Consider the following 115343-nt stretch of genomic DNA (forward strand, 5'->3'; position numbering starts at 1 on the left):
ACTCGTTTTTTAAATACATTTGAATGGAAAACTCAAAAAATTGAGGTCTTGCAAGCTGGTATTCAAACTGCCATTCAAGACGTAACAGGTCGATTAGGTTATTGGGATGTCGGGGTGCCGCCATCAGGTGCAATCGATCCACTCAGTTTAACTGTAGCAAATCAGCTTTTAGCTAATGAACCAAATACGGCAGGGCTTGAATGTACCTTACAAGGGCCAACTTTAAAGTTTCACTGTGACAGCCAAATTGTGATTACGGGCGGTGATATGCTTTCAAAACTTGATGGTGAATTGGTGCAGATGTGGCAAACCATCAATGTGAAAAAAGGCCAAGTTTTAAAATGTGGACTTATCCGTTCAGGTTGTCGCAGCTATATAGGCGTGAAAGGTGGTTTCGATGTTCCTGAGTATTTAGGGTCACAGGCGACTTTTACTTTGGGGCAATTTGGTGGGCACGCAGGCCGTAATTTATTAATTGGTGATATGCTGCCAATTACTGAATATTCCACTCAATCGACCACCGCCTTAGCTCAAGCGAAAATTCCTAGCTTTACCCAAAACTGGGAAATTGCAGTGATGTATGGCCCACATGGCGCGCCAGATTTTTTCACCAAACAAGATATTGATACGTTCTTTGCCAATGAGTTCGAAATTCACTATAACTCAAGCCGCACAGGCATTCGTTTAATTGGGCCAAAACCTGAGTGGGCACGTGAAGACGGCGGTGAGGCAGGCTTACATCCTTCTAATATTCACGATAACGCTTATGCCATTGGTGCAATTGATTTTACGGGCGATATGCCAATTATTCTTGGTCCCGATGGTCCGAGCTTAGGCGGTTTTGTATGTCCTGCCGTGGTGATTCATTCCGAGCTTTGGAAAATCGGGCAACTTAAAGCAGGCGATAAAGTCAAATTTGTACCTGTAAGTTATGCGCAAGCGAAAGCACTTGACCAAAAATATCATCAAAGCTTAACCGAGACTGATACAACTAGTATTGATTTCAACCCAACCATTCAAGCAGAACCTGACACTTTAAAAGATGCCGTTCTGGCAACTTTAGAGGGTGAAACTGATTTACCAAGCGTGACCTATCGACCAGCAGGAAATAGCTATTTGTTGGTGGAATATGGTGAGTTAGTACTCGATCTAAATTTACGCTTCCGTATTCATGCACTTATGCAATGGGTTAAAGATCAAAACATTCAGGGCATTATTGACCTAACACCGGGTATCCGTTCACTACAAATTCATTTTGATTCAATCCAGCTCGATCAACTTGAGCTTTTACAGAAACTTCAACAAGCAGAAGCCGAGTTACCCGACATTCAAAATATGCAAGTTCCTTCACGGACTGTCTATTTGCCTTTGGCTTGGGAAGATTCGCAGACTCAACTTGCAACTGAGCGTTACACACAAATTGTTCGTCCAGATGCACCGTGGTGCCCAGATAACGTCGAGTTTATTCGCCGTATTAATGGTTTAGCTTCAAAGCAAGCGGTTAAAGATGTGGTTTACAGTGCGAATTATTTAGTGATGGGTTTAGGCGATGTGTACTTAGGTGCACCAGTTGCGACACCACTCGACCCACGTCAGCGTTTAGTCACCACAAAATATAACCCTGCGCGGACTTGGACACCTGAAAATGCCGTGGGTATCGGCGGTGCATATATGTGTGTGTACGGCATGGAAGGGCCGGGTGGCTACCAGTTTGTTGGCCGTACCACCCAAATGTGGAGCCGTTACCGTAAAAATGCCGACTTCGAAGATGGCAAACCGTGGCTACTGCGCTTTTTTGACCAAGTTAAGTTTTATGAAGTTTCCGAGAATGAACTTCTGCAAATGCGTGAAGACTTTAAGGCAGGCCGTCTACAACTTCGCATTGAACATGGCGTGCTCAATTTAAAAGAATACAACGAGTTTTTAAAAACACATCAAGACAGCATTCATGCCTTTAAGAGCATGCAACAAGCCAATTTCGAGGCTGAACGACGCCGTTGGCACGAAGCTGGTTTACAAGAATATATCTCTGAAAGTCTAGATGCTGTTGATGAAGGTGAAACCGTAGTTATTCCTGAAGGGGGCTGTGCAGTTGAGTCGCATATGCCGGGCTCAATCTGGAAAATCGAATGTGCATCGGGAGATATTGTTGAAGAAGGTGCAACCCTTGCAGTAATTGAGGCAATGAAAATTGAAATCCCGATTATTGCGCCTGAACGCATGAAAGTTGAAACTATTACCATTGAAAAAGGGCAAACCGTAAAAACAGGACAAGTATTATTTACTTTGGCACCTGTGGCCTAAATTAAAAAGAGAGCATCAATATCGATGCTCTCTTTAAACCTTATGCTTCGGTCAAATGCTTTAATACTTTATGACCATGTTCAACAGCTTCTAATTTAATTTTCGACTCTGGATTACCTGATAAAGGTGATACGTCATAAAGCAAGTAGGTGGCGCTTAATTGCATTTGCGTATATTGAATTGAATATTGAACCGCTTTTAAAAAGCTATCAATTAAGTTTTCTCGGTTGTTCACCATATCGGCTTCTTTTTGCCCGACTGTCATACTAATAATGACTTTTTTATCTTTTAATTTATCGCCCTGAGAGCCATAAGCAAACTGATACGTAAAGACTTCATCAAACCATAACTTCAAAATTGCCGGCATATTAAACCAGAACATTGGATATTGCAGAATGATCGTGTCGTGGCGTAATAACGCTTCTTGTTCAGCACTCACGTCAATTTTATAGTCTGGATAAAGCTGGAAAATATCTCGCACTTCAAGGTCCGGATAGGTTTTTATAAGTTCATTCACTATCGTTTTATTTGCAATTGATTGAGCGTAGTAGGGATGGGCCAAAATAAGTAAAGCCATAATAATGCCTTGTAGCTATAAAAATCATAGTCACTATAATTTTTATAGTATGAGTGTACAATAACTATCAAAGTTGATAGGTGGCGTTAAAAATGGCAAATACTGAAAATAAATGTGAAATCACCATGAATGGAAAAACTTATCCATGTCATATCAGTATGGCTATGGATTTGGTGGGGGGGAAATGGAAAGGCGTTATTTTGTATTATCTAAAAGATGGGCCAAAACGCTTTAATGAAATCAATCAATTAATGCCAACCATCACAGAAATGACTTTAAGCCTCCAACTTAAACAGCTAGAGCAAAGCGGCTTAATCTCTAGAACTGTTTATGGTGAAAAAGCACCGATTAAAGTTGTCTATGAAATGACCGAATTGGGCCAGACTTTCAAGCCTGTTTTAGAGTCTTTATCGGTATGGGCACATACGATGATTAGTCCGAAATAACATTAAAAAATTAGTTTTTAAAACTTAAATATTAGCCCCATCCCTGTGCATTGGGCTTTTTTTTGCCCAAAAATCACTCACAAATTTCTGCCAAGCCTATCAAAACCACGCTTAAAAACTGGCACATTTTCTGCATCTCTTATCAGTAATACAAAAACTGAATTTGGTAATACCAAGCTAGAGGTGCGATATGAACGATGTAAAACCCGTGGTTCAACCAAAGCAAAATTTAAAAGCCTTTTTAGTCGAATTGCTCAGCGTTCGTGCAGGCGTATATATCAAACAAAACAATTATCCGACTAAAACAAAAGGATAAGACTGTGGCAAAACAAAAGTTAGCTCGAATCAGTATTACCGTACCTGAAACGACCCTCAACGCACTCGACCAAAAAATTGTTGAGCAGAACTATGAAAGTCGCTCGCAAGCCATTGTCGACATGATTAATAAACATCTGATTGCAGAGCAAGCACAGGCCAATGAAGTCATGGTAGGAACCTTGACTTTGCTTTATGACGCTAGCCAAATGACCTTGCGTAATCAATTGGTCGATTTACAACAACAGTTTTTAACACAGGTGATTAGTTCACTTCATATTCAGCTCGACCAACAAAAGATATTGCAAGTCATGTTAATGCAGGGCGCAAGTTCTGAGCTTAGACAAATTAGCCAGCAATTTATTGTGCTGAAAGGGGTGATTAAAGGGCATTTAGAACTGATGGATGCCGTGATGCCGCCTATACAGCAAAATGACTAAATGAGGAGTAGCGTGTTGAAAAATTTATGGACAATTCAAGACTGGAAAACCGCATATCAAAACGGGCATATCCATCTTAAAGATTTGGTTGGCTATGTTGCAGAAATTAAAAATGATGATCATGCATGGATTGAAATTGCCTCCGTTGAGCAGATTCAATCACAAATTGATGCTTTAAAAGACCAGAATATTGCTGACCTACCTCTATACGGTGTGCCATTTGCAGTTAAAGACAACATTGATGTCGCTGGCTTTCATACGACTGCTGCTTGTAAAGAGGTTCAATATTTAGCTAAGCAAGATGCCACTGTAGTTGCCAAGTTGAAAAAAGCAGGGGCGATTGTGGTGGGTAAAACCAACCTCGATCAGTTTGCGACTGGACTGGTTGGGGTTCGTTCTCCCTATAGTGCAGTAAAAAATAGTTTTAATCCTGAATATATTAGCGGTGGTTCAAGCTCAGGCTCATCGGTGGTGGTTGCTAACGGTATTGTGCCTTTTAGTTTGGGGACTGATACGGCGGGGTCAGGCCGTGTACCAGCGGGCCATAACAATATTGTAGGCCTAAAACCGACAAAGGGCTGGTTCTCTACCACAGGTTTAATTCCTGCATGTCGGACCATTGATGTCATTTCTATTTTTGCACTGCATATTGATGACGCTTGGACAGTCGCCAACTTAATGCAGGGCTATGATGAAACAGATGAATATTCACGAGCACATCCAGCCAATGTACCAACTCAGTTTTCTAAACGAAAAATAGCTATTCCTGCTCAGCTTGAGTTTTATGGTGATTTTGAATCTGAAAAAGCCTTTTTAGTTGCAGTCGAGCGCGTAAAAAAGCTGGGTTATGAAGTTGAGAGTATAGATTTCAGCGCGTTTAATGAGCTTGCTGCTGCACTTTATAATGATGCATGGGTAGCGGAAAGAACAGTCGCCGTTGAACGTATGACAACACGTGAAAAGGCTCATCCAGTCATTGCTCAAATTATTGCGCAGGCAGATAAATTCAAAGCAACAGATGCACTTCAAGCTGAATATAACCGCGCTGTACTGGCGCGAAAAATTAATTTGGCGTTACAGCCTTTTGATGCATTGATGGTTCCGACAGCGCCAACCATTTATACCATTGCCGAAGTTGAAGCCGATCCGTTAACTAAAAATGCGCACATGGGGGCCTATACCAACTTTGTAAATTTTGCCGATCTTTCAGCTTTAGCCTTACCAAATGTACTGCGTGAGGATGGTTTACCAAGCGGGGTAACCTTTATTGCACCGGCTTGGCACGATCAGGCATTGGCAAATTTTGCCCAGTTTTGGCAAACCGAAACACCGCTGAGTTTGGGTAAATCAACTCAACATTATCAAAAAAGTATAGAGATCCAGTCGAGTCATTCAGTGCAGCTTGCTGTCGTCGGAGCGCACTTAACAGGCATGCCACTTAATTTTCAGCTCACTAGTCGCAATGCCACTTTGCTCAAGAAAACCCAGACAGCAGACACTTATAAGCTCTTTGCTTTAAAAAATACCACGCCACCAAAACCGGGGCTGCAATGTGATGCGACAGGTACTTCTATTGAAGTTGAAGTGTGGGATGTTCCTTTAGCAAATTTTGGAGCGATTGTGGCTGAAGTACCTGCACCACTTGGTATTGGGAACCTCAAATTAAAAGATGGAACATGGGTCAAAGGCTTTATTTGCGAAGCTTATGCCATTCATGATGCAACCGATATTAGCCATCTTGGAGGCTGGCGAGCCTATATACAGTCACTCAATCAAACCGCTCAAAGTGTTGTTAGTAAAAATGTTGGGGAAGTTTATATATGATGAAAAAAGCGTTTTTATCCGTATCTATTTTATCGGCAGTTATATTGGGTGGGTGTGACAATACAGCTAAAGTGCCCGAGGCTAAACAAGACTCTCAGGCAGCCACAAATACAAAACCAATAACCATTGGCTATAGCGATTGGCCGGGTTGGGTGGCTTGGCAAGTGGCTATTGAAAAAGGTTGGTTAAAAGAAGCGGGGCTAAATGTAGAATTTAAATGGTTTGATTATTCGGCTTCTCTTTCGGCCTTTTCAGCAAATCAGCTTGATGCCGTTTTGGTCACCAATGGCGATAACTTGGTGACCGCTTCGGGCGGTACTCAAGGCATGATGATCATGGCAACAGATTATTCTGCGGGTAATGATGTCATCATTGCAAAAGAGGGTATTAACACCATTCAAGATTTAAAAGGAAAATCGATTGGTGTTGAAAAAGGCTTGGTTGATCATCTTTTACTAGCAACTGCTTTGACCGACCATAACATTAAAGCGAGTGAGGTGAAGCTAGTAAACTCAGCGACGAACCAATTACCTCAAGTGTTCAATAGCCCCGATGTTTCCGCGATTGCTGTTTGGCAACCTGTTGCAGGGCAGGCATTAAAAGCCGTAGCGGGTTCTAAAATTATCTATACCTCTAAAGACAAGCCGGGTTTAATTTATGACACCTTAACTGTCAACATGAGCCATTTAACGGCCCATCAAGAAGAATGGAAAAAAATCATTCAGGTGTGGGACAAAACGGTTAAATATATTAATGATCCTGCAACCCATGCCGATGCGGTCAAAATCATGGCAAACCGCTCAGGAGTCGACCCGAAACAATATGAGTTGATGGTCAGCGGGACGCATCTATTAGATATCAATGCCAATAAAAAGGTATTTGCTAAATCAGAAAGCTTTGACTCGATTTATGGCTCTACTTATCACGTCAATAAATTTAACGTCGAAAATGGGATTTATAAAACCGAACAAAATGTAGATGGGCTGATTTATCCAACACTGATAGAACAACTCAAATAAGCCCAATAAATTAAAAAGCCCAAGTTGAACTTGGGCTTTTTAATGTCTTTATTATTTTTCTGTACTGACTTGAGTCATACGCGGTATTTTTGGTAAGTCTTGTAAAGCTGGGTCAAGCTCATCTTCTTCAGCATGAACTAGATAATCAACCCTTGAACGAAGTTGTTTAAACTCAAGGGTACTCATTAAATCGAGTGAACGTGGGCGCGGTAAATTAACTTCAATAATTTCCTTAATTTCACCCGGATTGGCTTTGAGTGCCACAATTCGGTCTGCCAGTAAAATGGCTTCATCCATGTCATGAGTCACAAAAATAATGGTGATATCAATGTTTTGCCATAAATCCATTAAGTGTTTTTGCATTTTTTGACGAGTGTGTGGATCGAGCGCACCAAAAGGTTCATCCATCAGTAAAATTTTAGGTTGATTAACCAAGGCTCTCGCAATTGCAACGCGCTGTTTCATGCCACCAGAAAGTTGATGTGGATACTGATTTTCATATTTTTCTAAACCAATAATATTAATCCATTCACGTGCTTGAGCTTCGGCTGTCATTTGACTAGCTCCGCGCATTTGCGGACCAAACATCACGTTTTCTTTTACAGTTTTCCAAGGGAAAAGGGTATAGCCCTGAAACACCATGCCGCGTTCAGGACATGGTCCCGTAATGCATTCACCGTCTACTAAAACTTCTCCACTATGGTATGGGTCTAAACCCGCAATGACACGGCTCAGCGTCGATTTGCCGCAGCCAGAAGGACCAATCACACAAACAAATTCTCTTTTGTGAATTTTTAAATTGAGCTTATTTAAAACAGTACGTTCGGTTTGTCCGTGCTTAAAGACTTGACTCAGTTGTTTAGCTTCTAAAATAACAGGACGTTCATAAATTTTTTGAAAGTATTCATGTGCGTTAAATGTTGAATCATTCATTATTTTGCTCCTACTTTCCAAGTGAACATCCGCTCACCTAACTTCATTAATACCCAATCACAGACCAGTCCAATCACTCCAATAATCAAAATAGCCGCATATACATTGTCAAAGTTTTGATAGCGTGCCTGTTGGGTAATAAACCATGTAATACCCGAAGTCGTACCAATCAACTCTGAAACAATTAAATAGGTCCAAGCCCAGCCCAATAGCACACGTAAGTCACGATAAATATCAGGTAAGGCAGCAGGAATCACCACATGGAATAAACTTTTGAGCTTATTGGTACCAAGCGTATAACCAGCTTCAATTAGGCTCCGATCTACCATTCGGGTGGTATTGGCAATAATTAGAATTTGCTGAAAAAGCGTACCAATCACAATAATTGCAATTTTAGGGGCATCATTAATCCCTAAAATTGCCACTGCAAGTGCACCAAAAGCTGGTGCAGGCAAGTAACGGAAAAACTCGACAAAAGGCTCTGTTAACAGTGATATTCGCTTAGAAAAACCACACAAAATACCCAGTGGAATTCCAATAAGCGAAGAGATAAAAAAGGCGGAAAACACCAGTTTAATACTGTGCCATAAACTTTGATGAAACCACGGCGAATCAGGTTGTTCGGGTGGCGTAGTAAATGCAGTCACCAAAGCTTGAGCTACTTCATGAGGAGCGGGTAAATAAATCGGATTGACCAAAATACCTTGTGGTGGTGCAGAATTTCGATTGACTGCATTTTGTGCTTCGAGATAGAACACATTTTTATCAACACGACTTCCTACTTGTAAGTAAGAAACACTTCCCGAACTCGTGATTTGTACTTGAGGATGCCAAACAAAAGGTAAGTAACTGATTGCGCACCAAAGACATATTGGAATAACGAAAGAACAAATACTGAGAATCAGCTTGTTCTTTCGCGTAAATTCCTTTGCAACATAACCCATATCGAGAGCTCCCCATTTTGATCAGTATTACGATTTTCATAAAACGTAATATTGTTAAGCAAAATAAGTGCCATCTTTAAGGTGAGTGATATGACTTAGTTTTTAGTTTTGGAGTGGAACTAAAGTTTCATGTAAATAAACCCAATAACATTTTTTGCCTTCTACTTTAATGCAGGCTGTGGAAGTACGTACTGTCTCGGTTTCATTCGTTTGTTGATGCTCTTGATATTGCACCCAACAATAATTTTCAAATTCGTATAAAGCTGTGCTCTTAAGAATGGTAATTTTTAAAGAAGGCTTTTTCCCAACATTTTGGCTAAATAAACTATTCACTTCGGCTAAACTAATGCTCTGACCTTGAACCGTGACCATCTTAAAATTTTGATCGAAACTATCTAAAAGCGGGTTAAGACTCTGTTCTGCATTTTGGCCTGTAAATACATTTTCGATCAAAACGTGTAGGTCAATCACGCTTTGAATGGCTTGATCCATTTGGTTAGACATGTGCTTTCTCCTTTAAAATGGGAATGAGTGAAAGTAAGCAGAGGACTGCTGCAACAAGAAATGTATGTTGATAACGAATGAGATCAGTTGAGCCAGATATCAAGTTATATATTGAAATGAGAACAACAGTACCGAAACTAAATGAAACTTGTCGATTGATGTTCCAGAGTACACTGCCTTGTAGTAAATCTTGACCCTTGAAATCAATTAACGAACTAATTTGGGCAATATTGGCGCTTAAGCCGCCTCCCATACCCATCACTAAATAGGCGAATACTAAAAAGCTTATGGGGCTAGTGTTTGAAATAAAAAATAAGAAAAAGATTCCAAGGCTATGAAGGGTAATGCCAATAATAAGTAAATATTTCTTTCCTATTTTTTGATAGAGCAAGCCACCGCTAATCATTGCCATCAGCGCACCTACTGCATAGAGCAACATGAATGAGCCAGTTTGTTTTGCATTAAAGCCAAGGTTAACCTGTAAATTAAAAATATTGAGTAAATTAACGCCTGTAAAAATACCGGGAACAGCGTAATAGACAATAAATGCATTGCGTAAATTTTTATTTTTTAATAACTGAAGATTAAGAATAGGATGATCGATTTTTTTCGAATGTTGAATGTAAAAAATCAGCATTCCCACCGAAATTAGAAAACTGCTTATAGCCAACGTGAGATTGTGATAATCCCCATAGAATGAAAATGAGAGTAACAAACATAACAGGCTTATATTAAAAATAACCAAGCCTTTTATGTCTGGTTTTTCACTCGACATATTCTCTGTTTTTTTTACCCATAGCCACGCTAGAAATGATGCAAGTAAAGAAAATGGAAGGTTAGATAAGAATACCCATCGCCAATTCAATGAATCAATAATCACACCACCAAGGGCGGGTGAAAAAGCTGGAGCAATTAAGGCAATTGCCATAATCATTGTAGAAATGCGTTGGCGTTCTTGATTGGGGAATAAGGCATATACGAGAGCTTGGCCTACGGGAATTAATAAACCTCCAGCGATACCTTGAATAAAACGCCAAAAAATTAAGCTATAAATCGATTCACTAAAGCCAATAAAGCAAATGCTTATCGAGAATAACAGCATCGAATAATACAATAACTTTTGGTTCCCAAGTTTGGTGGCTAACCATAAACTCATGGGCATGATTAAAATCAGGCCGAGAATATACGCATTTGTTACCCATGCGACTATGGATTGGCTAACTGAAAATGATGATGCAATATTAGGTAATGCAATTGCTGACATAAAAATGTTAATGCAATCAATAAAGAACCCAAGTAAAAACACCGTTGTTATTTTATATCGATAAGACATACCTACCTCCGTTGCAGGCAGGGTAAGATTCGGCTCTTTTATTGTCGATGCAAGCGAAGTAAAATCATTGTTTAATAATTTCAAACAATCGGCTGAATTGTGCAAAAAAATCTCAAGCAAATTACTAGTTTTTTACAAGTTGTCGATTCCGGATCTTTTACTAAGGCTGCCGAAATTTTGGGACTGAGCCGATCAATGGTCAGTATTGATATAAAACAATTAGAAAAGCAGTTAAATACAAGTCTCTTAATTCGAAATACCCGTAATATTGCATTAACTGAAATAGGTCAGCATTTTTATCAAGATTTTAAACAAATCCAGCTTCAGATTGATGAGGCTTTTGAGCGAAGCCAACATTTAGGCACAAGCATTACAGGCACTTTACGTTTTTCATCAACCAATGAATTTGGTCAACGTTTTATTCTGCCTTTACTTCCTGAGTTTTGTCGGCTTTATCCACATTTACGCATACAGTATTCATTTAATTCATCGCTTGATGATTTAGTCACTGAAAAATTAGATCTTGTTATAAGGCTAGGAAATTTAAAAAGCTCATCTCTAAAAACTCGAAAAATTGGGGAATATCCAATTTATCTTGTGGCTACACCGCAATTTATACAAAACCATCCTGTAGAAAATATATCCGATTTGGCAGATGTTCCTTGGATTGGTCATACCTTATTAAATTGGCAAGATTCACAATATATTTTGCAAAATAGTTTAGGCGAGCAATATTCATTACCTTTTATTCGAAGTCAGTATGAATCAAACTCGGTAACCGCAATTCATCAAATGGCGCTGTCATCCTTAGGTATTGCGATTTGCCCAGCATGGTTAGTTGATGAAGATATTCAACAAAACCGCTTAATTCGGTTATTTCCTGATTTCTCATTACCGTTACAAAATATTCAATTACTTTACCCTAGTACTTCTAATTTACCAGCCAAAACTCGGGCATTTATAGACTTTTTGGTAGCCCGTCTTTCTTTTAGATAAACTAAAAAATATGTAAGTTATGGACGATAAGCTATTTTATATAAATAGACAATTCTGTCTGTTTTTTATAAAATAGCGCTGATTATGACTCAGTTTTATAATAATGATGTCCAATAAAATATTTCAAATTTTAGATAGTTTAAGTTTGGTTGCACAGAATCGTGTACTTCATGTGCAATTTTCCAACCCATCATTAAACACTCAAGTCTTCTTGCAACGTATTGAAGGCGAACATACGCTCAATCAGGGCAGCGTTGCTGAGCTACTGTGTCTGTCGACGAACGCACACATCGCATTAAAACAATTTATTGGCTGTCAGGTTGCCGTAGATCAGGTCACTGACATGGGCCAGGTCTTTAGAACGACAGGCATTATTACTGAAGCGAGCCAAGGGCAAAGTGACGGTTCATTGACTATTTATAACCTCACCTTAAAAGACCCAACTGCACTCTGGCATAAACGCCGTAATAGCCGCGTGTTTATGAATAAAAGCGTACGTGATATTAGTGAAATTCTGTTTAAGGAATGGCAGGGGAAAAGCCCGCTATTTGCTTCAAGCTTAACACTCGAAACAGCAGGTTTAAGTAAAGACTACGATGTGCGTCCATTTGTGATGCAGTCAAACGAAAGCGATTATGACTTTTTAACCCGTTTGTGGCGTAGCGAAGGAATTAACTGGCTGGTTGATGAATCGCAGCTTTTGGTCGCTGACCCGAGTGCGTCGATTCAGCCACAAGTGTTACGTTTAATTGATGATAACCAAAATTATCAAGCCCTTGAACGCCGTAGCCTCCGCTACCAACGCAGCAGTGCCACAGAACAGTTCGATACCATTACCCAAGTTAAAGCTGAGCGCCGCTTACAACCGACTTCGGTTCATGTGCAACGCTGGCAAGCCGATGCGCTGCAACAAGAAGAAGGCAGTGGCAGCGTACAAGGCACACAAAAGCACAGCGAACACTATGACAATGCCAGTCTAAACCTTGAAGATGCATGGCATGTTAGCCCCGCTTGGATGCAGGACTTAAACGGTGAAGACCAAGCCACTGCTTCAGGCAATAGCCAGATTGAACAGCTGAACCAGCACATCAATGCTTACCATCACCTGAGTTCGAAACAGTTTATCGTTTCAGGGAACGTTCGTGATGCACAAGTGGGTTACTGGTTCGAACTCAAGGATCACCCAGAACTCGACCAACATGACAGCGCTGATAAAGAGTTCTTAATCTTAAGCAAGCACTACTATAACCAGAATAATTTACCGAAAGAATTACAACAGCAACTTGAGCGCCTGTTACCAAAAGACAAGCTCAAAGCTGCCCAACTCGACACGCAAAACCCTGAGCAGCGCCATTTTGCTGAGCTGAATGTCGTTCGACGTAACATTAAAGCTGTGCCTGAATATAGCCCACTAGAGCATCGCCCCGCGGCTTACCCACAGCGAGCTAGAGTGGTGGGGCTAGAAGGTGAAAGCATTCATGTCGACCAGTGGGGACGTATTAAAATCCGCTTCCTATTTACTCGAACTGACGACCATAGCCATGACGGTGGAGCGGGAAGTAACGACAATGACACCGACTCGGCTTGGGTCGATGTACTCACCCCATGGGCAGGCGCAGGTTATGGCGCACGCTTCTTGCCACGTGTGGGTGAGATTGTAGTCATCGATTTCTTTGACGGTAACATTGACCGCCCGTTTGTGGTGGGTCGAATTCACGAAGCTGAACGTCACCCAACCCAATTCGATCAGAAAGGCCAGCTACCTGACACTAAAAAACTCAGTGGTATCCGCTCAGAAGAAGTCGACGGCAAAGGCTTTAACCAGCTACGTTTTGATGACACCACAGGGCAAATCAGTGCTCAGCTACAAAGTAGTCATGCAGCTAGTCAGCTAAACTTGGGTAACTTAAGCCATCCAAAAGACAAGGCGGAAAGTGATGGTCGAGGTGAAGGTTTTGAACTCAGAACAGATCAGTGGGGGGCAGTTAGAGCTGGCAGTGGTTTACTGATTAGCACCCATAAACAAGACCAAGCCCAAGGCGTACACCTTGATGCAAATGAAGCTAAGCAACAAATCGAAGGCGGCCTCAACAATGCCAAGGCACTCAGCGAAGTTGCTAAAAATCAACAAACTGATCCATTGGAAGTGCTTGAGAACTTAAAAACCTTCATAGAGCAAATTGAAGAAAAGGATCAAGACAAAGCTGCTGCTTTTAAGCAAGCCTTGATGATATTAACTGCACCTAACAGTATTGCCATAGCCAGTAACGAAGACATTCACTTAAGCGCAGATGCTCAGTTAAGCCAAACTGCTGGAGACAGCATTAACCTAACCACCCAAAAGAACCTGATTGCACATGCCCAAAACAAGATCAGTCTTTTTGCGGCTCAAGAAGGGGCAAGACTATACGCAGGCAAAGGCAAGGTCGAGATACAAGCGCAGGGCGATGGAGCAGATTTAATTGCCCGTAAAACGGTTCAGATTATTTCTACAGAAGATAAAATTGAAATTAGTGCTTCTAAAGAAATTGTTATCACGGCGGGTGGATCTCAACTCAAGATTAATGGATCGGGAATTTTTCCTGTCACTGGTGGTAAGTTTGAGGTGAAGGCTGGGCAGCATTTGTTTATGGGGGGAGGAAGTGCGCAAAGTCAGAATATAGGTCTTCCCTTATTAGGCAAATTAAATAATTGGATGGAACTTAATTATCATTATGATGATTTATCGCCAGTTAAAGGTGCGCCATTTAAAGTTTTTTTTGAAGATGGTAGTTATAGAGAGGGAGTCTTAGATAGCAAAGGATACGCAAAATTAGAAAATATTCCTTCTGGTAAATCAGAAATCTATTATGGAGAAGATCCTTCTGAATTTATTAAAGATGAACCTGATGATTTAGATGCTGTAATTGAAGATGGCGATCAATTAGAAGATGATTTATGGTCATTTCTAGATGAAGATAGTTATAAAAAATTAACATCTGATTTACAAAAGGGGAGTAAATAATGGGTTCGGTCGCTAAATATAAACGTTCAGCTGATTCAGTCCCGAGTGGTTGGTTGCAAAGCTTAAAAAAAGACACGATGACTTTTCTTAAAGGTGATAGCACAGGGGGCTGGGCAATTATTGCTGAAACCGTTATTGGTTGTGTGCCAGTATTAGGACAGTTGGTAGATGCTAGAGATATTATTAAAGCTATAATTATTTTAACTGCAAATCCTTCTAGTCCAGCAGGCTGGTTTGACCTGATTACAGCTTTAATTGGGCTCGTTCCTGGCGGTGGTGATGCTGTTAAAATGTCTCTTAAAAGTGTTAAAAAGGGTGCTTTACCAATAGATAGTATTTTAGATGGTATTCGTAAATTTGGAAAAGGTGATCCAGAACAATTAATTAGAAAGTGTTTGGATTTAAATGCTTTACAGAAAAATTTAGATAAAATCTTAACAAATCAGAAAATTCTTAATCAGTTAAGCCCAGCTGCTCGTAAAAATGTAGATCAAATAAGAAATAATTTGGGAAAACAACTACAAGAATTTAAAAAAGAGGTTGATGGGTGGCTTGTAAAAAGTAGGAAAACATCGGCTGATGCAGGTAAAAAATCAACAACACAGACCACAAAACCTAAGTCACCTTCAAATGGGGGGCAAAACACTCATAACACAAATCAAGGAAAATCAAAAACTTCAAATAATTCGTCTATAGCCCAAACAGCGATAACAAATTTATCAAATAAATATAAAGGGATTTTAGGGGAACATATGGCAGATTATTATTGTCAAGAAGTTAAGGGATGGGGAAACTCATCTCATGATAAATTAGGAACGAAAAATCCTAATAAGTTAAATGATAAGGGTGAAATGGTTAATCTTTTCTCTACAAAGAGCCGTGGACGCGGAATTGATGGTGTATGGAAAAAAAACACGAGTGATGCAAAACCTTATGTGATAGTAGAGGCAAAATGTAGCCAGAATCCAGCATCTTCATTGAAAGAATTGTTAGGGGATGCAAACGATAAAAATGGTATAGATAAATCAATACCTCAACAGCAACAAAAGTCTGGAAGACGCTCAAGAACACGTACTGGAAGTAGTGCAAATAATAAAAATTTAACTTTAGGTGGTGAAAAGTATAGAGATTCGAAAGGTAAAGTTGTTCAAATGAGTCATCATTGGATAACTAACCGCCTTGTAAAAGCGGTAGGAATTCAATTAGCTCCAATTATACTAAAAAAGCGAAGATATGAACGATATGTTATTTTCTTTAGTGGGCTTCAAGTTGTTGAGCATGCAGTTGCTTTATTAAAATTTTTAGCAAAGCAACAAGTAAGTGATAAAGATCACTCTTCACATCATGCGACGAGAGTATGGACTGATAAAGAAATTAGTGTAGTGGTTAATAATAGGTAAGTGGAAGTAATAGCATGCTAGATTATAAATTTAGTCGAAGACAACAATTTTTGGATGAAAAGTATTATCTCTCTACCAGAGCTGCTTTAATAAATGCTATTCAAGACTTTTTAGGTGAATCTAATAGTGATGAAGATATTGAAGCGGGATGGATAGATTCTTATTCTATAGCTGCAAGATATCAATTTGATCTATTTATACTAGACTATACTGCTGGAAGATCTATTGATCACTTACGTGTAGATTTTGAGAGTGTCATAAATTTATTTAATATTTTGTCTGAAAAGCAAAGAACTTATTATAAAGATCCAAATTTTAGTGTCTTTGATTTAGAGTTACTTGATGATTACTGCTTATATATTTGGTTAATTAGCCTTTGTTATTTATTGAAAAGAAATGACTTATTAATGAGTGTTGCCAAATTAGTAGATGGAGAGAATCAAGAAAATGGAGGTAAAGACTGGATCGTTGAAGAATTTTTAGCTTTTTCTGATGATAATCGTTTTGACTGTTCTGATGTTCTTTTTCCCCAGCCTTACTTTGAGCTTTCAAATGCCTTTGTAAGCCAGGATAATAAGGTTTCTCTGAAGCATTTACATAAATTTTTAAAGAAATGGTATAAAGATTTAGCAGGTGCACCTTGGCATGATACCCATAAAACTGATGGTGGATATTATGGGTATTGGTCTTTTGAAGCTGCTTGTTCCGTTATTTTATTGGAAATAAATGATGACAAAGAATTATACGATTATCTTTATTATCCTAAAGATTTAATTGCTTTCTATCATTCATTCAATTCAACTGCAGGAGAGGAAAATTTATTAAATAAATATAATAGAATAGCGATTAAAGCAGGTGAGAAGGCTCCTCAATCTGGTTATTGGTTTACTGTAGCTAGTAATAACTCTCGACAATATTTTAATGCTGGAGAGATTCTTCCAGAAATTAAAAAACAAGACTGGGGAGAGGTTTACTGGCAGTTTGAAAAAGAAGAATAAAAAATTAAAATATATAAGTAATAAAAGCCCCATTATTTAATGGGGTCTTATATAAGTGATATATTCTACTTAATCAATTTATTAAAACAAATTAATTACTTTTAAAAGATAACTTTATTCTTGTATTCATATCGTTAAGTTTCTCTTTACAAAATAGACAGATGTTTCTGTATTTTATAAAATAATGCCAATCCTGACAAAATTTTCATAAAAAGATGTTATCTCATATACATAGAATTCTAGAAGATTTGGGTATCAGCTCGCAAAAACGCGTGCTTCATGTTCAGTTTTCTAATCCATCGTTGAATACTCAAGTCTTTTTACAAAGTATTGAAGGGCAGCATCAGCTAAATGAAGGACTGACTGCCGATTTATTTTGTCTTTCTACCAATGCCCATATTTCATTAAAACAATTTATTGGTTGTCAGGTTGCAGTCGATCAAGTAACTGATCAGGGGCAGCTATTTAGAACTACAGGAATTATTACAGAAGCCAGTCAGGGGCAGAGTGATGGTTCATTAACATTGTATAAACTGAGATTACAAGACCCGACCGTGCTATGGCATAAACGCCGAAATAGCCGTGTATTTATGAATAAAAGTGTACGGAACATTACTGAAATTCTATTTACTGAGTGGCAGAACAAAAGCCCATTGTTTGCGTCTAGCTTAACTTTAGATTTAAAAAGTTTAACTGAAAACTACGATGTTCGACCTTTTGTCATGCAAAGTAACGAAACAGATTATGAGTTTTTAACCCGACTTTGGCGTAGTGAAGGCATTAATTGGTTAATTGATGAAGCTCAGTTGTTTGCCACTGATAGCTCGGATGAGATTCAATCACAAAAGTTACGTTTAATTGATAGTAATGAATCATATTTAGTATTAGACCGAAGAAATATCCGTTATCACCGTAGTAGCGCTGTTGAACAACAAGACAGTATGACAAGCCTTGTGCCAACTCGAAGCTTGCAATCTACAGCCGTGCATGTGCAACGCTGGCAGGCTGATGCTTTAAGTCAAGAAGAAGGCATGGGCAGTGTTCAGTCAAAGCATAGTCATAGTGCTAATCAGGATAATGCGAGTTTAAGTCTAGAACATGCATGGCATGTCAGTCCTGCTTGGATGCAAGACTTAAATGGGGAAGACCAAGCCACTGCATCGGGTCACCAGCAGCTAGAAAAACTCAATCAAAATCTATCTGATTATTATTCATTTCAATCAAAATACTTTCATGCACAAACCACGGTACGTGATGCGCAAGTTGGCTATTGGTTTGAATTGGATGAACATCCTGAAATAGATACGCATAGCGGATCAGACAAAGAATTTCTGATTATTGGGAAAAGCTTCTATCTGCAAAATAATTTGCCTAAAGATTTGCAACAGCAAATCAATCAACTTTTTAGTCAAAGCCAATGGCAAAACAATCAATCAGGGCTAAATGACCAGACTGAACGTCAGGGTAATCAGCTCATCTTGTCGCGTAGAAATATTAAAACTGTTCCTGAGTATCATCCGTTAGAGCACCGTCCAGCCGCTTACCCGCAGCGCGCTAGAGTAGTGGGATTGGAAGGCGAAAGTATCCATGTTGACCAATGGGGGCGTATTAAAGTCCGCTTCCTGTTTACCCGAACTGACGACCATAATCATGACGGTGGAGCAGGAAGTAACGACAATGACACCGACTCTGCTTGGGTCGATGTATTGACCCCATGGGCGGGCGTTGGTTATGGAGCGCGGTTCTTGCCTCGCGTGGGTGAGATCGTGGTCATAGACTTCTTCGACGGTAACATTGACCGTCCGTTTGTGGTGGGTCGTATTCATGATGCCGAACGTCACCCAACTCAGTTCGATCAGAAAGGTCAGCTACCCGATACCAAAAAGCTCAGCGGCATTCGTTCAGAAGAAGTTGATGGTAAAGGCTTTAACCAACTACGCTTTGATGACACTACAGGCCAGATCAGTGCTCAGCTACAAAGTAGTCATGCGGCAAGCCAGCTAAACTTGGGTAACTTAAGCCATCCAAAAGACAAGACGGAAAGTGATGGCCGTGGTGAAGGTTTCGAACTCAGAACTGATCAGTGGGGTGCAGTCAGAGCGGGAAGTGGCTTACTCATTAGTACCCACAAACAGGATCAAGCTCAAGGTGTACACCTTGATGCAAATGAGGCCAAACAACAAATCGAAGGCGGCCTCAACAATGCCAAAGCACTCAGTGAAGTGGCTAAAAATCAGCAAACTGACCCGTTAGATATGCTTGAGAATATTCAGACTTTCTTAGAAATTCTTAAACAAGAAGACCCTAAAAAGGCTGCTGAGTTTCAATCAGCGGTAATGGTGTTGGCATCTCCAAAAAGTATTGCTGTAAGTAGTAATGAGTACATCTATGTTAGTGCAGATGGTCAGCTTACTCAAAGTGCAGGTGATAGCATTAATATCAGTACACAAAAGAATATAGTGGCTCATGCAAGTCAAAAAATTAGTCTATTTGCAGCTCAAGAAGGAGCTCGGCTTTTTGCTGGTCAAGGTAAAGTTGAAATTCAGGCACAAGGTGATGCCTTAGATGTGATTGCTCGAAAAGGTATGCAGATTACTTCAACCGACGACACGGTTTTTATTACTAGTCCAACTGAAATTAATCTGACCGCAAATGGATCTCAAGTTAAGCTGAATGGTTCAGGCATTTTCCCTGTTACAGGTGGTAAGCTTGAGGTGAAAGCAGGGCAACATTTGTTTATGGGAGGGGGCTCGATAAATCCACCTGCGCTTGATTTACCAGACTGTTCTGCGAAGCAGGCTCAAGCCGCTCAGAATGGTTCGGCTAAGGTAGATTTATCATGAGTTTGTCGGTTTTTAATACAACCCAATATGAAGATTTAAAAGATATTACTTCTAAAATTGAAGAACAGTGCATCCAAATTCTGAATGAATATGGTCAGATCATTTTTTTATTAGATACTACATTGAATGATTCTATTTTTAACGGTGTAATTGATAATTTATCAAACAAAAATATTGCATATATCCCTTTAGCGCATAAAAAAGAAATTGCAAAGTCAAACCTCTTTTTTATTTGTATTGATGATAAAAAAATATTTGAGCAGGTCAAAGAAGATTTATTGCAAAATCTATCGAGAAATAAAAATATTACGAATGATTGCTATTTTGTTCATGGGTTTGGCGTGGCGAAGACACGCTCACTTGAGGAATTACGAGATCAGATAAAAACTAAATTAGTAATTGCTGATCAAGGTAAAAAAATTCTTTTCCGTTGGTATGATCCTAGAGTCATGATCTACTTGGATGAGATTTTTAAAACAGAATATGTAGGTGGCTTATTGGATGGCTTTAAAGAATGGCATTTTTTACACCCAAAAGGTCTATTTAGCTTTAATTCTTACGATGAATCGCGATCAATGTTGAATCTAACAAAAGTGAACCTTGAGCAATCTATAGATTTAGATTTAATTGAAATTGCTAATAATGTATTTCAACAATTAAATGAATTTGACCAAGTTGATTTAATAAAGATTCATCCAGTTGAAATACATCAAGATCTTAAAGAAGCTTACTACGATTATGGTATTCAAAATCATTTAGATTTAGTCACATATGGTTTGTACAGTCAAATTATACATAAAAATTTTATACAGCATCCTGTGGTAACCAATGTGCTCTACGACCATTGTGTAATGAATGAAATGTCTTTTACAGATGCTATGGATTATGTAACGAAAGACTTATATGAACAGATAGCTAAAGAATTGAATGGATAAAAAGATGTCAGAAAATCAAAAAATGATATTGGGCAAGTCAAAATCAAATAATTCATTTAATGAGATTATTGCTCAGCAAAAACAGAAGCAGAGTCAAATTCCTGTTATGGGAAAAACAGCAGCAGTGGGCGATATGCGCAACCCAACAGTTGCTAAAAATATTAATAAGAAGATTGAAGAAAGTGAAATTGCAAAATCAGCAAAACAGTCAACTGCTGCAAACATGCAAAATAGTAGTGCGGGGCAGGCCCAGAAAGAATGTTCAAATTTTTGCCGTAAAAAAGGCTTTAATATTTTGCCATTAAGGTACACGGTTGTTAAAGATCATCCACCTGCTTTACCTGCAACATTAGGTAAAAATGTTAAAGATATTCAGTTAAGCCATCTCAAATATGTGGTTGAGATGATTGATACTGGGTATATCTATCGCTTAGTTAAAAGAACATCTGGGGCATTGGAATGGGCTGGGTACAAAGTTACCCCAAATGGACATTTGTCTTATTTCCCTGTGGGTAAAGAGGCGCCTAAAAGTGTTCCAGAGTTTGCATGTAAAGGGGCAGGCCATAGCTTTAATTCATCTGTGATAGCTGTAGAAAGTAACCCTAAAGATGAGGCGAAGATTGCATATATTATTCATACGCATGTGCCTATGAGTAAGACCAAAATATCTGAATATGAAAAAAATGCTGATAAGTTTGTAACAGAAGGAAAATGGCAGAAAATTTTAATTAATGGTGGAAGTGCGCAAGAACATTGTATTGCTGCAAGCCAATTTAAAACCACGGTTTATAATCTAAACAGTTTTGGTAAAAACCGTATCGATGCGACATTAAATAAATTCAAAGATGAGCCTAAATCGCTTGCCTGTATGGCATTGTATGATCCTGTAGGAATTACAAGAAAATTAAATACATTGCGTAATTCAGAATTTAAAAAAGTAATGGATTTTTTAGCTAAAAAAGAAGGAGATTTTACAAACGAGCACCGGTTACATAGTTCTCAATGTATTGATAGTATTAAAATTTGTTTAGAAAATAGATTGTTAAATGAACGCAGTCAACTTAGTACTCAGACAACTAAAAATATAGTATTAATGGGGCTAGGGAATGAGTTACCAAAAAACTTAACAGATGCTGACGATATTAATTATGAGTTAGAAAAAATATATAAAAGAAAGTCGAAAGAAGAACAAGATAGACTATTAAAGGAGGCCCAACAGAAACAAACGGCAAATAAAGGTATTTATACTGAAGATATGGGGGCGTGGAGTAAGGATAAAGGGGAACAGGTTTGGGTTCAAAAATATAAGCCAAATTTAGATATGGTGGCTAAATTAAATTTTGATAAAAAAATTAATGTATTAATTCAAGAATGTTTAGCTGGAGCAAGAGCTATAGGAGATGATCATATTAAATGGTTATTGTCTAAAGCTGTAATAAATGCCCTTCATGCTTATGATGAGCAAGTGCAAGTTCCATATGGAAATATTTTTTATATTCATGCGATGGATATGATTAATGGGATGAGTGGGGTGCAGAGTGGACAAGCATTACTTGAAACTTGGTTAGGTGTAGAAAAAATTGCCAAAGAAAATATTTACATGAGGGCAATTTGTTATAACCAAGAAAGTTTAAAAAATAAATATAATGCAGCAGCACCAAGTATTATTGATATTTCTTGGGATGATGGACAAAATGCAGCTAAAACTGCGATTGCAGCATTTGTTGCCGCAGATAAAGCTTGGCAAGAATGGGCGGCAGATAAAACCAATAATGGTTATATGTTGTATGGACAAAAATTCAGTTTATTAAAAACGTTTTACTGGATGTCTGAACTGACCCAAAGCGCAGTGAAGTGGAGTATGAAATATACGCCAGGTTCAGAATTTGCAAAAAAACTTGGGCGATTAACGTTTTATACTTTTGCCCATAGTGGGGCATTGGTTGAGCATGTTGCAAAGAACTCTCTGTATTATCTTATTCCCGTTCAAACTTTAACGGGTCGGATTAAGCTGACACCTGAAATGGTGCAGAACAACTGGAAAAAGTATTCTTCATCCGCAACCAACCCAAGTAAAGCAGCCAAACAAATTGATCGGATTATTGCAAATAGTTCACCAAGTGCAGGTTTGCGTGTATCTGGTGTGGTTGCAATATTTGAACTGATTAACTTAGGAACACAGATTTCTAAGTTTAATATTGATCCATCAGTAGATAATACTTTGTCATATATGTCAGGCATGATGGCAACAACAGCTGCTATTTTAGAAGTGGGTAGTAGCTCAATGGAAAAGTTTTCTTTTGCAGAGCGTGCCGCGTATATTGCTAAGTGTGGGGCATATTTCGCGATCGCGGGTGCTACATTTTCTTTAATAATTGATGGGAAAAGTGCCTATAAGTCGTGGAATGAAAGTAATCCATATGCAAGAGCACTTAATACTGCCAAAACAATTAACTCTTTTGCGACTTTAGTTGTAGGAATTAGTGCTTTCTTGAATCTTCCACTCATGAAAAACACATCACTGTATTATAATGTTGAAAAATATGTAATTGGCCGCGCATTATTAGGTATTAGGGCGATAGAAGCTGCTGCAACCCTAAGTGTATTGGGGATAGCACTTGTCGCCTTAGAGATTTATTTAAAGAATTATGTCTTAGATAATGCCATGCAAGATTGGTGTCAAAAATGTGCATTCAAGCTAAAAAAGGAAAATGGTGAAGATGCTTTTAAAGATGTTAAAGAAGAAGAAAAAGAGTTTAATAATGCTGTGGTGAGTGTCTAAATGGAAAATTTAAAATTAAATCTTAAGTTGGTTAAAGGTCCAATACATTCTTTAGAAAAAGCAAAGTCTAAAATTCCTGTAAATCAGAGTATTGGTGGAATTGCAGCTGGGACTGCTTTTGCAGGTGTGCTAGCTGAAAGTAGTTCGTTACTTACCAGTGCTCCTATACTAGTAATGGCAGGTAAAGCTAAAGATGGCATCACCTTTACGGGGGAAATAGAAGAACATTCTTTACTAGGACAATTTACGACGGTTCGTTTTGAAGAAAATAATGAACTTATTGCTGTAATTAGCGACAGCCCTGTAGAGGGACGCTATCAAGTTTATGCAATAGTTGATCCAAAATCAGGTCTATTGTATATGATTTATCAAATGGGGCGATCGGTAAAAAAAGGCTATAAAGCTATTATTATGCAAACCTATTATTTTACTATTATTTGTGGAGGTGGGGTGTCAATAATGTTCTTGCTTTTCTATATTTTTGATTTCAATTACTCTTGGGATTCTTTTTTCTCTTTATTATCTTGGATCTTTATAAGCTTACTCATGTGCATAGGAATGATGGCTTTTGTGAATTACTTTGGTTATCGTAAAAGTTATGAAAATTTTGGAATATTATCAGAGCAAATATTTGAAAAATTGGGTTTTGAAGATCCTAAAGAGCAGGATTTTTATAATGATTTTTTAACTGATGATGGTGTTCAGATTAGTGTAATGAAATATAGAAAAAATTTAAAAGGTAATGATCCTTACCCTCAAGATTATTTTAGTAAGAATACAACAAGCGAATAGTAGTGGAACTTAAATTAAACCTTAAGCTAGTTAAAGGCCCAATACATTCTTTAGAAAAAGCCAAGTCCAAAATTCATGTAAATCAAAATGTGAGTGGGATTGTGGCTGGGACTGCCTTTGCGGGTGTGCTCGCTGAGAGTAGTTCGTTGCTTACCAGTGCACCTATATTAGTAATGGCAGGTAAAGCTAAAGATGGCATCACCTTTACGGGGGAAATAGAAGAACATTCTTTACTAGGAAAATTTACGACGGTTCGTTTTAAAGAAAATGATGAACTGATAGCTGTAATTAATGATAGCCCTGTGGATGGGTGCTATCAAGTTTATGCAATAGTCGATCCTAAATCAGGTCTATTGTATATGATCTATGAAATGGGTCGTTCAGTAAAAATGGGTTATAAAGCTATTTTTATGCAGACCTATTATTTCACCTTTATTTGCTGGGGAGGAATATCTGTAATGCTTTTACTCTTTTATCTTTTTGATTATTCTTGGGAATCTTTTTTTGATTTAATAAAGTGGCTATTTATGGAGTTTTTTCAGGAGATTTACCATAATATAGAGGATCATACCAATCTAGCATCCACTCATAATTATCAGTAATCATGTCATATAGCCATAAAGGAGTGGCTGGAAATTTTTGCAATTCTGGTGTTTTCTCATCAGCTTTATATTTTGTTATTAGTTCTTGTCTTTGTTTTAAACTCCAAACATTTCTACCAATATCAATTTTACCGTTGTCTGTAGGGTAAAGAATATATTGTCCTCGATTTCGTGCAGCATATTCCCATTGTGCTTCAGGCGGTAAATCCATTTTTAAATTTAATTGTTTTCCTAGCCACTGACAGTAGTTTCGTGCTTGCTGCTAATTGATGCCTGCCGCAGAATTAGGAATATGATATTTTATTAAAATATTATCAAATTTTCCTACTTGGTCTTGTCCAGTAACTTCGGTGTATACATCAAAGTCAGCATAAGTTGCTTTTATTGCGCTTAATGCATAATTATCTAAAGTGACTTTGTGTAAAGGTTTGCTATGTGCATCACTATCGTATGGTAATTTATCTGGGCTTTTTTGCTCACCAAAAAACCCTATCATAAAAGTACCACACCTAATTTCTACAAGATTCTTTTTTGTTTTATCTAAGAGTTGTTGCAGCTTCTTTTGTTGCTCTGATTAGAGATTTTGTTTAGTCGTAACTGCTTGGGATTGCTCTGTAGTATTTGTTGATTTAGCACAAGCACTTAAAGCAAGACTTGAAAATAAAACAACAGCTATATTCCGTTTCATCATTTTGTTGTAAATCATTAGATTGAATATTGATGAAACTATTTTAGTAAGAGACGTGGAAGATATAAATAGCGGTTTTGTTATTCAGCTAAGTAAATAAACATTTTGATTTATGAAAAACTAAAATGAACTAAGATATTTTATAATTCTTTACCTTATGTTTACAAAAATAAACTTAATTTTTTTGCTTCTAGATTTTTGATGAAAATATATTGAAAAAGCATGCTTAGGGGCGGGAGTGGTACTTTTTAACCTTTATCATGGAAACTAAATTTATTTAAAAAGTATAATAGATAGACAGATTAGTCTTGACAAGTTTCATGGTTTTTTGTAGCGCACTTTTTACTATAAGTTTTGATGGTTTGTTCGTAACCAAATAGAAGCACCTTGTAGTTAATATAAACTTAAATATTGTTAAGCAAATGTTTCAAAAAAACTAAATAAATGATATTTAAATAAATTTTTCATTCAGTTTTTATTTTTATTTATTTGATTAAAATCAACAACTTATTTTTAATTACAAAAAATAACAATATTATATTTTTATAAGAATAACTTTATTAAGCTATATTTTATAACCATCTTAACTATTTACTTTTAGTTTAAGTTGATATGATTTTTATATAAAATATGTTTGTTTATATGATAAACTGCGCATAAATTTTTTGAATATAAGGTTTATAGTCTGATTTTTTAATGTTTTCTCAATATTAACTTTTCAGTAAAGCCTTGAATAAATAAGAAAACAGAGGAATGAAAGTTGTGTTGAAACGAAGTATTTTGATACTTTTTCTGACTGGAAACATTATCGGTCTATCAGGTGCTCAAGCAGCAGAACTAGAGCCTGTAAAACTTAAAAAAAGTTGTCTTAAAAAGAATCCGTTAGCAGAAGGCCAAAATGATCCTGAGCTATTGAATATTTTTAAGCAAGTTTGTGATAGTGATAATACGACTCAAAAAAATGATTTATTAGCTAAAGCAGCCATGCGGTTTTATCAAACCAATCAACCAGTTAAGGCTTTGAATTTGGCTAGTCAATTGCAAAGTCAAAATATACGCGGTTCATTAATAACAGATGTTTTATTTTTATCTGGTGTAAGCATTGCAAATAACTCATTGCAGCAAATGCGAAGTCAGGAAATGCGTTATTTAAGCAACGATGTAACGTACCCACCCGCTAAACAGTTAATTGAAAATATTCATACTTCAATGCCTGCGCCTGATACTTCAAATGTTAAGGCTGCTTCAGAAGGTAGTTCAGTTGATAACGAACGAAGAAGTTATAAAAAACAAACTGTAACACGTAACAGAGTTACTAGTTCCAGAACAGCAACTAAACGAGTAGCAACTCCAGCAAAAGCAACTGCGGTTAAACAAAAAACTGCCCCTGTAGCCAATGTTAATAAATCAAAAAGTTCGCCTTTTGACCCTTTAATTAAATAATCAGGAATAGAATCTTATGGCTAAGAGAGAAAGCGTACAAAAGAAGCTTCAGCGAATTCGACCGCCACGTGTTCAGCTTACATATGATGTTGAAATTGGTGATGCAAAAGAAGCGAAGGAACTACCATTTGTTGTTGGTGTAATGGGCGATTTTTCAGCAGCATCTGAGCTTGAACGTACAAAATTAAAAGATAAAAAATTCATCAATGTCGACTTAGATAATATTGATGAAGTTATGGAGTCATTGTCTCCAAGAGCAGCTTTTCAGGTAGATAATACGCTGACTGAAGAGGGCGGGAGAATTGCAGTTGATTTAACATTTAAGTCAATGGAGGATTTTCGCCCAGAAAATGTTGTTCAACAGGTTGACCCATTAAAGAAACTGGTTGAAGCACGTGAGCGTTTAACTGATTTGAGAAATAAGATTTCGAACAGTGAGCGTCTAGAAGACTTACTTGATGAAGTGCTTAAGAGTACTGATCAGATCCGTAAATTAAGTGCGGAGGCTGATCATGAATAATACTCAATCTGCAGCAATGTCACTTGTTGAAAATGAACAAGTTAATCTTTTAGACTCGATTGTTGAAGAAAGCCGTATTGCCCGAAATGAAGAAGAACATTCGCGTGCAAAAAGCTTAATCGGTGAACTTGCTAAAGAAGTAATGGCAGGAACAATTACAGTTTCTGAAAATATGACTTTATCAATTGATAAGCGTATTGCCGAAATTGATGCACTGATTTCAAATCAATTAAGTCAGATCATGCACAATGAGCAATTCCAAAAGATTGAGTCAACTTGGCGTGGTCTTTACTACTTCTGTCAAGAAACACCATCTAATCCGCTCATTAAAATTCGTATGTTAAATACGACTAAAAAAGAGTTGGTAAAAGATTTTCAAGGTGCTACAGACTTTGATCAAAGCACTTTATTCAAAAAAATCTATGAAGAAGAGTATGGGTCTTTTGGTGGTGCGCCATATTCAGCACTCATTGGTGATTTTGAGTTTGACCGTACGCCTTCTGATATGTATTTGCTTGAGCAAATCTCTCATGTAGCAGCAGCAGCTCACGCACCATTTGTTTCAGCTGCTAGCCCAAGCATTTTGGGTCTTGAGTCATTTACAGATATCGATCGCCCTAGGGATGTTTCAAAAATCTTCGAAACGGCTGAATATGTTCAATGGCGTTCATTCCGTGACAGTGAAGACTCTCGTTATGTCGCATTAACATTGCCGCATGTGCTTGGTCGTCTTCCTTACCATCCAAAAGAAGGAACAGCTACAGAAGGGTTTAACTTTGCTGAAGATGTTTCAGGTGCAAACCACAACGAATATTTGTGGATGAATGCTGCTTATGCTTTCGGTACGCGTTTAACAAATGCATTTGATATGCATGGTTGGTGTGCTGCAATTCGCGGTGTTGAAGGTGGTGGTTTAGTAGAAGGCTTGCCAGTTCATACTTTTAAAACACAAGATGGCGAAGTGGTATTCAAGTGTCCAACAGAAATTGCGATTACTGACCGCCGCGAAAAAGAATTAAGCGATTTAGGCTTTATTCCTTTAGTACATTGTAAAAATACAGATTACGCTGCTTTCTTTGGCGCGCAATCAACTCAAAAACCTAAAAAATATGACAATGATACAGCAAATGCTAACTCTGCTTTATCAAGTCAAATTCAGTACATCATGGCCGTTTCACGTATTGCTCATTACTTAAAAGCAATGATGCGAGATAAAGTGGGTAGCTTTGCTTCTGCTGGAAATGTTGAAGCATTCTTAAATGAGTGGTTGTCACAGTATGTATTGCTGGATGACGGTGCTTCTCAAGAAGCGAAAGCTCAATACCCTCTACGTGAAGCGTCTGTAAAAGTTGTAGAAGATCCTGCTCAACCAGGTCACTACAAATCTGTGGTTTTCTTACGACCACATTTCCAGCTGGATGAGTTGTCAGTTTCTTTACGACTTGTTACTGAGTTACCTCAGTCCTCAAATTAATAAAGGTCAGCGAAAGAATAACTTTAAATTAAAAATAGGAAAGTTCTAAATGAAAGATATATACGTTGAGTTTCGCGGTAAATATAAAGTTGATGGCGAATCTCGTGATTCTGAGCACAAAGGCTGGTTAGAAGTTAACTCTTGGTCTCACAACATTCGTCAACCTAAATCTGCTACTTCAAGTAGTGTTGGTGGCCATACTGCTGAACGTGTTGAACATTCAGATATGCTTTTTATTAAAGACCTAGATGCAACTAGCCCGAAATTATGGGAAGCGTGTTCAGCTGGTTATACATTTGATGAAGTACAAATTGATTTTTATCGTGCGAATGGCGACAAACGCATTAAGTACTTACAAATTAAATTGAAGCATGTTCTTGTTTCTAGTGTAACTCCAACAGTTAACGAAGAAGGTGTTCCAACTGAAGCGTTTGGTTTGAAATACGCAGCTGTTGAATGGACATATAACCAACAAGATATTAATGGTACTGCTAAAGGTGCTGTTACTAAGAAATGGTCACTTTCTAATAATACTGCTTCTTACGCAGCATAATTATTTAAGTGAATATTTGGTGGAGGCTGACATAAAGTTAGCCTCTGCTGTCTTTAAGCATGCTTGTTGTGAACTCGAATGAATTTAGATCGGCTTTATCCATACGGATTTCGTTCAACTCTGTTTGATCGTTTAATTCCTGAAAGTGAAGATTATGCAAAAGGTCTTTCTATTCAGCAATTAAGAGAATCGGTAGCGAAAGATTTAGAAGACTTGCTGAATAGTCGGGTCGCTAAATTGGACCACGTGGTCGATGATTATCCGCTAGTTAAAAAATCTATACTTCAATTCGGGATTATTGATTTTGTGGGGCTTTCTACAGCCAATCCGCTAGATCGAGATAAGATTTGCCAATCTATTGAACAATCAATTGCAGCTCATGAACCCAGATTAAGACAAATACGGGTAGAGATGCTGTTGGATGGACACAATATGGGGGCTTTGTGTTTAAGTATTCAAGCATATCTAAATATTCATCCACTGTATGAACCTGTCGTTTTTGATGCATTGCTAAAACCGACAACGCAACAATATGTAATTTCGGCGAGAACCTAGGCGTAGTGGGTGTGTTGTGATAGAAGAGCTTTTACCGTTTTACGAAAAACAACTACAAGAATTTGGTCAGCAATCTCGAGAATTTGCCCAAAAATATCCGAAAATTGCTCAGCGTTTATCGTTAAATCAAGAGCAGATTGATGATCCGCATATTGAGCGTCTCATACAGGCGTTTTCATTAATTGCTGCTCGCATTGATAAAAAACTTGCTGATAGTTATGACGTATTTACACGTTCTTTATTTGAGGTGATGTTTCCTCAATACTTACGTCACTTTCCTGCTTGTTCGGTGGTAAGTTTCGAAGATATAAATAAAATCAAACAGCTCACAGAAGCACATATTGTTCCTGCACAGACAGTCTTGAAGTCTCGCAGTTTTAAAGGTGTTCAGTGTGAGTTTAATACCACGCAAGAAATCAAATTACTCCCGATAAGTTTGCAAGCGCTAGAGTTCAAAAGTACACCTAGTGCACATGTACATTTAAGTCAAAATGCGACTTTAAGTTTTAAGTTTGAAATTTTTAATCATGCTCATTTATGTTTAGTAAATGAAAAACTTCCTATTTATTTAGATGCAATTTCTAATTTTCCGCTTCAAGTACTAGACAGTATTTTTAAGAAGGGAACAACTTTTGCCATCGGAATAGGGCAGAAAGTTGTAGCGTTGGATAAAAATCCATTTGAGTTAACTGGTTTTTCAGAGCAAGAAAGTCTATTACCACTCGATCAACATACTCATCATGCGTATCGTTTGCTCATGGAGTATTTCTGTTTTCCTGAAAAATTCAATTATCTTAAGCTAGATTTAGACTTTTTAAAGAATCTATCTCTAGAAGAGAATGATTTTGAACTGCTTATACATTTTAAATTAAATTTAAATGATCAAGCCGTAGTTCGAAATTATTCTGAGTTGAATGTTGCTAATTTTAAATTATTTACTACACCAGTCATTAATTTATTTGAAAAATATGCTGAACCTCAAAAAATCGTACACAAGCAATTAGAATATCCATTAATTACTGATGCACATCATCCTGAGTTTTATCAAGTCTATTCAATTACTGAAATGAATATGGTGCGTGAAAAAACCAGTCACGAAGAAAGCTACGTTCCAGTGCTGCCTTTTTTTGCGATGAGCCACTACCATGCAGACAAGGCTCGCTTTTTCTATTCAGTAAACTATCAAAAGTTACAACCAAATTTTGTTGAAATGGGATATTCAATTATTTCTAAAAATTTAAATCCTTCTTCAACACGTTCAGATTTTATTAGTACAAAATTATTATGTTCAAATCGTGACTTGCCACATGAAGCATTAGGGCAGTCTAATAATATATTGAACTTAAATGATAGTAGTCTGGCCAGACGTGCCATTGTTTTAAAAAGGCCCACTAAACCTTATCAATTTGGACAAAGCCAGACTGAGCAGTGGCGTGTCATTTCACACCTTTCATTAAATAGTTTGGCTTTAATGAAAGGTGATGCCGTATCTCATATTAAAGAGTTACTTGCTTTATATAACTTACCGTTATCAAAAGAAAATTATCTAATTATTGAATCAATTAAGCATCTCGAATTTTCACTTACTCACAAACTGGTAGATGGTAAACCATTCCCAATGTTTGTAAGGGGCGTGAAGGCCGAGTTGCAAATTGATTCATCTGTATTCAGAGGGCATAGCCTATACATTTTTAGCCAATTGTTAAGTCGTGTTTTTAATTTAAAGGTTCAAATTAATAGTTTTGTTGATTTGGTTGTTAAGGATTATTCATCTCAGCAGGAGTTATACCAATGCAGTCAGAACGTTGGTGGCAAGACTCTTCTATAACAGCTGAGCTGTTTAACAAGCCAAAGTCTTTTGAATTTATTCAAGCAACACGTCTATTAAGGCACGATTCAAGTCGTGCGGTTGGTTCATCTTGGAGTGATCATTTTAAGTTTGAGACATCCTTTAATTTAAATTTTCCTGCTACAGAAATTGAAAATTTAGAATTAACGGACGAGCGGATTTATATCACGAATTTAATCGTTGGTCTTACAGGTATACAAGGTGCTTTACCTTATACATATACGAATAAGATTAAACAGGCCCCACGTCAGCAAAGAGCTGAAACTAAAGAGTTTCTGAGCTTATTTAACCATAAGCTTACTGCTCAATATGTAGAGTCCAGCATTACATATAATTTACCGATTCGATATGAGACTGAGTATAAAAACGATTATTTAGATATTCTGCATGCATTGAATGGCTATGTGCGCTCCCAACATCAGCAAACAGAGCTTGATGACTATTTTGCAGAGTTTTCTGGATTAATGCAGGGCCAGAATAATACAGTTCATGCATTAAAAACGATGCTGTCCTGTATTTTTAAGCTTGAAATTACGATTAAAGAGTTTATACAAGAATCTTTTAAGTTGGCGAGTGATCAATTAACGACTTTAGGTGGAAGTCAGCCGAGTTTACTTGGCATTAATACGTTTTGTGGGGAAACCATTCAGCAAATTGATGGAAAAATTGAAATTCAGATTGGACCACTAAAGCGTCAGCAATATTTAAATTTCCTCCCAAATCAAGAGTTGAGTTTAAAACTAAAAAAAATTGTAGAAACGTGGTGTAGTCCAACTTTATCGATAGATCTTCGACTCGTATTAGATGAGTCAGAAATACAACCTATTTGTCTAACTAAGAATAACCAGAATGGTTTAGGGCAGGGTTCTTTTCTCATATCACGACAACCAAACGTACATAGTCATGAAACTTGCTATAGCCTTATTGGAGAGAGAATGTGATTAAAAAAATATTACTCTCATTTATTGCTATTTTTACAGTGGTTAGTGGATTTATTATTTTCTACTGGCGTGACGTTCAATATAACCCTGATAAAGGTGATTTTTTTCTTTATTTCTTATTGTTACCAGCAATTATTACATTGGTGATCTTATCGCCATGGTTAATTTATAGTACCTATAGAGCTTATAAAGACAAGAAAGAACAAGCTATAAATCAAGATAAAGATGATGCTAATCAAAAACAAACTACTGTAAGTGAAGCACCACTCGAACAGTTAGATTTTAATATTTACTCTGCTTTTGCCGTACATGCATTAGGTGAGAATGAATCAATTATTGAGCAGCTACAAAACTTCAAAAGCCCGGAGTTAGATGATCAACTGTTAAATTCTTATGGATTGCCTCTATTATCTTATCGTATTAAAGACTTGGATGAAGATAATCATGAGGAGAGTGAGTATGCATCTCCACGACAAGTTCGTATGATGTCATTAATACAACAGCAATTAGAACAAAATGTAGAAAACTTATATCTTCTTGCAGAGCATTTAAAACGTTCGACTTTATTTTATGAGTCGCAACAATCTCGTGAATATCATATGCATCCGGCATGGGTTGATCCCGAGTCTGAATATGACGATGCTCAAATGCCTGTAGTCGAAGTTTACCGTTTAAATCGTTTAAATCTACACATCCTTCTTTCGGAGGATTTACTACATATCTGGAATGATGATCAAAGTAATGAATTAATTTTAGAGTTCTTTGCTGAGATTGGTATTGCTCCGCAAAAGGTTCATATTGAATATCATTTTTTTGGAGAGCAATTAGCTTATCAAGAGTTGATACACCTATTAAAAGGTATTCATAAAAGAGAGCATGAGATGTTCTTTTTAGTCGTCGCTGATTCAGAAATTGATCAAGATCTAGTCGATGAAAAATCTTGGATGATTAAAGATTATATTCCTGCTGAATTTGCAGCAAGCTGTTTACTCGCAGATCCTTTAGTAAAAATTCAAGAATTAGAACCTACTAAAAATCTGAAAGTTGTTGTAGGCCAACAAGATACAGCACAGCTTTTTAATAACTTTGAATTTAATGATTTACCTCAGCATGAGGGTGAGGAACCTTATGTGCTGATATTGTCAGATCAGACCGATATAAGAGTTTCGAAGAAATTGCAGCAACACTTTCTTAAAACACCTGTAGAACCGCATCACTATATTTATGTGAAATCTTCATTAGGGCATACCCAACATTTAGCTGATATTTATGGCTTTATGCTAAGTATGCATTTCCCTGAACATATCATTCCTTTTGTCTTTGGTGAAAATACGGTGTCAGCACATACATTTGTGCAGCATGTCACCGAAAATTCAGAAGATGATGTGATGGTGTTGAATAACTAATTTAAACTTTGGACTTAGAACGAGAATAGAATGCATACAATTTTAGGCTACTTGTGGCAGTACATCACGAATCCTAAAGCAATTATCGCCTTGTCATTGTTCGTGGCATTGATGTCTTCATATACTTCAATTCCCCGTCATATATTCTGGGCTTTAGCGACTGCCTATGCTTTGGGTCTTATTGTTTATGGTATCTATTGGCTTATTCAACGAAGAAAACATGCGGCTCAAGGTGAAGAGTTAGCTGAAGCTATTGAAAAAGATAATCAAGCTGAGTACGGAAAAAATAAAGATAAAGAAGAGCTTCAGCTTGTTAATCAACAAATGAAAGAATCAATTCAACTGATTCGTAAATCTAAGTTGGGTGATAAAAAAGGGAATGCTGCACTCTATGAGCTTCCTTGGTATATGGTTATTGGTAACCCCGCTGCAGGTAAAAGTTCAGCTATTTATAACTCTGGTTTAAAGTTTCCTTTTGAAGAAACGCATCAGAAAATGGTATCTGCTGGGTTAAGCGGTACTCGAAATTGTGACTGGTTTTTCTCTACAGAAGGTATTTTACTCGATACTGCTGGTCGTTATTCTGTTTATAGCGAAGATCATTCTGAGTGGTTAGGTTTCTTAAATATTCTAAAAAAGAACCGTTCTAAAGCTCCGGTCAATGGTTTGATTTTAATTGTCAGCATTGCTGAGCTGATTAGTCAAAGTCCTGAAAATTCTTTAAAGCTTGCTAAAAATTTACGTGCTCGTATTCAAGATTTAACTGAGCGTTTAGAAGTGGTTGTGCCTGTCTATTTAGTCTTTTCGAAGATGGATTTGATTGCAGGTTTTACTGAGTTTTTTGAATTTTATGAGGCTCAGGAATATAACCAAGCTTGGGGTGCGACTCTTCCTTATGAACAGAGTTCTTCGCACAATGCCGTAGATTTATTCGAGAAACATTACAATATTCTTTACGATGGTTTAAAAGGGGTAAGTTCGACTCATTTAAGTCGCCGCCATTCGCAGAATATCTCTCCAAGTGTAATGACTTTCCCATTAGAATTTAAAACATTAAAACCAGCTTTAAAGAGCTTTATTGCGACACTTTTTGAAGATAATCCATATCAATTTCAACCTGTTTTTCGTGGGTTCTACTTCACTAGTGCTTTGCAGGAAGGTGTCATTGAAAGTCCAATGACTGAGCAAATTGCACAAGAATTCCAGCTTACTCAAATTGCTCAAAGTGATTTAAAAGATCATTCAAAAATTACCCCTAACCACGGTTATTTCTTAAATGGTCTATTTTCAGATGTTATTTTAAAAGATAAAGATCTGGTTAAGCAGCATGTAAATGCTGGCAGAAAACGTCAGCGTTACATTGCATTTATTGGCGCTTTAGCAGGTGTTTCAATTATTCTTGGCGTCTGGGTTTGGTCATATCGCAATAACCAGCAATTGATTGGTGAAGTTCAAGCAGATTTAAATAAGGTTGTTCAATTAGAAAAATCTTCAGGCCAGCAATTATCAACCCAATTAGAAGCTTTACTTATTCTTCAAAGACGTCTACAGCAGTTAGATGAGTTTGATGAAAATAGACCACTTAAGTTTAGTTTTGGTTTATATCAGGGCAATGAACTTCGTGAAAAGCTAAAAGCCGAATATTTAAAAGGTGTTAAGCAGATTGTATTAACACCGACACAGCAAAATATTGCTCAATATTTGCAACGTGTAAAAAATAATGAAGCAACATTAAAAGCCAATCATACGAATGTTGAGATTAAACAAACTGCTCAGTCTCAACAATATTTAGAACCTTCAGATACAAATCCTCAAGATGCTTACAATGCATTAAAAGCATATTTAATGATGAGTAATCCACAATACATGGATGCAAGTCATTTAAGCGATCAGGTTACGCGTTTCTGGCGTTCTTGGCTTGATGCCAATAAAGGCCAAATGCCGCGTGCAGATATGATTCAGGAAGCTGAACAGATATTGTCATATGCAATGACTTTGGCAAATGATAAAGAATTCCCAATTTTAGATGCGGATTCGCAAATTGTTGATCAAACACGTCAAGTGTTGCTTTCAGTTGTCAGAGGAATGCCTGCGCGTGATCGTGTTTATAACGAAATAAAAATGCGTGCTGCGGTACGTTTCCCTGCATTGACGGTAAGTCAGATTGTGGGTGAGGCTAATAAAAATGTTGTATTAGGTAGTTATGCATTGCCAGGCGTATTTACTCAAAAAGCATGGAATGACTATGTAGAAAAGGCGATTGAAGAGGCGGCAGATAAGCCAACAGATAGTAAAGACTGGGTGTTAAATAGTCGTCAATCTGATGATTTAACTTTCTCAGGCAGCCCTGAACAAATTAGAAAGCAACTGACGGCACTCTATAAGCAAGAATATATTGCGGAATGGAGAAAATTCTTAAGTGGTATTCATTATGCTAAAGCTGGCCAATTTGCTCAGCAAGTAAAAAATATTGATGTTTTAGGTGAGCCGCAGAATTCTCCAATTCGTACCTTAATTGAAAGAGTAGCAATCGAAACAAACTGGGATAATCCAGTTGTGCAAGCAGAGCTCGCAGCTCCACAAAAAGGATTTGTTGCGTGGTTTAAACGTAAAGTTTTAAATCATGATGATAAGGTTGCCAATCAAGTGGCAACTAATGCTCAGGGCGCTATTTCTCAAGAATATCAAATGTTCTATCAGTTGGTTCGCAAACGCGATGATCAACAAGGTAAATCATTGCTTGATGAATATATGACAAATTTAGCTCTAGTTCGTAGCAAGTTTAACGAGCTTAAGAATGCAGGTGAAGTTGGGCCTAATGCGATGACATTAGTCAAGCAAACCCTGAATGAGCAAACTTCTGTATTTAACCAAACGCAAAAAATTGTAGATGAAAAAATGGCGGTTGGTTTCAATGAAATTGATCAGCGATTATTACAAAAATTGGTGGTTAGTCCACTTACGCAGGCTTTCGAGAGTTTAATTACACCGACGCAAGATGAAATTAATAAATTGTGGGTAATGCAAGCTTATCAACCATTTACAGCAAATCTTGCTAAGAAATATCCATTTAACTCATCAGCTTCTTTGCAAGCTACAAGCAGTGAAATTGGTCAAATCTTGGGCGAGAACGGTAGTATTTCACGCTTTGTAAAAGAAAGTCTTGATCCATTTGTGATCCGTCGTGGTTATACGTTAACGTCTAAGACATGGAAAGATTTAGGAATTAGTTTAAATCCTCAATTCGTCATGAATTTCCAAAGATATGTTACTCCAGCGAATGGTATGGCAACAGGTGAGTTGAATGCTCAAGCTCCAGCAGCACCAGCAACCAACCAATCGAACTTCCAGTTCTACCCAATTCCAAATCCACAGTTACTTTCATATACCGTTGATATTGATGGTCAGCGTATGACTTATGAAAACGGTGTGCAGCAGTGGGTTAACTTCATTTGGCCAAACCAAGGAAGCATTCCGGGTGCTCGTATTACTGCTGTGGATTTACAAGGTCAAACGCATACGATTTTTGATGAGCCAGGTGAGTATGGTATTAACCGTTTAATTGATAGTGCTCAGCGTAAAGAACAAAATGGCGGATTTGAAATGCTTTGGCGTAGTAAGACCGATCCATCATTAGTTGTAAAAATGAATTTCCGTCTAATCAGCAGTAATTCAGGCAGCATTGGTTCAAGCCGTGGTTATGCTGGTATGCAACTGGTTGATAAAGTCACTGCCGATAAAGCCGCTCGTGTGGTGTCTGCTCAGCAAGCGCCAGCTCAAGCTGCCGCTCCAGCAAGAACTGAAAATCCTGTTGCAGCACTCGCTCAGCCTTCTGCGGGAGTTAAACCATGACATGGAAAATAACCTCTATGCGAAAGGAGGAACAATAATGCAAACATTAAAAACAACTCCTTTGTATTATGGAAAAAGTCCTGCACGAGGCGACTTTTTAAAAACAAAAGGTCAGAATGCCTTAATACAGTTGCTTGATCAGTGGATTACTGAAGCATTGGAATATGCGATGCAATCGGGCAGCTTTAAAGAAGCTTATAGCACCTTGCCTTCATTGGATTTCTTTATTGCAAATCCGAAAGAAAATATGTTTTTGGTTGCGAACCTACTCGCAAGTGAAGATAGTTCAGGTCGATCTTTTCCAATGGTGCTGAGCCATTTATTAGAAATTGATTTGCCGTATGATAATTTGTTATATGCACCATATAGCTATAAACATGTGCTTGTTGATTTATTTCAAAACAATCGCGCTTTAAAAGGCATTAAAGATTCAGATTTGTTACTTGGAAAATTAGGTCACTTACAAAATCAAATTCAGGTTTTAACTGAACGAGAATGTGTAGGCTTTTATGAAAATCATACGATGCACTCATTTGCTCAGTTAATGAAGTTAAGTATTTATGAATTAGCGCAAAGTATGATTGGGCTGGGATTATTGCTACAGCCAATTTTACAAAATGGAACCAGCCGCTTAAATAAAGTTTTAATTTTGCCTATTAATAATCCTGCTTACAGTTATGAAATAGCAGCTTTTTGGGTCAGTATTATTTGCCGTTTTTTAAAGGAACATAATACTGAGGTACTCATAGGCTTGTTACATCGAGAGCAACCCGTATTATTCTTCGGTTTTCAAGGTGCTGATATTTTAGCCCTTAGCGATATTTTTACTCAGAATATGGATAGTAAACACTGGGTTTCCTTAATAGAAGCTCAGTGGATTGATACTTATTTGGAGCAGAATGCTGGTTTAGCTACGCTAGAACAATCATTATGCCAACGCCAATTAAGTTTAAATCAAGGCTTAAAACTATTTAGACAGACTTTTTTGGGTGAATAATAATGAATCAACGATATCAAACTAAACTTTCACAGCTCATAAAAGGCTGTTTTATCTATGCCGTTGCTAATTATGCTTTGGCTCAGCCTATTGTTGTAGAAGGCGTAGTTCCTAACGAGGCTAGTAAACAGGCTATCTTATTAAAAATGCAGTCTGTTTACGGTGCAGATCAGGTTGTTGATAAAATACAAGTTAGACCGGTAGCTGCTCCAAATGGATGGAGTGATTCTGTTACACGAGTCATTACACCTGATCTTAAAAAAGTCTCGCAAGGTAAGTTAAGCGTAAACGGTACTCGATTTGAGTTGAGTGGAAAAATGCTGAATCCAGCAGATATTCAGCCGACCATTCAGTCTTTTCAAGGGTTAGTTCAGCCACCATATCAACTGTATTCACAGTTATCAGTCAATCAGGCTGAACAGAAAATTATTGATGATGCACTTAAAAATCGAATTATTGAGTTTGAATCTGGCAGTGCAGTGTTAACTGATGCCGGTCAAAAAATTCTAGATGAGATGGCTGTTGCTCTAAATAAAGTAGGCGGTAAAAAAGTCAAAATCGTAGGACATACAGATAGTTCCGGCGATGCGACTAAAAACTTAAAACTTAGCCAAGATCGAGCATTGGCAGTAAAAAACTATTTAATTAGTAAGAGTATTCCGACAGACCATTTATCTGCGGAAGGTTTAGGTTCTTCTAAACCAGTCGCAGATAATACTTCTCCAGAAGGAAGAAAGAAAAACCGTCGAATTGAGTTTACCGTTCTATAAATATAAGGAGAAGAACATGGCTAGCCCTTACATTACGATTGGATGCCCAACCACAGGTGGAGGGCAAGTCATTTCTGGTAATAGTACGTTTTTAATTGATGGAATTGCAATTGCGTGTGTAGGAGACAAGGCAACTTGTCCGTTACACAAAACGGTTTCTACGATTGTATCGGGTGATCCGAATATGCTTGTTATGGGAAAATCTGGAGCGCGCGTAAATGATTCATTATCATGCGGTTGTAAATTATTACCAAAACAGAGTTTAGTTAATCAAGGATAAGGGTAGAGATATTTTTATATAGATATAAATATCTACTAGAACATATTAACGCTTGAAATGATGAGTAGTTTGTCTGATAAAGCTGAATTTTGTTAATATACAGACATTATGATTTTAAGCATTAAATTATTTAAAAATATTGAGAGTAATGATGAGTAATTTAAAAATTTTAATTACAAAACTTTCTACAGTTGCGCGTACTGCTTTAGAAAAATCGGCTAATGCTTGTGTTATTCAACAAAATTACGAAATTGAAATTGAACATTTATTTTTAGAGCTACTTAATCAATCTCTAGAGAATGATTTAAAAATTTTATTAAAGAAATATAAAATTTCACCTGAAGCTTTAGCTGATGATTTAAAAGAAACAATATCTCAATTACCGAAAGGTAATCATCGAACTCCTATTTTTGCTAAATCTATTGTTCGTTTGTTTGAACAAGCATGGTTATTGGCTTCGGCTGAGCAACATCCAGTTATTCGTAGTGGTCATTTATTAGTTGCGTTATTAACTGCATCTGATTTATATCAAATTGCGACTCGTGCTTCGAGTTTATTTGATCTTTTACCAATTGATTCAATGAAACATAAGTTTCTTGAAATTTGTGAGAAGAGTGTTGAACAACAAGACGAAACAAAAACACTTTCGAGCGAAGCTGAACCAACAGAAGCTACTGTCGCAAATACCAAAGCAGCTAAAACACCAGCACTTGATCAATATACGATTAATCTAACTGAAAAAGCGAAACAAGGCGGTATAGATCCGGTTATTGGGCGTGAATATGAAATTCGGTTAATGCTCGATATTTTAATGCGTAGACGCCAAAATAACCCGATCTTAACGGGAGAACCGGGGGTTGGTAAAACAGCGGTGGTCGAAGGTTTAGCCTTAAAAATTGCTCAAGGTTTAGTGCCTAACGCCCTAAAAAATGTCCATTTACATGTGCTGGATATGGGGCTGTTACAGGCTGGCGCAAGTGTTAAAGGTGAGTTTGAAAATCGTTTAAAGCAGGTTATTCAGGAAGTTCAAGCTTCTGCTCATCCTATTATTTTGTTTATTGATGAAGCGCATACCTTAATTGGTGCAGGTGGGCAAGCAGGGCAAAATGATGCTGCAAATCTCTTAAAACCAGCTCTTGCACGTGGGGAATTACGCACGATTGCTGCAACAACATGGGCTGAATACAAACAATATTTTGAAAAAGATGCTGCATTGAGCCGACGTTTTCAGGTGGTGAAAGTAGAAGAACCAACCGAAGAAGTTGCGGTAGATATGTTGCGGGCAATGATTCCTGTGATGCAGCAGCATTTTAAATTACAAATTGATGATGAAGCGATCGTTACAGCGGTTCACTCTTCACACCGATATATTAGTGGTCGTCAACTTCCGGATAAAGCAGTGAGTGTGCTTGATACAGCAGCAGCACGTGTGGCTTTGACTCAAAATGCACAACCCGTAAAGCTTGATCAGTTAAAGGCTCAAGAGCATAACTTAAAGCTTGAACAGCAAATTTTAGAAAATGAGCATCGTCAGATTCCAATTCATCATGAACGATTGGAAATTTTAAAAGCTAATTTAGAATCTTTGCAAAAAGAGATTCATGAAACCGAAGAGCAGTGGAAAAAAGAATTAGAACTTGTTCATAAAATTCAGGAATTAGAAGCACAGAATCATACGAATGAATCTGAAGCTTATGATCAGATCAATCTATTGCGTAAGGATCTTGCTGATATTCAAGGTCAGCAACCATTAGTATTTGAAAGAGTAAACTCTCAAATCATTAATGAAATTATTTCTGATTGGACCGGTATTCCAGTTGGAAAAATGGTTAATGATGAAATTAAACAGATATTAACGCTTGAAGATAAATTGGGCGAGCGTGTAATGGGTCAAGATTATGCACTCACACAATTAGTTCAAGGCATTAAAACATCAAAAGCAAGACTTGAAGATCCGAATAAGCCACAAGGTGTATTTCTTTTGGTGGGCCCAAGTGGTGTAGGTAAAACTGAAACTGCACTAACTTTGGCAAATGAATTATATGGTGGTGAGCAGCATTTAATCACGATTAATATGTCTGAATATCAGGAAGCCCATACCGTTTCTTCACTTAAAGGTGCACCTCCAGGGTATGTGGGATATGGTCAAGGCGGTGTTTTAACAGAAGCTGTTCGTCGTAATCCTTATAGTGTTGTGTTGCTTGATGAAATTGAAAAAGCACATAGTGATGTTCAGGAACTGTTCTATCAAGTATTTGATAAAGGTACTTTAGAAGATGGTGAAGGACGAGTAATTGACTTTAAAAACACCACTATTTTGTTGACTTCAAATGCTGGCTCAAGTGCCATTATGCAAGCTTGCTTAAATACGCCTGTAGAAGAATGGCCTACAGCTGAAGAGTTGATTGAGCATCTAAAACCAAGTTTATATAAGCAATTCAAGCCTGCATTTTTAGGCCGAATGAGAGTGGTGCCGTATTTCCCATTGCATGATGATTTACTCGTACGAATTATTAAACATAAGCTAGGCAAGATCACAGCAAGAATTGAGAAACAATACGGGACACAAGTCCAATATTCTGATGATTTGGTAGAGCTGCTCTTAAGCCGCTGCACAGAAGTCGATAGTGGTGCGCGTAACGTTGATAATATTTTAAATTCTACGGTGTTACCTGCATTGGCTACAGAAATTTTGGTGGCTTTAGCAGAGCAAAAATTGCCAAAAATTATCATGATTGATGCTAAAGATGACGAAATTCAATATTTACTAGATCCTGTTGCAAAAGCTGCTAAAAAAAGGACGAGTAAAAAGTTGAAGTCAGAAGTTTAAAATTGAATAGAGCTAAAATTAGATGAATATTGATATTTCTGAACTACTTGAACCCATTAGTGATAGCTTACCTTGTGGTGATGACTTTTCATTTTCTAATGAATTTCATGAAATAAAAAAAGCGAAGACACAAGATGATTTATTGCTAGATCAAGGTGATTGGGTTGCTGAACGCAAACAGGCCGATTGGGACTTTGTATCAAATAAAACAAGTGTTTTGCTAAAAGAGAATACAAAAGATATTCGTCTATTAACTTGGCTCTTAGAAGCTTGGACTCATCTTTATGGTTTTGATGGTATGGCTAAAGGTTTAACCTTAAGCCATACCATGTTGAATCAATACTGGCAGGAAATTCATCCTGTTATTGAAGATGATGATTTAGATCAGCGCATTGGTTTATTACAGGGTTTAATTAATCAACTTCCGATGTTGTTAAAGAAAGTTTCTTTAACCAATACAGCTCCTTATTATAATTTGCTTGATTACGATAATTTTCTATATCACGAAAATGTTCGTCGTAAACAAACTGAAGATTACGATAGTCAGTCGGGGCCATCTGAGTTAGAACAATTCGATCAAGCTATTTTTAATACGTCTAAAACTTTTCAATATTCTAATTATCAAGATTTTAGTTCAGTGTTAACCGAATGGGATGTTTTAAAGCAAACCCTTGATCATTTAATGGGGTTAGATTCGCCGAGTTTTGGTGCAATTGATTCAGCATTTGAAACCATTCACAGCACATTACGCAAGATTTATAAAGCAGAAGCTTTTGGTACTGGGCTTGCGCCAACCCAAGAGCAGGCGACAGTCATCACGAGTTCATCTATGGAAAATCAAGTGCCTGTACAAGTTGTTTCAGATCAGCCTGCTTTTCAGCCTCAAGCTCAAACACACTTGGCGAATCGTGAGCAAGCAATGAAAGTGCTGCAAGAAATTGCGGATTACTTTCAGGCAAATGAGCCTCATAGCCCTGTGAGTTATATGCTTCAAAAAACCATTAAATGGAGTCAAATGCCGTTACATGAATGGCTAGCACAAGTCATTAAAGATGAGCATCCATTACAAATGGTTCAGGAAATGTTAGGTGTACAGCCTAAAAATGAATATGAATAAAGATTGGTAAAGACATATGTTTAAAGCTGAAAAAGTCCTGTGGGGCGAAGGTTTATTTTTAAGACCTCAACATTTCCAAATTCAAGATACCTATCATGAACAACGGTTGAATCATACGGTTCGAGCGGTTGTACCTTTTTCATATGGTATTCAAAAATTAAATTTCGATGAGGCCCAATTGAGCACACATATTCTTGCTCTAGAGTCTGTAGAGATGATCTGGCAAGACGGTGAAATTTATCAGGCACCGGCATATGATTTATTGCCTGAGCCAATTTTATTAGATGATCTTAATTTACGTGGTGAGATGCTAATCTATTTAGCATTGCCGCTTTTACAAGCAAATAAGCAAAATCTCATTGATCAAAACCAAGCGCAAAAGGGTAGATATCAATCTCACCTTGTTGAAACACATGATCTATTCACTAATGCAACCGAAGCCGATATTAGTTTGCTACGCCGTCGTGCTGTTTTTAAACTATTAGATGTACATAGTAATCCTGACCATAATTTAGATGGTTTCTTATATCTTCCTATTGGAAAAATTAAGCGTCAAAGCTCAGGTGCTTTCGAAATTGATCGAAAGTTTATTCCACCAATTTTGCATGTGGATGCATCTGAAACACTCATTTCAAATTTAAAAAGAACACTGAATGTTATTAAGGCAAAAATTAAGACCATTCAAACCAATAACCGTGAAAATGAACAGAAGTTAATTGAATTCCGTTCAGGTGATATTGTTTCATTCTGGTTAGTGAATGCATTAAATACAGCTCATGCTGGTCTTAATCATTTTGTGCAATATCCACAAATCCATCCAGAGCGTTTGTTCTTTGAATTATTGCGTTTAGCAGGTTCATTATTAACTTTCTCGACGGCTTATGATGTCGATCAATTACCTGCCTATAAACACCATAATTTACAAGAAAGTTTTTCGCAGTTAGATACGATTTTGCGTGATTTACTCGATACGATTATTTCGAGTCGTTACATCAGTATTGCACTTAAAGAAATCCGTCCTTCATATTGGGTGGGAAGTCTTGAAACCGATAAGATTACTCGAGACACTCGACTTTATATTGCAGTATCAAGTAGCGCAATGCAGACACATGAGTTGATCCAGATCGTACCTTTACGATTCAAAATCGGTAGTACTTTAGATGTAGAGCAACGCGTGGTTGCAGCATTGCCTGCAATTCCATTGCATCACTTAATTCAAGTTCCAACTGCGATACCGGTACGTTCTGGTGTGAGCTATTTTGAAATTGAACCGCATCATGAGCTATACCAACGCATGTTAGATTCCGAGACGATTTGTATTTATGTTCCGGCTGGTTTCCAAGATATCAGTATTGAACTGATTGCGGTCATGAACGCTTAACGGTAAAGGAGAGAAAAATGTCACAATCCACAGGTGCTCCTTCTTTATTTGATGATGGGCAAATTGGAACAGGCGGGAGCAATAATAGCCAGTCTCAAGCAAAACTACAGGCAATCAATCTTATTGATTTATTGCATGATGGGTTTTACTTGGTTTTTTTGATTCGAAATCAGTATGTACCAGCAAACGCTCAGCAGTTTCGTGAAAAAATCTTAAATTTACTTAATCAATTTGAGCAACAAGCCAAAAAGTTGCAATTTTCAGCTGATGATATTCATGATTCTAAATATGCATTTTGTGCTTTGATTGATGAAACGATCGTAACGCAACAAGACGCGAGTTATTTTAATTTGCAAAATGCTTGGTTAATTAGCCCGTTACAATTGAGCTTGTTTGGTTCTCAATTAGCTGGTTATCGCTTCTTTGAAATATTGGAACAATTACGTAGCCGTGGAAAAGAACGTCTAGCTGCTTTAGAAGTATTTCATTACTGCCTTTTATTAGGTTTTCAGGGCAAGTACCGAATTGAGTCAACGGAAAGTCTCAACCATTTAGTATCACGAGTGGGTGATGAAATTGATTATTTGAAAGGGAAAAAGCTCGCATTTTCGCCGTTCTCGGCAATTCCTGATCAGATCCGAAATATTATTCATCGCGAAGTACCATTCTTCTGGATTTTGATCTTTTTATTGATTTTTGCATTACTTACCTTTGCAGGACTAAGATTTATGCTGAACAATCAAAATGATAAAGCATTATCTAATTATCAAAATGTGATTTCTGCTCCTCAAGAGCAAGCACATATTACAATTTATTTACCTTGATGATGGTACGAAATGGCTCAGGAAAAACCAACTTCTATTCGAGTTTTACAGTCGAATAAAAAAAAGCCGAAATCACCAATACTTTATATTGTTATTGGTGTTATTGCCGGGGTGTTTGTCAGCATCTCGCTATTCCTGTTCTTGTCTCAACCGTATTCTTCAGAATCAGCAGCAATTGAGAGTAAATCAACAGAAGAACAGATTTTAAATCAAGAAACTGCTCATTCTTCTGATGAACAAAATCAGGTTGCTGTCAGTCAAGACAATGAAACAGATTCAATGAGCCGTGATGGCTTTGAACAACCTAAAGATAATGAATTAAGTAGTATCTTTAAACCTGTTCCGAATAAGTCTGCTACTGCCAATCAACAGCGAGTTTCTCCATTTGATGAACAACTCACTGGTGAAAAGAAAGTTCAGACTGTGCCTCAACTACAAACAGGGACGATACCTAAAGCGACCCAACCGAAGGTACAGCCAGCTCAGCAAAAGCCAGTGAGTAAACCGCAGCAACAACAAGCGGCACAGGCTAAACCAATTGGTGAGAATAAAGCTCCAGCCGAACCTGAAGTTGAGGTTGAACCACCTAAAGCATCGGTAGATATTAAAATTACACGAAGTCCTTTTGCTGTGAATTAATGAACTGATGATGATTTTTCTCATTTTCTTTTGCTTTACATGCTTGGCAATTGGTTTAGCGTTTTTAATGTCTTATGAGCTAAGGAGTAAAAGCAAAGATTTTGTTTTGTCATTACTGCCACAAGGCCGTAAACAGCTTAATCAGGTTAGACAATTTGCTCAAACAATGAATCAGGCAGCTGCGCCTGAAAAGCTACAATCCCATTGGCATTTACAGCAGTGGTGGATTGTCATTGCAGGCTTTTTCTTGTTTGCCAGTATTTTAGTGTTTGCTTTTACTCGACCTATTAGTTCAACTCGAATTGAAGCTGAATATCTGAAAAAAACAGATCCTCAAATTTATGCACTTTTGAATGGTGAAATATTATCGCCACCGCCAGAAGTGGATGAAAGCCTAATTGAAGCTGCGATTGTAGAGGCCACCCAATTAGAGCAACAATATTCCTCTCAAAGTAGTGGCGCTATTAATTCTTCACCTATTGATAATGCGAGTTTCGATGGGCGAGCTATTTTAGATACCAGTCTAGTAGATCGTAAATGGAGCAAAATGAACCCACGTTATAAGCAGCGTTTACTCATGGTCTTTAAAATCATGAAAGAACAGTATGGCTATGAGTTGGTTTTATTAGAAGGTTATCGTAGTCCTACTCGTCAGAATATGCTGGCAGGTAATCCAAATACAACAAGAGCAAAAGGTTATCAGAGTTACCATCAATTTGGTTTGGCGGCAGATGTAGCCTTTAAACGAAATGGAAAAGTGGTTATTTCTGAAAGAGACCCGTGGGCTATGCAAGGTTATCGTTTATATGGACAAGTTGCTGAATCGGTTGGTCTCACGTGGGGCGGACGTTGGAAATCTATCCAAGATTATGGACATACTGAATTCCGTATGCCGGGATTAAGAAAAACTCAAGAAATGGCAGAAAAACTCATTGCCGAAAGTTTGAATGATATAAATTAAAAAGAGTAAATATGTTTACAGAACCTAAAATACAGGACATTAAAATTGATTCAATGATTAGCCAATTGAGCTTTATATGAATTCATTTTTTAAACGTTTGGCTCTATTTAATCAAGGCTTGGGAAAAACTAGTCCGTTTGCAAAAGGTGTGGATGGGACTTTACAGGTTATTGAGCATTTGGGTTATGTGCAGATTGATACCATATCAGTCGTTGAGCGAGCTCATCACCATATATTGTGGAGTCGAGTGCCTGATTATGATTTAAGTCATTTAAATAATTTGGTTCGAGAGCGTCAGATTTTTGAATATTGGTATCATGCGGCGTCTTATCTTCCTATGAAAGACTACCGTTATGCACTGCCTGCCATGATGTCGGTCAGGAAAGGGGAAAGCCGTTATTTCAATAGAGGTGATCAACATCTCATGAATGAGATCTTAGCCCGCGTTCGTGCAGAAGGTAGAATTCGACTACGAGATATTGATAAGAATAATAAAAAGAGTTTGGGAAATTGGTGGAATACAGGTCCAGGTCGCCGTGCTTTTGAGCAGTTATATATGCAGGGTGACCTGATGATCTGTGAGCGTAACGGAATGGAAAAAGTCTATGATTTGACCGAACGTTGCTTACCTGAAAATATTGATTTAAGTATGCCTACGCTTCATGAATATGCGCAGTATTTATTTAATACAACGCTTCGAGCACATGGTGCATTTACATGGAAGCAATTGGTTCATTTAAAGGGAAAAGATTTAAAAGAAGCTATGCGTGTCGTGCTGAAGGAGCAGATCGACGCAGGTGTAGTATCAGCGATTAAACTTGACGATGGGCAAACTCTATATGTCGATGTAGCTGCAATAGAACAAAACGTGAATACTGATTTTGGATTAAAAATACTTTCGCCTTTCGATAACTCGCTTATTCATCGTGACCGCTTAACATCTTTATTTGAATTTGATTATCGGATCGAATGCTATGTGCCAGCGGCCAAACGGGTATTTGGTTATTTTTGCTTACCTATTCTTTATCAAGATGAGCTAGTGGGCCGCATAGATTGCAAAGCACATCGGACAGTAAAAGAGTTAGAAGTCATTAGTATACATCTCGAAAAAACAATCAAAGATAAAGAGCTTTTCTTTTTTGAATTAGAGCAAGAGATCAAGCGCTTTGCAGAGTTTAATCAATGTACTATCATTAATGACAAAGTCATCAAGCTCATTCGCTAAGGTGTAAGCAGGGAACTATGTTGGTCTTAAATAAAGTTTATTTAAATTAAAACACCAAAAGAATTACTACAGCTTTTGGTGTTTTCAATTGATTTACATTAAAGGCATACGATATTCAATTATTCCTGGTTTTTGTGCAATCCAGTCATAGAGTTTTTGAGCCGTGTGATTGGTTTCTTGAGTGTGCCAATATAAACGGTCACAGTTGTGTTCGATTGCTTGCTTCTGTACATATTCAATGAGTTGCTTACCAATGTGTTGCCCACGGACTTCAGGTGAAACATAAAGGTCTTCTAAATAACAATAATTATTCTCTGCCCATGTTGAGCGATGAATAACATAATGCACAATTCCCAAAACTTGCTCGCCTTGTTTGGCAACAGCACAATAAACGGGTTCATTTTCAATGAAAAAGCGTTCCCAAGTTACTTTAGTAACATGAACAGGTAAATTTACCTGATAGAAATTTTGATAAGCAAGCCAATATTTGTTCCATTGTGAATAGTCCTGCTGCTGAACAGGGACAATCTGAATATCTTGATTTTGCATAATAATTACACTCTGTTTTAAAGTTCTAGAAAGTCGAAAACAAGAGTGTAGTTTTGATAGTGGTATTTTTATAAGATACACTTTTGATATTTTTTACAGTACCAGTTTGTTATGGCAACTTCGATTTCTGCATCTTTTCCACATTTGATTTTGCCAAAGGGTCAGATTAAAGATGGACTATATTCTGCTTTGCGTGATGCTATTTTAGATGGTAGGCTAATTGCCAGAACAAAATTACCCTCAAGTCGTGCTTTAGCAGAGATGATGTCGATTTCACGAAACTCTGTGTTAGCTGCTCTTGAACGGTTACTTGATGAGGGCTATTTATTTACTAAGCCAAGTTCAGGTACCTACGTTGCCGAAGTGATTCCAGATCAATTAATTGGTATTCAGCAAGACCTAAATTCATGTGTTGAAAAAAAGCCCCAATCCTTAAACATTAATCCGAATCTTGAAGGTTTATTAACTTCATGGCGAGAGCAGTCGTGGTCAAGTCAAAAGAAAAAAATGTTCCATGTGGGAGTGGGCTGTATTGATTTATTTCCTCATCAGCTTTGGGGGAAATTATTAACAAAAGCTTGGCGACAATCTTATTATCAACTGGGTCAATTTCACGACTCGCGGGGCTATTTACCATTGCGTCAGGCAATCTGTGAGTATGTCCGCTCCACCCGAGGCCTGAACTGCAATGAACAGCAAATCATTATTGTAAATGGGACGCAGCAGGCAATTCATCTAGCTGGCTATGCCTTACTTCAATCAAATGATGAAGTTTGTTTGGATGAGCCGGGATATGATGCAGCTTTTAATATTTTTCGAAGTTTTGGTGCGAAAGTAAATTTGATCGAGAGTGATGAGGAGGGAATGCGAATCTCTGACATTACAGATCATTATTCAAAAAGCAAACTTGTTTATACCGCACCTTCACATCAGTTTCCTGTAGGTGGAACTTTAAGTTTAGCTCGCCGTTTTGCGTTACTCGATTGGGCATCCCAACAAGGAAACTGGATTTTTGAAGATGATTATAATAGTGAGTTTCGCTATGGCACACATCCTATTCAAGCTTTACAGGGTTTAGATCAGCAGCAAAGAGTTATTTATTCTGGTACTTTTACCAAAATGATGTTTCCTGAGTTTCGGTTAGGATTCATGGTTGTGCCTGAAGCATTGATTGAAACCTTTAGTGCGGCCAAATATTACACGGATGTTCGAAGTTCTTATTTAGAGCAGGTTGCTTTGTCTCTATTTATACAAAAAGGCTACTATGCTCGGCACGTGCGTAAAGTTAGAAAAGCATGCTATGAGCGCCAACAAGCATTGATTAAAGCTATTGATGAGCATCTTGCAGATGTGCTCGATGTTCAACCAACCGATTCAGGTATCCATGCAGTGTGCTGGTTAAAAGGTGCGTGGACAGAGCAAGAATTTATTGATCAGTGCTCAGCTCTAAACTTAGCTGTTCAGCCGTTATCAAGATATTGTCAGATGCCAAACAAGAAGGCCGCTGTACTTATTGGCTATGCAGCCCACACACCTAATGAAATTATTGAAAACATTAAAAAAATTGCACAATATTTAAAAGCTAAATAATAGCCTAAGTTATGCTATTTACATAAATTTAATCATTATTCAAATACTTAAATGCAAATTTTTATGGTGATCAATTGGTTATATGAAACTAGAAATTTTATTAAAATTTTAAAAATTAATTTTAATTAATATTATTTTAAGCTAGCACAATTAATCTAACTACATCAAAGCTTATTTAGTACACCTTTTGGCCACATTCTCCAGATGTGGCCTTTTTTTTATCAAAAACAAATATAGTTCGGAATAACTTAATTAATTCTTAAAGAGAAATAAAAATTAATCATCTTCCATGGCATTACTATAAAACTTAACGCCTAGTTTAATACGATCACGCCCATTACCCATACGCCAGCGGTTAGTATCTCGTAAAGAATATACACAGCCACAATATTCTTGCTGATAAAATTCTTCTCGTTTACTGATTTCAATCATACGGCTTGAGCCACCATTTTTACGCCAGTTATAGTCCCAATACTGAATTTCAGGATAGTGAGCAGCAGCGCGAATTCCGCAGTCATTGATTTGCGCCATATTTTTCCAACGAGAAATTCCTAGCGAACTACTGATGAGACTAAAGCCGTGTTCATGTGCGTAAAGGGCAGTTCGTTCAAATCTCATATCAAAACACATGGTACAACGAATACCGCGTTCAGGTTCATCCTCCATCCCTTTTGCTCGGGCAAACCAGTTGTCAGTGTCATAGTCTGCATCGATAAATGGAATATTATGCTTTTCTGCAAAACGAATATTTTCTTCTTTGCGGATTAAATATTCTTTTACTGGATGAATATTAGGATTATAAAAAAATATTGAAAATTTAATTTCTGAGTCGATTAATGCTTCCATAACTTCTCCTGAACAAGGAGCGCAACAAGAGTGAAGTAATAATTGATCGTGTCCAGAAGGGAGTTCTAATTTTAAACGTTGAGTTGACATAATAAAAAAATTAAATTGTAATGCCATTAATTATATATTTATTATTTGTATAATGTGAAATGAATTATTTTCAATTTTACTGTGAAATTAATTTAATATTTTAAAAAAATTATTGTTATATTTAAGGTTAAGTTGAATGTAAATAATTAAATAAATGTCATGTTATATATTGAGGCTAGATTTATAATTAAATTTAAAGTTGTTGCTAAATATACTATATAATTAAATAAATTATAGATGGGTTTTATATATTAAAAAATAATAAACCTTAAATATTTTTTGATAAGTGATTGATGTATCTGAATATAATTTGAATTTTTTATTGTGATATGTGTCACAAATAAACCTTATTTTTTCAATTAAAATATTTCTTTAGATTTATATCTTTAATAAATCTATACTATAAAATTCAGTGTGTTTTTTTAATTTAAGCGTGTGATAATTTGAGATATGGAAGATTGGCAATGTAAGTATTGTAATGGTTACATTATGGTTAATCATTCAAAGATCGGTGTAGGAGAAAAAGTTTACTTTTTGGTATATAAATTTGACGCAAAGAATGAAAGGAAAAAATTATATAAAAAGGGAGTTGTTGTTGCCCGTTACGATAATATATTACACATTGAGTCACGTAAAAAAACTTATAAGATCGAGCAGATAAAAGTCTATCCATTAGGCGCACCCATGCCTTTCGTTTACAACATGTTTTGGATTTGTGGATGTCCGTTTACTCTACAAAACTAATTTCTTAAATTTAAATGACAGCAACTTATTTTATAGATTGAATTAATAATCATATCCTTTTTTGTCATCAGCTTTTACAGATAAGATCTATACCTTGGGGAGAGTAGTTCATAGCGTATAAGAAAATCTCTGTTATTTATTTGACAAAATAAAAGCGCTCTCTTATAAACCTCAAGTAAAGTTGAGGTCAATCATGATGAGTGAAAATAAAAAAGCTGACTCTAGTCGAGTTTTGACTGTGGGTGAAGTTGCAAAAAGGAGTGGAGTTCCTGTTTCGACCCTACATTTTTATGAAACGAAAGGGCTTATAAAAAGTATAAGAACAAATGGTAATCAACGTCGGTATCCCTTAATTATTTTAAGATATATTGCGATTATTAAAGTCGCTCAAAGAGTGGGTATCCCTTTAAATGAAATTAAAGAGGCTTTAAGTCAGTATCCTGTGGGCAGTAAATTAACAGCCAAGCAATGGAAAGATCTATCAAGTCATTGGCGAGAAAATCTGGATGATCGAATTCAAAAATTAACTCGCTTAAGAGATGAAATGGACTGGTGCATTGGCTGCGGCTGTTTATCATTAGAGCAATGCCCATTAAGAAACCCCGAAGATATTTTAGGACTAGAAGGATCGGGGCCACGAATTTTAGAAAGACCTGAATAGAATATTTCAACAATAGCTTTTAATTGGGAATATCTTAATTTCCAATAAATTAAATTTATTTTGCTAGAACATTCAAGTGAGTTTTTTATTGTAAAGAAGTGACATGGAATATGAAATTTTTTGATATCTTTAGTTTTTTTAGTAAGAAGCAAAAAATTATGAAAAAAATTCTCTTTCTTGGCTTGGCACTTGTTTCATTAACGGCTTGCTCGTCTGTACAACATAAAGATCCGACTCCACCAAAAATTGGTTCACCAAATCCAGCTAGTCAATATTGTGTTGAACAAGGTGGAAAATTAGAAATTAGAAATGAAGCAAATGGTCAGGTCGGCTATTGTCATTTACCAAATGGCCAAGTCGTAGAAGAATGGAAATTATTCCGTGACAATCAAGCGAATTGTGTAGCAGAAGAAGCTCAAAAATTAGTGGGGCAATCTGGCCTTACTGATGATCAAATTAAACAAAAGACTCAATCAGAAATTGTGCGTAAAGTTGCTCCGGGTCAACCAATGACTATGGATTATCGTACAAACCGAGTTACAGTCACCATTGATCCAGCTTCTAAAAAAATTACGAATGCAACTTGTGGCTAACTTTTAATTAAAAGCTAATAGACCGAATTTTGAAATAAAAAAGCCTGCTAAAATGCAGGCTTTTTTACGACTTTAATTTTGGGAATAGTGAATGACTGGATATTCTTTTTGTTGAGGCAGTTGTTGTAAAGCCTTGTTAATATTGATTAGAAAAATATCAACTTTATCTTGGCTTGAATTGTTGGTGTTGTACGAAGCTCTTTCTTGATAGTTAATTCCGCATCCAATAATTTTCATATTTGCAGGGTTAAAACTCCAGTCATTTTTATTTTTGATCGAGATATCTAAATCACTATCACACTCTTTCCAGAGTTTTAAAAATTGATTGGAATATACAGCGGGGGCTTCTTGTGCTCGGTATGCGGTAAATCCTTGCATTTCAGAATTGGCAAATTGAAGTAGATGATTGGTGGGCATTCCTCCCCAAAGGATAGCAGTATCTTTTGGTAGTTTTATCGAGGTTATATTTTCTTCTTTAAGTGGAGTAGTTTGTTCATTTTTCTGTTTTGACTTTTGAGATTTATATACCAGTTTTGTTCCAACTGGAACAGTTACACCTTTGACTTGAGTTATTTGAGTTGTATAGAAATAAGGCGAATCATCACGGTTACAACCTGTTGGGTTATAACAGCCAATACATCCACTCAAGAATAAAACCGGAAAGCTTAAAACACTCAATTTTAATATGTGATTCATTTTTCTTCTCTTTCATTATTTCTATCAATTTAATATATCAGGCTTTATATCAATAATAAAAAAAGCCTCTAGCGGACTAGAGGCTGAAAAACATCAGATGCAAGAACAGGTGAATTATGCATCTGAGTTAAGTAGGTTGTATCAAACCATGTAAAACACTTTACCAGCAAAAATGAATAAAAATAGAGAGGTGCGACTAATGGCTAATATTTGTGGTTTTTTATTTATACAAATTGGCGTGCTTATTTAAAGACTATTTCTAGAACATCTATTAGGGGAATAAAAGCTCTACAATTTATATTTTTGATTAAACCAATCGATGTTGATTGTTCAACCGTTGTCTTTTTGCGCTGCTAGCCAATAGTTATTCGTGATTTGTATTCGGCTTAATGATAATTTTAGAGTTATCCGACAGGACACAATAACGACGAACATACGAATAATAATGAATTGAAGGTAGGACCCCGTGTTTATAAGTGTATTTGATCTTTTTAAAATTGGTGTAGGCCCATCTAGCTCCCATACAGTTGGGCCAATGCGAGCAGCGTGTAGTTTTGTGGACGATTTAGTTAAGCAAAATGATCTACAAACGACGTTTCGAGTTCAGATTAAGTTATATGGTTCGCTTGCAGCAACTGGTGTTGGTCATGCGACAGATAAAGCTATTCTTTTAGGATTAATGGGTTTTGACCCTGAACATATCGATACTCAAGTAAGTACAAGTTTGATTGAAGATGTTCTTGAAAATAAAGCCATCCAGCTCGATCAGCAAAAGAGTATTTCTTTTGACTATAAGCATGATTTGCTTTTTTTAGATGAATCTTTGCCTCATCACCCAAATGCAATGGAACTGATTGCTTATAACGAAGCGGAAGAAATTTTATATGCTGAAACGTATTACTCGATTGGTGGCGGTTTTATTGTTAGCCAAAGGCAATTAACACAAACCCAGTCTGAGACTGGTGAAATTAAGGTTCCATATCCATTTCATAGTGCTGCTGAACTTTTAAGCTTATGTAAAACTCATCATTTATCAGTTAGTGAGTTAATGCTTGAAAATGAGAAAAGTTGGCGTAGTGAAAGTGAGATTCGCACCAAGATTATGGATATATGGAAAGTGATGCAGCAGTGCATTCACAACGGATTAATTAACGAAGGAATATTACCGGGCGGATTAAACGTAAAACGTCGGGCTAAAAAAATTCACGATAAATTATTAAATAAGAAAAATTCAAACCTGATTGTGACGACTTTTCATGCCATGGAATGGGTCAATTTATTTGCGTTAGCGGTAAATGAAGAAAATGCTGCTGGCGGTCGAGTAGTGACAGCTCCCACAAATGGTGCAGCAGGGATTATTCCGGCAGTTTTATATTATTACGTGACTTTTTCTAAAGATTTTTCCGAAGACAAAGTTGTTCGCTTTTTTCTAAGTGCAGCAGCAGTCGGTATTTTATGTAAGCTCAATGCATCTATTTCTGGTGCAGAAGTAGGATGTCAGGGCGAAGTAGGCTCAGCTTGTGCGATGGCTTCGGCGGGCTTAGCCGAGATTTTAGGTGCATCACCTGAACAAGTGGAACATGCAGCTGAAATTGGCCTTGAACATAACTTAGGTTTAACGTGTGACCCGATTGGTGGCTTGGTTCAGGTGCCTTGCATTGAGCGCAATGCAATTGCTGCTGTAAAAGCCATTAATGCAGCACAAATGGCACTTCATGATGAAGGTGAGCATTTTGTGACGCTCGATAAAGTTATTCAGACAATGAAGGAAACTGGCAGAGATATGTCTGAGAAATATAAAGAGACTTCAAAAGGTGGCCTCGCTGTTAACGCAATTGAGTGCTAAAAAATGAGATGGGGACGAGGTGCCCCATCTTATTTTAAACATTAAGCAGGGTGAGCAGGAGGCTAAAAAATGGCTATCCAAACAATCAAATTTGATGATAGGAAGGTACTTGTAGGGACACCAAGCGATATAATGGTGGCAGAAATTGCTTCTCCGTTTGTTGTACTTTTGCAGCTAATTGATCTAATTTCTTAACTCAGAAAATATAGTTTCTTTTAATTGGTTTCTTGCATCCACAGATAATCACGCTATTTTATTTTTTATCATAATTTATTAAATCATTTTTAGCGATTTCTATGACTTTATAGAAATCTTCTAATGAGAATTTAAAATCTATATCATTAGGGATAGCTGTTAAGTCTAAGAGAAACTCTATCTCAATATTTTTAACGCCATTTTCCCGATTTAATTGAAAAATTCTATAGTTATAAAAATAAACTTCAACTGTTAAGAATTCAAATTCAATATTGCTAGCAAAAATAATTTCGAAATTAGGTGGGAGAGACATATCTATTTACTCTACTTAGAATCCAGTAAACCAAAGAAAAAGTTATCAAAATTAAAATGGACTCCTTGAATCATTAGGTGCTCTATATGAAAAAACTCTGCAAGAAAGAGCTATTCGTATTATAAAAGGATTATTTTTCTAAATAGTATAATCGAAACCTAGGAATAGGGAATAGAATGGTCAGTTATTAAATTCTGAATTCTTGGAATACCAAACTTTTCTTAGCCATATTTGCTACCAAACAAATCTCTCTTCTAAAATCACCCCTTTATAACTCCCACTTAACAATAAACCACTCATTATTTAGCCTTACTTTTTTAATGATTTAATTTAAAGCAAATGGCATTTTGCGTGCTTGACTGTAAGGGGGCAGGGCACTATTCTTTGCCTGCTGGCCTACATTGCCAGACGGTCGTCGCGGACCGCTTGTAAGAACACATCAGATTTATTCCTTTCTGAGGGATACTCTTATGTGTAAATTCCTCGTCTCCTCCCGTTGCGGTAGGACGGGAGTGGGACACCTTCGGGTGTGCTGGAGTCTTACCCAGTCCGCGAACCCTCTTCCGTTCTGCCACCATAATTTTAATGTCTGGCAGAACTCCCAATAAAAAGGAGTTGGCTTTGCACATCCATTATTTCTTGGCTCTCGATGCCAAAAGCTATAACGATACAGCTTAAAAATTTAAAGCAGCTTGATCGCCCTAAGGTTTTCAGGCTTTAAGTCATTACGGCTCAAAAAACTTAATCAACAATAAAACTTGAGATGTGCCAAGCACAGTCTTTACGGCTTTGCTATGCCTTTTTTTCTCCCCAAAAAGTATCTCGTTTAGAAACAACAAGAATTTATAACGGTAAAACGATGTCAAATTTAGTTCTCCCAACACGTGCCATACAAGTCATAAATAAGTCGATTAATTTATTTCACCATTTTGGGTTTCATACTGTTGGGGTCGACAGAATCGTGAAAGAGTGCGAAGTTCCAAAAGCGACTTTTTATAATTACTTTCACTCGAAAGAGCGGTTTATTGAAATCTGTTTAATCGTACAAAAAGAACGCTTAAAAGCAAAAGTAGTTTCAATTGCTGAGTACGGGCAAGGCTCAAACGTGAAGGATAAACTCAAGGAACTTTATCTTTTACATACCGATTTAGAAGGGCTTTACTACTTACTATTTAAAGCCATTTTTGAAACGAAACTGAGCTATCCAAAAGCCTATCAAGTTGCAATTAAATATAGAACGTGGTTAATGAATGAAATCTATAGTCAGCTTATAAAACTAAAAAACGATGCGACTTTTCAGGATGCAAAACTCTTTTTATATATGATTGAGGGCGCAATTATTCAGCTTTTAAGCTCAGATGGGGCAGATGATCGAGAAAAGGTACTGGATTGTTTTTTGCGTAGTTTAGGTAGTTAATGTAATTTGAGGCCTCAGAATGCGCTAGACAATTGATAAATTTAAAAGCCAATTTGTCACCATATCTACGGATGTGTTTTTTTATATTTTTTAACACATTTACTTTATTACTTAATCAGACAAATGCTGAGCTGATAACAAAAAATATTAGACCGGTCGTCTATCAATCTATATAGTGAGGCCTCACTTTGTTGGCCTTCTAGTTTAAAAGAGAAAATTAATGTCTATTATTCTTCATCATTTAAATACTTCACGCTCATTTCGCATTCTGTGGTTACTTGAAGAAATTAATCAACCTTATGAATTAAAAAGTTATTTTCGAGATAAAACTACAAATCTTGCACCTCAAGAATTAAAAAACATTCATCCTTTAGGAAAATCACCTGTGATTGAGCTCGATGGAAAAGTAATTGCTGAATCAGGTGCCATTGTAGAAATTTTGATTGAAAAGTTTGCTCCTCAACTTATGCCCGCGAAAAATTCAGACAGTTATCTTGATTATTTACAATGGATTCATTTTTCAGAAAGTTCGGCTATGGTTCCATATTTATTAAATATTTTTAATTCGGTTGAGTTAAAAAATGGCACTCAATTAAAGTTCTTGGATCAATATGCGCATGCTGAGTTGGATAAAGTATTTTCATATTTAGATCAACAATTAGTAGGCAAAAAATTCTTAGTAGACAATTGCTTAACGGGTGCAGATTTTATGATTGGTTTCGTAGTCTATGGTCTAATTAATTCTTTAAATATTCGATCAAAATATCTTAATATTGAACAATATGTAAAAAGTCTAGAAAGCTTAGAAAGCTGGCAAAAAGCCATGTCTATAGAACAAAATCTTCATCAACAGACCAATGCCTAAAATTGCTGTAAGTAATTTTTTCAATATTGTTTAGCTGCTCAATTGGCTCGTATTCGTTCTTTCATTAGTTCTGGCAAATCAGCGAGTTAAAGAATTCGCCATTTAAAATTATGAGTTGAAACTCTTGTACCTCTAATTGATGACAAGAGTTTCTATGTCTATTTAAATCACATTTCTGAGTTCATTTGCCGTGTTACGCAGTAAGGGCAAGATTTGTTGAACCAAATAATCTTCTTGTACACGGTTGGTTTGAGACATGCAGTTAAGTGCTGCCACGGCTTGACCTTGAGCATTAAAAACGGGCACTGCAATCGCAATCACGCCAAGCTCATGTTCTTCTTTAGAAAGACAATAATCCGATAATGAAATGCCCTTAAGCACTTCAAAAAACTTTGACTCATCTACAACGGTAAATGGGGTTAAGCGTTTTAAACCGTAAGTTTTTACCCATGTGTGTTGAGCCTCTTCAGACAATGCCGCAAGTAATACTTTACCCGTAGAAGTTGCATGGGCAGGGAGTCGGTTTCCTAAATGCATGCCGTAAGGGCTTACGCGTAAATTATCTTGCTGCGGTAAATAACTACGGGCAATCGGTACGACTTCATTATCGTCCAGCACCACAATCGAAAAAGTGAGAGACGTCTGCGCGCACAAAAGATTTAAAAATGATTGAGCAACTTTAGGTAAATGCGCAGAGCTTAAATAAGAACTCGAAAAGCGCAGCACGCGATGGGTTAGCCAAAAGTAATGTTCATCTGTTTCTAAATAGCCTAAGTATTTTAAAGTTTTTAGATAACGCCTTGCCGCTGTACGACTAATACCAGTTCGTTCAGCCACTTGAGTGACATTGAGCCGTTGCCGATCTGTTCCAAAAGCTTCCAGTAACGCTAAGCCTTTTGCTAACCCTGCAATGTAGTCTTCTTGACGAATTTTCTCATGCGAGTTCGGGTGCTCTAAAAAAGCATCGAGAGAAGGCATCCTTTCATTCCTGTTATTTTGGTTGTTTCTGTCCGCTATTCGGACAAACTAAATGATAAACGGTTATTTTCGTCTTGGATATATAGTGCACAAAACTTAAAGCCAGTAATTTAAAAGTCAGGATGAAACAAGGATGAAGTTATGGATATTTTAAAGACACAGGTTGCAATTATTGGATCTGGACCAGCAGGGTTATTGCTTGGGCAACTTTTATATAAAGCTGGTATCGATCATATTATTGTTGAGCAACGTAGTGCTGAATATGTGGCTTCACGGATTCGTGCAGGAATTTTAGAGCAAGTTTCAGTCGACTTACTGAAACAAGCAGGCGTTGACCAAAATTTAAAAGACAAAGGATTACCGCATTCAGGCATTGAAATCTTAACCAATGGTGTAAAACATCGGGTTGATTTGGCGGCACTAACAGGTGGAAAACAAGTGACCGTATATGGTCAAACCGAAGTGACTAAAGACCTGATGACTGCGCGTGAAGCAGAGCAGCTCACTTCATTTTATGAAGCTCAAAATGTGCAGGTTAAAGATTTCTACACTGCGCCCAAAGTTGAGTTTGAGTACCAAGGTAAAGCCTTTCAAATTGAGTGTGACTTCATTGCAGGTTGTGATGGCTACCATGGTGTCTGCCGTGCCAGCGTGCCAGAAGATAAAATTAAAACCTTTGAAAAAGTTTATCCGTTTGGCTGGTTAGGTGTGTTGGCAGATGTTCCACCTGTAGCCGATGAATTGATTTATGTACAGTCAGAACGCGGATTTGCTTTATGCAGTATGCGTTCTGAAACGCGTAGCCGTTATTATTTACAAGTCCCTTTAACCGATCACGTAGAAGACTGGTCGGATGAAAAGTTCTGGGATGAGTTAAAAAACCGCCTAGACCCTGAAAGCCGTGAAAAGCTAGTGACTGGAACCTCTATTGAAAAAAGTATCGCGCCGTTACGTAGCTTTGTGACTGAGCCAATGCGCTTCGGAAAACTATTTTTAGCAGGTGATGCTGCGCATATTGTTCCACCGACAGGAGCAAAAGGCCTCAATCTCGCTGCGTCTGATATTGCTTATTTATCAAGTGCACTTGTTGAATATTATGTGGAAGGTTCAGAACAGGGTATAAATGAATACTCTGAGAAATGCCTACAACGTGTATGGAAAGCTGAGCGTTTTTCTTGGTGGATGACTCATTTATTACATCGCTTTGAAACTGAAAGTGAGTTTGATCATAAGATTAAACAAGCCGAACTAAGTTATGTGCTCGGGTCTATCGCAGGGAGAACAACATTGGCTGAAAACTATGTCGGTTTGCCTTATGAGATTAAGCAAATTGATAGTTTTAAGCACGCAAGTTGATTTTCTAAGTAATGAGGGAACCTGCCTTAACGCGGGTTCTTTTATAATAAAGCGATTAAAAATACCAAATATAGCTTCATCTTTTTTAAGCTTAGCTCCCTTGAGAACTAAGCTTACCTAAAAAATTAAAATGAAGAGTAATAAACTCTACATATGTGGAAATAAGGAATAACTTTGAGGAGTAAATTCCTTATTTCCGGCTAACGATCTAAAACATCTGTTTGATCGTTAGCACCATCACCATATAGGCACATGACCTAGATGGTATTTTGTGATGGATCTCTTTACGACTTTTGTGGGTCATATAATTTTTCTTTAATGAATAGGGCGGGGATCACACCACAAATCAGGTAGGCAGCACCCATTACAACAAAACCTAAACCAATAGAACCACCAGATGCTAAGAAGCCAATTGTGGCAGGTGCAAGGGCTGCTCCAAGACGACCAACATTATAAGCACCGCCAATTGCTGTACCGCGGATGGCTGTCGCAAAACTTTCAGTCATATAGGTTGCATTTACGCCGTAAGGAATACCGTATAAGAAACCGAAGGTAACGAGTAAATATAAAATATTGCTTGGAGAGTTATAAAAAACAATAAGTGGTAAGAAAATAGCAGTACCAATGGCACCAAAGGCATAGGTAAAACGACGACCTAGTTTGTCTGCCATCATGCCGGCAAGGACTTTACCTAAAATCATGGCGGTATAAGTACCGACCATATAGGCAGTCATTTCTTTAAACTTCATACCTAACTCACTTTCTAGGTAAGAAGGCATCCAGTTGTTTACTCCATAATAACCAAACTGTAAGAAACCTGCGGTTAATGCCCAAAGGATAAACATATTACGGTTCTGTTTATCTTGGAAAATAAGTTTAAATGCCGAAGTTTTCTGAGAGTTTTGAGCCGCAACAGGTTGTTGTAGTCGGGATTGTTGCCATGCTTGTGGTTCTGGTACAAAAATATGCATTAAAACAGCAATAATGACGGGAATAATCGCAACGTAAAACAGCATGCGCCAGCCATGATCTGGAATAATCCAACCTGCAAGTAATGTTGCAACAATATATCCAACCGTCCAGCCCGCTTGTAAAGTTCCGAGTACGGTTGTGCGGTAACGTGTCGGGACATATTCGGCCATCAATGTATTACACGCAATGTAGAGCGAGCCAAGTCCAAGTGAGGCAAAAAATCTTAAAATACCGAATTGAAGAAAGCTCTGAGTAAAACCTAAGCCACAGGTGAGGAGTGAGAAAATTAAAATAGAAATAACAACAATGCGGACGCGACCAAATTTATCGCATGCCCAACCGCCAAAAATTCCACCAACAGCCATACCTGCTAAAGTAAAACTACCGAGCATACCGGCTTGTACCGAACTTAATCCGAAATCTGCCTTAATACTATTTAAGCTATAAGACAGCAGCATCAAATCTGCACCATCAACCAATAGCGCTAGAAATGCAAAAATAAATGCAATTTTCCAAGTATGAGGCTGTATACGTGAAAGACTTTCTTTGTAATTTGTAGCCATAATCCATTACCTACATTTGATTGAAAGCACTTCAAGTCGTTTTAAAGTGCTTAAAATTTGATTAAGACGCAGCGCGAATCATGTTTCGGGCAATAATCACTTGTTGAATTTGGGTAGTTCCTTCATAGAGGCGGAACAAACGAACATCTCGATAAAAACGTTCAATCGCATATTCACTGATGTAACCTGCACCGCCATGAATTTGTACGCAGCGATCAGCGACACGGCCACACATTTCGGTTGCAAACATTTTTGCGCAGGAAGCTTCAGTGCTGACGTTTTGTCCTACATCACGTAGGCGTGCGGCGTCTAACACCATGCATCTGGCTGCATAAATCTCTGCTTTGGAGTCAGCAAGCATGGCTTGAATAAGTTGGAATTCGGCAATGGGTTGCCCAAATTGTTTACGTTCGATGGCGTACTTTAAAGAATCGTCTAGCATTCTTGTCGCAGCTCCAACACTTAACGCCGCGATATGCAATCGACCCTTATCAAGCACTTTCATGGCGGTTTTAAAACCAACGCCTTCAACTCCACCAATGAGTGCTGAAGCAGGAATACGGCAATTTTCAAAAATCACATCACAAGTGTGAGCACCTTTTTGCCCCATTTTTTTATCGCGTTTGCCAAGAGAAATACCCGGAGTTTGACTGTCGACAATAAAAGCAGAAATACCCCCAGCACCCTTAATATCAGAACTTGTGCGTGCCATTACTGTAAATACGCCAGCATGAGGGGCATTGGTAATAAAGCGTTTGGTGCCATTTAAAATATAAAAGTCGCCATCTTTTACGGCACTAGTCTTTAAAGATGCAGCATCAGAACCAGCATCGGGTTCAGTTAAGCAAAAAGAACTGATTACTTCACCGCGAGCTAAACGTGGCAAGAAAAATGATTTTTGAGTTTCAGTACCGTCAATAATGAGACCACTTGAACCAATGCCATTATTGGTACCAATGAGAGAGCGAAAAGCAGGAGAGGTCCGTCCTAATTCAAAAGCAACATAGACTTCTTCTTCCATTGTAAGTCCTAGGCCTTCGTACTCTTCAGGAATGGTTAAACCAAATAAGCCCAGCGCTTTCATTTGCTCAATAATATCTTTAGGAATTTCATCCGTTTCAGCGACTTCATTCTCATGAGGAATTAATACACCTTCAACAAATTGTCGAATCATATCAACAAGTTGATTTAGTGTTTCCTGATCTCGAATCATAGTCTCATCCTTTTACTACATGCTAAAAACATCAATGTGATGTTCGTAAAATCATCAATATTTGAAGCGATAGTAATCAAAGGATGAATGCAAAACAATATATTTTGAAAATTAATTTCGCAATGCGATATATTGTTATTGGTATTTGATTGGCTAATTTATTGATTTATTTAAGCTATATTTTCTTATAAAAATTCATCATTTTTAGTGGAAAATTAAAGTTTGATTTTTAAAATGAGGTGTGTATATTAAAAATATATATCGCTATGCGAAATTTTAAATGGATAAATTTTCCTATAGGAAATGAATCACCAGATAGAGTGGGATGAAGATGGGTGCTTTAAATGGAATTCGGGTGCTTGACTTAAGTCGGGTATTGGCTGGGCCTTGGTGTGGACAGACGCTGGCTGATTTAGGGGCAGAGGTCATCAAAATTGAAAGACCCAAAGTAGGTGACGATACTCGTTCGTGGGGACCACCTTGGATGAAGGATGACTCAGGGTTTGATACTCAAGAGGCTGCTTATTATCAGTCTACAAACCGCAATAAATTATCGGTTGCCATCGATATTGCTAGCCCAGATGGTCAAGAATTGATTAAAGCTTTAATTCAAGATACAGATGTGGTGATTGAGAACTATAAAGCGGGTTCTTTGAAAAAATACGGTTTGGATTACGAGTCTTTATCTGCAATTAACCCGAAATTGGTGTATTGCTCGATTACAGGTTTTGGTCAAACTGGCCCAAGAGCTGAAGAACCTGGTTACGACTTTATTATTCAGGGAATGGGCGGACTTATGTCAGTCACAGGTGAGCGTGATGATTTACCGGGCGGTGGTCCACAAAAAGTAGGGGTGGCTTTTTCTGATTTAGCTACAGGACTTTATTCTACGATTGCCATACAGGCTGCTTTACTTAACCGTCATGTGACGGGTTTAGGACAATACATTGATATGGCCTTGCTTGATGTCCAAATTGCGACTATGGCAAATCAGGGAATGAATTATCTTTCATCGGGTAACATCCCTAAGCGTTATGGCAATGCACACGCCAATATTGTGCCTTACCAAGTATTTAAAGCTTCTGATCGTGATTTTATTATCGCGTGTGGAAATGACACTCAGTTTATTCAGCTCTGTAGAAGTATTGGCTTACCCGATTTACTCAATGATGCGCGTTTTGCCCGAAATGCAGACCGAATTAAACACCGTGATGAAATTATCGAAATTTTATCAAACCATTTCTTAACTAAAACTGCAGATGAATGGGTAGGTGCGATTTATGCTGCTAAAGTTCCGGTAGGTGTAATCAATAACTTGGAACAAGCTTTTCAAGAGCCACAAGTGATTGCCCGAGAAATGTTGGTCGAGATGAATCACCCACAACGTGAAAAATTGAAGGTAATTGGCTCGCCAATCAAACTTTCAAGAACCCCTGTTGAGTACAAAACAGCCCCTCCTTTATTGGGTGAACATACGCAAGTGGTTTTAGGTCGAATCGTTTCTCTGGAAAAATTAGATGAGCTTAAGATAAAAGGCGTGATTGCATAAGCTAGCCTGAAAGCGAAGGGTTAAAATTATTTTTAAAATTAGAAAATAAAATATTTAGCCTTTCGCTTGAAGGGTTTAAATCAAGTTATATTTTAGATGCAGACTCGGACGTTTGCTTTTTTGCTATTTATAGAAAAAATAGATTATAATTTTCGCAGTGCGAAACAAAATGTGGATTGGTATAGATATGAATGATGCAGTAGATGCAGAGCAAACAGAAAAATTATTAGCGCCTTTAAGACATGAATTATTACATCCGATTCAAGACATGCAGGATGAAAATGATCGCCAATTTATTACTGCATTAGCCCGTGGTTTAGAGCTATTACGTTGTTTTACCCCAAAACATCAGCATTTAGGAAACCAAGAACTCGCACAAATGACGGGTTTACCTAAGCCAACCATTACTCGTCTAACGCACACTTTGTCTCGTTTGGGTTATATCAAACAAGTCCCAAATTCGAGCAAGTTTCAACTTTCAGTTGGGGTTCTTGCTTTTGGTTATTCGATGCTTTCTAACGTGTCGATTCGCTCTATTGCTCATCCATATATGAAAAATCTGGCAGACTATGCTGGCGCTGCGGTTGCAATGGCAACACGTGATCGACTCAATATGATTTATCTTGACGTGGTACAAGGTAAAGGAAACATGACCATGCGCCGTCAGGTTGGAACTTATTTACCCATTCATTTAAGTTCGATGGGACGTGCATGTTTAGCTGCAATGCCTGAAGATGAAAGAGAGTTTTTGCTTGATGCGATTCGTACCAAGCACAAAGAAGACTGGATCAAAATTAATCGTGATTTAGACAAAGCTTTTAAAGACTATCAAGATTTTGGATATTGTTTTTCAATTGGCGAATGGCATAAAGATGTGAACTCAGTTGCAGTTCCATTGATTCATGAACAACATGGTTTACTGGTGTTTAACTGTGGCGGTCCAAGTTTTATTATGAACCGAGAAAAACTTGAAGAAGATATTGCACCACGTCTCTTACATATGGTGAATAACATTCGTACTGAGATTAGTTAATTGTACTGAATTAAAAAATCAAAAAGGCCAGCAAAGATATTGATTGCTGGCCTTTTTTATAAGTTGTATTTCAAATGACGTGCTTATGAAAATTCGGTTTTCTTTTTTCTTTGAAGGCGCTTAGGGCTTCTTTAAATTCTTCACCTTGCAAACAATGAGAAAAAATAGTCGACTCATGATCAATACGATTTAATAGATCATCAATAGGCATATCTCTTAGTAACTTTTTGCTGAGCTGTAAAGCTTGACTTGGTTTATTTGCGAGTTTGGTTGCCGTATCTTCAACAAATTGATCAAGCTCATTTTCTTCGCATATGTTATTTACTAAACCATAATTTTTAGCTTGTTGCGCCGAAAATTTGTCGCCCAGTAAAATAATTTCAGAAGCTCGAGCGAAACCTAATAATCTCGGTAAGATGTAACTAGAACCTGCTTCAGGCACAAGTCCGAGATTCACAAAAGGAAACTGAAAAATAGAGTTTTGACTTGCATATACGAGGTCACAATGTAAAAGCATGGTGCTGCCAATACCAATCGCCACGCCATTTACCTTAGCAATAATCGGTTTTGGAAACGTTGCTAAGCTTTTTAGAAACACAATTGAAGAGGGTGGTTCGGTACTGGTTGTATTACGCGTTTCGAATGCATTTACATCATTGCCGCTGGTAAATGCAGACCCTTCGCCTGTGAGTATAACAACATGAACTTCTTGATTGATTGCTGCCTCATCTAATGCCTGACTGAGTGCAGAATACATTTCATAATTAATCGCATTCTTTTTGGTGGGATTGCTCATCGTTAGTGTGAGTATATTTTTATCTAAATGTTGCTTAATCACACCTATTGTCAATTTATGTTGACTCATATCATCCTGCTGCATCATTCATTCCTTTTGTTTAACTATTTGAAAAATATTTGATTTATTATTGATTCAAACCAAATATTCTTAGACAGATCTGAAATTAAAACTTTAAATTAATAAGATGATCCTATCGAAAACAAATTCCATTATCAATTAATTTGTTTTATATTGTGGTATGAGATTTTGTATTGCGAAATTTTAAGCTTTGTGAGTTTAGAAATGTTTACAGGATTTATTGGTAATAAAGTACCTAGACATGCTAAGGAAATCAGAAGCTAGGTATATAAAAAGTGAGTGGAAATAAGATGAAGACGAAAATTACAGAATTATTTGAAATCGAGCACCCGATTATTCAAGGCGGTATGCATTATGTCGGTTTTGCGGAGCTTGCTGCTGCGGTTTCAAATGCAGGTGGATTAGGCATTATTACTGGCCTGACGCAAAGAACACCTGAAAATCTAGCAAAAGAAATTGCGCGCTGTCGAGAAATGACTGATAAACCTTTTGGCGTAAATTTAACTTTCTTGCCTACCGTAAATACACCAGATTATCCGGGTTTTGTAGAAGCAATTATTAAGGGCGGAGTGAAAGTTGTAGAAACAGCGGGTCGTAATCCTGAACAGGTCATGCCTTATTTAAAGGCTGCTGGAATTAAAGTTATTCATAAATGTACATCTGTTCGACATAGCTTAAAAGCCCAGCAAATTGGATGCGATGCAGTTTCTGTAGATGGTTTTGAGTGTGGTGGGCACCCTGGTGAAGATGATGTACCGAATATGATTCTATTGCCTTTAGCAGCCGATGCATTAGAAATTCCATTTGTTGCTTCAGGCGGAATGGCGGATGGACGTTCACTCGCGGCAGCTTTAGCCATGGGGGCAGATGGAATTAATATGGGAACACGTTTTATTGCAACTCAAGAAGCTCCTGTACATGCAAATGTGAAACAGGCGATTTTGAATGCAACCGAACTAGATACGCGTTTAATTATGAGGGCTTTACGAAACACAGAACGTGTCATGAATAATGCGGCCGTCGAAAAAATTGTAGCGAAAGAAAAAGCGCTTGGCGACAACATTAAATTTGAAGATATTATTGAAGAGGTTGCAGGGGTTTATCCTAAAGTCATGATAGATGGCGATGTAAATGCCGGAGCATGGTCATGTGGGTTAGTTGCAAGTTTGATTCATGATATTCCGACCTGTGATGAATTGGTCAGCCGTATTGTAAAAGACGCAGAAGATATTATTCGTGGACGTTTATTAGGGCTTTTATAAAATTTAACTTTAGCTCATAACGTTTATTACGAAATTATTGAAAGTTATTCATTTAAGATCAGTACAAGCTTGCTAGTTGTGCTGATCTTTTGCATCGGCGATACAATAATAAAGACAAAAGACGGCAAAAATTAAGCCTAAAATACAGACACCCGTCCAACCAAAATGTTTCCACGCGTAGCTTCCAGCTGTGGTGCCTAAAGCTCCACCTGCAAAATAACCAGTCATATAAATCGCATTAAAACGCGAACGTAATTCTTGATTGAGCTTAAATACAATACTTTGATTGGTGACATGAACTGCGGAAAGTGAAGCATATAGAATGAGTAAGGCAATAATATAAAAGATGAAATGGTAGGGTAAAAGTGAAAAAAGAATCCAACTTAGAATAAGTCCCACGCCACAATAAATTGAAATTTTGTGGATATACCCTTGGTCAATAAATTTGCCTGAAAAATTGGCAACGAAAGTTCCTAAAACACCAACAAAACCGAAAAGACCAATCGTAAAGTCACTAAAAAAATAGGGAGCGGGGGCCAATAGTAATGACATGGTGGTAAAGGTTAAGCTCACGCAAGAAAATGTAAAACCACCAATATAAGTTCTAATTCTTAAACGTCGATTTTGGATAAAAATTTGTGGAAGTGAGCGAATGGTTTTTGCATAGTTTTCAGATTTGGTGGGTGGGAACAATCCAATACTACGGTGCAAAATAATGGCGATAACCAGTAATAAAAAGCCACTGACCAGATAAATCACATTCCATGCAAAAAGCGTAGACATTAATCCTGATAGGGAGCGAGCGAGTAAAACCCCCATCATGAGACCACTCAGTAAAAAACCAACAACACGACCACTTTGTTGAATTGGAACCAGACTTGCGGCAAGGGGTAATAGAAGCTGGGCTGAACTGGAAAATAGACCGGTAATGATTGTACCTAGTAAGAGCAGATAAATATTGTGTGAAAAACCACTAATAATTAATCCACTTGCAGCCAGTAACATAAAGATGAAGAGCAGTTTACGCTTTTCTAAAATGTCTCCTAATGGCATTAAAAAGAGTAAGCCACAAGCATAGGTAATCTGGGCTAAAGTAGGCACCCATGCTGTGGTAGTTTCAGTTAAATTTAAGCTTAAACTAATCGAATGAATGAGTGGTTGGCTAAAATAATTTCCGCCTGTACAGATGCCTGCTGCAATAGCCATTAAAATAATGGTTGGGGTATAGAGTGCGTTTTTCATCATGCCTATTGTCATAATGAAAGAGGAACTTTAACCATCACAACCATTACTTTTCTAAGTAGGGTTGTCAGTGCGTTTCATTCAAAGCATCTTGAATATTGTGCACCATATGGATTAAACGTGGTCCAATTTCACCTTCAAGTTTTTCCGGATTTAAATGGAAACTTGGCGCACCACAGTTAAAGACATAAAGACCGTGTTTCGAACTGACTAAGGGTACAGCGACCGAGTTCACTTCTTTATGCCATTCACCTAAAGACAAACAATATCCGTAATCTTGATAATCTCGGAAAGCTCGTTCTAAAGAGCGTTTGATGGCAGGCCAGTTTTCAGCGTTCTTTTGTTTAAGCGCATCAAGTAAAAAATTACGTTCACGTTCAGGAGTCGCCGCTAAGCATGCTCTTCCCATTGAACTACTATGAAGTGGCAAAGTTGAACCAATTGGACGACGCATATTTAATGCAGTTTCAATTTGTACCACATCGATATACACCATATTTAATCGGTCACGTGTTGCCATTGCCACAGGGGCTTGCACATATTGACTCATCTCTTCCATATATTGATGAGCAATAGTACGGATAGAAATATTCGACAATGCTGCATATCCTAAAGATAAAACACCAATGTCTAGGGTATATTTGGTTGAATTAGGCAATTGTTTTAAATAACCTAATGACACAAGGGTATTGGTAATACGGGCAATAGTCGGTTTAGGTAAACCTGTCATTTTTGCGAGTTCTTGATTTCCAAGTACCTGATTATTTGCAGAAAAGCAGCGTAAAAGTTCTAAACCACGTGCTAAGGAAGCGATAAATTGAGGGTTATTTTCCCGATGAATATGTGAAATAGGATCTAGGCGTATCTCATCAAAATTTATTGGTTGTTCAGTTTTTGAATTCTGAGACATTCGATCCTCAAATATAATAAAGCAAAGTTTTGCTATTATATTTCGCTCTGCAAAATAAATCCATTCATCACTGCGCTGTTGTGATGAATGGATATCTGGTTTGGTAATTATGAAACGTTTTCAATCACCATAGCGAGGCCTTGACCCACACCAATACATAGGCTTACGACAGCATATTTCTTTTTACGACGAATGAGTTCACGTGCCACAGTTAAAGCAAGACGGGCACCAGAAGCACCAAGTGGATGACCAATAGCAATTGCACCGCCATTTGGATTTACGCGAGAGTCATCAAAATCAACATTTAAGCCTTTTAAGCAAGATAAAACTTGTGAGGCAAAAGCTTCATTAATTTCAATAATATCCATGTCATCTAAAGTCAGCCCTGCACGTGCAACTGCCTTTTTAATGGCTTCGATAGGGCCGGCCCCCATAATACGGGGTTCAATACCCGCTGCCGCTGCTGACAATATTTTTGCCATAGGCTTTAAGCCATATTTTTGACCTGCAGCTTCTGAACCAATCAAGAGTGCCGCAGCGCCGTCATTAATGCCTGAAGCGTTCCCAGCAGTCACTACACCACCTTCAAACAATGGTTTTAATTTTGTAAGTGCTTCAACAGTCGAGCTTGGGCGAGGGTGTTCATCTTCAGAAACCAGTTTTGGTGGTAGCTTTTTACCTTGGAAAACCTCAATTGGGGTGATTTCACCCGCAAAGAAACCTTCTTCTTTGGCTTTTTGATATTTGGCTTGTGACTGAGCTGCAAATAAATCGGCTTGCTCTCGTGTAATACCAAAGTCGGCAGCAACATTATCGCCCGTTTCAGGCATTGAATGACCGCCGTACTGGGCAATAATTTTTTTATTCGGAAAACGAGAGCCAATCGTGGTGTCATAAATTTTAGCATCACGGCTATAAGCACTTTCCGCTTTACCCATCACAAAGGGTGCACGTGACATACTTTCTACACCACCTGCAATATATAACTCACCTTCACCACAAGTAATGGCACGCGCAGAGTCAATTACGGCACCTAAACCACTGGCACATAGACGGTTTACGGTTTGACCGGGTACGGTTACTGGTAAACCTGCAAGTAAAAGTGCGTTTCTCGCAACATTACGGCTATCTTCACCTGCTTGGTTGGTATCACCCAAAATTACATCTTCAATATCAGCACCCGGAACACCAGTTTTTTCAAGTAACTTTTGAATGACTGTCGCTGCTAAATCATCTGGACGAATTGAGGCAAGTTCACCTGCATGGCGACCAATTGGACTACGTAAACCATCATAAATATAAGCATTTAACATTGAGAAGTTCCTTTTCAAGACTCATGAGTAAAAGTAAGAGGTAAATTAAGCGCGACGCGACGTTGTAACCATGGGCTAGGGCGATAGCGCGGGTCATGGGTAAGTGCTGTTATACGGTTGAGAATGAGTAAGATTTTTTGACTACCGACTTGGTCGCCCCACTCAATTGGGCCAAATGGGTAGCCTAAACCAAGACGCACTGCCGCATTAATATCATCTACTGTTGCAATATTTTGCTGTGCAATATCGCAGCCTAAATTAATGACCATGGCTAAAACACGCTGAGCAACGAACCCGATACTTTCAGCAATCATGCTGACCGTATTTCCATCTAAATTGAAAATAGAGTGAGCTGCCTGACGGTAGTCAGCTTTTGTGACAAGTGAAGGCATTAATGTGCGATGTTTTGCAATGCCATATAACATGTCTATAGCAACTGCTTGTTCTGGATTAACGCCTAGGCGTATAGCTGCTTGAGTTGTGTCTTCGCCGTAACAAGCGAGTAAACATAAACTGTCTGATTGCGGTGCAGAGCCAGTATCTAAGGCAATATTTTGCTGAGTTAAATAATCTTCAAGCTGCTTTTTATCATCAGAGAAATCTGCTGCTACCCAAACTTTTGGATATTGCGCTAAACGGTCTACAAACTTGGCGGGTTGTTCACCTGTTTTTGAACCAGTTTCATAATTATAAAAACCTTGATTAACCTTGCGTCCGAGTTGTTTAGCCTCCAACATTTGTTTGGTTAACGGGTTAGGTTTGTAGCGTGCTTCTTCATAATATTGATGGTAAATCGACTCCATGACAGGATGAGAAACGTCAAGCCCCGTTAAATCCATTAGCTCGAAAGGTCCCATTCTAAAACCAACACCGTCACGTAAAATTCGGTCAATTCCACTAATATCGCAGACATTTTCATTTAGAATTTTTAAAGCTTCAGTTCCGTAAGCTCGTCCAGCATGATTAATAATAAATCCTGGTGTGTCCTTCGCAACCACAGGGTGGTGGCCGAATGCACGAGACAAGCTATTTAAAGCATCGATAATAAGTGGGTCGGTTTTTAACCCTCGAATGACCTCAACAACTTTCATGAGTGGAACAGGGTTAAAGAAATGGTAGCCCACCACACGTTCAGGTTTTTTGCAGTTTGCAGCAATTGCCGTGATAGAAAGAGAGGATGTGTTGGAAGCTAGGATGGTACTTTCAGAAACAACCTCTTCAAGTTGTTGCATCAAACTTTGTTTGATATCCAGACGTTCAACAATAGCTTCAATAATCAAGTCGCAATCTTTTAAATCTTCAATTTGTTGCGCAACAATTAAATGACTATTTGCCGTTGCAGCTTGTTCAGCCGTAATTTTATTTTTGTCGACCAACTTTTGAAATGTAGCAGCAAGTTGTTCTTTTGCTTGTTCTGCTGCACCTGCCTTAGCATCATATAAATAAGTGGTATGTCCAGATTGTGCAGCAATTTGAGCAATACCACTGCCCATAATACCTACACCAATCACAGCCATGCTTTTAATATCATAAGTCATGTCGATCATCCTGATTATTGATCTGTATTTGAAATTAAACGGATAAATAGGGGTTGGTGATTTAACTTAAGCATTGTTTATCACCATCAATTGGTAAGATCTGGCCTGAAATAGAACGCCCACTATCTGAGGCTAAAAATAGGCATAAATCTGCGATATGTTTCGGATTTACAAAATATTTGAGCGACTGATTTTTAAGTGCATTTTGTGTGACCTTCTCAAGAGAATTTTGGGCTACATCTGCGCGGGCCTGTAGAACGCGTTGGACACGGTCACCATCAACAGCACCCGGAAGAATCGCGTTAACTCGAATATTATCTGCACCGAGTTCCATAGAAAGCGTTTTAGTAAAACCAATGAGACCCCATTTTGAAGTGGAATACGCCAAACGATATGGATAGCCTAAGCGACCTGCAATTGATGACATATTAATAATGACACCAGCGCCTGATTGCTTTAACAAGGGAATCGCTAATTGAGTAATTAAAAAAGTGCTATTCAGATTTAAATTAATAACCGTATTCCAGTCATCAAAACTCAGTTCATCTGCTGCAATGGTTGGGCCTGAAATGCCTATGTTGTTAACTAAAACATCAAGATGGCCAAGTTTTTTGATCGCTTCGGCAAACATAAGCTTAATTTGCTCAGGCTCTGCTAAATCACATGCGTGTATGTGCAATTTTGGATAATCTTTCTGAAACTGTTCTAGACTTTGAGCATTGATATCACAAACGAAAACCTCATCATCGTTGTTTAAAAATGCCTCAGCAATGCAGCGTCCAATCCCTGAACCACCTGCACTAATAAATACTTTTTTAGCCATTTTCATTCCTTTGTTGTTATCTATTTAAATTATTTACCTTGGTAAGACGGTTTACGCTTTTCAATAAAAGCTTGAACACCTTCATTTTTATCTTCGGTAGAGAACAGCAGTTGGAATGCTTTACGTTCTAGGGTTAAGCCCGCATTTAATGGAACATCTTCACTCATGAGTGCAACTTCTTTAATTTGCTGCAAGGCGATAGGTGGCATTTTTGCTAGGCTTTGTGCCATTTGAATAGCGGTTGGAATAGTTTGGTCGTCTTCTGTCACTTGTGAAACAAGCCCAATGATATAAGCTTCTTCAGCCTTCACCATTGCACCTGTCATAATCATGCGCATAGCATGAAATTTACCGACTGCACGAAATAAACGCTGTGTGCCACCAGCACCTGGCATTAAACCAACTTTAATTTCTGGTTGTCCAAAAACTGCACTTTTACCGGCAATAATAATGTCGGCATGCATTGCCAATTCACAGCCACCACCCAACGCATAGCCATTTACAGCCGCAATCACTGGTTTAGGGCACTGGGAAATTGCGTTCCAATAACGTTCAGTGTGACGTAATAGCATTTCTGTTGAAGTTGCTGTTGCCATTTCTTTTAAATCTGCACCGGCGGCAAAAACTTCATCTCCGCCAGTGAGTACAACGGCATTGATCTCATCGTTAAAACTTAATTCGGAAAAAATCTGTGCTAATTGCTTACGAACTTCACCGTTTAAGGCATTTTTAGCTTCTGGGCGGTTAATTTTTACAATCGCTATTTTTTGAATGGTGTAATCAACATCTACGAAATTATTCCCTATTTCTTTGCTCATTTTTGCATTCCTTGTTTCGCATATCAAAACTATATTCCTTTTATGATGCTTATTTTGGAATTTATTTCAAGTCTTATTTATTTAAATAGAGCGATTGTGGTCTCTTAAGGAGTGTAAGTGATTGATATTGTGTATTGGTCTGTTTTTAAATTTCGTTAAACGAAATTAATTTTCAAAAAAGCTTGAAATTTGTGTTTTCGTTCTCGTACTATGAAACAAATCCGCAGTAAACAAGATTTAAAGCATGGTATCCAGACAAGCTGGAATTGGCTGATGGGTACGATGAAAATACATAAGAAGGGAGATCACAGATGATCCGTGATGAAGGGATGTTGGAACAATTACTTTCAACAATTCGAGATTTTGTAAAAAATGAATTGATCCCTCGTGAAAACGAAGTGGTAGAGAAAGATAAAATTCCAGATGACATTGTGCAGCAAATGCGTGAGCTCGGTTTGTTCGGACTCACAATTCCAGAAGAATATGGTGGCTTAGGCATCACCATGGAAGAAGAAGTAAGAGTCGCATTTGAACTTGGGCAAACCTCACCAGCTTTCCGTTCTTTAATTGGTACCAATAACGGAATTGGTTCAAGTGCAATTTTGATTGATGGAACAGAAGAGCAAAAGCAAAAATATTTACCACGTTATGCAAGTGGCGAAATTATAGGTTCATTTTGTTTAACTGAACCTGAGTCAGGGTCGGATGCAGCCTCTTTAAAAACCAGTGCAGTAAAAGATGGCGATTTTTACGTTCTAAATGGTACTAAGCGTTTTATTACCAATGCACCACATGCTGCAACTTTTACAGTAATGGCACGAACCAATCCTGAAATTAAAGGGGCAGGTGGAATTTCAGCCTTTTTAGTAGAAGCCAACACACCAGGCATTACTTTAGGGAAAATTGATCAAAAAATGGGACAAAAGGGTTCTCATACCTGTGATGTCATTTTTGAAAATTGCCGAGTACCTGCATCTGCACTGATTGGTGGTGTAGAAGGTGTTGGTTTTAAAACGGCCATGAAAGTGCTTGATAAAGGGCGTTTGCATATTGGTGCATACAGTGTGGGCGTTTCTGAGCGTATGTTAAATGATGCTCTTCACTATGCGATTGAGCGTAAACAATTTGGGCAACCTATTGCTAACTTCCAGCTTATTCAAGCAATGCTCGCCGACTCAAAAGCCGAAATTTATGCAGCTAAATGTATGGTTTTAGATGCAGCTCGCCGTCGTGACAATGGTGAAAACATTAGCACCGAAGCATCTTGTGCCAAAATGTTTGCAACCGAAATGTGTGGTCGAGTCGCAGATCGCTGTGTACAGATTCACGGTGGGGCAGGTTATATCAGTGAATATGCCATTGAACGTTTTTATCGCGATGTCCGTTTGTTCCGCTTATATGAAGGAACTACGCAAGTTCAACAAATTATTATTGCTAAAAACATGATTAGGGAAGCTACAGCCTAATAAAAAATCAAATGCCATGAGGCATTGGATGCCTCATGTTCCTTCTGAGGATATGGACATGACAACAGAAACAATTACGCAAAATACGGCTAGCAGTGAAGCTATTCAAACGCCGAAAAAGATTTGGATTACAGCATTTATATTCGCTTTTTTAACATTGTTATGTGATGGGGCTGACTTAGGTTTTTTGGCGTTGAGCCTTACTAGTCTTAAAGCAGAGTTTCATTTAACTGGCATTCAAGCCGGAACTTTAGGCAGTTTAACACTTTTAGGTTCAGCCGTCGGTGGCCTGATTGGTGGTTGGGCATGTGACCGTTTTGGACGGGTTCGCATTATTGTGTTCTTTATTGCTTACTCTTCAGTCTTAACCTGTGCACTTGGTTTTACAGATTCTTATATGCAGTTTGCCATCTTAAGAACCTTTGGAGCGATGGGCTTAGGCGCACTTTATATTGCCTGTAATATTTTAATGTCAGAAATGGTTCCAACCAAACATCGCTCGACTGTTTTGGCAACCCTCATGACCGGTTATACCTTGGGTTCTTTATTAGCGACCTTATTGGCAGGCCATATTATTCCTGAACATGGCTGGCGTTTCTTGTACTGGATTGCAATTACCCCTGTGGTGTTATCAATTCTGATGCACTTTTGTGTGCCTGAACCTGAATCATGGAAAAAATCTCGTCAGTTAAAAGCTTTGGAAGTGGCCCAAAGTACTCACCCTAAAAAACGTCAAAACCCATATCTTGAGATTTTAAGAGATAAAAAACATGGCACCATGTTTGTTCTTTGGATTATTAGTACAGGCGCTTTACAGTTTGGTTATTACGGCGTAAGTAACTGGTTACCAGCTTATTTAGAGTCTGATCTAGGCATCAAGTTTAAAGAAATGGCCATGTATATGGTCGGTACCTTCCTGATTATGATGTTTGCCAAAGTGATTGCAGGCATTGTTGCAGATAAATTGGGTCGCCGTGCTGTATTCGCTTTTGGAACCATTGGTACAGCCTTATTTATTCCTGTCATTGTCTATTTAAATACACCCGCTAATATTTTATGGATGATGCTGTTCTTCGGTTTCTTGTATGGCATTCCATACGCCATTAATGCCACCTATATGACTGAAAGCTTCCCAACTTCGATTCGTGGTTCTGCGGTTGGGGGAGCCTATAACATTGGTAAAGTGCTTTCAATTTTCTCTCCATTAACGATTGGTTATCTGTCTCAAAGTGGTTCTATTGGCTTAGGACTCTTGGTGATGGCTGCTGCTTATTTTATCTGCGGTGTGATTCCATTGTTATTTATTAAAGACCGACTATTTAACCCACAAAAGGCAGAGTGACAGATCAATCTGTCACCTTAAATTAAGGATGAAAAGGGATAAGTGAGATGATAAATAAAATCACCAGTGACATTGAACCGATTTTAAAAGCTATTCCTGATGGAGCAACCATCATGACGGGCGGGTTTGGTGTTACGGGGCAACCTGCTGAATTAATTGAGGCCTTAATTGATTTAGGAAAAAAAGAACTCACCATTGTAAATAACAATGCAGCTTCGGGTGATCGTGGTTTAACAAATCTGATTATTGCTGGATGCGTTAAAAAAATGATTTGTTCATTTCCAAAATCTGCGGGATCAACTGTTTTTCAAAACTTATATCGAGCGGGAAAAATTGAGTTAGAGCTGGTTCCACAAGGGAATTTGGCATGTCGTATTCAGGCAGCAGGTGCAGGTCTAGGCGCTATTTTTACTCCAACGGGATATGGCACCAAAGTTGCCGAAGGTAAAGAAACCCGAACCATTAATGGTAAAAATTATGTGCTTGAATATCCACTTGAAGCTGATTTTGCACTCATTTATGCAGATAAGGCCGACCGCTGGGGCAATTTAACTTACCGCAAAGCGGCCCGTAATTTTGGCCCAATTATGGCAAAAGCCGCAAAAAATACGATTGTTCAAGTTAATGACACCGTAGAGCTAGGAACGCTTGACCCAGAGTGCATTATCACACCAGGAATTTTTGTTCAGCACGTTGTAAAAGTAGGAGATATCTAATGTCAGCTCAAAAACGTTCTCGTGAAGATATTGCCAAACTCATTGCAAATGACATTCCAGAAGGTTCTTATGTCAATTTAGGTATTGGCCTGCCTACCAACGTTGCCAAATTTTTGCCAAAAGACAAAGAAATCTTTTTACATTCGGAAAATGGTGTGTTGGCTTTTGGTCCACCGCCACAACCCGGCGAAGAAGACCAAGATTTAGTCAATGCTGGAAAAGAACTTGTCACTTTATTAGACGGTGGATGCTTTATGCATCACGGTGACTCGTTTGACATTATGCGTGGTGGCCATTTAGACATTTGCGTGATTGGTGCATTTCAAGTTGCTGTAAATGGAGACTTGGCAAACTGGCATACCGGTAAAGCAGATGATGTACCGGCAGTAGGTGGTGCCATGGATTTGGCAGTTGGCGCTAAAACAATTTACGTCTATATGGAACATGTCACCAAAAAAGGCGAGTCCAAAATTGTAAAGGAACTTACATATCCAATGACTGGTGAGCAGTGTGTAAACCGTATTTATACCGATTTATGCATTATTGAACTCAAAGATCAAAAAGCTTATGTGACGGAAATGGTAGACGGTTTAAGTCTTGATGAATTACAGGCAGTGACCGACTGTGAGCTAATAGATGCACGTGTAGCCTAAAATACACACGGAAAAAACGCTTCTTTAAGGATTAAAAGATGAAAAAATTAATTTTAGCTGTAGCTTGCGCTACGGCTTCAGGGACTATTTTTGCAAATTCTTCAGATACAACAGAACAGCGAATTAATTTGCTAGAAAGTGAGCTACAAAAGTTAAAAGCAGAATTGGCAGCTCAAAAGCAAACTCAAAATAATTTACAAGTCAAACAAGTAAAAATTGAAGAAAACATCGAAAAGAATAAAACAGTTGAACCTACTAAGCCTATTGCTCCGTCATGGGTGACTTGGACCGACAATGTTAAGGTTTATGGTATTGCTCGTATTGATGCAGCGGTCGATTTTAAATCTTCACCTGATTCGGGGGGGAGAACAACCAGCAGTCTGTACCGAACACCTTTTGAGAGTGAAAAACGTTCAAATCATGCGCGTTCTGATGCCATGATTAATGCAAGCAGACTAGGCGTTTATTTTAATAGCCCAAATAAAGCTGTGACGGGGAATATTGAAGCCGATTTCTTTGATAGCTCTAACATGGGAACGGGTGATGGTAAATTCCGTATTCGACATGCATTTTTCACTTATAAAGACTGGACGTTTGGTCAAACATGGTCACTCATGTCCAACATGGAAACACGTACTGAAGCCGTCGATTACACGCAATTTGTGGGAACTTCCTATACACGGACGCCTCAAATTCGCTATGACTGGAAAATAGATGCCAATAATGATTTAAAAGTAGCCTTGGAATATACAGGTTCGAGAGTCTCGGCATTTCCAACTTTAACAGGGCGCTATAGCTTTAAACAAGGTCCTTTAACAGCACTTGCTCAAGGTTTTATTAACGAGAAGTCAGCAGATGTAGCAACCGCAACAGTGAAAAAAGTAAGTTGGGGCGCAGGTGGCGGATTAAAATACCAATTAACGCCACAGCAATCGGTACAGGCTAATTATCAATATATTGTTGGTGATCAAAAATTTATGCCGTACACCACGCAAAGCGGCTTGGCTAATTCAACAAGTTTAAATGCAGCGGGTGATTTTTCTTTAAATGAAGAAAAAACAGATTTAGTTATGAATAAACTCAATAGCGTAAATATTGGTTATTCATATAAATTCAATGAGCAATGGCGTGCAAACTTATCGGCTTCAATGTTTGATTATGATGACGATACGGCTTATGCCAAACTCAATCCCGATGCCAATAAGCGTTTAACCGACTATGCTGCTAACGTTTTTTATTCACCTATTGAACAAATGGATATCGGTATGGAATACCATCAAGGTAAACGAGAAGTCTTTGATGGCAGAACAGCCGATGTGTCACGTGTAAACTTTGTGTCGATGTATAAATTTTAAAATAGGGCGTAATTAAAAATGGAAAAAATAGTTCGACCCGATGCAGACAATATTTTGTCAAAAAGCTTTATTTTTATCATGGCGATGACATGCGGGATTTGTGCGGGCTCGAACTATTATAACCAGCCTTTAATTTATTCAATTGCCAAAGCCTTGCAGGCTAATGCCGAGCAAGTGGCTTTAACCATTGTGATTGGACAACTGTCTTATGCAGTAGGTCTGTTTCTATTGGTACCCCTCGGTGATTTCTTTGAAAAGCGTAGTTATATTTGTTTGCTCATGTGTTGTACGGGACTTGCACAAGTGGGGCTTTCTTTTAGCCAAACCTTGCCAGTCTTATATGGCTTTACCTTTTTAGCGACATTCTTTTCTATTGCAACTCAAGTTCTGGTTCCATTTGCCGCAGGTTTGGCAGGGCCGAAAAAAAGCCCGCAAGTTGTAGGGACTCTCATGAGTGGTCTGTTCTTGGGAATTTTATTGGCGCGCTCTATTGCGGGTTTACTTTCTACGGTTTGGTCTTGGCATGCCGTTTATTTAATTAGTGGCATCGTCATTCTGTTTTTTGCTTGGATCATGTGGTCAAAATTACCGGTTGCGCGTAAATCCCATCAACTCAATATTCTACAAATTTACAGTTCATTATTTTCATTAGCGGCGCATCAACCTCATCTGCTTCGCCGTGGTTTTGCTGGTGGAATTGGTTTTGGTATTTTGGCACTTATTTTTACAACCATGACATTCCTTTTAGCCAATGCTCCTTATCATTTTAATGATTTCCAAATTGGTCTATTTGGAATTGTCGGGTTAGCTGGTGTGTTTGCCACACCGTGGGCGGGTAAGAAAATTGCAGCGGGACTTGAGAATAAAGTCGCACTGGTTAGCATGGTCTTATTAATTACTGCATGGATACCACTATTTTTTGCACAGCAATCTTTAGTGGCCTATGCGGTTGGCGTAATTATGGCTTACTTTGGGCTGTCGGCATTTCATGTACTCAATCAAAATCTGGTTTATCGAATTTCCGCGCAGGCGCGTTCCCGCATTAACTCAATTTATATGACGCTCTATTTCGGTGGAGCGGCCTTGGGCTCTTTTATTGCAGTTTATGCATGGAAACACTGGGGATGGGAAGCCTGTGTGGCTTTAGGTATAAGTTTGGCTATTGTGAGTTTTATGATTGATCGCTTAGATTTCTATGAAATGGACAAAATTGCAAAGCAAGAAAAAGCTCCATAAGGAGGAGCTTAACAGGGCTTTTATTTTCGAATAATCATTAATGTGGCAGTGGCAAAAGCATATACTTTTCCGTTTTCATCCACGATTTTACCTTCGGTGCTAATAATATTGCGCCCCGCATTAATCAACTCGGCCTTTGCGTAGTAAGACGTATCAACTTGCATAGGACGAATCATTTTTACATTCAAATCAATAGTCCCATAACCCACTCCATGTTCCAGTAATGTATGCGCAGCACTTCCTGTAGCTGTATCTAAAGCTGTGGCACAAAAGCCGCCGTGTACACCGCCTTGTATATTTCGATGTTCTTGCTTAGGTGTAACTTTATAAGTGGCTTTACCTTCGGAAACTTCTACTAGTTGCATGGGGATGGTGTGAGCCATAGGTGATGGAGAAACTTCGCCATTTTTTAAAGCTGTTAAAAATTCAAGACCTGTGTATTTCGGGCTATCCATAAATCGTCCTTAGATGATTAAGCAATGTAATAACAATACTATAAAATGATTTTTTACGGAATAATATTTTGCAGTACAAAATTAAAATAGCAATCAGTTTTTTATTTCTATATGCATTAATTCAATAAAACTATTTAAATACAATATACTGAATATTTGATGGATGTTTTTACTTGTTAAATTTTATGAAAATAGTGAAAACTAGTTTTGCTATAAGAAATTTTTTGATATTTTGGTTGAGTTGAAAAAATAAAAGTCTATTCAAGGAAAAACATATCTGCCTGCATGAAACAGACAGTGAAGTGAAAGGGAAAAAACTATGCCTTTATACAAAGCTCCATTACGTGATATGCAATTTGTTCTGCATGAAATGCTTCAAACAGAACAGAACTACCAACGTTTAAGCAAATATCAAGAAAGCGTAAATCGAGAATTAATTGATCAATATTTAGAGGCAGCAGCAGATTTCTGTGAAAATGAATTGGCACCTATTAATCAAAATGGTGATCAAGAAGGGTGTCATTTAAATCAGGGCGTAGTGACTACACCGAAAGGTTTTAAAGAAGCCTACCAAAAATATGCCGAACTTGGATTTACCTCACTAACCGCTGACCCTGAATATGGTGGGCAGGGCTTACCAACTCTATTACGCATTGCGATTTCTGAAATGTTGTGTGGTTCTAACTGGGCTTGGGCAATGTATCAGGGGTTATCTCATGGTGCGATGAGAACAATTGAACACCACGGAACAGAACAGCAAAAGCAGCAGTTTTTAACCAAGTTAATTAGTGGAACCTGGACTGGAACCATGTGTTTAACCGAATCACATGCGGGCTCGGACCTTGGTTTAATTAGAACTAAGGCTGAACCAAATCCGGATGGTAGTTACTCAATTACTGGGGAAAAGATTTTTATATCGGCAGGTGAACACGATCTGTCTGAAAATATTATTCATATTGTTTTAGCTCGATTACCTCAGGCACCCGCAGGCACAAAAGGTATTTCTTTGTTTATCGTGCCTAAATTTAATGTAGATGATGAAGGTAATTTGCAAGATCGCAATCAGGTCATCTGTAGTGCCATTGAACATAAAATGGGTATTCACGGAAATGCCACCTGTGTTCTTAACTTTGATGGTGCTCAAGGTTATTTGATTGGTCCGGAAAATCGTGGGCTTAATTGTATGTTTACCTTTATGAATACGGCACGTATTGGAACGGCAGTACAAGGGCTCGCTGCCTCTGAAATTTCATTTCAGGGCGCGTTAAGTTATGCAAAAGAGCGGCTCGCAATGCGTTCATTATCTGGTCCAAAATATCCAGAAAAGAATGCCGATCCGATTATTGTGCATCCTGCCGTGCGTTCAATGTTAATGACACAAAAAGCATTTGCTGAAGGTGGACGTGCACTAGCTTATTTTCTAGCTCAACATGTAGACATTGTTGAAAGTTCATCCGATCAAGAGCAGCAAAAACAGTCCGATAATTTACTGGCTTTTTTAACGCCTATTGCTAAAGCCTTTTTAACTGAGTCTGGTAATGAGTCTGCAAAACATGGTGTTCAAGTGTTTGGTGGGCATGGGTTTATTGTTGAGCATGGAATGGAGCAAATTGTACGCGATGCACGCATTTCAACATTGTATGAGGGAACAACTGAAATCCAATCTTTAGATTTGCTTGCACGTAAAGTCTTAAATTCAGAAGGCAAGCTCTTAAAGAATATGACAGATTTAATTGATCAATTCATTCTTAAACATCAAGCAAATGTTGCACTGAAACCTTATTTAGAAAAATTAGATGAACTCAAGCAGCAATGGTTATCGCTCACTAAAACTATTGCCGAAAAAGCGAAGCACAATCCAGAAGAAATTGGCGCGGCCTCTGTAGATTATCTTTATTTTTCCAGTTACGTCGTGTTTGCCTATCTTTGGGCTCGAATGGCTCAAGTTGCCCATGAAAAATTGGCATTAGGTACACAAGAAGAAGCTTTTTATAAGGCGAAGCTAAGCACAGCTAAGTTTTTCTATCAAAAACTTTTGCATCGTACACAAAGTCATGCTGCCGCAATTGAGTCAGGAGCTGAATCTGTCATGGAGCTTGACCAAGATGCTTTTGCATTCTAACAAATAGTAGTTTTTGAGAATCAATGGGTGAAATTTTTATGTGGAATTTTACCCATTGATTAAATTTGTAACTTTAGACTCATGAGTTTTTGGTAGGAAAAACCAATTTAGCCAAGGGAATAGACCATTAATATAAGCATTAAAACGTGAACTTTCATTAAATATTGATGTTCGATAAGGACTAAGGAAAGAAAATCATGAATGCTTATTATCAATTACTGAATAGATCAATTGGTCCTCAAGGTGAAGTTATTGCTCATTATTGCTCAACTGTTCATGCACAAGGCACTTGGAACCCTCATGAACAGCATATGGCACCAGCAAGTGGCTTAATAGCAGCGGAGTTAGAGCAGTTTTCACCACGACAAGGAATGAGAATTGGTCGAATTAGTTTTGATATTTTCGGTCTTATTGCATTTGGTGAATTTACAATTAAGACCCAAGTGATTCGTGCCGGAAAAACAATTGAGCTAATAGAAGCTGAAATGCAAGCACAAGGTAAAACTTGTATTGTTGCCAGAGCATGGCGAATGTGTACTCAAGACAGTTCTGATATTGCTGGGCTTGAAGATCAGCCAGTTCATCATCCAGACTCTTTTACAGAGTGGAAGGGTATGAAAAGATGGCCGGGTGGTTTTATTCAAACATTAGTGACAAAAATTGATGATCAGCATCGCGCAGGTAAAGGCATTGTTTGGCTAAATAATGATAAAGAAATGGTTGAAGGGCAGCCGACCACAGATTTTGCACATTTGATTGGCATGGTGGATACCGCAAACGGAATTGTACCAAGACAAGAGGGTGAATTTACGTGGGGTTTTCCAAATCTTGATTTGCAAATTCACATGCATCGTTATCCTCAAGGTAAATGGCTAGGTTTGGAAACTGTTCAGCAATATGGATCGGATGGGATTGGCTTAACCAGTGCGGTTTTACATGACCTCTATGGCCCATTTGGGCGAAGCGAGCAGATTTTAACTTTACGTAAGATGACCAAATAAATATTTGAACCCATAAAAAAGTCATCCCTCAGGATGACTTTTTTATTTCGAGATTTAATTTTTAAGCAATTTCTTAGCTACGAACTTTAATCAGTGTTGGTGTAAGTTCATCCCAACGCTGTTTTGCAGCGTCCATTGCTTTCATTTTGATATGTCCATAACCACGAACTTCTGCTGGTAATTTTGCAATTTGTTCAGCAACAGCCAAGTTATGATTTTCTGGAGCTTCAACCAGTGCTTCAACAAATGCGATGTAACGGTCACGCCATGCTTGTTCGTGTTGACGTTCTTCTTGGCGCGCAAATGGGTCGAGGAAAGTCTCACGTAGCCATTGTAAGCGAGCAAGCATCATCATTGGGAAGCGCATCCAATAACCAAATGCACGTTTACGAATATTTTGTAGACCACCTAATAGTGCTGGTGGAGCAAGGTGATACGTTAAACGTAAGCCTTGACCGAACTGTGTTTCAATCGATTCTTTGAAGCTTTTGCCTGTTAACAGGCGTGCAACTTCATATTCATCTTTGTACGCCATGACTCTATAAAGTTGGGTTGCAATCGTACCAGTTAATTCTTCTGGTAACTTTTTAGCAGCCAGCTCTACCAGCGTACGGTATTTAGTCGCATAAGCGTCATTCCAATAGTCTGTCAGACGAGTAGAGCGGTCTTCAACAAGTTCAGCCAACGTTTGCGGCGTTTTGGTTTTTGGCATTGCCGCAAGTAAACGTGCAGCTAAAGTTGGATCACTTGCAAGATGACAACCCACACGGAAAGCTTCGATGTTCTTTTCAACAGCAGTACCATTTAACTTAATTGCTTTTTCAATGCTTTCACGTAAGAGCGGAATGCGGCCAGATTGCCATGCCATACCGAGTAATAACTGGTTGGTATAGATTGCATCGCCCAATAGTTGTGTTGCAATACGAGCGGCTGGTAATGAAACCAATTGACCTTGACGAACACGACCACGAAGACGATCAATTAAATCGGTAATAGGTGCATACCAGTCACGAGATTTAATAAAGTCAGAAGTCGGCGTGCTGTCTTCATTAACAATGACTAAAGCATCATCTCTTAAGCGAGAAAGTGCGGCACTACCGCCAGCGACTACGGCATCGGCACCAATCAGTAATTCACATTGTCCTGCTGGAATTTTGGTAGAAGAAATTTGTTCATCACTTGCTGCAAGTTGTACGTATGAATAAACCGTACCACCTTTTTGCGCAAGACCTGCCATGTCCATAACACGTGTTGCTTTACCTTCTAGGTGCGCAGCCATACCAAGGAGTGCACCAATAGTCACAACACCTGTACCACCAATACCACCGACCATAATACGACTTGGAACATCATATAACTGAGGAATGATTGGTGATGTTGGCCAGCCTGCGCCAATTCCTTCAAATTTAGCTGGACGTTTCATATCACGTGTATGAACAGTCACAAAACTAGGGCAGAACCCTTCGGCACAAGTGAAGTCTTTATTACAGCTACTTTGGTTAATTTGACGTTTAGTACCTAACGCTGTTTCTACTGGTTCAATAGATAAACAGTTTGATTTTTTTGAACAGTCGCCACAGCCTTCACAAATATCACTGTTAATGTATAAACGCTCAGCTGGATCAGGGTAGGCATCACGTTTACGGCGACGACGTTTTTCACTGGCACAGGTTTGTACATAAATTAAAGCGGTCACGCCTGAAACTTCACGCAATTCACGTTGAACCGCGTCAAGTTCATTACGATGGCGAATGTCTACACCCGGTGCAATGCCGTCTTCTTCGTTTAATAGTTTAACTTCATCAGTCACAATGACTTGTTTTTTAATACCTTCAGCAGCAAGCTGACGAGTTAACTGCGCAACGCTCAAATGTCCATCTACATGCTGACCACCTGTCATAGCGACCGCATCGTTGTAGAGGATTTTGTAGGTAATATTAGTTTTTGCAGCGATGGACTGACGAATTGCTAAGTAACCTGAGTGGAAGTAAGTTCCGTCACCAAGGTTAGCAAAAATGTGTTTTTCATTGGTAAATGGCGATGCACCGACCCAGCTTACACCTTCACCACCCATTTGAGAGAACGTTTCGGTACCACGGTCAAGTGAAACAGCAATATAGTGGCAACCAATACCACCTAGCGCACGGCTACCTTCAGGAACTACGGTTGATGAGTTATGTGGGCAACCACTACAGAAATATGGTTTACGCTCAGCAAGATCAATAACACGTTTTGATTCTTGCTCTGCTTTTAGCAGTAAGTCGATTCTGCTTTGGATTAGTACTTTTAGGCTTTCTGGAATATCTAGTTTTAAGAAGCGAGCAGCCAGCATTTTTGCAATAGGTTCAGGCTGGTACTCATAGTGACCAATGAGTGGTGCTTCCTCAATAGAGGTACTCCATTCACCTTTACCATCAGTTGCTTTACCAATCACATGTGGGCGTTTGCCATCAGGAAGTGAATACAGCTCATCCTTAATTTGTGCTTCAATAATTGGACGTTTTTCTTCAATAACGATCAGTTCTTGTAAACCTTCAGCAAATTCACGAACGCCTTGAGGTTCTAAAGGCCAAATTAGACCAACCTGATAAACACGTAGCCCAAGCTGTTGGGCAGTTTCATCTTCAATACCTAAAATGCGTAAGGCTTCAATCGTATCTAAATAGCCTTTACCACTTGCGGCAATACCAATACGGGCATTTTCACAAGGCCATGTTACGGTGTTGATTTTATTCGCGCGGGCATAAGCCAAAACAGCAGGTAAGCGATATTTATAAAGACGTTCTTCTTGCTGAATGCCATGATCTGGCCAACGAATATTAACGCCGTCCTCTGGGAAATTAACATCTTCTGGTATAACTGGAGTAACACGGTCTAGATCAACATGAACTGAAGCGGAAGTTTCTACAATTTCACTGACCAGCTTCATCGAAGACCATAGGCCAGAAAAACGTGAAACGGCAATCGCGTGTACACCAAAGTCTAAAATTTGTTGAACGGATGTTGGGTAGAAAATTGGGATACCACAACCAATCATGACATGTTCAGACTGGTGAGGGATTGTAGAAGATTTACAAGAGTGGTCATCACCAAATAAAGCAACCACACCACCACGTTCAGAGGTACCAGCTAAGTTCGCATGGCGGAGTACATCGCCTGAACGGTCAACACCCGGGCCTTTACCATACCACCATGAAGACACTCCATCATATTTGCCTTGGCCTGAAAGATTAACTTGTTGGGTACCCCAGATTGCGGTAGCAGCCAAGTCTTCGTTTACACCAGGTTGAAATACAACATTATGGGATTTAAGTAATCCTTGAACTTGCCAAAGGAAACTATCATAGTTACCAACAGGAGAACCGCGATAACCAGAAATAAAACCAGCAGTATGATAACCATTAATCGCGTCACGGCGAGTCTGAGCAAGAGGCAATCGAACAAGTGCCTGAATGCCGGTCATATATGCTGTGCCGTTATCACTTATATATTTATCTTCAAGTGACACATCCTTTGTTGCAATAATATTTGGAGTGACTTTTGTAGCTATGTTCATTTATATCTCCTTAGAATTTTTAGTAGCTCGGACTACTTTCTTTTTTCAACATCCAGTTGAATATTTGGAGCAAGTGACATACGAAATAAAAAAAGATCGGTTCCTCTTCTTAAAAAAGAATTAGTGCCAATGTATGTACATTTAGTCATTGTGGTTGATCTAAACTGGTGCAACAATCCGTAATTTAGGAAAACATATTTACGTTATGCGCAAAAATCTCGATGGTGGACTATTGCATGCGATGCATGCATTCCTGAAAGTGATTGATAGCGGGAGTTTCACAGCAGCAGCTGAGCAGATGGATCTGACCACAGCACAGGTTTCACGTCTTATCAGCGAGCTAGAAACACGCTTAGGTACAAAATTAATACAACGCTCAACGCGCCAGCAGGCTCTGACCGATATTGGTGCGACTTATGCAGAGCGCTGTCGCCAAGTCATTTCAATAGTGGATGAAGCAGAATCAGAAGTAACAGGAACAGCATCTAAACCGAAAGGGCGTTTACGTGTATTAAGCATGGGAAGCTTCGGGCATCACTATGTTTTTCCAGTCATGGCCGAGTTTTGCAAAAATTATCCCGAGTTAACGGTGGAATATACGACATCGCAGTACGTTCCAGACCTGTTGGCGAAAGGGGTAGACGTGAGTCTCTATCTCACTGAGTCTTTAACAGATTCCCGCTTTGTTGCACGCAGAATTGGCACTATTTTTTCTGTTTTATGTGCTTCACCTGCGTATTTAGAAAAACATGGTGTTCCTAAGTCACCAGAAGATTTAAAAAACCATGCTTGTTTAAGATTAGTTAATCCATCGATTACAGCAGATTGGCATTTGTTAAATGCAAATGGTGAGTCTTACCAAATTGATATTGGTGGGCAACTCATTGCAGATAACCCAGAATTATTATTAGATGTTGTACAGCAGGACATGGGCGTCGCGTTATTGCCGATGTTTTCGGCTTTAGAGGCGGTTCAGAATGGAAGATTATGTCATATCTTGCCAGAGTGGCGTTCGCCCGATATAGGGGTTTATACCTTATTGCCTTCACGCCATTTTATTGATGCCAAAACGCGTGCATGGTTGGATTGGGTGGAAGAATATATTTCCCCAAGAATTGAAATGGATGCATCTTATTTTTATAAATAATGAGATAAATTTTTTAAGGACTAAGATAGAAAAGGATGAACAATAATACGGATTAGAATAAAAATAGGGTAGAGAATGCTTCTGTTGAGAGGGGCATTTACTACAGAGATGAATGATAGATTTTAAATAAATTGCATAAGGGATTTAGTCCCAATTCCTGAACAGAATGAGATAAAGACTAGACGCGATGATCTGGTACTTAGCCTAATAGATTCAGCCTTATACCAGATGTTGAGTTATTTTAATTTATGACTATGCGCACTTGGTTTGCCAATAAGCATTTGCATAATTCGACAAGCTTTTTCGGTTTAATACATTGCTAATATTTTGGCTGGCTTGCATTAACTTTTCTAAGTCAATCCCAGTTTCAAATCCCATGTGGGAAAGCAAATAGAACAGGTCTTCGGTTGATACATTACCAGAGGCGCCTTTGGCGTAAGGACAGCCGCCAAGTCCAGCAAGGGACGAATCAAAAACACGAATGCCTTGCTGTAAAGACTGATAAATATTGGCAATCGCCATGCCATAGGTATTGTGGAAATGTCCTGCCAAAACCTTGCTATCGAGTTCAGCGAGGCAGGCTTGCCAAACCTTTTGAACTCGATCTGGTGTTGCGGTGCCAATGGTTTCACCTAAAGACACTTCATAGCAGCCCATGTCATAGAGCCGTTTAACAACTCTCACCACTTGCTCAGGAGCAATTGCACCTTCATAGGGACAATCGACTATACAAGAGACATAACCGCGTACACGGATGTTATGGGCTTTTGCTGCAGCCATGACATCACTAAATTTTTCAAAGCTTTCATCGATAGAGCAGTTAATATTTTTACGGGTAAAGCTTTCAGAAGCTGCGGTAAAAACCGCAACCTCTTTGCATCCTACGGCTTGAGCTGTTTCAAAACCTTTAATATTTGGGGTGAGCAGGCTAAATTGTACATCTGTGGTCTGTGGTAACAGCTTAAATAGCTCGTCACTTTGAGCCATTTGCGGCACCCATTTTGCCGAAACGCATGAACCCACTTCAATAGATTTTAGGCCCGCATTTATCAAGTCATTAATAAAGTTTAAGCGTTGTTCAACCGTTAAAGCCTGCTTTTCATTTTGGAGGCCATCTCTCGGACCGACCTCCACAATTTTGACAAACTCACTCATGCAACTTCCTCCTGAGCGGGCTGAAATTCTACAAGCTCATCGCCAGCTTTAACCTGATCGCCAACTTGGAAATAGGAGTCCACAATCATGCCGTCTTTAGGGGCACGGATGGTGTATTCCATTTTCATTGCTTCAAGCGTCATTAAAATATCGTCTTTCTTAACGCTATGATTTGCACTCACCAGCACTTGCGTGACTACACCTGGCATTGGGGCTTTCAGGTGACCTTCATCGGCTTGACTGTCAGCCTGATTAAAATCTTGACGAATATAAGCAAATTTATAGCTTTGCCCATTTTGGAATAGCGTAATGCCTTGCTGACTTTGGTTAAAAGATAGCTTTTGCTTAGTACCACCAATTTGAACAGTGGCAGTATGTGCATCAATTAATTGACCAGAAATAGGATAGCTTTGTCCGTTATATTCTGCGGTGAAGCCTTGTTCATTTGAAGCAAATTTGATTTGGATATTTTGGTTTAAATAATTCAGTTTAATACTGTGCTGATAAGCAATATTTAAACGCCAAAGTGGTTGAGCCTGCCAAAGCTGTTTTTGGCTTGAGCTGTTGTTATTAAGTTTACTTAGAAACTCAATAAATGCCGCTGCCACCACAAGTTCAGGTTTAATCTCTTCAGGACTAAACAAGAAGTTTTGTTCACGTTGAATCAGGTTGGTATCAAGTTTGGCTTGTTTGAACGAGTCGCTGCGAACAATCTTTTCAAGAAAGGCAATGTTATTGCCTAAGCCATCAACATGGAATTGGCTTAAGGCATGTTGCATTTGAATGAGTGCAGCTTCACGGTTTTTACCCCATACGATCAGTTTGGCAATCATTGGGTCGTAATACGTCGTGATTTCATCGCCTTCAACAATACCGCTATCTACACGCACATATTGGTTTTGAGTTGGGTAGTGCAAATAGTCAATTTTACCAATCGCAGGTAAAAAGCCTTTTTCAGGTTCTTCGGCATAGATTCGTGCTTCGAGCGCATGCCCGTGAATTTGCAATTCGTTTTGTAGTTTAGGTAAAGGTTCGCCATAAGCTACACGTAGTTGCCATTCAACCAAGTCTTCACCAGTAATCATTTCGGTCACTGGGTGCTCGACTTGTAAGCGGGTATTCATTTCCATGAAATACGCCGTGCCGTCTTGTTCCACAATAAACTCGACCGTACCGGCACCGACATAGTCTACTGCACGTGCAGCATCAATTGCCGCTTGACGCATCGCATCGAGCTTCTCGCTTGGCATTTGTGGAGCTGGAGCTTCTTCTAATACTTTTTGGTGGCGACGTTGTACGGAACAGTCGCGTTCAAACAAGTGCACATAGTTACCGTGTGTATCGCCAAACACTTGTACTTCGATGTGACGTGGTTGAATCACATAGCGTTCAATCAAGACATCATCATTACCAAAGCTTGATTTAGCTTCGCGCTTACATGAGGCTAAGGCATGTAGAAAATCTTCACTACGTTCAACCAGACTCATGCCTTTGCCACCACCGCCAGCACTGGCTTTAATTAAAACTGGATAGCCAATTTGGTCTGCCTGTTGTTTTAAAAAGTCGGCATCTTGGTTGGTTCCGTGATAACCCGGTGTTAAAGGGACGCCTGCTTTTTCCATTAAAGCTTTAGACGTGGCTTTTAAACCCATAGCTAAAATGGCATCGACTGGCGGGCCAATAAAGCAAATATTGTGTTGCTGGCAAGCAAGCGCAAACTGGTCATTTTCAGATAAAAAGCCGTAGCCTGGATGGATCGCTTGGCTGCCTGTATCAATGGCAGCTTGAATAATGCGGTCAGCTTGTAAATAACTTTGAGTCGCAGGTGACTGTCCAATATAGATGGCTTCATCTGCAAGTTTGACATGTTGTGCATTTGCATCTGCATCAGAGTAAACAGCAACCGTTGCAATACCTAATTTTTTAGCTGTACGAATCACACGGCAGGCAATTTCACCACGGTTCGCAATTAAAATCTTTTCAAACATGATGATCGTCCTTAATTGTTGTTATTCGAGTTAGAAACCCAAGCAGGCTGTTGTTTATTTAAAAAGGCACTCAGACCTTCTTTTGCCTCACTACCTTGGCGAACTTGAGCAATATGATGTGCCGTCTGTTGTAGCAAATCATTGCTCATGGTCTGGTTACTCACCATTTGAATGAGTTGTTTTGATGCAGCTTGAGCGTGGGGGCCACCAAGTAATAGAGCATCAATAATTTCTTGAACTTTTCTGTCTAAGTCTTCCGCATCTGCGACTTCATGTGCCAAGCCAATTTGTTTGGCGTCACGTGCCGAAATACGCTCAGCAGTTAAGAAGTAACGAGAGGCTTGTCTTGCACCAATCGCACGAATCACATAGGGACTAATCGTAGATGGGGCAAGTCCTAAACGTACTTCAGAGGTTGCAAACTTGGCATCTGTACTGGCAATACAAATGTCACAAGCCGATGCCAAGCCCATACCACCACCAAAGGCAATGCCATGAACGCGGGCGATAGTCGGTTGTCTCAGTGTTGCAAGTGCATCTAACATTTGCGCGAGTTTTAGCGCATCTGCTTCATTTTCTGCTGAAGATGCCTGACCTGCCTGTTTCATCCAATTCAGGTCGGCACCTGCCGAAAAGCTTTTGCCACGACCAGCTAAAACCACAACACGAATATCATCACGTGTATTGATTTGCTTAAAGCAAGCATGCAATTCTTCAATCACTGTTGTATTGAAGGCATTGTGTAGTTCAGGGCGATTTAGCCAAACATAGGCAACTTGACTTTGTTGTTCGAGTTGTAAAAATTGATAGCTCATATACACCTCTTACATGCGGAACACGCCAAATTTGGTTGGCTGGATTGGAGCATTCATGGCAGCAGCAAGGCTTAAACCAAGTACTTGACGGGTTTGAGCTGGGTCAATTACACCGTCATCCCAAAGGCGGGCAGACGCATAATATGGATGGCCTTGGCGTTCGTATTGTTCACGAATGGGTTGTTTAAACTCATCTTCTTGTTGAGCTGACCACTCGGCACCTTTTTGCTCAATTTGATCGCGTTTTAAGGTTGAAAGTACGCTGGCTGCTTGTTCGCCGCCCATCACTGAAATACGAGAGTTCGGCCATGTCCATAAAAAGCGTGGTGAATAAGCGCGTCCGCACATGCCGTAGTTACCTGCACCAAACGAACCACCAATAATCAGGGTGAGTTTTGGTACATTTGCGGTTGCAACTGCCATGACCAGTTTAGCGCCATTTTTTGCAATCCCTTCGTTCTCATACTGGCGACCGACCATAAAGCCCGTAATGTTTTGCAAAAATAACAAAGGAATATTGCGCTGAGTACATAGTTCAATAAAGTGTGCACCTTTTTGTGCAGACTCTGAAAATAAAATCCCGTTATTGGCAATAATTCCGACTGGCATACCATACAACGAAGCAAAACCAGTAATGAGGGTTGAGCCAAAACGTGCTTTAAATTCATCAAAACGAGAACCATCTACAATGCGTGCAATCACTTCACGAATATCAAAAGGCTTACGTGCATCACTTGGCACCACACCATAGAGTTCCGATGCATCAAACAGTGGTTCATCAATTTGCTTGTTTAAGTCATTTGGTTTTTTATTTAAGTTCGCAACAATGTTCCGTGCAATCGCAATTGCATGTTCATCATTTTCAGCTAAATGGTCAGCCACACCAGAAAGACGTGTGTGCACATCACCACCACCTAAGTCTTCACTGCTCACTACTTCGCCAGTTGCAGCTTTTACAAGAGGAGGACCGCCTAAGAAAATCGTACCTTGATTACGAACAATAATCGTTTCATCAGACATAGCTGGTACATAAGCACCACCTGCGGTACAGCTTCCCATCACCACAGCAATTTGGGCAATCCCTAGGCTCGACATGCGTGCCTGATTATAGAAAATACGCCCGAAGTGATCACGGTCAGGAAAAACCTCGTCTTGCATTGGTAAATAAGCACCGCCTGAGTCCACTAAATAAATACAAGGCAAGTGATTTTGTTCGGCAATTTCTTGGGCACGTAAATGTTTTTTAACCGTAAGGGGATAATACGTTCCACCTTTAACCGTTGCATCGTTGGCAACGATCATGCAAGTTATGCCGTTCACTTGACCAATACCTGCAATCACACCCGCAGCAGGAACATCATCTTCATAAACGTTGTACGCTGCCAATTGACCAATTTCTAAAAATGCGGTTCCGACATCAATCAGTTGATCAATACGTTCGCGAGGTAAAAGTTTCCCTCTAGCCAAATGTTTTTGACGGGCATTTTCACCACCACCTAAAGCAATACGCTGGGCAACTTGTTTTAGATCTGTGACCAATGTTTGCATGGCTTGCTGGTTTGTTTTGAAGTCTTCACTTCGAATATTAATCTTGCTTTGTAATTGGTTCATAAGATGCGTCCTTATTTATAATTATTATTTGGTTTCATTGAAGAGTTCGCGGCCAATCAGCATGCGGCGAATTTCAGAAGTTCCGGCACCGATTTCATAAAGTTTTGCATCGCGCCATAAACGCCCAGCAGGGAATTCATTGATGTAACCATTACCGCCCAGAGTTTGGATTGCTTCGCCTGCCATCCATGTGGCTTTTTCGGCAGAATATAAAATGGCACTTGCAGCATCTTTACGTAGGCTGCGGTCATGGTCGGTTTTGTCACAAGCAGCACCAACGGCATAAACTAATGCTTTACATGCCAACCAAGTTGAATACATATCGGCAAGTTTGCCCTGCATGAGCTGGAATTCACCTAAAGCCTGACCAAACTGTTCGCGTTGATGTAAGTAAGGAATCACCACATCTAAGCAAGCATCCATAATCCCTAAAGGTCCGGCACTTAAAACTGCACGTTCGTAGTCCAAACCACTCATGAGTACTTTTGTACCGTTACCAACACCACCGAGTACGTTTTCAGCAGGCACTTCCACATTGTCAAAAAACAGTGGGTAAGTGTTAGAGCCACGCATACCAAGTTTGTCTAAATGGTTACCGTGACTGAAGCCTTTCATGCCTTTTTCAACTAAAAAAGCAGTCATGCCTTTTGCACCAGCTTTAGGGTCAGTTTTTGCATAAACCACAAGTACATCTGCATCACCGCCGTTGGTGATCCACATTTTTGAACCATTTAAAACGAAATGATCGCCTTTTTGCTCGGCACGTAATTTCATGCTAACCACATCAGAACCGGCATTTGGTTCAGACATCGCAAGGGCACCTACATATTCGCCAGAAATCAGTTTTGGTAAATATTTCTGCTTTTGCTGCTCGTTACCGTTTCGATTAATTTGGTTTACACATAAATTAGAATGAGCACCATAAGAAAGACCAATGGCTGCAGAAGCACGAGAAATTTCTTGCATGGCAATAATATGAGCCAGATAACCCATATTGGCACCACCATATTCTTCAGAAACGGTCATACCTAAAAGGCCCATATCTCCGAATTTTTTCCAGAGATGTGCAGGGAATTTGTTGTCTTGATCAACTTGTTGGGCAATTGGTGCAATTTCCTTTGCACAAAATGCGGCTACTGAATCTTGAAGTGCAATTAAAGTTTCATCTAGACCGAAATTCAAGCTGCGGAGGTTCATGATATTTTCATCCTATTGGTTATATTTGTTGTCCATAAAATATTTTGTGGGTATTTGATATGTACCATACAATGATTTTTTAAAAAAGTGAATACAGATTCATAAAATGATTTACAATTCATTTTATTTGTTAGAGAATAAATTATGAGCTATAAACGATCATCTTTAATGCAAGAGCGGATGGAGCAAAATCGTAAGTCGATTTTGAGTTCAGCCAGAAAATTAATTTCAGAGGGAGGGTTTAAAGACGCACAAATACAAACAATTGCAGAGCAAGCGGGTGTATCAAGTGGTCTGGTTTATCGTTACTTCGATAATAAAAGCCAAGTGCTCATTGAGGTTTTGTCTGAGGCCATTAACACAGAACTATTGGTGATTGATTCGATTACTGAAAGTGATTTATCGGCAAAACAGAAATTACATAAGGCTGTGGCAACCTTTGTAAAACGGGCACTCAATAGTCCCCAGCTTGCATATTCACTCATGTTTGAACCCGTCGATTCAACGGTTGAACATGAGCGTTTTCGTGTGAAGCAATTGATTAAACAAAGTATGAAAAAAATACTTGCGGATGGAAATGCAAGTGGTGAGTTTGTCTTGGATGATTTAAATACAGCAGCACTTTGTGTTGTTGGTGCCATGACCTATGTGGTCGTTGAACCTCTAGATCCAGCTCAAAATACAAAGTTTGATCAAGCACACAGAGACTATTTTTCAAAACAGATTGCTGACTTTTGTGTGGATGCTGTGCAGAAGAAATAGGGCATATAAAGGATAAACATTACAAAGTAGGCGGTTTGGAAAAGTAGTTGCAGTAACAACAATTAGATCAGGTACGAAGAGAATTACAAAGAATCAAGGAGAATGATTCAATGCAACAAGAACGGTTAAGCTACGCCTCGGGACCAAGCACACAGCCCTTATTGGGTATGACCATTGGTGAACAATTTGATCAGGCCTGTCGGCAATATGCAGAAAAGGAAGCAATCGTCAGTTTTCATCAAAACAGACGATTAACCTATAAAGCTTTACAGGATGAAGTAAATGCTTTTGCTTGTAGCTTGTTGAAATTGGGATTAAAAAAAGGCGACCGATTAGCCATCTGGTCACCAAACTGTGTGGAATGGACGGTTACCCAGTTCGCGGCCTTTAAAGCAGGGATTATTTTAGTTAATCTAAATACAGCTTATAAAAGCCATGAACTTGAATATGTGTTGAATAAAGTCTCATGCAAAGGATTGATTATTGCTTCTCAATTCAAAACCACCGATTACCAAGAATTACTCACAAAAATTGCCCCTGAGTTAACCAACAGTCCTGATAAAGTGCTCAGTTCAGAACGACTGCCACATTTAAAATTTGTCATTAAAATTGATGACCAGCAACACACGGGCATTCATCGTTTTAGTGATTTAGTTACAACACCAAACTCTGAGCAGCTTGAACAATTAAAACAGTTAACCAAGCAACATCAATTTGATGAAACCATTAATATCCAATTTACTTCAGGTACAACAGGTAACCCAAAAGGGACCATGTTGACCCACCATAATATTTTAAATAATGGCTATTTTGTTGGCGAAGGCATTCGTTTAACGCCTCAAGATAAAGTCTGTATTTCTGTGCCGTTGTTTCATTGTTTTGGCATGGTGATGGGGAATTTAGCGTGTGTTACACATGGGGCAACGATGGTCTATCCATCGGCGGTATTTAATCCTTTAGAAATGTTAAAAGCCATTCATCAAGAACGTTGTACGGCAGCATATGGCGTACCAACCATGTTTATCGCAACCTTAGAACATGAACAGTTTAATGAGTTTGATCTGTCGAGTTTAAGAACGGGCATTATGGCTGGTAGCCCATGTCCACGTGAAATTATGCAGCGTGTCATAGACCGTATGCATATGTCTGAAATCACGATTTGTTATGGCATGACTGAAACCTCGCCAGTCAGTGTACAAAGCTCGGTAAACGATTCAATTGATAAGCGAGTAAGTACAGTTGGCCATGTTCATCCTCATGTTGAAATTAAAATTGTCGATTTAGAAGGTCAGATTGTTCCGCAAGGGACTTTAGGCGAGCTATGTGTTCGTGGTTATTCAGTGATGGCTGGTTATTGGGGTGAAGAAGAAAAGACCCGTGAAGTGATTGATGCGGCTGGCTGGATGCATACGGGTGATATTGCAGAAATGGATCAAGACGGTTTTATTAAAATTAAAGGCCGTATTAAAGATGTCGTGATTCGTGGTGGGGAAAATCTCTTTCCAAAAGAAATTGAAGACTTTTTATATACCCATCCCGATGTGAGCGATGTACAGGTGATAGGCCTGCCAGATGCGAGATATGGCGAAGAACTTTGTGCTTGTATTATTTTGCATGAACACCACCAAATTGATGAAAACAGTATTCGCCAATTCTGCAAAGAGCATATTTCCCATAATAAAGTGCCGCGCTATGTTCGATTCTTTAATGAATTTCCAATGACTGCTTCAGGCAAAGCACAAAAGTTTAAGTTACAGGAAATTATGCGTGCTGAGCTTAATTTAACAGGAAATGTCTTTGATTAAATAAAGCCAAAAGCCCAGTCAAAGTGCAGCAAACTATAAATTGAAAGGCAGTTTAAATAGAGGATAAAACAAAATGGCAAAAGACTTTAATAGCCCAAAAGTAGTCGATGGTTATGATGAACATATCCGTAAATTAATTCCGGGTTATGAAGTGATCCATCAACAGGTGGATGCCATTTTGCAATCAGTGTTGAAACCGAACTCTCACATATTAATTGTAGGATGTGGCACGGGTTATGAACTCGAATATTTACTTAGAAGACATCCGAACTGGAAATTTACAGCAGTTGATCCATCTTTAACGATGCTTCAAAAAGCCCAAGAACAGGTTGAACTTTTAGGTAAATCTTCACAAGTAACTTTTATACATGGGGAAACTTCAGCTTTGCCTCTTGAAAATTGCTTTGATGCTGCACTGTCTATTCTTGTGGCGCATTTTATTGCTGATGATATAAAACCTGCGTTCTTTAAAGATATTTATGATCGCTTAAATGAAAATGCTGTCTTGCTCACCTACGATTTAATGACGTGTATAAACCCTCAGCAGCTTCAAGCTTTACGTTACTTATGCTTGGCACAAGGCTTAACTGAGGAGCAATGCCAAAGAATGTTAGAGCGTATGGCTCAAGACTTTTTTAGCCTAACTACAGAAGGTTATATAAAACTTTTGCAAAAGAGTGGCTTTGAAAGCGTACAGTCTTATGCACAGGTTCTGACTTATCAGGGTTTTATTGCAAAAAAATAATGCCAGTAGAGACATAGGAATGTTGTCTTAACACCTAAATATTCTCAATGAGGAAGAGAATATGAAAACTGAAAAAAAATAGAAGAACTCGCTTTACGTAAAACAAATTAAAAAGTGGCCCTAATGCCGCTTTAGGGAGGTTTTGTCTAAAAAATATGACGGAAGGTCTTTCTTGAGAAAGAAAGTCAAATTTTCAAGGACCTATCTAAATAGGTACATAACAAAAAGGATGTCGAGATCTTTAAGTCAATTTAAAGATCAAAAAAGGAAAGTTTTATGATAAATGCTTTAAATACAACGGTTCAAAAAAGCCTATTGGCGGTTTCTGTGACCCTGTTTGTGTCTTCTGCTTTTGCAGGCAAAACAGATCCTGAAATAGAACAACTTCGACAAGAAGTGAAAGAACTACGAGCTATGCTACAAGCAAATATACAAGCTCAAAAATCTTTATCGCAAGGACGAGTTGAACTAGCAACTTCTGCAACTCCTCAAGCTGCGCAGCCAATACAGCAAGGGTTAACTAAGTCTGGTGCAGAATTTAACCTCTATGGATATATACGGGCAGATGCTTCTTATCAAATGAAGGGCGCATCTACCATGTATAACAACATTAGTGGGGTTCCACTCGAAAATACTCCTGAAGAATCTGCTCAAAAAGACCAGTTGCACAGCACAGTTAATGTGACACGGTTTGGGTTGAATTTTAAAACCCCAACAGCTGTGGGTGATGTAGGCGGAAAGTTAGAAATGGACTTCTTTGGGGCAGCCACTCGTGATCAGTTCCGTATACGCCATGCCTATTTAACTTTTGATAAATGGCTTATCGGTCAAACGTGGTCGACATTTATTGCACCAGAATATTACCCAGAAACGATTGATGCAGGCACATTTGTAGGTGGAGCATTATTAAGATCGCCGTTAGTTCGCTATAGCGATAACTTAACTGCAAATACAAGCTTTGCAATATCGGTTGAAGACCCTAAATATACAGCGACCTCAGACCCTGATAACAAAATGCGTTTACCAGCTTTGGTAGGGCGCTTAAATCATAAATTTACAAATGGCTCGATGCTATCAGGTCGTAGTTTTGTGGCTGAAAAGAGAACCAACAATGATGAAGAAGTGGCTTGGGGTGTAGGCCTAGGGGGGAAATATCAGATTACGCCAGATACATTACTCAAAGCTGATTATTACCATGTCAAGGGAGATGGACGTTTCCTACTATGGAGTAACAGCGGCTATGCAATAGATGATCAAAACAATATGCATAGCAATGAATTTGACACAGTTTCATTGGGCATAACCCATCAGTTTACGCCACAAATTCGTTCAACCTTAGCTTATGGCTATATGAAAGCCAAAGATGACAATCGTTTTGCCGAATTACAACGTAATAGCACAACCCAAAACAAAGAACTCTGGCAGGGCTGGGTAAATACACTTTATAACCCTTATAAACCAATTACTTTGGGCGTCGAATATGTTTATGGCGAACGAGAAACTTTTGATGGGCGTAACGGGACCGATAACCGCTTCAACATGATGGCGAGTTACGATTTTTAATTAATTCAATAAAACCTTGAATAATCTGTTTTTTCTTTAGGGTGCAATATGTCGTTTTAAAAAATTGAATATGAATTTATCTCACAGAGGAGGTGGGTAAATGACAACATCTAAATTAAATGTAAATGAAATTATTGATCAGGCCAAATTTAGACCTTATCACTGGAGTATTTTACTTTGGTGTTTATTAATTATTATCTTTGATGGGTATGATCTGGTTATTTATGGTGTAGTGCTACCTTTGCTGATGCAAGAGTGGTCATTGACGGCTGTACAGGCGGGGATGTTAGCAAGTACAGCACTATGCGGAATGATGTTTGGGGCAATGTTCTTTGGAACTTTGGCAGACAAAATAGGCCGTAAAAATGTGATTTTAATTTGTGTCGCTCTTTTTAGTGGTTTTACTTTTTTAGGTGCTTTTGCATCAAGTCCACTTGAGTTTGGGGTGCTTCGATTCTTAGCGGGATTAGGTATTGGTGGGGTAATGCCAAATTTAGTTGCACTCACATCAGAATATGCACCTAAACGTATACGCAGCACCTTAGTGGGTACCATGTTTAGTGGATATGCGATTGGAGGGATTCTTTCAGCATTAATTGGCAGTTATTTGGTTGAAAGTCAGGGGTGGCAAATTATGTTCCTGATTGCAGGCATTCCTTTATTTTTGTTGCCTGTTATATGGAAGTTTTTACCTGAGTCTTTAACCTTTTTAGTTAAGACTGGTAAAGCTGAGCAAGCACAGCGCATTATTCAAAAAATTTCACCTGAACAAAACCTAACGATCAATACGCAGTTAGTGCTTAATGACGATAATGTTCCAACAGGCAGCTCTGTAAAAGGATTATTTCAACAAGGCCGCGCATTTAATACACTCATGTTCTGGTTAGTGTTCTTTATGTGCTTACTCATGGTGTATGCCTTAAGCAGCTGGTTACCAAAACTCATGCTGGCAGCAGGCTATTCACTCGGAAAGAGTATTTTATTCTTGTTTGCCCTAAATGTGGGTGCAATGATCGGCTCAATTGGTGGCGGCATTCTTTCTGATAAATTCCATTTAAAACCTGTAATTATGGCAATGCTGCTAGCGGGTGTTGTGGCATTAGTCGGTTTAGGCTTTAACTCACCAGCCTATGTTTTATATGGTTTGGTGACTGTTGCAGGAGCCGCAACCATTGGTACCTCAATTCTCCTTTATAGCTACGTTGCTCAATATTATCCATTAAGTGTGCGTTCTACTGGAATTGGCTGTGCCTCTGGAATTGGCCGAATTGGGGCAATTGTGGGACCAATCTTAACCGGCATGTTATTAGGCCTACAGTTACCACATAAAATGAATTTCGTGATGATCGCAATTCCTGCAATTCTTGCTTTTTTAGCAGTCATGATGCTTCGACGACCTGCAGTTGAAAAACAGCCGATTGCACCGAAACTTGCCGCTGAATTAGAAGGTAGTTAATCGATATTGATACAGGTAGGGGGGAAATTCCTACCTGTACCCACATTTATTTTTTGAGTAACTGGTTTAAATGAACCAGATTTGCCATTTGTTGATTACCGCGATCATTAGGATGTAAATGATCACCTGAGTCATAAATCGGGTTTAATCGATCGGGGTGTTTTGAATCTTTTAAACCTTGATCAAGATCAAGAACTCCATCAAATGTTTGACTGGTTCTTATCCAATCATTAATTTTTTTCCGTAATTGATCTTTGTTCGGTTGGTAGTAGTTATCTAAAGGGGTATTGGGTAAAGCACCCGAAAATGGAGGTAAGGTTGCCCCAATCACTTGAATGCCTTGTTTATGTGCTTCATCTACGACACGTTTATAACCTTGAGTTAATGCTTCAAAAGACGGTATTTCTTGTTTAGGCGCAAAAGCTGTACCCGGCCATGAAATATCATTAATACCTATTAGAACAATTAACGTTTTCACCCCAGAATATTGAAACACTTCTTTTTTCAAGCGCTCTAAAGCACTGTCGCCCATACCGTCTGTGAGTAGTCGATTTCCTGAAATTCCGCTATTAATCACCGCTACTTGATGTGGCGATAAACGCTTAGCTAAAAAGTCGGTCCATCTCGTGTTTGCATCTAGAGTTGCAGTTGCTCCATCAGTAATTGAGTCTCCAATAACCGCAACAACATGGGCTTTATGCTTTGGTTTTACCTCTATCGCAGAGAGTAATAATCTTGCAGTGGTTGTTTTAGCATCGGTAGGAGTATTTAAATTTGCTGTCTGGTTACCCGTAATCAGCCAACTGGTTTGTTTAGCATCCCAATGAAAAGTTTTAAATGTCGTTGGTTTTTGAATAAAACTATTTACCATTAACTGTGCATGATCAGGAACAGAGAGATGAATTGGGTCACTAATCAATTGTTTACCCGGTAAAATTTGTGCTTTGAGCTTACCCGAGAAGTAAACAGGGTAAGCACTCTTTGATTTAAGACTTTTTGGGGTAACTAAGCCTACGGTGGTTTTATCGATATAAAGCGGCTGTTCACCATATTGATTTGTGAAAATGAGTCTAACTGCTTCACCACCCAAACTAATTTGACTGACTTGTCTGATGGTTTGGTTAGATATTTGATCGGGAATATGGGTGGGGAAAACAAAATCCTTATTCCAAACTTTTTGTGGGCTGGCTGACCAACTGGTAATCCATTGGCTTTTTTGTACTTCTGCTTGCGCTACAGTCGACAATAAAACTAAAGAGAAAAGGGTAGATTTATAAAGTTTCATCTCATGAATCCTTAAAACGAATTAGAGTCATCTTGAAACAAATTAGTGGCTTGTTATAGCGGTCTAAGCGGAATAAGATTTGTGAATTAGATTCATAAATAGATTTCGTTATGTCATATTTTGATATTAATCGATCTGGCGAGCTGGCAATTTTTATTCGCGTGGTCGAATTAGGAAGTTTTTCAGCAGTAGCGAGAGCATGTGACATGACGCCGTCTGCTGTGAGTAAATTAATTGCTCGGCTCGAAAAACGACTTGGCGTAAGGTTACTGAATCGTTCAACACGCCAGTTTCAACTCACAAGTGAAGGCTGTCAGTTCTATGAGCAAGGTCTTCAAATACTCAGTGAGCTAGATGAACTCGAACAATCTGTTACTGCAAATCACACACCTAAAGGCCGAATCAGAATACATACCAGTTTTTCATATTGGACCCATTTTTTGGTGCCGTGCATTTCTTTATTTAATCAGCGCTATCCACAAATTGAATTAGAAGCTCATTTAAGTGATGAAGTCATTAATTTAGTTGAGCAAAGAATTGATGTCGCAATTCGGACAGGACCTTTAAAAAGCTCAAATTTGGTGGCTCGCTCATTGGGGAATACTCATAAACATTATGTATGTTCACCTAGATATATTACACAGTGTGGTTGTCCACAGCATCCAGATGAACTATCTGAACATCAGCTTTTAGACGTAAGTTATCAGCGCCAGAATAAGACATGGTTATTTAAAAAAGAGAATCAAGAAATCACGCTCGTACCTACTCAGGTTTTAAGAGTAAATCATGGGGAAGCGATTTTGCAGTTAGCACTTGCCGATGCAGGCATTGCACAACTCAATGAGTTTCAAGTTCGAAAAGTGCTAGAACAAAAGCAGTTAATTAAAATTCTTGAAGACTGGAATGTTAATGCTTCTGAAGAATTTCATGCTGTCTGGATCGGGCATGATAAATACGTTCCTAAACGTGTAAGAGTCTTTCTAGATTTCTTGGTGGAACATGCAAATATCAGTTAATTGAGTCTTTTCTTGCACTTAACTGACACTGGTGAATTGTTTCATTCATTGTTTCCACAAAGTTCATGTTCGCATCAATATTTTGTAAGCTTACTTTTTCTAGATCTTCTACAAATTGTGGCGAATAATGTTCTTCTAAAGCGTTATAAATACAATTGCATTGTGAGAGCGCATGGCCAGACCACACACAATGTGTATTGAATTCGTTTTTACTGATAGGTCTGCACCCTAATAAACTTATAGAAATTATTAATAGAGTGCACACTAAAACAATACGATATGAAAAAAACATCATTATTGCTCTTCGTTGGTTGTTGTTATCGTTAAGTTATGCTTATAGATGCGCTCATCTTTAACTGGCGTTAAATGTTGAGATCTTTTCCCTAAAAAGATAAAAGTAGGGATACGTAAAAAGATGGGAAGAATTCTTTAAACGTGTTTTAAGCTGAACAATAAGATAATGAAGAGTAATAAAAATAAAATGATATAAAATAATAGTCATTAGAGACTCCTTGATAAAAGAAGTTGTGCCCAATCACTGCTATTAATTATGGTGGTGAAACGAAAGAGGGTTAGCAGACTGATACCTAAGAAACCAGCACACCCGAAGGTGTCCCACTCCCGTTCCTCCGTCAAAGGCACGAGGGGCTCCACACCAAAAAACTTGTTTTTAGTGCACTTAGGTAGACGATCTGCTAAAACCGACTGACAAAATAGGTCAGCCGGAGCATCATAAGCTGAGCATTAAAGCGGGTCAATTGCAAAAATAAAAGATTGGTTTATATAAACAAATATTAATATTTTTAAATTTTCATTAATAAAATAACAAGTTATTTAGAATTTAAACAATTGAATAATTATTAAAGCTAATTTCTATAATTGAGTTTTAATGTTTATATATCAAAGATTTATTAATTGTTTATTTATATATTGTTTGCAATCATTGGCTTAATAAGACACAAACTCATAAAGGATGAACAATTTTAGTTTTATGAATATGGCAATCTTAAATAATTAGCTAATGCCAAAATTTAATTAAAATATCAATTGCAAGAATGGTATTTTTTAATCATTTATTTAATTTAGCTTTTTACAAAAGCTTGCATAATCTACAAAAGTTAAGAGAACCACAGTGGTAGGCCAACAGAAGATAATGTTATTCATAAGCCGACATCTTAAAATTAATAAGGGTGACTTCAATGTTAAGAGTTTTTTGTGCAGTTAGCATGGTCGTGGCAATTGCAATGGGTATGAGCGCTTGCCAAGATAGGAATTCAAGAGATGATGGAACTCATGGCGTTAATGACCCCACGACCCCTCACAAAATGGATAAAAACTCATAACTATTTTTTCTAAGAAAACTCATTTTTAGGTGAGTTTTCTTATCGTTATTTTCTATAAAATATGTAACATAATAAAAAAGATAATTATATGAAAATATAAAATTAATCAATAAATTAGTAAGTTATTATCTTTCTACGAATTTGTTGTTACTGAAGTGTTTCTATAATGAGTTATAGTTTCAAAAAATTAATAAAATAAACACAATAAATTACTTATATTCATCCTAAATTCATTGTAGTCATGACAGTTTTATAAAGGTAAGGATATGCCCCAGTACTTAAGAATAGCTGAGAAAATATATCAAAATGTTAAAGAAAAAAAAGGCTTTACAGATGATCATATGGAAGATCTTAACAATTTGATGATTGAACTCAGACATGAGCTTAAGGGGACAAAGCTTAAGCTTTTATATAATTATATTGATTTTGCTGAATTACTGATTAAACCTCTGCAGGAATCTAAAATTAAATTGGATTTAAGTATTATTCCGCAGAGTAAGAATACTCAAGAATTTGTATTGTGGCTTGCGAGTTTTATTGAGCGGATTACCACGGGCGGACAAGAAAAATTACCGCCAATCCGAGCTAAGGTTACTTTATCTTCATATGATTACGAAGAAAATTATCGTTCAGTGCAACATCCGGTAAATAACGGGGAAGAAATTATTGAATATTTTAAGAAAAAAGATAATTAAATAAGATGCTATAAAAAGAGCTTATTTCCAAAGGCCAATAGGAAATAAGCTCATATTTTTAAATTAATAAATAGAAGATACTACATTACAAATACTATCTATCGTTCCATGCGTCTTTAATTGCCTGTTTAGCATGTTCCCATTTTAAGCGGGATTCAGCTTTCAGCTCTTCCCATTTTTGTTGAAGGCTACCTTCGACATCTTCAAATTGAGCACCTTCTTTAGATTCGGTACGGGCACGATGACCTAATTCATAGGCTGTCGAGAAATCTCGATCATAATCTAGATCTGGAGTAGTAAGTTGAGCTTCTTGATAATAAGGACGAGTAACGTAACTTTCGCGCCAATAGGTATCAGAATAGTTATGGTCGCCAGCTGGCAGTCGTGCGTGATCGCTATTTTGATCTGTCATCAGTTTTTCCTCATCTATTATTAAATTTTATGCTTATATTGAATTTAGGAAGGTGAAGACACCTTCCTAAATAAAATGAATGACCGCATCAAATGACAATTAAATCGGCAATGAATTAACGTTGCTGATTATTGTTATTTGAGTTTTGTTGACTTGGGTCTTTTTGATTAGAGCCTTGTTGTGGGCGGCGGTTGTCATTTTGCTGTTGTTGCTGATTGTTTTGTTGCTGTTGATCTTTTTGCTGTTGATTGCCATTTGGCTGTTGCTGGTTATTACGGTTGTCATTTTGCTGCTGTTGTTGCTGCTGATTATTAGGTTGATTGCTTTGATTATTAGTAGTGCTCATCTTTAATTACCTCATATCATTTATGATGTGTGTTTTATCTGAGAGCTTCAGATAGGTTTATTTAAACATGAAAATTTTAAATGTGTAGCTTGAGGGTGTTACCCTATATTTAACTGTAACTTTAGAAACTAACTAAAACCTTGATTTTTATATAATGAAGATTTCATTGATAAACATAATTAATATGAAGATGGATAAAATTACATTTAAGTACATTGGTGTTAAAGAAACACTATGATCATTTCTAAATATGTATTTGTTATTTTTTATTAGTGAGGTTCTATTTTTTATTATCTAATATTATGAATTCTATATCTTGAGTAATGTAATAAACAAGTTGTCTAAGTTTAAAATAAGAAAAACCCTTAAATATACGACGAAAATTATAAAAATTATTTTTATAAAAAATAGAATAAAAGAAGGTACCTACCGGTTTTTCTTTTGTTTCTGACCCGCCTTTTTTTAATAATCCCGTGCAAGCAACATAAAGATCTGCCTTTATAAGGTTTTTCCCTTTTTTGATCATCTCTACAGTGACTTGCATGGATTCAGGTGTATATTTTTCAATAAGTTCCGAAGAAATATGAAGGGTATTTTCTTTAACCCGTAAGTCATAGCTGACTAAGCTTCCAATAAGAATATCGCCAGAATAGGGGCTTAAAGAAAAGCGGTAAGCTAAATAGCCTGCAGAAGCACTTTCAAAAAATGCAATTTTAATTTTTTCTTCTGCTAATAATTTGCAACATGAGTTAAACATTTTTCTATCCTTAGCTATGTTTTTAAGTTATTTATAGAATTATTTTTAATTGCTTTATGTTAATTTTTTAATCTTTATGATTTTAAAGGTAACTATAATGTAATAAAAATTTAAATTTTATATTTTTTTATAAAAATAGGAAGTTAAGTTATTCTAAAGATGAGAATGTAATTTTGTGTTAGGTGTTACATATTTGAATTTGAAAGGATTTATACCGAAATAATTGTTTTTAATAACGCAATATAACAAAGATAAGCTGGGATAATATGGTGAGTAAAGTATGGTATTTTATATCTCACAAAAGGAGAATAGAAATGCCTGTTGTAGTGAAAGAAAGATTATTAGACCTATTACAAGATAATCAACAGAACTATTACGAATTATTTATTTTTTTCCTTGATCCTGATATTTCTAGTTTTGAGAAAGAAAAAAAAGCAAGAGATTTTCTTGCTCATGAAATAGAAAAGGTAGATCAGACAGAAGTTGATTTCCCTTCAAATATAAATACGATTAAAGAATGGTGTCAGAAAAATAATAAAGAAAATTGTGAGGTATTTCAGGCTTATTTAAATCGTCGGCAAGCGGGTGGTGAGAGAGAATATTTCAAAAATGTCAGTCAAGCATTTGAATTTTTAATTAAAGTCTCTCCTACAAAAAAAGTAGATGGTGCATGGCTGTATAGTTGTGTTCACTACTGGAATGATCCAGTTTTCCATGAACTAATTATTACGTATTTGGAAGAGCTCGGGTTAGGAGAACCGAAGGCAAACCACGTATGTATTTATGATGATTTACTACGTAGTTTGGGAATCGATAGTTTTGATCTGCTTTTAGAGGATGAATACTATCATCATGCCGTGGTTCAGTTGGCTCTGGGTTATGCTCCAGCTGAGTTCATTCCCGAGATTATTGGATTTAATCTGGGCTATGAACAGCTGCCTCTTCATCTATTGATTAGCAATTACGAACTAGCTGAACTGGGCATCGATTCTAAGTATTTCAATCTGCACATCACCATTGACAACATTGATAATGGACATGCAAATAAAGCGATTAAAGTTATAGAAAATATTTATGATAAATATAGAGATAAAGAACTTTTTCTTACTAAATTAAAACGTGGTTTTGCGCTAAACAATCATGGCGTGGGCTCTTCGAAAATTATAAAAAATTTAAATGTTGAAGATTTTGTTCTTAAAATTTTAAAGAGGAAGGCGCTCGTAGGGCAGTTAATTCATAACGAAACCAGAGAGTTTGGGTGCAAAACGATTAATCAATGGTTATCTAACCCAGACGATGTTGAGGGGCTGGTATCGCATTTAATTGACCATAAATGGATTAAATTTAATAGCAATCCTGAACAAAGTATTTTTTGGAGATTAATTAATGATGAGAATGGAAAAATGTTTGGAGTGTTTACTCCTGTAGAGCGCCAGATCATTCATGATTGGATTGCAGGAGATGACCATTCTTCTAATTTCTTGACTTACAGCAAGGCACTCAATAGTAGCCAGCGTATTCAAGACTATCTATTTAGCTATATCTCTGATGGCGAACTTGATGCTTTGCAAGAACGTATAGGTCAGTCGCATGATCTTGCTATAAAAATATGCAAATTAACCCCATTTTTAGCACCCGACTCACATCATAAGAGTATTGGACTTTGGAGCACGCGCAAATATGTCGAGCTTCTTTTTCCATATTTAAGTTCCTTTAACAAAAATTAGTTCTTTAATTTTTCTACTTCACCCAAGGTTTAACTTTAAAACATAGGTAATAAACATGACTGATAACGTTAAATTAACAAATAAAACAAGTGAAATGGCTGGCGCTGATGAGGCAAACAAAGCCAATACCACTCAAAAAACTGAACAATTAGACACAGTAAGAGATGATGCTACAAATCAGGCTTTAACCACAAATCAGGGGGTTAAAATTGCTGATAACCAAAATAGTCTAAAAGCAGGAACGCGCGGATCAACGTTATTAGAAGATTTTATCTTACGAGAAAAGATTACCCATTTTGACCATGAACGAATTCCAGAGCGTATTGTGCATGCTCGTGGCGTAGGAGCTCACGGTTATTTTCAAGCTTATGAAGGAAATGAGCGTCTAACGAAAGCAGGTTTTTTGACGGACCCATCTATTCAGACTCCAATTTTTGTACGTTTCTCGACTGTACAAGGGCCGCGTGGTTCAGCTGATACTGTTCGTGATATTCGTGGATTTGCTATTAAATTTTATACCCAAGAAGGCAACTTCGATTTGGTCGGCAATAATGCTCCAGTTTTCTTTGTACAAGATGGTATTAAGTTCCCTGACTTTGTACATGCGGTAAAACCTGAACCAGATACTGAAATGCCTACTGGAGGGAGCGCCCATGATACATTTTGGGACTTTGTGTCTTTAGTACCAGAGTCAGCACATGCTGTGATTTGGGCCATGTCTGATCGTGCTATTCCTCGTAATTTACGCTCAATTCAAGGCTTTGGTGTGCACACCTTCCGTTTAATTAATGCTGAAGGTAAAGCTCATTTTGTTAAGTTTCATTGGACTCCAAAACAAGGTTTAAGCGCTCTGGTTTGGGATGAGGCACAAAAACTTGCAGGTAAAGATCCTGATTTCCATCGTCGAGATCTTTACGAAGCCATTGAGCAAGGCGTGTATCCTGAATGGGAATTAGGGGTGCAAATTGTTGCAGAAGAAGATGAAATGAAGTTCGATTTCGACTTACTTGACCCAACAAAAATTATTCCTGAAGAATTAGTTCCTGTCACACCTATTGGCCGTTTTGTTTTAAATCGAAATGTTGATAATTTCTTTGCTGAAACAGAGCAGGTTGCTTTCTGTCCGGGGCATATTGTACCGGGTATTGATTTTACGAATGATCCACTCTTACAGGCACGACTATTTTCATATACCGATACACAGTTAAGTCGTTTAGGCGGACCGAATTTCCATCAAATACCAATTAATAAACCTGTATGCCCATTCCATAACAATCAACGCGATGGCATTCATCAGCATACCATTCATAAAGGGCAAGCTTCTTATCAACCAAATTCAATTGATGGGAACTGGCCGGTTGAAACACCTCCTGCGGCAGAAAATGGTGGATTTGAAAGTTACTATGAGAGAGTGAGTGGTCAAAAGATTCGTGAAAGAAGTGAGTCTTTTTCCGATCATTTTTCTCAGCCTCGTCTTTACTACAAGAGCCTTGCACCTCATGAGCAAAAACATGTGGTCGATGCGTATACCTTTGAACTCAGTAAAGTAAAAAGAAAATATATTCGTGAACGTCAGGTCCAACAAATTTTGGCGAATATCGACCTTGATTTAGCACGTCAAGTGGGAGCAAATCTAGGAATAGAAGTACCTGATCTTAGCCTCGATTTTAAACCTCAAACCGTTGAAAAATCGGCTAAGTTATCCATGCTCGCTTTCCCGCCAGCCGATATTCAAGGCCGAAAAATAGCCGTACTCATCCATAATCTGGTGAAGGCTGATGCATTAGAAACCATTAAGAACTGGGCAGTTAAGGAAGGAGCTATTGTGCATTTATTAGCACCGAGCCTAGCACCAGTTAAAGATCATCAAGACAAAGTTATTGCGGCTGATGGTATGCAAATGGCAGAACCATCAATTGCTTATGATGCGGTGATTATTCCCGATGGTGATAATTTAAATACGGTGATACAAGATGGGGTAACTCGTCATTACATATTAGAAGCCTATAAACATTTAAAACCAGTCGTTTTTTTAGGTAATAAATCTGATCTACTTGACCCACTTAATTTGGTTGCAGATGAAGGAACACTAATAGAAGATGAATTTAAGCATATTTCAGAGAAACTTAAAAACTTGCTTAAAGCTCATCGCGTTTGGTCGCGGGAGCAAATAGCTCAGCACGTTCCGGCTTAAAGTAAAAGCCCTGAAGGTTAAAACTTTCAGGGCTTTTTTATATCATGGCCGCAGTCGTGACGATGATTATAATGTCCGTGGACAAAATTCACGAAATCAGAAACGCGATGCCTCTGGACGGTTTTCGTCTTAAGCATAGTGGTTTAAAAACAAAGGAGGTTTAGCCTCCTTTGTTTTAATATTTTATTGGGGGAGAGGTTGTAGCCCTTTTACAATATCAAGATATTCAGAACCGTTTAACCAAAAAGATTTTTTTAAAAATAGGGTGGTCATAATACTTTCAGCTGCTTCACTTTCCGGATTTTCACAGAAAATTCCATAGCTTTCGCCTAATACCGCATCATTTTCAATGAGGCGAATATAGTAAGCATGTTGCTCATTTGCATAACCTAAAACTGCATCACGTTGATTTTTCATTTCGCATGTCTCCATACCAAAAAACTGAATTTAACCAGAATGTTAAATGTTCAGAATCTCATTTGATAAAAATCATAAAACAGTCAGTAATCAGGACTATCCCATAATAGGTTTTGATTTTCTTCAAATTGCCATTTTGATTTAAACATCCCTGTTAAAAGCAAAATGGATTAAAATCTGATCATGGGATTTATTGTTATGCAAAAAAAATATTTCGTCAACTTGAAAATGTAACTTTTTCAAGTTACATTGTCTGTGTAGGATTTGAACGGTGAAATGGAGGCGAGATGTCAAAGAAAAACGAGTTTGAGCATGGCGGTGCCCGTGAAAATGCTGGTCGTAAAGCACAGTTCAATGAACCCACAAAAGTGATTCGTGTTCCAGAATCTCAAGTGAATTTTATCAAAAATTGGTTACTGAATAATGTCAAAACCGACAACCGGACAGATTTTAGCTCAAAATTGAAGGTTCAACAGGTCCATGCAAATAACGATAAAATTTATCATATTCCTTTAGCTACTGAACGTGTTGCTGCGGGTTTTCCTTCGCCAGCGCAAGATGATATTGAGCAAGCACTCGATTTAAATGAATATTTAATTAGAAATGAAAATGCCACATTTATTGTCAAAGCAAATTCTTTATCAATGTTAGACGCGGGAATTGATATTGATGATCCGCTTATTGTGGACCGTAGTCTTCCCGCTAAATCTGGGGATATCGTAATTGCGCTTATTGACAATGATTTCACTGTTAAGCGCTTAATGATTGATAATAATTACCACCCACCTAAAATTTGGCTAAAAGCTGAAAACTCTGATTATCAGAATATTTATATTGAAGAAGGGCAAGAACTGGTT

The 115343-nt window shown here is 38.1% G+C and carries 97 protein-coding genes and 2 pseudogenes (2 of these 99 cut by a window edge); 66 read left to right on the forward strand and 33 right to left on the reverse strand.

Annotated features, from left to right (window positions below; genetic code table 11):
- Positions 1–2304, forward strand: the 3' portion of a protein-coding gene (uca, locus tag ACLBWE_RS12700) for an urea carboxylase (RefSeq protein ID WP_447603277.1). The gene continues 1302 nt to the left of window position 1, outside the view; only the last 2304 of its 3606 coding nucleotides appear in the window; its start codon lies off the left edge, out of view; it ends in the stop codon at positions 2302–2304.
- Positions 2305–2344: 40 nt separating this feature from the next.
- On the opposite strand, the gene ACLBWE_RS12705 is transcribed toward uca, so the two are convergent.
- Positions 2345–2881: an NAD(P)H-dependent oxidoreductase gene (locus ACLBWE_RS12705; RefSeq protein ID WP_447603279.1), complete on the reverse strand. Its 537-nt coding sequence runs from the start codon at positions 2879–2881 to the stop codon at positions 2345–2347.
- A gap of 92 nt (positions 2882–2973) precedes the next feature.
- Here ACLBWE_RS12705 and ACLBWE_RS12710 point away from each other — a divergent pair, with 92 nt between their 5' ends.
- From ACLBWE_RS12710 to ACLBWE_RS12730, 5 genes are all read left to right on the forward strand, one after another.
- Positions 2974–3327, forward strand: a complete 354-nt coding sequence (locus ACLBWE_RS12710) for a winged helix-turn-helix transcriptional regulator (protein ID WP_151745320.1) — start codon at positions 2974–2976, stop codon at positions 3325–3327.
- 190 nt (positions 3328–3517) lie between these two features.
- Positions 3518–3643, forward strand: a complete 126-nt coding sequence (locus ACLBWE_RS12715) for a hypothetical protein (RefSeq protein WP_447603282.1) — start codon at positions 3518–3520, stop codon at positions 3641–3643.
- Between the two features lie 4 nt (positions 3644–3647).
- A complete protein-coding gene (locus tag ACLBWE_RS12720; protein WP_032070478.1) occupies positions 3648–4082 on the forward strand; it encodes a CopG family ribbon-helix-helix protein in 435 nt (144 codons plus the stop codon).
- Positions 4083–4094: 12 nt separating this feature from the next.
- Positions 4095–5906: an allophanate hydrolase gene (gene atzF / locus ACLBWE_RS12725; RefSeq protein WP_447603284.1), complete on the forward strand. Its 1812-nt coding sequence runs from the start codon at positions 4095–4097 to the stop codon at positions 5904–5906.
- A complete protein-coding gene (locus ACLBWE_RS12730; protein WP_447603286.1) occupies positions 5903–6925 on the forward strand; it encodes an ABC transporter substrate-binding protein in 1023 nt (340 codons plus the stop codon). Before atzF ends, ACLBWE_RS12730 begins: the two co-directional genes overlap by 4 nt.
- A gap of 51 nt (positions 6926–6976) precedes the next feature.
- On the opposite strand, the gene ACLBWE_RS12735 is transcribed toward ACLBWE_RS12730, so the two are convergent.
- The 4 genes from ACLBWE_RS12735 to ACLBWE_RS12750 all read right to left on the reverse strand — a co-directional run bounded on the left by ACLBWE_RS12735 (position 6977) and on the right by ACLBWE_RS12750 (position 10639).
- The gene (locus ACLBWE_RS12735) at positions 6977–7858 is read right to left on the reverse strand and encodes an ABC transporter ATP-binding protein (protein ID WP_447603288.1); all 882 of its coding nucleotides are present in this window, start codon (positions 7856–7858) and stop codon (positions 6977–6979) included.
- Complete coding sequence (locus ACLBWE_RS12740) at positions 7858–8802, reverse strand: ABC transporter permease (RefSeq protein WP_056479072.1); 945 nt, start codon at positions 8800–8802, stop codon at positions 7858–7860. Before ACLBWE_RS12740 ends, ACLBWE_RS12735 begins: the two co-directional genes overlap by 1 nt.
- 102 nt (positions 8803–8904) lie before the next feature.
- Positions 8905–9306, reverse strand: a complete 402-nt coding sequence (locus ACLBWE_RS12745) for a hypothetical protein (RefSeq protein WP_447603291.1) — start codon at positions 9304–9306, stop codon at positions 8905–8907.
- Entirely contained in the window at positions 9299–10639 is a 1341-nt protein-coding gene (locus ACLBWE_RS12750) for an MFS transporter (RefSeq protein WP_447603293.1), read from the reverse strand. The genes ACLBWE_RS12745 and ACLBWE_RS12750 overlap by 8 nt, the downstream gene beginning before the upstream one ends.
- 99 nt (positions 10640–10738) lie before the next feature.
- On the opposite strand from ACLBWE_RS12750, the gene ACLBWE_RS12755 reads away from it, so the two are divergent.
- From ACLBWE_RS12755 to ACLBWE_RS12795, 9 genes and pseudogenes are all read left to right on the forward strand, one after another.
- Positions 10739–11635: a LysR family transcriptional regulator gene (locus ACLBWE_RS12755; RefSeq protein WP_424614461.1), complete on the forward strand. Its 897-nt coding sequence runs from the start codon at positions 10739–10741 to the stop codon at positions 11633–11635.
- A 103-nt stretch (positions 11636–11738) separates the two neighbouring features.
- Positions 11739–14639: a type VI secretion system Vgr family protein gene (locus tag ACLBWE_RS12760; RefSeq protein ID WP_447603296.1), complete on the forward strand. Its 2901-nt coding sequence runs from the start codon at positions 11739–11741 to the stop codon at positions 14637–14639.
- Entirely contained in the window at positions 14639–16039 is a 1401-nt protein-coding gene (locus ACLBWE_RS12765) for a hypothetical protein (protein WP_447603298.1), read from the forward strand. The genes ACLBWE_RS12760 and ACLBWE_RS12765 overlap by 1 nt, the downstream gene beginning before the upstream one ends.
- A 14-nt stretch (positions 16040–16053) precedes the next feature.
- Complete coding sequence (locus ACLBWE_RS12770; RefSeq protein ID WP_447603300.1) at positions 16054–17037, forward strand: PoNe immunity protein domain-containing protein; 984 nt, start codon at positions 16054–16056, stop codon at positions 17035–17037.
- Between the two features lie 215 nt (positions 17038–17252).
- Positions 17253–19880 carry a type VI secretion system Vgr family protein gene (locus tag ACLBWE_RS12775; protein WP_447603302.1) on the forward strand — a complete coding sequence of 876 codons (2628 nt, stop codon included), beginning with the start codon at positions 17253–17255 and terminating at the stop codon, positions 19878–19880.
- On the forward strand, positions 19877–20815 hold the full coding sequence (locus ACLBWE_RS12780; RefSeq protein WP_348950398.1) for a hypothetical protein: 939 nt from the start codon (positions 19877–19879) through the stop codon (positions 20813–20815). The genes ACLBWE_RS12775 and ACLBWE_RS12780 overlap by 4 nt, the downstream gene beginning before the upstream one ends.
- Positions 20816–20819: 4 nt before the next feature.
- Positions 20820–23597, forward strand: coding sequence for a T6SS effector BTH_I2691 family protein (locus ACLBWE_RS12785; RefSeq protein ID WP_447603304.1), 2778 nt, complete (start codon positions 20820–20822; stop codon positions 23595–23597).
- Positions 23598–24389, forward strand: a complete 792-nt coding sequence (locus ACLBWE_RS12790; RefSeq protein ID WP_348950394.1) for a putative type VI secretion system effector — start codon at positions 23598–23600, stop codon at positions 24387–24389.
- A 2-nt stretch (positions 24390–24391) separates the two neighbouring features.
- Positions 24392–24928, forward strand: a pseudogene (locus ACLBWE_RS12795) (putative type VI secretion system effector); the annotation flags it as partial.
- Here the strand turns inward: ACLBWE_RS12795 and ACLBWE_RS12800 are convergent.
- Positions 24918–25697: pseudogene (locus tag ACLBWE_RS12800) on the reverse strand (SUMF1/EgtB/PvdO family nonheme iron enzyme); the annotation flags it as partial. The pseudogenes ACLBWE_RS12795 and ACLBWE_RS12800 sit on opposite strands and share 11 nt — an antisense overlap.
- A gap of 735 nt (positions 25698–26432) precedes the next feature.
- Between ACLBWE_RS12800 and ACLBWE_RS12805 the strand changes: the two are divergent.
- The 19 genes from ACLBWE_RS12805 to ACLBWE_RS12895 all read left to right on the forward strand — a co-directional run bounded on the left by ACLBWE_RS12805 (position 26433) and on the right by ACLBWE_RS12895 (position 49296).
- On the forward strand, positions 26433–27122 hold the full coding sequence (locus tag ACLBWE_RS12805; protein WP_447603306.1) for a hypothetical protein: 690 nt from the start codon (positions 26433–26435) through the stop codon (positions 27120–27122).
- Positions 27123–27138: 16 nt separating this feature from the next.
- Complete coding sequence (gene tssB / locus ACLBWE_RS12810) at positions 27139–27642, forward strand: type VI secretion system contractile sheath small subunit (protein WP_003651049.1); 504 nt, start codon at positions 27139–27141, stop codon at positions 27640–27642.
- Complete coding sequence (gene tssC, locus ACLBWE_RS12815; RefSeq protein WP_017389328.1) at positions 27635–29116, forward strand: type VI secretion system contractile sheath large subunit; 1482 nt, start codon at positions 27635–27637, stop codon at positions 29114–29116. Before tssB ends, tssC begins: the two co-directional genes overlap by 8 nt.
- A 49-nt stretch (positions 29117–29165) precedes the next feature.
- Positions 29166–29669, forward strand: a complete 504-nt coding sequence (locus ACLBWE_RS12820) for an Hcp family type VI secretion system effector (protein WP_003651052.1) — start codon at positions 29166–29168, stop codon at positions 29667–29669.
- Positions 29670–29747: 78 nt separating this feature from the next.
- Complete coding sequence (gene tssE / locus ACLBWE_RS12825; RefSeq protein WP_002048404.1) at positions 29748–30224, forward strand: type VI secretion system baseplate subunit TssE; 477 nt, start codon at positions 29748–29750, stop codon at positions 30222–30224.
- A gap of 16 nt (positions 30225–30240) precedes the next feature.
- Positions 30241–32052 (forward strand): type VI secretion system baseplate subunit TssF, encoded by a 1812-nt coding sequence (gene tssF, locus ACLBWE_RS12830; RefSeq protein ID WP_447603310.1) that lies wholly within the window; start codon positions 30241–30243, stop codon positions 32050–32052.
- Positions 32016–33014, forward strand: a complete 999-nt coding sequence (gene tssG / locus ACLBWE_RS12835) for a type VI secretion system baseplate subunit TssG (protein WP_447603312.1) — start codon at positions 32016–32018, stop codon at positions 33012–33014. The genes tssF and tssG overlap by 37 nt, the downstream gene beginning before the upstream one ends.
- A complete protein-coding gene (locus ACLBWE_RS12840) occupies positions 33011–34420 on the forward strand; it encodes a hypothetical protein (RefSeq protein ID WP_447603314.1) in 1410 nt (469 codons plus the stop codon). The genes tssG and ACLBWE_RS12840 overlap by 4 nt, the downstream gene beginning before the upstream one ends.
- Before the next feature lie 30 nt (positions 34421–34450).
- Entirely contained in the window at positions 34451–38272 is a 3822-nt protein-coding gene (tssM, locus tag ACLBWE_RS12845) for a type VI secretion system membrane subunit TssM (protein WP_447603316.1), read from the forward strand.
- A gap of 37 nt (positions 38273–38309) precedes the next feature.
- Positions 38310–39269 (forward strand): type VI secretion system-associated protein TagF, encoded by a 960-nt coding sequence (gene tagF / locus ACLBWE_RS12850; RefSeq protein WP_005047747.1) that lies wholly within the window; start codon positions 38310–38312, stop codon positions 39267–39269.
- 2 nt (positions 39270–39271) lie between these two features.
- Positions 39272–40039, forward strand: a complete 768-nt coding sequence (locus ACLBWE_RS12855) for an OmpA family protein (RefSeq protein ID WP_447603318.1) — start codon at positions 39272–39274, stop codon at positions 40037–40039.
- Positions 40040–40055: 16 nt separating this feature from the next.
- Positions 40056–40319, forward strand: coding sequence for a PAAR domain-containing protein (locus ACLBWE_RS12860; protein ID WP_003651066.1), 264 nt, complete (start codon positions 40056–40058; stop codon positions 40317–40319).
- 148 nt (positions 40320–40467) lie between these two features.
- Entirely contained in the window at positions 40468–43149 is a 2682-nt protein-coding gene (gene tssH, locus ACLBWE_RS12865) for a type VI secretion system ATPase TssH (protein ID WP_447603321.1), read from the forward strand.
- A 22-nt stretch (positions 43150–43171) separates the two neighbouring features.
- Positions 43172–44266 (forward strand): type VI secretion system protein TssA, encoded by a 1095-nt coding sequence (tssA, locus tag ACLBWE_RS12870; RefSeq protein ID WP_424613780.1) that lies wholly within the window; start codon positions 43172–43174, stop codon positions 44264–44266.
- A gap of 16 nt (positions 44267–44282) precedes the next feature.
- Positions 44283–45647, forward strand: a complete 1365-nt coding sequence (gene tssK / locus ACLBWE_RS12875; protein WP_005041639.1) for a type VI secretion system baseplate subunit TssK — start codon at positions 44283–44285, stop codon at positions 45645–45647.
- A gap of 17 nt (positions 45648–45664) precedes the next feature.
- Positions 45665–46471 (forward strand): type IVB secretion system protein IcmH/DotU, encoded by an 807-nt coding sequence (gene icmH / locus ACLBWE_RS12880; RefSeq protein ID WP_447603324.1) that lies wholly within the window; start codon positions 45665–45667, stop codon positions 46469–46471.
- Between the two features lie 12 nt (positions 46472–46483).
- Positions 46484–47110, forward strand: coding sequence for a hypothetical protein (locus ACLBWE_RS12885; protein ID WP_447603326.1), 627 nt, complete (start codon positions 46484–46486; stop codon positions 47108–47110).
- Positions 47111–47117: 7 nt separating this feature from the next.
- Entirely contained in the window at positions 47118–48071 is a 954-nt protein-coding gene (locus tag ACLBWE_RS12890; protein WP_045436113.1) for a M15 family metallopeptidase, read from the forward strand.
- Positions 48072–48147: 76 nt separating this feature from the next.
- The gene (locus ACLBWE_RS12895; protein ID WP_447603328.1) at positions 48148–49296 is read left to right on the forward strand and encodes a winged helix-turn-helix domain-containing protein; all 1149 of its coding nucleotides are present in this window, start codon (positions 48148–48150) and stop codon (positions 49294–49296) included.
- A gap of 93 nt (positions 49297–49389) precedes the next feature.
- Here the strand turns inward: ACLBWE_RS12895 and ACLBWE_RS12900 are convergent, their stop codons facing one another.
- Entirely contained in the window at positions 49390–49845 is a 456-nt protein-coding gene (locus tag ACLBWE_RS12900; RefSeq protein WP_447603330.1) for a GNAT family N-acetyltransferase, read from the reverse strand.
- 111 nt (positions 49846–49956) lie between these two features.
- On the opposite strand from ACLBWE_RS12900, the gene pdxR reads away from it, so the two are divergent.
- On the forward strand, positions 49957–51435 hold the full coding sequence (gene pdxR / locus ACLBWE_RS12905; protein WP_447603332.1) for a MocR-like pyridoxine biosynthesis transcription factor PdxR: 1479 nt from the start codon (positions 49957–49959) through the stop codon (positions 51433–51435).
- Between the two features lie 276 nt (positions 51436–51711).
- Here pdxR and ACLBWE_RS12910 read toward each other — a convergent pair whose 3' ends face one another.
- Positions 51712–52371, reverse strand: coding sequence for an epoxyqueuosine reductase QueH (locus ACLBWE_RS12910; protein ID WP_347018522.1), 660 nt, complete (start codon positions 52369–52371; stop codon positions 51712–51714).
- A gap of 450 nt (positions 52372–52821) precedes the next feature.
- Here ACLBWE_RS12910 and ACLBWE_RS12915 point away from each other — a divergent pair, with 450 nt between their 5' ends.
- From ACLBWE_RS12915 to ACLBWE_RS12925, 3 genes are all read left to right on the forward strand, one after another.
- Complete coding sequence (locus ACLBWE_RS12915; protein ID WP_003651095.1) at positions 52822–53115, forward strand: hypothetical protein; 294 nt, start codon at positions 52822–52824, stop codon at positions 53113–53115.
- A gap of 193 nt (positions 53116–53308) precedes the next feature.
- A complete protein-coding gene (soxR, locus tag ACLBWE_RS12920) occupies positions 53309–53776 on the forward strand; it encodes a redox-sensitive transcriptional activator SoxR (protein ID WP_005047710.1) in 468 nt (155 codons plus the stop codon).
- A 158-nt stretch (positions 53777–53934) separates the two neighbouring features.
- Complete coding sequence (locus ACLBWE_RS12925) at positions 53935–54369, forward strand: I78 family peptidase inhibitor (RefSeq protein ID WP_003651098.1); 435 nt, start codon at positions 53935–53937, stop codon at positions 54367–54369.
- A gap of 72 nt (positions 54370–54441) precedes the next feature.
- Here ACLBWE_RS12925 and ACLBWE_RS12930 read toward each other — a convergent pair whose 3' ends face one another.
- On the reverse strand, positions 54442–55065 hold the full coding sequence (locus ACLBWE_RS12930; protein WP_348952026.1) for a hypothetical protein: 624 nt from the start codon (positions 55063–55065) through the stop codon (positions 54442–54444).
- A 466-nt stretch (positions 55066–55531) separates the two neighbouring features.
- Between ACLBWE_RS12930 and ACLBWE_RS12935 the strand changes: the two genes are divergently transcribed.
- Together ACLBWE_RS12935 and ACLBWE_RS12940 are read left to right on the forward strand one after the other, a co-directional pair.
- Entirely contained in the window at positions 55532–56911 is a 1380-nt protein-coding gene (locus ACLBWE_RS12935) for an L-serine ammonia-lyase (RefSeq protein ID WP_151744395.1), read from the forward strand.
- A 69-nt stretch (positions 56912–56980) separates the two neighbouring features.
- On the forward strand, positions 56981–57106 hold the full coding sequence (locus ACLBWE_RS12940) for a hypothetical protein (RefSeq protein WP_266095485.1): 126 nt from the start codon (positions 56981–56983) through the stop codon (positions 57104–57106).
- A gap of 58 nt (positions 57107–57164) precedes the next feature.
- On the opposite strand, the gene ACLBWE_RS12945 is transcribed toward ACLBWE_RS12940, so the two are convergent.
- Positions 57165–57419 carry a hypothetical protein gene (locus tag ACLBWE_RS12945; protein WP_045436133.1) on the reverse strand — a complete coding sequence of 85 codons (255 nt, stop codon included), beginning with the start codon at positions 57417–57419 and terminating at the stop codon, positions 57165–57167.
- Positions 57420–58278: 859 nt separating this feature from the next.
- On the opposite strand from ACLBWE_RS12945, the gene ACLBWE_RS12950 reads away from it, so the two are divergent.
- Both ACLBWE_RS12950 and ACLBWE_RS12955 read left to right on the forward strand, forming a co-directional pair.
- Complete coding sequence (locus ACLBWE_RS12950; protein WP_447603337.1) at positions 58279–58836, forward strand: TetR/AcrR family transcriptional regulator; 558 nt, start codon at positions 58279–58281, stop codon at positions 58834–58836.
- A 220-nt stretch (positions 58837–59056) separates the two neighbouring features.
- Positions 59057–59701 (forward strand): glutathione S-transferase family protein, encoded by a 645-nt coding sequence (locus tag ACLBWE_RS12955; protein WP_447603339.1) that lies wholly within the window; start codon positions 59057–59059, stop codon positions 59699–59701.
- 162 nt (positions 59702–59863) lie between these two features.
- Here the strand turns inward: ACLBWE_RS12955 and pobR are convergent, their stop codons facing one another.
- Positions 59864–60679, reverse strand: a complete 816-nt coding sequence (gene pobR, locus ACLBWE_RS12960; RefSeq protein WP_042896744.1) for an IclR family transcriptional regulator PobR — start codon at positions 60677–60679, stop codon at positions 59864–59866.
- 141 nt (positions 60680–60820) lie between these two features.
- Between pobR and pobA the strand changes: the two genes are divergently transcribed.
- Positions 60821–62035 carry a 4-hydroxybenzoate 3-monooxygenase gene (pobA, locus tag ACLBWE_RS12965; RefSeq protein ID WP_447603342.1) on the forward strand — a complete coding sequence of 405 codons (1215 nt, stop codon included), beginning with the start codon at positions 60821–60823 and terminating at the stop codon, positions 62033–62035.
- 284 nt (positions 62036–62319) lie between these two features.
- On the opposite strand, the gene ACLBWE_RS12970 is transcribed toward pobA, so the two are convergent.
- Together ACLBWE_RS12970 and ACLBWE_RS12975 are read right to left on the reverse strand one after the other, a co-directional pair.
- The gene (locus ACLBWE_RS12970) at positions 62320–63570 is read right to left on the reverse strand and encodes an MFS transporter (protein WP_056479212.1); all 1251 of its coding nucleotides are present in this window, start codon (positions 63568–63570) and stop codon (positions 62320–62322) included.
- Positions 63571–63631: 61 nt separating this feature from the next.
- Positions 63632–64783 (reverse strand): acyl-CoA dehydrogenase family protein, encoded by a 1152-nt coding sequence (locus ACLBWE_RS12975; protein WP_447603344.1) that lies wholly within the window; start codon positions 64781–64783, stop codon positions 63632–63634.
- Between the two features lie 331 nt (positions 64784–65114).
- Here ACLBWE_RS12975 and ACLBWE_RS12980 point away from each other — a divergent pair, with 331 nt between their 5' ends.
- Entirely contained in the window at positions 65115–66332 is a 1218-nt protein-coding gene (locus ACLBWE_RS12980) for a CaiB/BaiF CoA transferase family protein (RefSeq protein WP_447603346.1), read from the forward strand.
- A 187-nt stretch (positions 66333–66519) separates the two neighbouring features.
- Positions 66520–67365, forward strand: coding sequence for an IclR family transcriptional regulator (locus ACLBWE_RS12985; protein ID WP_017389939.1), 846 nt, complete (start codon positions 66520–66522; stop codon positions 67363–67365).
- A 70-nt stretch (positions 67366–67435) separates the two neighbouring features.
- On the opposite strand, the gene ACLBWE_RS12990 is transcribed toward ACLBWE_RS12985, so the two are convergent.
- A complete protein-coding gene (locus ACLBWE_RS12990) occupies positions 67436–68245 on the reverse strand; it encodes an enoyl-CoA hydratase (protein WP_447603496.1) in 810 nt (269 codons plus the stop codon).
- 287 nt (positions 68246–68532) lie between these two features.
- On the opposite strand from ACLBWE_RS12990, the gene ACLBWE_RS12995 reads away from it, so the two are divergent.
- The gene (locus tag ACLBWE_RS12995) at positions 68533–69504 is read left to right on the forward strand and encodes an NAD(P)H-dependent flavin oxidoreductase (protein WP_231763645.1); all 972 of its coding nucleotides are present in this window, start codon (positions 68533–68535) and stop codon (positions 69502–69504) included.
- Between the two features lie 72 nt (positions 69505–69576).
- On the opposite strand, the gene ACLBWE_RS13000 is transcribed toward ACLBWE_RS12995, so the two are convergent.
- The 6 genes from ACLBWE_RS13000 to ACLBWE_RS13025 form a co-directional block, all read right to left on the reverse strand.
- Entirely contained in the window at positions 69577–70749 is a 1173-nt protein-coding gene (locus ACLBWE_RS13000; protein WP_447603349.1) for an MFS transporter, read from the reverse strand.
- Positions 70750–70813: 64 nt separating this feature from the next.
- Positions 70814–71656 (reverse strand): IclR family transcriptional regulator, encoded by an 843-nt coding sequence (locus ACLBWE_RS13005; RefSeq protein WP_003651129.1) that lies wholly within the window; start codon positions 71654–71656, stop codon positions 70814–70816.
- A 107-nt stretch (positions 71657–71763) separates the two neighbouring features.
- Positions 71764–72969: a 3-oxoadipyl-CoA thiolase gene (locus ACLBWE_RS13010; RefSeq protein WP_198496048.1), complete on the reverse strand. Its 1206-nt coding sequence runs from the start codon at positions 72967–72969 to the stop codon at positions 71764–71766.
- Between the two features lie 14 nt (positions 72970–72983).
- Positions 72984–74507, reverse strand: coding sequence for a 3-hydroxyacyl-CoA dehydrogenase (locus tag ACLBWE_RS13015; protein ID WP_447603352.1), 1524 nt, complete (start codon positions 74505–74507; stop codon positions 72984–72986).
- A 61-nt stretch (positions 74508–74568) separates the two neighbouring features.
- Positions 74569–75330 (reverse strand): SDR family oxidoreductase, encoded by a 762-nt coding sequence (locus ACLBWE_RS13020; protein ID WP_447603354.1) that lies wholly within the window; start codon positions 75328–75330, stop codon positions 74569–74571.
- Positions 75331–75359: 29 nt separating this feature from the next.
- Positions 75360–76148, reverse strand: a complete 789-nt coding sequence (locus ACLBWE_RS13025) for an enoyl-CoA hydratase (RefSeq protein ID WP_005041507.1) — start codon at positions 76146–76148, stop codon at positions 75360–75362.
- 311 nt (positions 76149–76459) lie between these two features.
- On the opposite strand from ACLBWE_RS13025, the gene ACLBWE_RS13030 reads away from it, so the two are divergent.
- From ACLBWE_RS13030 to ACLBWE_RS13055, 6 genes are read left to right on the forward strand one after another with little or no spacing between them, the layout of a single operon-like run.
- Positions 76460–77614, forward strand: coding sequence for an acyl-CoA dehydrogenase family protein (locus ACLBWE_RS13030; protein ID WP_447603356.1), 1155 nt, complete (start codon positions 76460–76462; stop codon positions 77612–77614).
- A gap of 58 nt (positions 77615–77672) precedes the next feature.
- Positions 77673–78956: an MFS transporter gene (locus tag ACLBWE_RS13035; RefSeq protein WP_447603358.1), complete on the forward strand. Its 1284-nt coding sequence runs from the start codon at positions 77673–77675 to the stop codon at positions 78954–78956.
- A 47-nt stretch (positions 78957–79003) separates the two neighbouring features.
- Positions 79004–79672 carry a 3-oxoacid CoA-transferase subunit A gene (locus ACLBWE_RS13040; RefSeq protein WP_447603360.1) on the forward strand — a complete coding sequence of 223 codons (669 nt, stop codon included), beginning with the start codon at positions 79004–79006 and terminating at the stop codon, positions 79670–79672.
- Positions 79672–80325 (forward strand): 3-oxoacid CoA-transferase subunit B, encoded by a 654-nt coding sequence (locus ACLBWE_RS13045; protein ID WP_348951192.1) that lies wholly within the window; start codon positions 79672–79674, stop codon positions 80323–80325. The genes ACLBWE_RS13040 and ACLBWE_RS13045 overlap by 1 nt, the downstream gene beginning before the upstream one ends.
- 38 nt (positions 80326–80363) lie before the next feature.
- Positions 80364–81680, forward strand: a complete 1317-nt coding sequence (dcaP, locus tag ACLBWE_RS13050) for an outer membrane trimeric porin-like protein DcaP (RefSeq protein WP_447603362.1) — start codon at positions 80364–80366, stop codon at positions 81678–81680.
- A gap of 18 nt (positions 81681–81698) precedes the next feature.
- Positions 81699–82916: an MFS transporter gene (locus tag ACLBWE_RS13055; RefSeq protein WP_045125308.1), complete on the forward strand. Its 1218-nt coding sequence runs from the start codon at positions 81699–81701 to the stop codon at positions 82914–82916.
- A gap of 20 nt (positions 82917–82936) precedes the next feature.
- Here the strand turns inward: ACLBWE_RS13055 and ACLBWE_RS13060 are convergent, their stop codons facing one another.
- Positions 82937–83371 carry a PaaI family thioesterase gene (locus ACLBWE_RS13060; protein WP_004642405.1) on the reverse strand — a complete coding sequence of 145 codons (435 nt, stop codon included), beginning with the start codon at positions 83369–83371 and terminating at the stop codon, positions 82937–82939.
- Positions 83372–83690: 319 nt separating this feature from the next.
- Between ACLBWE_RS13060 and ACLBWE_RS13065 the strand changes: the two genes are divergently transcribed.
- Both ACLBWE_RS13065 and ACLBWE_RS13070 read left to right on the forward strand, forming a co-directional pair.
- Positions 83691–85493, forward strand: a complete 1803-nt coding sequence (locus ACLBWE_RS13065) for an acyl-CoA dehydrogenase C-terminal domain-containing protein (protein WP_447603365.1) — start codon at positions 83691–83693, stop codon at positions 85491–85493.
- Between the two features lie 197 nt (positions 85494–85690).
- The gene (locus ACLBWE_RS13070; RefSeq protein ID WP_005047651.1) at positions 85691–86494 is read left to right on the forward strand and encodes a thioesterase family protein; all 804 of its coding nucleotides are present in this window, start codon (positions 85691–85693) and stop codon (positions 86492–86494) included.
- Between the two features lie 73 nt (positions 86495–86567).
- On the opposite strand, the gene ACLBWE_RS13075 is transcribed toward ACLBWE_RS13070, so the two are convergent.
- Positions 86568–90050 carry an indolepyruvate ferredoxin oxidoreductase family protein gene (locus ACLBWE_RS13075; protein WP_447603367.1) on the reverse strand — a complete coding sequence of 1161 codons (3483 nt, stop codon included), beginning with the start codon at positions 90048–90050 and terminating at the stop codon, positions 86568–86570.
- A 205-nt stretch (positions 90051–90255) separates the two neighbouring features.
- Between ACLBWE_RS13075 and ACLBWE_RS13080 the strand changes: the two genes are divergently transcribed.
- Positions 90256–91197 carry a LysR family transcriptional regulator gene (locus ACLBWE_RS13080; protein WP_045436204.1) on the forward strand — a complete coding sequence of 314 codons (942 nt, stop codon included), beginning with the start codon at positions 90256–90258 and terminating at the stop codon, positions 91195–91197.
- A 252-nt stretch (positions 91198–91449) separates the two neighbouring features.
- Here ACLBWE_RS13080 and ACLBWE_RS13085 read toward each other — a convergent pair whose 3' ends face one another.
- From ACLBWE_RS13085 to ACLBWE_RS13105, 5 genes are read right to left on the reverse strand one after another with little or no spacing between them, the layout of a single operon-like run.
- Positions 91450–92352, reverse strand: coding sequence for a hydroxymethylglutaryl-CoA lyase (locus tag ACLBWE_RS13085; protein WP_447603370.1), 903 nt, complete (start codon positions 92350–92352; stop codon positions 91450–91452).
- The gene (locus tag ACLBWE_RS13090; protein ID WP_447603372.1) at positions 92349–94340 is read right to left on the reverse strand and encodes an acetyl/propionyl/methylcrotonyl-CoA carboxylase subunit alpha; all 1992 of its coding nucleotides are present in this window, start codon (positions 94338–94340) and stop codon (positions 92349–92351) included. Before ACLBWE_RS13090 ends, ACLBWE_RS13085 begins: the two co-directional genes overlap by 4 nt.
- Positions 94341–94351: 11 nt before the next feature.
- Positions 94352–95155, reverse strand: coding sequence for an enoyl-CoA hydratase/isomerase family protein (locus ACLBWE_RS13095; RefSeq protein WP_447603374.1), 804 nt, complete (start codon positions 95153–95155; stop codon positions 94352–94354).
- A gap of 9 nt (positions 95156–95164) precedes the next feature.
- On the reverse strand, positions 95165–96766 hold the full coding sequence (locus tag ACLBWE_RS13100; protein ID WP_447603376.1) for a carboxyl transferase domain-containing protein: 1602 nt from the start codon (positions 96764–96766) through the stop codon (positions 95165–95167).
- A gap of 24 nt (positions 96767–96790) precedes the next feature.
- Positions 96791–97963: an isovaleryl-CoA dehydrogenase gene (locus tag ACLBWE_RS13105; protein WP_447603378.1), complete on the reverse strand. Its 1173-nt coding sequence runs from the start codon at positions 97961–97963 to the stop codon at positions 96791–96793.
- Between the two features lie 144 nt (positions 97964–98107).
- Here ACLBWE_RS13105 and ACLBWE_RS13110 point away from each other — a divergent pair, with 144 nt between their 5' ends.
- The 5 genes from ACLBWE_RS13110 (at position 98108) to ACLBWE_RS13130 (ending at position 104294) form a co-directional block, all read left to right on the forward strand.
- Positions 98108–98725 (forward strand): TetR/AcrR family transcriptional regulator, encoded by a 618-nt coding sequence (locus ACLBWE_RS13110; RefSeq protein ID WP_003651165.1) that lies wholly within the window; start codon positions 98108–98110, stop codon positions 98723–98725.
- A 110-nt stretch (positions 98726–98835) separates the two neighbouring features.
- On the forward strand, positions 98836–100530 hold the full coding sequence (locus ACLBWE_RS13115; RefSeq protein WP_447603380.1) for an AMP-binding protein: 1695 nt from the start codon (positions 98836–98838) through the stop codon (positions 100528–100530).
- A gap of 73 nt (positions 100531–100603) precedes the next feature.
- On the forward strand, positions 100604–101275 hold the full coding sequence (locus ACLBWE_RS13120) for a class I SAM-dependent methyltransferase (RefSeq protein ID WP_447603382.1): 672 nt from the start codon (positions 100604–100606) through the stop codon (positions 101273–101275).
- 279 nt (positions 101276–101554) lie between these two features.
- On the forward strand, positions 101555–102838 hold the full coding sequence (locus ACLBWE_RS13125) for a DcaP family trimeric outer membrane transporter (protein ID WP_447603498.1): 1284 nt from the start codon (positions 101555–101557) through the stop codon (positions 102836–102838).
- A gap of 100 nt (positions 102839–102938) precedes the next feature.
- The gene (locus tag ACLBWE_RS13130) at positions 102939–104294 is read left to right on the forward strand and encodes an aromatic acid/H+ symport family MFS transporter (RefSeq protein ID WP_447603384.1); all 1356 of its coding nucleotides are present in this window, start codon (positions 102939–102941) and stop codon (positions 104292–104294) included.
- Positions 104295–104340: 46 nt separating this feature from the next.
- Here the strand turns inward: ACLBWE_RS13130 and ACLBWE_RS13135 are convergent, their stop codons facing one another.
- Positions 104341–105579 carry an SGNH/GDSL hydrolase family protein gene (locus tag ACLBWE_RS13135; protein ID WP_447603386.1) on the reverse strand — a complete coding sequence of 413 codons (1239 nt, stop codon included), beginning with the start codon at positions 105577–105579 and terminating at the stop codon, positions 104341–104343.
- A 110-nt stretch (positions 105580–105689) separates the two neighbouring features.
- Here ACLBWE_RS13135 and ACLBWE_RS13140 point away from each other — a divergent pair, with 110 nt between their 5' ends.
- Positions 105690–106595 carry a LysR family transcriptional regulator gene (locus ACLBWE_RS13140; protein WP_447603388.1) on the forward strand — a complete coding sequence of 302 codons (906 nt, stop codon included), beginning with the start codon at positions 105690–105692 and terminating at the stop codon, positions 106593–106595.
- Here the strand turns inward: ACLBWE_RS13140 and ACLBWE_RS13145 are convergent.
- A complete protein-coding gene (locus tag ACLBWE_RS13145; protein ID WP_447603390.1) occupies positions 106588–106890 on the reverse strand; it encodes a hypothetical protein in 303 nt (100 codons plus the stop codon). The two genes, ACLBWE_RS13140 and ACLBWE_RS13145, sit on opposite strands and share 8 nt — an antisense overlap.
- A 904-nt stretch (positions 106891–107794) precedes the next feature.
- Here ACLBWE_RS13145 and ACLBWE_RS13150 point away from each other — a divergent pair.
- Together ACLBWE_RS13150 and ACLBWE_RS13155 are read left to right on the forward strand one after the other, a co-directional pair.
- The gene (locus tag ACLBWE_RS13150; RefSeq protein ID WP_170834025.1) at positions 107795–107938 is read left to right on the forward strand and encodes a hypothetical protein; all 144 of its coding nucleotides are present in this window, start codon (positions 107795–107797) and stop codon (positions 107936–107938) included.
- Between the two features lie 266 nt (positions 107939–108204).
- A complete protein-coding gene (locus tag ACLBWE_RS13155) occupies positions 108205–108633 on the forward strand; it encodes a hypothetical protein (protein WP_045436251.1) in 429 nt (142 codons plus the stop codon).
- Between the two features lie 94 nt (positions 108634–108727).
- Here the strand turns inward: ACLBWE_RS13155 and ACLBWE_RS13160 are convergent, their stop codons facing one another.
- From ACLBWE_RS13160 to ACLBWE_RS13170, 3 genes are all read right to left on the reverse strand, one after another.
- A complete protein-coding gene (locus tag ACLBWE_RS13160) occupies positions 108728–109045 on the reverse strand; it encodes a hypothetical protein (RefSeq protein WP_045436253.1) in 318 nt (105 codons plus the stop codon).
- A gap of 115 nt (positions 109046–109160) precedes the next feature.
- Positions 109161–109391, reverse strand: a complete 231-nt coding sequence (locus ACLBWE_RS13165) for a hypothetical protein (RefSeq protein ID WP_004642433.1) — start codon at positions 109389–109391, stop codon at positions 109161–109163.
- 280 nt (positions 109392–109671) lie between these two features.
- Positions 109672–110148: a CinA family protein gene (locus ACLBWE_RS13170; protein WP_447603393.1), complete on the reverse strand. Its 477-nt coding sequence runs from the start codon at positions 110146–110148 to the stop codon at positions 109672–109674.
- A gap of 314 nt (positions 110149–110462) precedes the next feature.
- On the opposite strand from ACLBWE_RS13170, the gene ACLBWE_RS13175 reads away from it, so the two are divergent.
- Both ACLBWE_RS13175 and katE read left to right on the forward strand, forming a co-directional pair.
- Positions 110463–111875 (forward strand): iron-containing redox enzyme family protein, encoded by a 1413-nt coding sequence (locus tag ACLBWE_RS13175; RefSeq protein WP_447603395.1) that lies wholly within the window; start codon positions 110463–110465, stop codon positions 111873–111875.
- A gap of 49 nt (positions 111876–111924) precedes the next feature.
- Complete coding sequence (katE, locus tag ACLBWE_RS13180; RefSeq protein WP_447603500.1) at positions 111925–114069, forward strand: catalase HPII; 2145 nt, start codon at positions 111925–111927, stop codon at positions 114067–114069.
- Between the two features lie 183 nt (positions 114070–114252).
- On the opposite strand, the gene ACLBWE_RS13185 is transcribed toward katE, so the two are convergent.
- Positions 114253–114486: a hypothetical protein gene (locus ACLBWE_RS13185; RefSeq protein ID WP_003651181.1), complete on the reverse strand. Its 234-nt coding sequence runs from the start codon at positions 114484–114486 to the stop codon at positions 114253–114255.
- A 287-nt stretch (positions 114487–114773) separates the two neighbouring features.
- Here ACLBWE_RS13185 and ACLBWE_RS13190 point away from each other — a divergent pair, with 287 nt between their 5' ends.
- Positions 114774–115343, forward strand: partial view of a LexA family protein gene (locus tag ACLBWE_RS13190; protein WP_005041445.1) — the 5' portion only. It continues 42 nt past the right edge of the window; the window shows 570 of its 612 coding nt (coding positions 1–570); it begins with the start codon at positions 114774–114776; its stop codon lies off the right edge, out of view.

Source organism: Acinetobacter sp. M5A5_2a (assembly GCF_053345265.1).

What these genes read in the sequence shown, in the direction of transcription:
- ACLBWE_RS13085 (WP_447603370.1), bottom strand. Translation starts at nt 92,352, where the DNA reads ATGAGTGAGTTTGTCAAAATTGTGGAGGTCGGTCCGAGAGATGGCCTC.
- tssE (WP_002048404.1), top strand. Translation starts at nt 29,748, where the DNA reads ATGAATTTAGATCGGCTTTATCCATACGGATTTCGTTCAACTCTGTTT.
- ACLBWE_RS13140 (WP_447603388.1), top strand. Translation starts at nt 105,690, where the DNA reads ATGTCATATTTTGATATTAATCGATCTGGCGAGCTGGCAATTTTTATT.
- ACLBWE_RS12990 (WP_447603496.1), bottom strand. Translation starts at nt 68,245, where the DNA reads ATGCAGCAGGATGATATGAGTCAACATAAATTGACAATAGGTGTGATT.
- ACLBWE_RS13095 (WP_447603374.1), bottom strand. Translation starts at nt 95,155, where the DNA reads ATGAGCTATCAATTTTTACAACTCGAACAACAAAGTCAAGTTGCCTAT.
- ACLBWE_RS13155 (WP_045436251.1), top strand. Translation starts at nt 108,205, where the DNA reads ATGCCCCAGTACTTAAGAATAGCTGAGAAAATATATCAAAATGTTAAA.
- pdxR (WP_447603332.1), top strand. Translation starts at nt 49,957, where the DNA reads ATGGCAACTTCGATTTCTGCATCTTTTCCACATTTGATTTTGCCAAAG.
- ACLBWE_RS13130 (WP_447603384.1), top strand. Translation starts at nt 102,939, where the DNA reads ATGACAACATCTAAATTAAATGTAAATGAAATTATTGATCAGGCCAAA.
- ACLBWE_RS13045 (WP_348951192.1), top strand. Translation starts at nt 79,672, where the DNA reads ATGTCAGCTCAAAAACGTTCTCGTGAAGATATTGCCAAACTCATTGCA.
- ACLBWE_RS12925 (WP_003651098.1), top strand. Translation starts at nt 53,935, where the DNA reads ATGAAAAAAATTCTCTTTCTTGGCTTGGCACTTGTTTCATTAACGGCT.
- ACLBWE_RS13115 (WP_447603380.1), top strand. Translation starts at nt 98,836, where the DNA reads ATGCAACAAGAACGGTTAAGCTACGCCTCGGGACCAAGCACACAGCCC.
- ACLBWE_RS12710 (WP_151745320.1), top strand. Translation starts at nt 2,974, where the DNA reads ATGGCAAATACTGAAAATAAATGTGAAATCACCATGAATGGAAAAACT.
- ACLBWE_RS12750 (WP_447603293.1), bottom strand. Translation starts at nt 10,639, where the DNA reads ATGTCTTATCGATATAAAATAACAACGGTGTTTTTACTTGGGTTCTTT.
- ACLBWE_RS12885 (WP_447603326.1), top strand. Translation starts at nt 46,484, where the DNA reads ATGGCTCAGGAAAAACCAACTTCTATTCGAGTTTTACAGTCGAATAAA.
- ACLBWE_RS12995 (WP_231763645.1), top strand. Translation starts at nt 68,533, where the DNA reads ATGAAGACGAAAATTACAGAATTATTTGAAATCGAGCACCCGATTATT.
- ACLBWE_RS12955 (WP_447603339.1), top strand. Translation starts at nt 59,057, where the DNA reads ATGTCTATTATTCTTCATCATTTAAATACTTCACGCTCATTTCGCATT.
- ACLBWE_RS12860 (WP_003651066.1), top strand. Translation starts at nt 40,056, where the DNA reads ATGGCTAGCCCTTACATTACGATTGGATGCCCAACCACAGGTGGAGGG.
- ACLBWE_RS12805 (WP_447603306.1), top strand. Translation starts at nt 26,433, where the DNA reads ATGAAAGTTGTGTTGAAACGAAGTATTTTGATACTTTTTCTGACTGGA.
- ACLBWE_RS13015 (WP_447603352.1), bottom strand. Translation starts at nt 74,507, where the DNA reads ATGACTTATGATATTAAAAGCATGGCTGTGATTGGTGTAGGTATTATG.
- ACLBWE_RS13120 (WP_447603382.1), top strand. Translation starts at nt 100,604, where the DNA reads ATGGCAAAAGACTTTAATAGCCCAAAAGTAGTCGATGGTTATGATGAA.
- ACLBWE_RS13160 (WP_045436253.1), bottom strand. Translation starts at nt 109,045, where the DNA reads ATGACAGATCAAAATAGCGATCACGCACGACTGCCAGCTGGCGACCAT.
- ACLBWE_RS13100 (WP_447603376.1), bottom strand. Translation starts at nt 96,766, where the DNA reads ATGAACCAATTACAAAGCAAGATTAATATTCGAAGTGAAGACTTCAAA.
- soxR (WP_005047710.1), top strand. Translation starts at nt 53,309, where the DNA reads ATGATGAGTGAAAATAAAAAAGCTGACTCTAGTCGAGTTTTGACTGTG.
- ACLBWE_RS13010 (WP_198496048.1), bottom strand. Translation starts at nt 72,969, where the DNA reads ATGTTAAATGCTTATATTTATGATGGTTTACGTAGTCCAATTGGTCGC.
- ACLBWE_RS13170 (WP_447603393.1), bottom strand. Translation starts at nt 110,148, where the DNA reads ATGTTTAACTCATGTTGCAAATTATTAGCAGAAGAAAAAATTAAAATT.
- ACLBWE_RS13030 (WP_447603356.1), top strand. Translation starts at nt 76,460, where the DNA reads ATGATCCGTGATGAAGGGATGTTGGAACAATTACTTTCAACAATTCGA.
- ACLBWE_RS13035 (WP_447603358.1), top strand. Translation starts at nt 77,673, where the DNA reads ATGACAACAGAAACAATTACGCAAAATACGGCTAGCAGTGAAGCTATT.
- ACLBWE_RS12785 (WP_447603304.1), top strand. Translation starts at nt 20,820, where the DNA reads ATGTCAGAAAATCAAAAAATGATATTGGGCAAGTCAAAATCAAATAAT.
- ACLBWE_RS13150 (WP_170834025.1), top strand. Translation starts at nt 107,795, where the DNA reads ATGTTAAGAGTTTTTTGTGCAGTTAGCATGGTCGTGGCAATTGCAATG.
- ACLBWE_RS12855 (WP_447603318.1), top strand. Translation starts at nt 39,272, where the DNA reads ATGAATCAACGATATCAAACTAAACTTTCACAGCTCATAAAAGGCTGT.
- tssA (WP_424613780.1), top strand. Translation starts at nt 43,172, where the DNA reads ATGAATATTGATATTTCTGAACTACTTGAACCCATTAGTGATAGCTTA.
- ACLBWE_RS13185 (WP_003651181.1), bottom strand. Translation starts at nt 114,486, where the DNA reads ATGAAAAATCAACGTGATGCAGTTTTAGGTTATGCAAATGAGCAACAT.
- ACLBWE_RS12895 (WP_447603328.1), top strand. Translation starts at nt 48,148, where the DNA reads ATGAATTCATTTTTTAAACGTTTGGCTCTATTTAATCAAGGCTTGGGA.
- ACLBWE_RS13070 (WP_005047651.1), top strand. Translation starts at nt 85,691, where the DNA reads ATGAATGCTTATTATCAATTACTGAATAGATCAATTGGTCCTCAAGGT.
- ACLBWE_RS13040 (WP_447603360.1), top strand. Translation starts at nt 79,004, where the DNA reads ATGATAAATAAAATCACCAGTGACATTGAACCGATTTTAAAAGCTATT.
- ACLBWE_RS12735 (WP_447603288.1), bottom strand. Translation starts at nt 7,858, where the DNA reads ATGAATGATTCAACATTTAACGCACATGAATACTTTCAAAAAATTTAT.
- tssC (WP_017389328.1), top strand. Translation starts at nt 27,635, where the DNA reads ATGAATAATACTCAATCTGCAGCAATGTCACTTGTTGAAAATGAACAA.
- ACLBWE_RS12775 (WP_447603302.1), top strand. Translation starts at nt 17,253, where the DNA reads ATGTTATCTCATATACATAGAATTCTAGAAGATTTGGGTATCAGCTCG.
- ACLBWE_RS13065 (WP_447603365.1), top strand. Translation starts at nt 83,691, where the DNA reads ATGCCTTTATACAAAGCTCCATTACGTGATATGCAATTTGTTCTGCAT.
- ACLBWE_RS12705 (WP_447603279.1), bottom strand. Translation starts at nt 2,881, where the DNA reads ATGGCTTTACTTATTTTGGCCCATCCCTACTACGCTCAATCAATTGCA.
- ACLBWE_RS13075 (WP_447603367.1), bottom strand. Translation starts at nt 90,050, where the DNA reads ATGAACATAGCTACAAAAGTCACTCCAAATATTATTGCAACAAAGGAT.
- ACLBWE_RS13080 (WP_045436204.1), top strand. Translation starts at nt 90,256, where the DNA reads ATGCGCAAAAATCTCGATGGTGGACTATTGCATGCGATGCATGCATTC.
- ACLBWE_RS13025 (WP_005041507.1), bottom strand. Translation starts at nt 76,148, where the DNA reads ATGAGCAAAGAAATAGGGAATAATTTCGTAGATGTTGATTACACCATT.
- ACLBWE_RS12915 (WP_003651095.1), top strand. Translation starts at nt 52,822, where the DNA reads ATGGAAGATTGGCAATGTAAGTATTGTAATGGTTACATTATGGTTAAT.
- icmH (WP_447603324.1), top strand. Translation starts at nt 45,665, where the DNA reads ATGTCACAATCCACAGGTGCTCCTTCTTTATTTGATGATGGGCAAATT.
- tssH (WP_447603321.1), top strand. Translation starts at nt 40,468, where the DNA reads ATGATGAGTAATTTAAAAATTTTAATTACAAAACTTTCTACAGTTGCG.
- ACLBWE_RS13145 (WP_447603390.1), bottom strand. Translation starts at nt 106,890, where the DNA reads ATGATGTTTTTTTCATATCGTATTGTTTTAGTGTGCACTCTATTAATA.
- ACLBWE_RS12780 (WP_348950398.1), top strand. Translation starts at nt 19,877, where the DNA reads ATGAGTTTGTCGGTTTTTAATACAACCCAATATGAAGATTTAAAAGAT.
- ACLBWE_RS12900 (WP_447603330.1), bottom strand. Translation starts at nt 49,845, where the DNA reads ATGCAAAATCAAGATATTCAGATTGTCCCTGTTCAGCAGCAGGACTAT.
- dcaP (WP_447603362.1), top strand. Translation starts at nt 80,364, where the DNA reads ATGAAAAAATTAATTTTAGCTGTAGCTTGCGCTACGGCTTCAGGGACT.
- ACLBWE_RS13060 (WP_004642405.1), bottom strand. Translation starts at nt 83,371, where the DNA reads ATGGATAGCCCGAAATACACAGGTCTTGAATTTTTAACAGCTTTAAAA.
- ACLBWE_RS12985 (WP_017389939.1), top strand. Translation starts at nt 66,520, where the DNA reads ATGAATGATGCAGTAGATGCAGAGCAAACAGAAAAATTATTAGCGCCT.
- ACLBWE_RS12975 (WP_447603344.1), bottom strand. Translation starts at nt 64,783, where the DNA reads ATGATTCGAGATCAGGAAACACTAAATCAACTTGTTGATATGATTCGA.
- ACLBWE_RS12760 (WP_447603296.1), top strand. Translation starts at nt 11,739, where the DNA reads ATGATGTCCAATAAAATATTTCAAATTTTAGATAGTTTAAGTTTGGTT.
- ACLBWE_RS12890 (WP_045436113.1), top strand. Translation starts at nt 47,118, where the DNA reads ATGATGATTTTTCTCATTTTCTTTTGCTTTACATGCTTGGCAATTGGT.
- ACLBWE_RS13000 (WP_447603349.1), bottom strand. Translation starts at nt 70,749, where the DNA reads ATGATGAAAAACGCACTCTATACCCCAACCATTATTTTAATGGCTATT.
- ACLBWE_RS13165 (WP_004642433.1), bottom strand. Translation starts at nt 109,391, where the DNA reads ATGAGCACTACTAATAATCAAAGCAATCAACCTAATAATCAGCAGCAA.
- ACLBWE_RS13135 (WP_447603386.1), bottom strand. Translation starts at nt 105,579, where the DNA reads ATGAAACTTTATAAATCTACCCTTTTCTCTTTAGTTTTATTGTCGACT.
- ACLBWE_RS13055 (WP_045125308.1), top strand. Translation starts at nt 81,699, where the DNA reads ATGGAAAAAATAGTTCGACCCGATGCAGACAATATTTTGTCAAAAAGC.
- tssM (WP_447603316.1), top strand. Translation starts at nt 34,451, where the DNA reads ATGCATACAATTTTAGGCTACTTGTGGCAGTACATCACGAATCCTAAA.
- ACLBWE_RS12715 (WP_447603282.1), top strand. Translation starts at nt 3,518, where the DNA reads ATGAACGATGTAAAACCCGTGGTTCAACCAAAGCAAAATTTAAAAGCC.
- ACLBWE_RS12745 (WP_447603291.1), bottom strand. Translation starts at nt 9,306, where the DNA reads ATGTCTAACCAAATGGATCAAGCCATTCAAAGCGTGATTGACCTACAC.
- ACLBWE_RS12765 (WP_447603298.1), top strand. Translation starts at nt 14,639, where the DNA reads ATGGGTTCGGTCGCTAAATATAAACGTTCAGCTGATTCAGTCCCGAGT.
- tssK (WP_005041639.1), top strand. Translation starts at nt 44,283, where the DNA reads ATGTTTAAAGCTGAAAAAGTCCTGTGGGGCGAAGGTTTATTTTTAAGA.
- ACLBWE_RS12770 (WP_447603300.1), top strand. Translation starts at nt 16,054, where the DNA reads ATGCTAGATTATAAATTTAGTCGAAGACAACAATTTTTGGATGAAAAG.
- ACLBWE_RS13175 (WP_447603395.1), top strand. Translation starts at nt 110,463, where the DNA reads ATGCCTGTTGTAGTGAAAGAAAGATTATTAGACCTATTACAAGATAAT.
- ACLBWE_RS13020 (WP_447603354.1), bottom strand. Translation starts at nt 75,330, where the DNA reads ATGGCTAAAAAAGTATTTATTAGTGCAGGTGGTTCAGGGATTGGACGC.
- ACLBWE_RS12945 (WP_045436133.1), bottom strand. Translation starts at nt 57,419, where the DNA reads ATGTCTCTCCCACCTAATTTCGAAATTATTTTTGCTAGCAATATTGAA.
- ACLBWE_RS12820 (WP_003651052.1), top strand. Translation starts at nt 29,166, where the DNA reads ATGAAAGATATATACGTTGAGTTTCGCGGTAAATATAAAGTTGATGGC.
- tssB (WP_003651049.1), top strand. Translation starts at nt 27,139, where the DNA reads ATGGCTAAGAGAGAAAGCGTACAAAAGAAGCTTCAGCGAATTCGACCG.
- ACLBWE_RS12950 (WP_447603337.1), top strand. Translation starts at nt 58,279, where the DNA reads ATGTCAAATTTAGTTCTCCCAACACGTGCCATACAAGTCATAAATAAG.
- ACLBWE_RS13005 (WP_003651129.1), bottom strand. Translation starts at nt 71,656, where the DNA reads ATGTCTCAGAATTCAAAAACTGAACAACCAATAAATTTTGATGAGATA.
- ACLBWE_RS13110 (WP_003651165.1), top strand. Translation starts at nt 98,108, where the DNA reads ATGAGCTATAAACGATCATCTTTAATGCAAGAGCGGATGGAGCAAAAT.
- ACLBWE_RS12940 (WP_266095485.1), top strand. Translation starts at nt 56,981, where the DNA reads ATGGCTATCCAAACAATCAAATTTGATGATAGGAAGGTACTTGTAGGG.
- ACLBWE_RS12930 (WP_348952026.1), bottom strand. Translation starts at nt 55,065, where the DNA reads ATGAATCACATATTAAAATTGAGTGTTTTAAGCTTTCCGGTTTTATTC.
- ACLBWE_RS12730 (WP_447603286.1), top strand. Translation starts at nt 5,903, where the DNA reads ATGATGAAAAAAGCGTTTTTATCCGTATCTATTTTATCGGCAGTTATA.
- pobA (WP_447603342.1), top strand. Translation starts at nt 60,821, where the DNA reads ATGGATATTTTAAAGACACAGGTTGCAATTATTGGATCTGGACCAGCA.
- ACLBWE_RS13105 (WP_447603378.1), bottom strand. Translation starts at nt 97,963, where the DNA reads ATGAACCTCCGCAGCTTGAATTTCGGTCTAGATGAAACTTTAATTGCA.
- tssG (WP_447603312.1), top strand. Translation starts at nt 32,016, where the DNA reads ATGCAGTCAGAACGTTGGTGGCAAGACTCTTCTATAACAGCTGAGCTG.
- ACLBWE_RS12740 (WP_056479072.1), bottom strand. Translation starts at nt 8,802, where the DNA reads ATGGGTTATGTTGCAAAGGAATTTACGCGAAAGAACAAGCTGATTCTC.
- ACLBWE_RS12910 (WP_347018522.1), bottom strand. Translation starts at nt 52,371, where the DNA reads ATGTCAACTCAACGTTTAAAATTAGAACTCCCTTCTGGACACGATCAA.
- ACLBWE_RS12790 (WP_348950394.1), top strand. Translation starts at nt 23,598, where the DNA reads ATGGAAAATTTAAAATTAAATCTTAAGTTGGTTAAAGGTCCAATACAT.
- ACLBWE_RS12970 (WP_056479212.1), bottom strand. Translation starts at nt 63,570, where the DNA reads ATGGCTACAAATTACAAAGAAAGTCTTTCACGTATACAGCCTCATACT.
- ACLBWE_RS13090 (WP_447603372.1), bottom strand. Translation starts at nt 94,340, where the DNA reads ATGTTTGAAAAGATTTTAATTGCGAACCGTGGTGAAATTGCCTGCCGT.
- tagF (WP_005047747.1), top strand. Translation starts at nt 38,310, where the DNA reads ATGCAAACATTAAAAACAACTCCTTTGTATTATGGAAAAAGTCCTGCA.
- pobR (WP_042896744.1), bottom strand. Translation starts at nt 60,679, where the DNA reads ATGCCTTCTCTCGATGCTTTTTTAGAGCACCCGAACTCGCATGAGAAA.
- ACLBWE_RS12980 (WP_447603346.1), top strand. Translation starts at nt 65,115, where the DNA reads ATGGGTGCTTTAAATGGAATTCGGGTGCTTGACTTAAGTCGGGTATTG.